Below are 115,343 nucleotides of genomic sequence, written 5' to 3' on the forward strand. Positions count from 1 at the left end.
GACCGACTTCGGCGCCTCTTCGTACTGCTTGAACTGCATCGAATAGTTCGCACGACCCTGCGTCGAAGAACGCATGTGCGTCGCATAACCGAACATCGTGGACAGCGGCACCGCAGCGCGGATCGCCTGGGTTCCGCCCACCATCTCCATACCCTCGATACGGCCACGACGGGAATTCAGGTCGCCGATGATCGTACCCATATACTCCTCAGGAACGGTAACTTCGACATCCATCACCGGCTCCAGCAGTACAGGCTTCGCCTTGCGGGCAGCTTCCTTGAAGGCCATCGAACCGGCAATCTTGAATGCCATTTCGTTCGAGTCGACGTCGTGATAGCTTCCGTCATACAGTGAAACCTTGATGTCGACCATCTCGTAGCCAGCCAACACGCCACGCGTCATCGCATCCTGAATGCCCTGGTCGATCGGCTTGATGTACTCCTTCGGGATCACGCCACCCTTGATATCGTTCGAGAACTCGTAGCCCTTGCCCGGCTCATTGGGCGAGATACGAATTTTGGCATGGCCATAGTTGCCCGAACCGCCAGTCTGACGGATGTACTTGCCCTCAGCTTCGGCGTTGCCGCGGATCGTCTCGCGATAAGCTACCTGCGGCTTACCGACGTTGGCCTCAACCTTGTACTCGCGCATCATGCGGTCGACGATGATTTCAAGATGAAGCTCGCCCATGCCGGCGATGATCGTCTGACCCGAGTCAGGATCAGTGTGCACACGGAAGGTAGGATCTTCCTGCGCCAGCTTGGCCAGCGCCAGCCCCATCTTCTCCTGATCCGCCTTGGTCTTCGGCTCAACCGCGAGCTCGATAACCGGCGCCGGGAAATCGATCGACTCCAGAACCACAGGAGACTTCTCCGTGCAGATCGTGTCGCCCGTAATCAGATTCTTCAGGCCCACCGCGGCGCAGATATCGCCAGCGAGAATCTCCGTAATCTCTTCACGCTTATTGGCGTGCATCTTCAACAGGCGGCCGACACGCTCCGTCTTGCCGGTACGCGGATTCAGAACCGAGTCACCAGTCTTCAACGTGCCCGAATAGACACGAATAAAGATCAGCTGGCCCACGAACGGATCCGTCATAATTTTGAATCCGAGCGCCGCGAGCGGCTCATTATCATCAGTCTTGCGAACGATCTTTTCGTCCATATTGTCGGGATTGGAACCAACAATCGGAGGAATGTCGATCGGGCTGGGCAGATAATCCACCACAGCATCGAGCAGTGTCTGCACACCCTTGTTCTTGAAGGACGAACCGCAGAGGACCGGGAAAATATGCATCCCAATGGTCGCCTTGCGGATACCAGCCTTGAGCTGCTCTACCGTCGGTTCCTGCCCCTCGAGGTAAAGGTGCATCAGGTCATCGTCATGCTCGGAGACGGCCTCGATCAGGAAGTGGCGGGCCTCTTTAGCCTTCTCCACCAGATCAGCCGGAATCTCTTCCACGGAATACTGCGCGCCCATCGTCTCGTCGTGCCACAGAATGGCCTTCATGATGACGAGATCAACCACACCGGCAAACTTCGACTCCGCGCCAATCTGGATATTGATCGGCACGGCACGCGCGCCCAGACGATCGACGATCGTCGAGGTCGCATAGACCGCATCAGCACCCGCCTTGTCCATCTTATTGATGAAGCAGATACGGGGAACCTTGTACTTCGTAGCCTGACGCCACACCGTCTCTGACTGCGGCTGCACACCGGCAACGGCATCGAAACAGGCAACCGCACCATCGAGTACACGAAGCGAGCGCTCCACCTCAGCCGTAAAGTCTACGTGACCGGGAGTATCAATGATGTTGATACGGTGATTCTTCCAGGTGCAGGTGGTCGCAGCAGAGGTAATCGTGATACCACGCTCCTGCTCCTGCTCCATCCAGTCCATGGTCGCAGTGCCCTCGTGCACTTCACCAATACGGTGCGTAATGCCCGTATAGAAGAGAATGCGCTCGGTCGTCGTCGTCTTGCCGGCGTCGATGTGCGCCATGATCCCGATATTTCGGCAACGATTTAGAGGTGTAGTGCGTGCCACGATTGATCTCTCATCTGCGGGTCTCGCCCGCGGGTAAAACTACGTTGAAACAAAAATCTCAGAAAAACCCGAAGGCCCTTCTTACCACCGGTAATGAGCAAAAGCCTTGTTTGCCTCAGCCATGCGGTGAACATCTTCCTTCTTCTTCATCGCCGCACCACGGCCGTTGGCCGCATCCAGCAGCTCCGCCGTCAACTTCTCGACCATGCCCTTCTCGCCACGGGCACGGCCATAGGTCACCAGCCAACGGATGGCCAGCGAGGTGCGACGCTCGGGATTCACTTCGATCGGAACCTGGTAGTTCGCGCCACCAACACGGCGGCTCTTCACTTCAAGCAGAGGCTTCACATTCTCGACGGCCTTCTTGAAAAGCTTCAAGGCCTCATCTCCGCCCTTCTGCTCGAGATTCTTCATCGACTCGTAAAAGATCCCTTGAGCAGTCGACTTCTTGCCGCCCCACATCATCGAGTTGACAAACTTCGTCACCAGAGTCGACCCGTACACCGGATCCGGAGCAACTTCACGCTTCGCGATATAACCTTTTCTCGGCATTCCTTTTTCTCTCTTCTTCCCCCAGCGCGGTGAACCTCTCACGAACTAGGCTTGGTTACTGAAACTTCAATTTATTTAGCAGCAGCCTTCGGACGCTTGGCGCCATACTTCGAGCGGCTCTGCTTGCGGTTTGCCACGCCAACCGAGTCGAGCGTTCCACGAACAACGTGGTAACGGACACCCGGCAGGTCCTTCACGCGGCCTCCGCGGATCAGCACAATCGAGTGCTCCTGCAGGTTGTGGCCGATTCCCGGAATATAGGTCGTAACCTCAATCCCATTCGTCAGACGAACACGCGCGACCTTACGCAGCGCCGAGTTCGGCTTCTTGGGGGTCTGCGTGTAAACGCGGGTGCAGACGCCGCGGCGCTGAGGCGAACCCTGCAATGCAGGGCTGGCAGTCTTATAGCGAGTGGGCTTGCGGCCCTGCTTGACGAGCTGATGAAACGTAGGCACTCGAACTCCTTAGCGTTGCAAAACCTAAACTTTAATTCAGACGTGCAGATTGTTTTCGCTCGCCCGCGCACCACACGCGCAAAGACCGGGATGCCATTGCATCCTTACAAGCGAAGAAAATCTGCTTCGCGTCTGTAAAACCTGTACAACCAGACGAAAACAGTCGACGGTGGCCGAGTCTTTCTACCCTCAGGTTTTCACCTGACTGGTCTGCTCAACTCCGTTTCGCTGTTCCGACCCGCATAGCCCATCCAAGGTGGAGGGTGTCGCAGGTTCGTAATCGATGGGCCACAGGCTCTTTGCCTCCAAAAACTCGGGGAAGCACCCGTGGTTATCTTTCTAGTATCCAGTATAGCGCAAACCAACGTCTTCTATCCATGCACATTGGATAAGAAATTCGCTGATTGACCTGGGTTCTCTGCCCCGATGCGCGTTCGTTGCCGTCAGCGCATTCCGGATACAAGCGGAACCCTATGAGAATAGCAATATCTGGAACAAGGGTCAATCATTTATCCGGGACTCCCCATTTTCCCCATTTCCAACTCATCTCTTCACAATGGCATTCCAAGAAAAGGGGCGAGGCGGCCACCCCAAATGCTAGCCTAGCCTTCATGAAGTTCGCTCGAATTCCCTTCACCCTCTCCATTCTTACCCTCTCCTTTACCAGCCTCCTTCCCGCACAGGGTCCCGCCAAAACCACCGATTCCCGCATCGGCACTCTGCTCGAAACCCTGGCCAAGACTCATACCCCCACCGCGGCCAGCATCTCTCCCGACGGAAAGACCGTCGCCTGGTCGGTGCGGAATGGACAGAACTATGAGGTACACCTGAGCGAACTCTCCGATCCCTCTCGCGATCAGGCTATCCGTCCATCTGCCGATACCGCCTCTTGCGGCAGCGACTCTCCCGCTTGGTCGCCTGATGGCCAATCGCTCGCCTATGCCTCCACTTGTACAAGCGAACACAACGATCAACCCCAGATCTTTCTCTGGTCAAAAAAGACCGGCGAGTCCCGTCAGCTCACCCATGTGACCGGCACGATCGACGATATCGCCTGGTCCCCCGATGGCAAGAGCATCGCCTTCCTCTTTGTTGAAAACGCAACTCGCGCTGCAGGTGCGCTTGACGCTATGAAGCCCTGGTCCGGCGTCGTCGGCGAAGATGGAGTCGAAGTACAGCGCGTCTATAGTGTGGACGTCGCCACAAAAGCCGGAAGCTGGCTCACTCCCTCCACCCTGCATGTCTACGAGTTCTCCTGGGCGCCTTCGTCGGACAAGATAGCCTTCGTTGCCGCGAATCCCCCAGGAGAGAACAATTGGTGGGTCGCCAGGCTATATACGCAAAACATCGCTCGTCTGTACGAACAGATGTCAGGTGCAGGGCAGAGAACAGGTCTCTTCGGCGATCATCTCAAGTCCATCCTCGACACCACCAAAATCTCCGGCCCACTCCACGGCCTTCAGATCGCCGTCCCCCGCTGGTCTCCTGACGGCAACCAGATCGCCTTCATCGGCGGATTAATGTCCGATCAGGGTTCCACTGGCGGCGATGTCTACCTCATTCCTTCCACCGGCGGCGATCCCAAAGACATTACTCCCAACCGCGCCGCCTCCGTGGCCTTCCTTCACTGGCTCACTCCGGAGGTCCTCGGCATCAGCGAGCACGTCGGCGGTTCCAGCCATATCACTGCAATCGATGTAAATTCTGGATCTGACATCTCCAGGGTCAATCTCACCCTGCCTGAGTCCATCGGCTCCGGCGGACTCGTCATGAGCGTCTCGGCCTCCAACAACCAGAAGATCGCGCTTATTCGTAGCTCCTACGAACACGCCCCCGAGGTCTGGGCCGGTCCTATCTCCAATCTCAAGCAGATCACCCATCTCAACGACGGGCTCAAACCTCTCTGGGGCAAAGCCGAAAATGTCGAGTGGACCAATGAAGGCTTTCATGTTCAGGGATGGCTACTCTATCCCTCCAACTACGATCCTTCCAAGAAATACCCCTTAGTCGTCAGCGTGCATGGTGGCCCATCTTCTGCCGTCACGCCTCGCTGGCCGGGCCTTGGCTACGGAGGCGTCCCCTTCTCCGCCCTGGGATATTTCGTCTTCATGCCCAATCCACGAGGCAGCTTCGGCCAGGGCGAAAAATTTACACAGGCAAATATTAAGGACTTCGGCTACGGCGACCTCCGTGACATCCTCGCCGGTATGGATACCATTGAAGCCCGTCTCCCCATCGACAAGAACCGCGAGGGGCTTACCGGCTGGAGCTACGGTGGATTCATGACCATGTTCGCTGTCACCCAGACCACCCGATTCCACGCCGCTGTCGCAGGAGCCGGCATCAGCAACTGGAAGAGCTACTATGGCGAAAACTCCATCGACCAGTGGATGATTCCCTTCTTCGGCGCCTCCGTCTATGACGACCCCGCCGTTTACGCAAAATCTTCTGCTATCGAATTCATTAAGAAGGTGAAAACTCCAACTCTCGTCGTCGTCGGCGACCGCGATGGGGAATGCCCCGCTCCACAAAGTTTTGAATTCTCGCACGCGCTTCGTGCTCAGGGAGTCAAGACTCAGCTCGTTGTCTATCCCAACGAGGGTCACGCCTTCCGGAACCCTGAACACCGTCGGGATGTGCTCGAACGAGCACTCAACTGGTTCGAAACCCAGATGCCGAAAGACAAGGACTAAAACCTGTCAACAATAGGGGCTCAAAGGAAGCATTTTCCTCTCCCTCAGCCCTAGTCCCTGATCCCTCGCCTCATTTACACTGAAGCCTCGGGAATCCAGCGTTTGCGGTACAGACCGTCTAACTTGTGTCCCGGTTGGACGGGGAGGTTTAATGCGTCGTTTCATTGCTCTGGCAGTTTTGTTTCTCTTTTCAATTCCATTTGGAATTTCCATCTCGGGCTGCTCGAAAGGCACTCGTATCGCCTTCTGCAACGGCGACACCGGCCCCGTCATCGGCCAGGCAGTCAGTATTGCCCTGACGCCGAAGATTTATGGCGTCTCCCTTAACTTCGGACAGATCGGTCAGGTCTCCTCGCCAACAGCAATCGACTGCAAAGGCTCCACGGTCACCATCTCTTCATATACCTATGGTGTCTTCGACGCCAACGGGAAAGCCACTCTGGATATCGCCGACGTCGTCCCTTCCGGTGCGAATGCAGGAAAACTCTGCGCCGGAACCTGGAACCGCAATACCGGCGGCGGAATTCCCGACTACACCACCTGCAATCCCACCAACAAGACCGGAGAAGTCTACGTCGTCGCCTCCGGCGGCGGAGCCAACAGCAACCCGCTCCCGATCTTCATCCACCCCAAGGCCACCAGCGTGGTGCTCGGAGCACCTACACCTTCATCGGCCTGTGCTGCCGATCCAGACCTGACGGGCCAGTCCTCCAACTGCTGCCCGCTCTCCCAGCAAGCTACCGTCAAGGCTGATCCCTATGACGGTCTGACCTGCATCTCGCAAGGACAAAGCCGCCAGCTCGTCGCACGCGTCACTGATGCTGACGGAAACTTCATCACCTGCAAGGTCGGCCACCTTAACTTTGCCGCTCAGTCCACCGCCATCGCCACCATCGACGAAAACGGTATTGCTACTGCGCAGCAGCCGGGCTCGACCGTTATCAGTGCGAACCTTACCCAGGCAGGTTCCAGTGCAGGCTTCTTCTCAACCTGCGCTCCGACATCGATCTCGCTGACCGTCCCCAGCACAAGCGGCAACGTAACCAGCGCTACGGTCAATCAGAACACGCCCCAGCCTCTCTCTGCTGTCGCAAAAGACCAGAATGGAACCACCCTGACTGGTCTCGCCCTCACCTTTGTCTCCACGACTCCCATCACAATTCCGGTGGCCTCCAGCGGCACGGTCACTCCAACCTTCCCTGGGGCCGCAGCAATTACTGCCCTCTGCCAGCCGCCTTCCTGCAATCCTTCACCGAATAATGAGATCGGCCTCTTCGGGAACGGAAAGCCAATCGCCTCGAATCCCGTGAACATCACGACACCCGGTACGAACAGCTCCCTGATCTGGGTGGGCAGCACACAGTCGCGCTACATTCTGCCGGTGGACTTCACGAACCTCACGCTTGGCACCCCGGTGCGCCTGCCCTTTGCTCCCAATTCGATGGTCCTCTCCAACGATGGGGCCTCCATCTACATGGGAACCCCAACCGAGCTGATGGTCTTCAGCGCCACGACAAACAGCCTCTCCAAGGAAGACAACTCCGTCGCCGGACAGGTCCTCGCTGTCTCTCCGGACGGTTCCTCGCTCATCATCTCGGATCCGCGCAAACAGATCATCTATCTCTACTCCACGGCCTCGACCGGGGGTGGAGCGAACTCCACTTATGGTGGTGTCGCAACCCATGCCGAGTTCACCCAGGACAACCAGACCGTCTACATTACCCTGGGCACACCGGATCCAAGCGACCCGACCAATCCTCAGAAGTTCACCCCAACCAATCAGCTCCTGGTTCACTCCACCTTCACCGGCTGGACCCAGATCACGCTTCCCAACGCCGCTTCTGATCTCGCGATCACTGTCCCTAGCGTCGGTGCTTATCTGGCTGGAAATCCCACCACGGCACGTAGCTACTGCGCCAGCACCACCATCTCCGGCACAGGAACCAACCAGACCGTCACCAATAACTATTACCCGCTTGCAGACAGCGCCTCGGTTCCCACCGATCGCGTCGCCGCAACCAACGACGGCCTGCACATCCTCGGAGCAACGGTCGCCAACGGCGGCACCCTAACGGATATTGCCTTCAAAGCCGGTGGGTTGCCCATCAACGCCTGCCCCCAGACAGTGGATCCGAACTACTTCGGCAATCAACGAAATTCCATCAATAGCCAGGCGCTTGGAGTCACCGCCAGCACCATCACCGGAGTCATTCCAGCCTCCAACTCCAGTGTGGCCTTTGTCACCTATCTGGGCTCGGGAGGTTCGCTCCCTGCCTACACCCCATCGACCGGAGCTATCACGCAGATTCCTTTGCAGGGCGTCACCGCTCCTGTGGCAGGAACCATCAGCGCCGATAACCTGACTCTCTTCCTCGGGACCTCAGGCGACAACAAGGTTCATCTGATCAACACCAAGACCCTGACCGACGATCCTTCGAAGGCCATCGCCCCCAACTTGCCGCTTTATATCAACGGAAGCGATAATCCTTCGACCTTCGTCACCCCCGACCTCATCGTCCAGTTCCCACGCAAGGCCACCTCGTAAGAACTGGCGAATAGAACAAAAGAAAGCCCGCTCCTCGGAGCGGGCTTTCTTCTTTCCCTTAGATCTTAGAGATATTTCCTGACACTAAAACCGCTCTACCCTAGCCGCTGCTTCAGCAAGTCCCGCGCAATTGCATCCAGCACTCCGTTCAGAAAGTGCACGCTCTCCGGAGCAGCATACCGCCGCGCTACTTCCAGCGACTCATTGATCACAATCGCTGCCGGGGTATTCGGGCTCCCCATCATCTCTGCGACCGCCGCCCGAATCAGGTTGCGATCCACTACAGCCATGCGCTCCAGGCGCCAGTTTTGCGCGTGCGCTTCGATCAACTTATCGATCTCTGGCTGCTTCGCGATCGCAACGCGATAGATGTCCTCCGCGAAGGCTCTCGTATCTTCATCCACATCATCGCGTGAACTCCAGAAGACCTTCTCCACCTGCTCCGGACTCTGCTTTCCCAAATCGCCCTGGAACAGCATCTGCATCGCCAGCTCGCGGGACTTCCTTCGTGTTCCCATTACTTCCCGCCCTCTTCTGCGCGAATCTTTCGCTGAATCGAAACCATCTCGATCGCAGCAATCGCTGCCTCAAATCCTTTATTCCCTGCCTTGATTCCAGCACGGTCCAGCGCCTGTTCCAACGTTTCGCATGTCAACACGCCAAAGGCATGTGGAATCCCGGTATCCTGCTGCGACTGTCCAATCCCGCGAGACACCTCGTTATAGATCGCCTCGTAGTGAGCCGTCTCTCCACGAATCAGGCAAGCCAGCGTCACAATCGCATCGAACTTCTTTGTCTCCGCCAGCGTTCGCGCTGCAGAAGGAACTTCCCAGGCGCCCGGCACCCTCACAATCTCTACATCGGCTTTGGCCGATCCACTCCGATATAACGCATCCAACGATCCCTGCAGCAATCGGTCGGTGATCACCGCATTCCAACGTGCCACCACAATGGCAAACCGCATCCCTTTCGAGGAGAGGTCACCCTCAAGTGCTACCGGCTTTCCGTGCAAAGGATTCTCCGACTGCCAGAACCCCAGCACAAGCCCATCCTCCAGCTTTACCGTAAACAAACGGCTGTTCCAGTGCGTCAGCTCCGGTTTGCTCAGCAACGCCGGGACCTCTTCACTGCGATAGTTCGCCAGCATCCACCGCTCCACCGCCGCATGGACCGCATCCAGTCCCATCACTTCAATCAAAATCGGAGGGACCGCAGGCGCACGCCCCGTCATCAACTCCAGATTTCCCAGTGGAGCCAGCAGCGCAGTTCCTCGCCCCTCAGTGTCCTGCCAGCCCTTGCCCTGCTCAAATCCCAACGAGAGCAGCAGGTGATTCAGCCTGTCGAGAGCCTCCGCCGAGGCCACCTCGCGCACCAGCGTCATTCCTTTGATCATGTGTTCGATTGTATCGTTCCGTTGAGGTATGACTGAAAAGTGCCGCATCCCCACGCACTCGCAGCAGACTAAAACAAGTAGGTCGTGCGCGCAGGCACGACCTACTTGTTCCGCTGATCGGTTTGTTAAGAGCGCGGCTTTAGCCGTGCCGCAAGAGTTTATTGAGGAAAGGGCTTAGCCTCTGAGGGCTGCGACATTCCTCAAATCTGCCCCTACTGACGAGACACAACAACAATCGTGAAGCTATCCGGTTTCGCCTTCGGACGCCCAGTTGCACCAGGAGCCTGTGGCTCAAACTCCGCCGTCGGCAGATAGATTTTCTGCGTCATCGCATCGACATCCATCGTTCTCGCCCCTGAAGCTGTCTTTACCGTCTGCACAACACCAAATTTCCCTGCTGTCTCTCCGACAACCGTCAGCGACCCATCGCGGCAGCTCGCAAAGGCTTGTCCACCGTAAACCCTCGTCGCATCCACACCATCCCCGATCGGAAGATCGGATAGAACCTTGCCCGTCTCCGTGCTCATCACGATCATCTTCGCCGGCTTGCGGCAACCGATGAAGAGGCGCTTGCCCTTGGTGTCGATCGACATGCCCACTGGAGATCCGCCAGGTGCCACAGGCCAGTGCGCAATCACCTTCCTCGCTTTTAGATCGACCACTGCAACCTGGTTCTTGTCCTCGAGGTTGATATAGGCCTTACCTGCTCCATCCACCGCAAGAAACTCAGGTGCGCCGCCAAGTTCGATCGGAGGATCAATCTTCCCATTCACCGGATCGACTCCTGGCTTGATGGTCATCAGCACACCCTTATCGCCGGAAACCGCAAGAACAAGATCGCTGGCACGGTCGTAAATAATGCCATCAGAGTCAGGTTCGGACGCAAGTTTCCCCAACACCCCATAGGTCTTCAGATCGAACACCACAATGGCGCCGCCACCGTCCGTGATAAATCCGCGACCGACCTGGGGAACAAGGGCAACACCATGCGCATTCTTCTGACCTGGAATATCCCCGAGCGTCTTGCCGGAGTCGGCATCGATCACCATAGTGTGGGTGCTGCGCGGAACAAACAAGCGATGGTTGGGTGCATCGACGGTGAGGTAATCCCACCCTCCCGTTCCACCGATGTGCATGGTCTTTTCCACTCCCCAGTGTGTCTGCGCCAGCACCGGGAAAGATCCGGCGAGCAACGTGAGTGCGAGGGCGGTTCTGCTTACGATCTGCATGAAAAGGCTCCTGAACTTCGCCTGTGAGTATCTCGCTCCAAGCTGAAGCGAAGCTGAAGACAGATTCGTGTTTCTGTAAAAATTTGAAAACGATATCGCAGTACCATATCGGCAACAGGAGTTCTCATGACCGATCACGCAATCATCTCCGAAACGCTGCTCTGCGAGATCAAAGACCAGATCGCCACTGTCACGATCAATCGCCCCCAGGTCCTCAACGCCCTCAGCATTCAGGTCTTTACCGATCTCGAGCACGTCTTTACTCAACTTGCCAAAGATCCTGATGTTCGCGTCATCCTTCTCACTGGAGCGGGTGAAAAAGCATTTGCTGCAGGTGCCGATATCAAGGAGCTGGTCGAGACCACTCGCATCACTGGCCAGTCTCTCTCGCGTCGCGGCCATCGCATCTTCCGTCAGATCGAGACTTGCGGAAAGCCTGTCCTCGCCCTCATCAACGGCTTCGCTCTCGGTGGAGGCTGCGAGCTTGCCCTTGCTTGCACCCTGCGCATCGCTGCAGATTCTGCAAAACTCGGTCAGCCGGAAGCTCGCCTCGGGCTCATCCCCGGCTACGGCGGAACGCAACGCCTTCCCCGCCTTATCGGTCAGTCAGCCGCCTTGAAACTCCTCCTCACTGGAGAACGAATCGACGCTGCCGAAGCACTCCGGCTTGGATTAGTCGACGAAGTCGTTCCTTTGGCAGAGCTCTACCTCCGTGGCCAGCAGCTTGCCAGCTCCATCCTCGCCATGGCCCCACTCGCTGTCGCTGGATGCCTCGAAGCCGTATACAAAGGAGCCGACCGCGACCTCGACTCCGCTCTCGGCATCGAGAGCCGAATCTTCGGCCGACTGTCTGCCACCGCAGACAAAGCAGAAGGAATCCGCGCCTTCCTTGAAAAACACACCCCCATCTGGACCGGGAAATAGCGTTCCTTATCCCGTATCATCTTGACCGTCGGCCCGAAGGGTCAAAGTGGAGAGATCTGCTTCTCCACTGCAAATACGCCACCCCAGCGTGCGCCATTTCGAGCGAAGTCCTGAATAGGCTGAGTCGAGAAATCCCCGCATTTTTACCTCACAACGCTCTTCCATCTCTTTCGCACCCATCGCACTCACTCTCCACTCCCGTCATTCTGAGCCGCATAGCGCCGAAGAGTCCCTGTATTTAGTTTTGTCAAGCCCCGGATTCATCCAAACCAAACAAATCAAACCTACTTCCACGTTGCAGATTCACCCTCACCCAATTGCTAGAATTTAAGAAGAACAACACAACAGAAACCCATGACCGATCCGGCACTGGCCGCACTCAACCTACCCCTCGCTCCTTGGGGTGTCATCTCGAGCGAAGCGGCGCAGCTGGGGCGTCGAAGAGCCTGCCCTGGAAAGGATCTACGGTAGTCGGAATCTCCAGCGCACTTTAAGTGCCTTGAATGCAATACTTTGGGCACAACCTATTTAGATGGAATACTTTGCAGGTATATGTTCTCGTAAACAACACAAAACAGATACTTTGTATCTTTAAGATAGGGGGGAGGAGGCCTTTGAAGAGTACTTCACACACAACGAGTGCCTCGTCGAGAACTGCGGCAAAAGTGCCGTTAAACCCTGATATTCTGTTATCCGATATGCAAACCCCCACCGGCCGATCCCTTTTGCGGATCGCCCTGACTAGCGCTCTGGCCCTCCCACTTGCCCTCACCGGCTGCAGCAGCAGCTCCTCTCAAGCAGCCTCTGCGACCACCCTGCCTCAGCAGCAGCAGGAAGCGTTAAATGCCGCGCGGCAACAGCTGGATATGATTCCTCCGCCCTCCAAAACTCGCTATATGGCGATCAGCACTCTCAGCTCGTGGGAGAATCCCTATCTCACGGTTCAGGGAAGCATGGTCACGCTGCACGTCCTCATGGCCGATGGAAACACGAGCAGCCTCGGCCAAGGCGGAATGTTGCGCCCCGTTGGCGCTCGCCGCCGCAATCTGGATGTCCGCATTAACGATCTTCCGACAGCTCTCAATGCCATTCCTCAGAATGCCTGGCCCTATGGTCGAGTTATTGCTGTAGAAGAAGCGCACGGAGTTCCCGTCAATGCGCGACCAGAGGTCCGGCGTAACGTAGAAACGGTCCTCAAGACCCTCGGAGATCTCGGCGTCGTCGCTTACGAATGGAACGATACCGGCCGCGGACTCTGAGATCCGCTCAGCCGCAACGAAAACCATAGAGTAAGCGCAACGAACATATCAGGGTCGTTCAATACAGTAAGATTCTTCTTGATCCTAATCTTCATGGAGAACTGCTGATTGCACTCAACCGCGCTCTCTGTCTTCTGCCTCTTTTTCCTTCTCGTCACACTGGCAGGCTTCTGGGCAGCACGCTGGAGAAGGCCTGCCGCCGGCATTGCCTCGCTTGAAGAATGGGGACTGGCGGGACGCAGTTTCGGAACCTGGATCACATGGTTCCTGATCGGCGGCGATCTCTACACGGCCTACACCGTCATCGCGGTTCCCGCAGCACTCTACGGCGCGGGAGCCCTCGGATTCTTCGCCGTTCCCTACGCGGTCATTGCGTATCCCTACATGATGGTCGTACTGCCCCGCCTTTGGCGAGTCTGCCATCGCCATGGCTACGTGACCTTCGCAGACTTCGTCAACGGCCGCTACGGCAACCGCTGGCTGACCATCGCGATCGCGATCACCGGCATTCTGGCCTTAATGCCGTACATCGCGCTCCAACTGGTCGGGATGAAAGTCGTCATCTCCGCCATGGGGCTCAACGGCGAGTGGCCCCTGGCCGTCGCCTTCATCATCCTCGCCGCGTACACGTACTCTAGCGGTCTGCGCGCTCCGGCAGTTATCGCCATCGTCAAGGACGTGATGCTCTACATCATGGTTCTCGCCGCGCTCATCTTTATCCCTATCCAACTCGGCGGATACGGACGTGTCTTCGAGCTCGCAAATCAGGCGCTCGCCACGCATACGCCGCCTGCAACGATTTTGCTCAAGCCCAGCCAGTTCCTGGGTTACTCAACTCTGGCGATTGGCTCTGCCCTCGCCTTGATGCTCTATCCACACACTGCAACGGCGGTGCTTTCGGCCAGCAGTCCGAATGTCGTCCGGCGAAACGCGGCCATGCTTCCTGCCTACAGCTTTTTGCTCGGCCTGATCGCTCTGCTCGGATATCTCGCTCTCGCAGCCGGAATCCAGACGAAGGACACCAGCGCCTCCGTTCCGCTGCTCTTCCTGAAATCCTTCCCCGAGTGGTTTGCCGGATTCTGCCTTGCCGCCGTTGCCATCGGCGCACTGGTTCCAGCTGCGATCATGTCAATCGCAGCCTCAAATCTCTTCACACGTAACCTCTATGGAACCTTTGCCAGGCGCAAGATGCAGCCCAGCGAAGAATCTGCCATGGCGAAAGCCGTCTCACTCGTCGTCAAGTTTGGAGCGCTGGCCTTCGTCCTCTACCTGCCAACACCTTATGCCATTGAGATGCAGCTTCTCGGCGGCATCTGGATGTGCCAGCTCGTCCCTTCGATTGTGATCGGAGTCTTCTCCCGCTGGTTCCATCCCTGGGCGCTGTTGCTGGGCTGGGCCGTCGGCATGGCATCTGGAACAGCCATGGCTACCTCGCTTCACCTCAAGAGCTCCGTCTACCCACTGCACCTCCCTGCATGGCTCGGCGGAACATATGCCATGTACGCTGCCATTCCAGCGTTGCTCCTGAACCTCGCGATCTCAGCTCTGCTCACCCTCGTCTTTCGCGCAGCAAAGTTCAACTCAGGGACAGACTCCACCGATGCCTCCGCCTATGTCGGATAGTTCTGGCATTACTGCGACATCCGACGTAGCATCCTACTCACGTGAACAGCCTATGAGAAAACGAACCCGTTCCATCGCCAAAGGAGCTGTCGCAGGACTCATCGGCGGCATCATCGCAACAGCAGTCAAATCTGCGGTTGAAAAGGCTTATCCTGCGCAACCCCACGGCAAGCCAACGCCTTCAGCGCTGCTCGATCGCAAGATCGCGGGCCATGAGCTATCGGTACGACAAAAGCGAATTGCGCACAAAACCCTCCACTGGGGCTTTGGAGCCACCGCTGGAGCAGCTTACGGTGTTCTCGCCGAGTACTACCCTCCGGCGACTTCGAAGCAAGGAGTGAACTTCGGGATGGCTCTTGTGGCCATGACCCACGACTCCTCGCTACCGGTCCTAGGTCTTGTGGCCAAGCCTGAAGCCCAGAACACGCGAGAACGCACCAGCGAACTCGCCTCAAACATCGCATACGGTGTCGTCACGGAGACAGTACGCCGCATCGTCCGCCGCCTGATCGACTAAAAAGCAGCATCACTGCGCAGGGATATGATCGCGGGTCTTATCCCAGTTGGCAACGAGAGCATCCACAACGACGTGACCTACACGATACGCTGCATCCAGTGAAGGCATATACGCACTGTATTGGCGAATCTTGGTCTCTGCCAGACTCTCAGCAGCAGTGACGTCCTCACGCTGCTGGTCATAGTTGGAAGCAGCGCGTAATACAAGTACGCGATGAATATCGACCTTCCCTGCTCTCGCCAGCCAGCTAAGGGACTGTAGTGTTCCGGTGTCTTCCATGCCGCAGACCGCGTAGGTTCCCTTTCCGTCGGTCTGGTACTTTACCCAATCACGCGCCCACTGGTTCATCAACTTGCCGTGCCAGAAGGTCGAAGCGGAAAGATTATCCCCGCGCAGAACAAACGGAGGTCGTTTCGCTGCTTCCTCTGGAAACTGCTGACGTCGCTCACGCATCTGCGGAGTGTCCTGCAGCTTAATGTCCTTCGTTAGGCCGAATGCCCAATCGACCAGCGCGGGATTCAGGTGGTAGACAATACCATCGTCTCCGAAGCGTGCAGCGCGAGGTTGTTCATACGGAGTCGATTTGCCGAGGGGAACATAGCCGGTCTTCCAGTCCTTCGGAATCTCCCGTGCATCGATCTCATGGGCCAGGTCACCATCGACGATGTAATCTGACCACACCGCCGAACCGATCGATCCCATCTGCGGGTCAATTCCTGCGATACCTGCAACCACGAAATATGCGTGCGTCAGATCGAAGCGCGGATCATTCCCAAGCGCCATGATGGTGGCCGCAGCGCGCGCCGTACCGACTCCTGTCACGACACCAAGTACGCCATCCTTGTTCAGTCGCAGATCGTGGTAGCCCTGCGGGAACGGCAATACGGTATCCAAATGCTCACGTTCCACCCAATACTGGTACTCGCCGGGAACATCGCCTGTGTCGTCGCCAACTTCAAACATAGTGACAACAACGGCCTTAATCTCAATTGGTTTTGCAGGGACCTGGGCAAAGACACACGCCGACGTCAGCAGCAGAAAAAGAGCGGAAAGAAAGCGCATAACTGATGTTATCAACTCGCGACAGTCACCTGAAGCTAGACGCCCTTCTTCTGCGGTTCCCAGATGAACTTATGGATCTGCAACGAAAGACGCGCAGGCAAGCCATCTTCCAGCATCCATTCGACCAGCTTGCGCGGGTCAAGCGCCATGTTGTCAGCAGTTCGCAGCGGAGAAGGGATTTTCTGGAATGCGGGCGAAAGCAGTATCTGACCAGCCTTTTGCTCCGGACGATGTTCACCGATAAAGTTTCGAGCAAACTCATAGTCCGCACGATCCGAAATAACGAACTTCACCTCGTCGTTCTGCGTCAGCGCGTCGAGATTCTCCATCCGAAAGCTGTTCGCCGCTGCCCCTGCCCCCGGACACTTTACATCGACGATCTTGTGCACCGCCTTCGGAACGTCGCCCAGAAGACGCTCACCCGAGGTCTCAATCATCAGAGTGTAACCAGAGGCGAGCAGACGCTCCATCAGCGGCAGAAGTTCGCGTGCCTGCAGCATCGGTTCACCACCCGTAAACTCAATCAGCTTGCAAGGTGCAAGTGCCTCAATCTGAGCGACGATTTCGTCCTGCGTAAATGGCTTTCCTCCGCTGAAGGTGTACTCGGAGTCACACCAGGCGCAGCGCAGATTGCACCCGGCAAGCCGCACAAAGATGCACGGCAATCCGGCGAAGGAAGATTCGCCTTGTACGGATTTGTAAAGCTCGATCAGGTGCATTGGCTGAGGCTACTCGTAATAGCGAGCGAAGCTGGTGTCCGTCTCGTAGAGCGTGCAGTCCTTGATCTGTACCCGGCCCCCAGTCATCTCACGAAGCTGCTTTGCCGTCTCCTGATAAAAGTAGCGGGCCAGATTCTCTGCCGAAGGATTGATCGTCGTAAAGGGTTCAAGATCGTTGATCATCTGATGATCGAGATACTCCACCACCGGCCGCATCACCTGCTTCAGCAGCTTGAAATCGAGCAGAAGGCCAGCCTCATCCAGATCTTCGCCGATCAGGGTCACGAAGACCTTGTAGTTATGGCCGTGCGGATTCTCACACTTGCCACGATAGTTGCGCAGGTAGTGGCCGGAGGAAAATCCAGCTTCTACAGTGACTTCAAACATGGTGGTTCCTAATACCTTTCAGCGGGCCGCGCAGGATAAAAGGGAGGAAAGTGGCGCAGCAGCCTAGCCTTTTCCTATTGTACCGGTTCTCCGTCGGCTTAGTGTTTGCGACGTTGCTGGCGTTCCTCTTCAACGCGGCGCTCCGCCTGCTCGAAGAGCGAAGAAAGAATCCCCGCCAGTGCGACCACCAGAGCCACAACAAAGAGTGCTAGCCCTGTGGTTCGCCATAACGAAACGTCACCCGGTGAGCCTGGTTCATGCGCAATGTTGGTATAAGCCAGACCACAGGAAATCAGCGCAAGTACCGTAAGGGTTGCAGATAAAATGTAGAGGTTCCGTCCCATGGCTTCTTCTATTCTATGACCTGCTCGAGGATTATTTTATGGCTTCCCCGGGTCGCGAGAAGAAACGTTCAACTTCGCTGATCTCGTCGGTTCGCCGATACGCCGGAAGACTATCAAGAAAGATACGCCCATAGCGTTGCCGATGGATTCGCGGGTCCAGCAACATCAATACTCCCCGGTCTTCCAGTGAGCGAATCAGGCGGCCAAATCCCTGTTTCAGCGCAATGACAGCGCTAGGAACCTGATAGTCGAAAAATGGCTTTCCGCCTGCCTCTTCAATAGCTCGCATCCTTGCCTCAACGACCGGATCAGTCGGCACAGCAAAAGGCAGTCTGTCGATAATGACGCAGCTCAATTGCTCACCCTGAACATCCACTCCCTGCCAGAAACTTGACGTGCCAAAGAGCACCGCGTTCGGTGTCTCGCGAAACTGCTGCAACAGCACATGGCGCGGCGCAGTACCGTGCAGCAGCAATTTGTAGGGAAGCTCGGCCATCATGCGCTCATGGATCGTCCGCATCTGGCTATAGCTGGTGAAAAGACAGAAGGCGCGCCCCTGTGTGATCTCAAGTACACGACGAATGCGCTCTGCGGCCCGATCCGTAAAGTCCGGCTCACGAGGATCAGGCATCGTGGGCGGCAGATATAGCAGTGCCTGCCGCTCATACTGAAAGTGCGACGGAACAATCAGTTCGCGCGCCGAGATTAGTCCGAGGCGTTTGCGAATATGCTCAAACCCGCCAGACACTGTCAGGGTTGCCGAGGTCAACACGACGCTCGCAAAGCTATCGAAGAGCGACGTCGAGAGCAACTCCGAAACATCAATTGGCGTTGCCTGCAAGTGCGTATTGAAAGCCGTATGACTCAACCCACGAGCAGCAGCCCGTACCCCACTGGTCGATCTGCGCTCAATCCAGAAGACAGTGTTCTGATCGGTAGACTCGAGGAGGAAATGCAGATGGGCGCGAATGTCCGCAGCACGCTTGCGCAATCCAGCGGACTCCTCCACGTTCTTTACTCGCTCCAGCTCGCCCTCGAGTCGGGTTAGCGCGTTCATCGTCGCGGTGTAGTAATCACCACTTTCTTCAAGGAACTCCGCGCGATGAAGAAACGGCATGCGACCAGGACCATTTTTCTCGTCCGGCAATGCAGAGAAAAACATCCTCGAGCGATTCTGCAACGTTGAACAAGCATTTTCGATCGCTGAGGTCGAAGCTCCTTTTGAGCGCAACATAATCTCGACATCGCGCACCAGTTCGTCGACGCGTTGCGTGCTCAATCCAATGCCGAAGTAATTTGAGGCCACCTCTTCCAACTCGTGAGCCTCGTCAAAGATGACTGCTCCGGCCTCCGGCAGAATGCCTGCATCCGGAGCGTTCCCTGCCTGTTGTTTAATGCTGAGGTCCGCAAAGAAAAGGTGGTGATTCACAATCACAATGTCCGACTCGAGCGCCTTGCGCCGCATCGCCGTGATGAAGCATCGCTCCCAATCAGGACAGCTCTGTCCCAGGCAAACCTCAGTGCGAGCGTCGATCTTGTGCCACAGTGCAGAGGCCTCGGGGAGAGCATCAATCTCCGCACGGTCTCCTGTCTCTGTTGTCTTCTCCCATGCGGCGATGGCCTGGAATTGCGCAATCTCTTCCAGACCGTTGAGCAACGGGTTGTCACGAAGAGCGTAGAGCTTGTGGCGACAAAGGTAGTTCCCTCGGCCTTTCATGTAGCAGATCTTTAGCGGCCCAAGCAGAGACTCAAGAAACGGAACATCCTTGAAGAAGAGCTGCTCCTGCAGGTTCTTGGTTCCGGTCGAGATAATCACGCGCTGCTGACGTTCACGCGCCAGACGCAGCGCGGGCAGCAGATAGGCGAGCGTTTTGCCCGTTCCGGTTCCTGCTTCAACAATCAGATGGCGCTTGTCTTTGAAGGCCTTCTCGACCGCCTTTGCCATCTCGTACTGTCCGGGGCGGAACTCATACGACAAGGATGAGTGTGAAAGGATACCGCCTTGCGAGAAGAACTCATGCAACGATGGAAGATGCTCCCCGGGCATAAGGGGAGGCGGAAGAACCGGAATGGGCCAGGATGTGGACAAGGCGAAGAAGCGGCAAAAGCTCCGCTGGTTTCTATAATAGACAGATTGCACATGCGCCGCGGTTAAGTGGCGATTTTCGAAGGACCTTGCCAAACCCGGCAGGGGGAAAGCTGGACATACGGTGGCAAAAGATAATCAAAAACGGCTCGGGAAAAAACACCGTCATGCCAGCACACGGCCTAAGAAGGGCCGCGCTCCTAAGGCTTCCGCAACCACCGGCGCTGTGGCCCCGAAGACGCGCAAGCGAATCTCGAACAAACAGTCCGCAACGGAGAAACTGAGTCGGCTGCCGAAACAGTCTCCTGAACGAGAGAGTCGGGTCACGCTGCGTGTCGATCAAAAGCAGCGATCGAAAGATCTGCGGCCGGCAACCTCTCGTCCGGCCAGCGAGAATTCGTCGGAACTGCGCGACTGGCGCGAGGCTGAGCTACAAGCCACCCGGTACGACGCGACTGTCGATGGCTCGAAGCGCGAAGTGCTGGACGCGAAGCCTCCACTAATCGCGATCTGTGGCCGCCCAAATGTGGGTAAATCAACACTGTTCAACCGGCTTACCGGATCGCGCCGCTCGATCGTCGGTGACGAGCCTGGTATCACACGCGACCGCATCTACGGCGAGATCGAATGGGCTGGACGCAATGTTCGCGTCGTTGATACCGGTGGCGTCATTCCGGATGACGAAGCATTAATCCCAAGCGAGATCTTTCGTCAGGCTCAAGTGGCGCTTGGAGAAGCCGACGCGATCGTGATGGTCGTCGATGGCAGAACAGAGCTTGCTGCACCTGATATTGAGCTTGCCCGCTTACTGTTGCGCGGTGGAAAACCAGTTTTCCTTGCCGTCAACAAGATGGACTCTGCCGATCTGCTGGCCGGGGCCGAGAACTTCCGTAGCCTCGGATTGCGCGACGTTCTTCCGATCTCAGCTGAACACGGCACCGGTATCGGCGACCTGCTGGACGAGGTCTTCGCTGCGTTGCCTCCCGAGACGGTCGATGAAGAGCCATCCGAGGTCATGCTGACAGCAGAAGACGAGATGGCCGAAGACGAAGATGGTCCTGTTCCCCCTCGCAAGCTGCGCACACACGGAGAGTACGAGCAGACCGAGACCAAGATCGCCATCATCGGTCGTCCAAACGTCGGCAAGTCGACGCTGTTGAATGCCCTGACTGGAACGAAACGCGCCATCGTCTCGCCGATTGCGGGAACCACGCGCGATGCAGTCGACGAGGTGGTCGAGCGCGGCGGCCACAGCTTCCGCTTCGTCGATACAGCTGGAATCCGCCGTAAGGGCAAGACGAAGTTGATGGCCGAGAAACTCTCGGTCGTGATGGCCCGTAAGCATCTTGAAGCAGCCGATGTATCGCTGTTGGTTGTCGATGCAATAGAAGGTGTCACCGCTCTGGATGCCAATATCGGCGGCTATGCGCACGAGAGCGGAAGAAGCGTAATTATCGTCGTCAACAAATGGGACGCAGTCACAACGCATCGCACCGATGGAAAACCACCAGCCGATAAGAAGGTCTATGAGCAGCAGGTCCGGGATGCGTTGAAGTATCTCGACTACGCTCCGCTGCTGTTTATCTCGGCTGCCGAGGGCATGGGCGTCGATCAGGTCTTCAAAAAGGTCGAGCTCGTCGCTCGGGAGCGGCGTAAGCGCATCTCAACGGGAAACATGAATCGCTTCCTGGAAAACATCGACTTCCAAAAGGCTTCACTGCCGATGTCGAAACGAATCCGGGTCTACTATATGACGCAGGCTGCAGTTGCTCCGCCGACATTCGTCCTTTTCACAGACAAGGATGTGAAATTACATTTCAGCTTCGAGCGGTTTCTCGCAAACCAGATCCGCGAGAAGTTCGGGTTTATCGGCTCGCCCATCTGGTTCAAGATTAAGGCTCGGAATAAGAAGAAGGCGAATTGAACGGTTTGTGGCCACCGTTGAGACACGGTGGCCACAACCGGACTAGCGCAGTATGGGCTTTCCAAGCGAGATGACTACTCGTCCTGAATGCGCGTTGAGAACCTCGATGAAGGCGACAACCAGCGCGTCAATACCGGTCAGTAATCCCAGATAACCTCCCAGGACGCCACCTCGTAGACTGCCGAGCGATCCTCCAAAATCTCCCCAGGCAAGCACGAAAAAGGTGATCCAGAGCAGAAGGAAGATGCTCCAGACGGCAAGGCTAGAGCGAAAGGTCACGAACCACATCAACAGCGTAAAAACTCCCCAGATCAACAGCACTGTGGCAATAGCTTCTGCAGGTGGCGCCTTCAACCAACCCGCTCCAACGGTCCATTGCAGAAAAGCAAACCACCACCAGAAAAGTCCGTAGGAAGTAAAGGCAACCATCCCAAAGGTGTTGCCGGTACGGAATTCCAGAATTCCCGCAATGATTTGCGCTACGCCGCCATACGCAAAGGCCAGGGGAACAACCACCGGAATTGCCTCATGTGGCAAGAGACCTGCGTTGATGCAGCTAAGAACAATCGTAGTAAGGCCGAAGCCAGCCAGACCGAGAGGTCCAGGATTTGCCTTCGGAAAGGAAGCTACTGAATCTTTTTCCATCATGCCTGCTTTTCTCCGGGACACACGAAGACCCCGGTTCTCGGAAGTTTATGGAACGTTTGTAAAAGAGCTTCCATAGTAGCTGAGCCGATGTTGAATTGGCGCTCTTTGCGCGTTCTCCGCGAGGGATGGAACCTATCGAGTTATTCAACCATCATTTTGATGGCCGATTGAAGCCATTGCTGCCATGCTTCAAGGGCGCGTTCGCACTGAATCCGATGGCGTTCCTTCTTATCGCGAATCTTCTTGCGTAGCTCCTCTTCGAGGGGAAGCAGCAGATCGAAGGTGATATTCGCGGGTTGGAAGCTCTTTGCTTCGCTATGGGTGATGTAGTGGATCAACGAACCGTGTGCAGTGAGGCGTGGCGGAGGCACCGGTGTCAGCCCTTGTGCCAGGGCAGCGGCAAAGCGTCCGGCAAGAAGTCCGCCAGCGATGGATTCGGTATAACCCTCAACTCCGCTGAGCTGGCCTGCGATGAGGATGTCAGGGCGCGAGCGAAGCTGGAGCGTCTCCGTAAGAACCGATGGCGAGTTGATGTAGGTATTGCGATGAATCTGGCCGTAGCGGAGGAATTTCGCATTCCCCAGCCCGGGGATCAAGCGCAGCACACGGGCCTGCTCTCCGTATTTGAGGTGATTCTGAAAGCCAACGAGATTGTAGGAATCGGCGCGGAGATTTTCCTGACGAAGCTGGACGACAGCATAGGGCCATCTGCCGGTGCGTGGATTGGTAAGGCCCGCGGGCTTCATGGGGCCAAAACGAAGTGTGTCGTGACCGCGACGGGCGATCTCTTCGATGGGGAGGCAGCCCTCGAAGTATTTGGGAGTCGCTAATTGCTGATTGTTCGTTGGAGAAGCCGATCCCTCCGTCTCACTGTGTGATGTAGGGATTTGTTCCCATTCCTTAGCAGGGACGGTTTCGGCGGTGGAAAGGGCCTGGATAAAGCGCTCGTACTCCTCTTTCGTGAAGGGGCAGTTGATGTAGTCGGCAGTACCTTTGTCCCAGCGGGCAGCGAAGTAGACCTTCTCCATGTCGATGGTGCTGGCATCGACGATGGGAGAGATGGAGTCGTAGAAGGCCAGGTGCTGCGATCCTGTGAGGCGTTGCAGCTCATTCACCAGCGCGGGTGACGTAAGCGGACCAGTGGCGAGGACAGTGACGACGTCGAGATCTTCGGGAAGAGACGTCATCTCTTCGCGGACGACCGTGATGCGGGGATTCTGCTCGATGAGTTGCTGGACTCGGTTTGAGAACTCAGTGCGGTCGACGGCGAGGGCATGACCGGCCGGGACGGAGGAGGCATCCGCAGCCTGGAGCAGAAAAGAGTTGGCCCGGCGCATCTCCTGCTTGAGGAGCCAGGGAGCGGAGTTCTCGCTCTCGGACTTGAGCGAGTTGGAGCAGACCAGTTCGGCGAAGTCGGAGGTCTGGTGCGCCTCGGTGGAGCGATGCGGGCGCATCTCGTAGAGAGTGACTTCACAACCGAGCGAAGCAGCCTGAAGAGCCGCTTCAGGGCCAGCTAATCCGCCGCCTATAATTTTGACTCTTTTCATAAACATGAATTCCAGATACGGCAAGGGCCAGCTAATCCGCCGCCTATAACTTTGACCTTCCTTGCCAATTGCATTCCGCCCCCCTCTATCTTTTGGTGCAAAGTATTCCATCCAAATGGGTTATCCCTGGACTATAACGGCAAAGTATTGATTCCAATGGGCTTGATCTTCAAAGTATTCCACGCAAACGACTTAGCTGTTTCGAACGACACAGCACGGCTGCCTGGATGTCGATATGCCCCTTCTTTCTATCATAAAAGGCGCGTCAAGGGTTTCGACCGGCCAAGAACCTACCTCGACGGCCAAAGTCGCAGATTTAATTGGGGATACTTTCGGCATGGTTAAAGCCAAGCCCTTAAACAAAAACGGTTCGCGCATCGCGCGAATGAACCCATCTTAGCGACGATGAGGCCGTCGCGAAGATGGGGCACCCGATTTATGGTTGGATTATCAGTTGCGTAACACCCGACGAGTGAGAGAATTGTAGGATTTTGAGCTGCGGAGGAGGGTGAATGCGCGGATGGTGGCTGGCGATTGGAGCGGTCGTACTGGTGGGATCAGTAGCCGGTGCGCAGGTACCCGGAAAGAGCTATCCGACGTGTAAGTCCGGTCAGTTGTCACTAGCAATCGATGACGAGAACGGAAATTTTGATGGAATGTCGCACTCAGGAACACTGCTGGTATTGCGCAACCTTGGACCAGAGACGTGCAGCGTGCCAGCAAAGCCGAAGGTGGAGTTCGAGGATGGCAGACAGAAATCTCTAGGAGTGACGGCGCAGACTCCGGCAGGAATGCACCCTGGCCCCGTGATGCTACCGGTTGCGATTCCGGTAGGAGCAGAAGTGACGAGCGAGCTGCGGTGGGTTTCAGGAGATGTGTATGACGGGCACAACTGTGTCTCGTCTGCTTTCCTCGCGGTGACTGTAGGAACCGATGTGTTGCGAGTGAAGGTATTAGGAACACTCTGTGGACCTGTGGGCAAACCACCAAGCTTTACGATGACGCTGTTGAAGCGAGATCCCGTATTGGCGATGTTGCGGCGATAGAGAACGCGCAGAAAATACCCATAGCCCTGCAAACAATTGCATGTCCTTTGTTTCGTTGCACTTGCCTGCTCGATACGAATAAGACTATTGTGCTTGTGGGCCCCTTCCTCCCCAAAAACTCTGGTTCAGATAACTAACTAGTCGTTCAAAAAATTGAGGAGACTTTTATGTCGATAAAGGGAATTGGTGTTGGAAGTTTGCTCCTGTTTGCAGCTGTGGTTGCAGGTTCTCCGATGGCGAAGGCTGATGGATTTGGCCTGGTATTCAATGGCGGAGGAATCAGTGGAACGGCAACCATCACCGTTTCGCCAACAGGCGTTCCGGGCGTTCCAGGTGCATACCAGATTACAGGCATCTCGGGAACGTTTAGCGATTCCACACTGGGCATTCTGAATGCATCGATCACGGGGCTTGTTCCGGTGGGACTGCCAACAGGCATCCATCCAGATGGAACGTTTATTCCGCCAGGTTCGCAGGCAGATGGGTATGGATTTTCATGGGACAACCTGTTCTATCCGGGAGGAAACTCTCCGGCGGTTTGTCCTCCTGATCCGAGTGAACCGCCGTATCCCTTTGGCGGCGGGATGTTCGACATCTACGGTTTGTTGTTCACAGTAGACGGCGGATACACGGTGGATTTGTGGAGCAACGGCGTAATACCGGGCATCGGACTAACGTATGGCATTGGCGATGCGTTGGATGGAGAGGTGCTGCATACGTTTGGCGAACCATTCTCGGGCCAGAGCGTCGATGTGGTCGCAACACCGGAACCAGCGTCACTGCTGCTGCTAGGAACGGGTGTTCTGGGTACATTGGGGATGATACGCCGCAGGCTGGCTGTTCGATAGTTGCAAGGCAATTTGTGGCGAGTGGCCATTGGGGTTTACCGATGGCCGCTCGCTTTTTCATTTATTGCAAGGCGGATTGCGCTGCGAGGGCATGGAGCGCTTCGCCGTCGATGCGCATGATGCGCCATTCGTTAAGCATGTGCGCTCCCATCTTCTCGTAGAAGTCGATCGCAGGCTGGTTCCAGTCGAGGACGTGCCATTGAAAGCGATCGCCGCGCTCAAGGGCGATGGAGGCGAGACGAGCAAAGAGAGCTTTGGCAATTCCCTTACGACGGAAGATGGGGCGGACGAATAGGTCTTCGAGGTGAATACCGGCGTTTCCTCGCCAGGTGGAGTAGAAGGGAAAATAGAGCGCCATTGCGGCGGGCTGACCATCCCACTCCGCGATGAGGCACTGAAAGACGGGACGGGGGCCGAAGCCGTCGCGGAGGAGATCAGCGGCGGTGGCGATAGCAGCGTCAGGCTGTCGCTCGTAGGCAGCTAGCTCGCGGATGAAGGCGAGCATCTCGGGAACGTCGTCTGGAATAGCTTCGCGGATCAGAAGAGACATGGGATTCTCTTCAGGGTAATGGGTTGTCAGATGGTTTGCACAGGGTTCAGTCTTTTCCATATGCCACAGGAAAAGCGGGATCCGCCCAGTGATCGTGAGAATTACTCAGAGATCCCTTTGAGAACTACATCACTCACGGGTTCGGTTCCGAACTCCCCTTCCCACTTGGCCACGACGACGGACGCGAGGCAGTTCCCTACAACATTGACGGTTGTTCGCGCCATGTCGGCGAGAGCATCCACGCCAAGCAGAACGAAGATGGGTTCTGTCGGCAGACCGAATGTTGCGGCAGTCGCCAACAGGATGACGAGGGTCGCACGAGGAACGCCAGCAACGCCTTTGCTAGTGAGCATCAACGTCAACATCATTGTGACCTGCTGGGCGATGGAGAGATGCACGCCAGCAGCCTGTGCGACAAAGATGCTGGCGGTAGCAAGGTAGAGCGTGGAGCCGTCGAGGTTGAAACTGTAGCCCGCAGGGATGACGAAGGCAACGATCCGGCGAGGAACACCGAGCGCCTCCATGGCTTCCATGGCTCTCGGAAGAGCAGCCTCGCTGGTAGAGGTCGCAAACGCGATGGTTGCAGGCTCAGCAACAGCGCTGAGGAAGCGGCGAACCGGCACCTTGAACAAAAGTGCTGCCGGAAGCAGCACAAAGAGTCCGAAAGCAAGGAGAGCACCGTAGACGGTGAGCAACAGCTTGCCGAGGTTCACCAGAACACCGAGCCCCATGTGTCCGACGGTGAAGGCCATCGCGGCTCCGACCCCGATGGGAGCGAAGTACATGACGATGTTCGTGAACCGGAACATGACCTCGCTGAGTCCTTCACAAAGTTGGAGCACGGGAGCTCGACGAGTTTCAGAAAGGCCAGCGAGAGCGATGCCAAAGAAGACCGCGAAAACGGCCACCTGAAGGATCTGCCCTTCAGCTACGGACTTTGCAATGTTCTCGGGAAAGACGTGCAGCAGAAAGTCCTGCCAGTGGGTGGGAGCGGGGGTATTCTGCGGGGCTTCGACCGTAACCGTCGATGGGATCGTAAGACCTCGTCCCGCCTGACTGAGGTTGATCGCGGTAAGTCCGACGACGAGCGCCAACGTAGTGACCACCTCGAAGTAGATGAGGCTCTTGATGCCGATGCGTCCTACTCCCTTGAGGTCACCGTGGCCGGCAATGCCCGTGACGAGCGTGGCGAAGATGAGTGGAGCAACGATGGCCTTGATGAGCCTCAGAAAGATATCGCTGAAGACTCGAAGCGAAATGGCAAAACGTGGAGCGTCAAATCCGAGCTCGGCTCCAACAACCATTGCGACGAAGATCCATGGGGTGAGCGAACGGCGTCGTGCCGCAAAGACGACCAGCAATACGGTGGCAAGCCAACGGAGAACGAGAGCGGCCTCATGCGATATATGGAACGCAGCAAGGGTAATGCCCGCTGCGTAGAGCAGAACGGCAGAGACCAGGAGGGGTCGTTCAATGGTAGAAGTACTCACCTCGCGGAAGGATATCAGTGAGATTGGGCGTGGCGGTGCAATCCTCCGCAGAAAATGGAGCGGATTTGTTGATATAAAGGGCTTCAGATACGAGGTTTTTGCATGATGTGGAAGCGAACAGTTTATGTGGCGTTAAGTATGGTTCTCACGGTATGCGTGGTAGAAGGACAGACCTCTCTTTCTTCCTTAGCGCCGGGAGGTCAGGGGCAAAAAGGACCCGAGTTGAGTCCGCTGACCCAACCCACGCTGTCGCCAGGGGTGATTCTGCTGATGGAACTGGAAGGCAAGTTTGCGCAGGCAGTCGCAACCGGTGGGGGAAAGGCTTTTTCAGAGTGGTTTACCGAGGATGCTGTCGTCCTGAACAATGGCCAGCCTGCAGCCCTGGGGAGAGGAGCGATCGCGGCCCAGGCCAAGTGGGATGCGAAGGACTACCAGTTGACGTGGACTCCCCAAGGCGCCCAGATGGGGCCTTCGAACGACATGGGTTTTACCTGGGGACACTATGAGGGGCACTCGAAGGACAAAAATGGACAACCGGTTGAGATCTCAGGACGCTACATCACCGTATGGAAAAAGATGCCGGATGGAACATGGAAAGTAGCGATGGACGCCAGCGCGAATGAGCCCCCGGCGGCGGGTGAATGCTGTGCACTACCAAAGCCGTAAGTCGCTCCCCCTAAAGAGGGATGGCCCGGTCGTCCTACGCGTCCTACGATCAAACTCCGGATATGAACCTCCTAGCGGCCAAAGAGAAAGCCTGGCCCAGCAGAGATCTTGCACAATACGACGCAGCTAATTCTGCAGTCGATTCTGTTCTTGACGACCTTGCAAGACTTGCGGCCCAGATTTGTGAAGCACCTCTCGCCATGATCAGCGTGACAGGAACTAACGCGATCTGGCTAAGAGGCGCCGCAGGAGTCGACTGCGCGCGTTTGCCACTGGAATGTCTACCTTCCAGAGGTTTTGAAGATGGCCTTTGTGAAATTCAGGACATAAGGCAGGATCCGGATTTTTCTCCCGATGGAGTACTGATCGAAGGCCGTCACTATTGTTTTTATGCGGCACTTTCTTTGGGGGCCTGTTCCGGTGGGAATGGATTACTTTCCGTTCTAGATCGGCATCCGAGGCAATTGACCGAGCCACAAACGGAGGCCTTGAAGATTCTCTGCCGACAAGCCATGAGCCGGCTCGAAATGCTGGATCGTATGCGATCGATGGGACGGTCGCCTGAGGAAGGATTTGCTCCTGCCAGACAGGATGTGGATGGCAAACACCGATCTGTGCTGGAGAAGATGAAGGACGAGTTCATCTCGACGGTGTCCCACGAGCTGCGTACCCCGCTGACTTCGCTGCGCGGTGCTCTGGGCCTACTGTCCGGCGGTGCATTGGAGACCAGGCCAGAAAAATCCAGACAGATGCTGGAGATTGCGATCAACAATACCGATCGGCTGGTGAAACTGGTCAATGACATTCTGGACCTGCAGCGCATCTCTTCAGGCAAAAGTGATCTTCGGCGAACCGACATCCTGGCCAAGGAGCTTCTGCGCAGAGCTGTAGAAATGGAGGCCATTCCACAGAATCGAATCTCTTTGACTGCCGATGAGATTTTTGTGTGGGCGGATGTCGACCTGATTGTTCAAGTTCTGCGGAACCTGCTATCGAACGCGATCAAGTTCTCTCCTGCGGAAAGCAGGATTGCCCTTTGCGCTCGCTCTCTGAATGATCAGGAGATCGTCTTCGAGATCCACGATGAAGGTCGAGGAATTCCAGAGGACAAGCTGGAGCATATCTTCGAGCGTTTCCAACAGGTCGATGCGTCCGATTCCCGTGACCTGGGAGGAACAGGACTGGGGCTGGCGATCTGTCGAAGTATCATCCACCTTCACGGCGGAAGGATCTGGGCCACCAGCACTCCCGGCAGTGAAACAACGTTCAGTTTTACTCTGCCAATCTCACAAAATTAATTTCAGCAAAAAACAACGGTCTTCTGCTGAATCAACAGAAGACCGGATGGGATGACCAGATAATTATTCGTCGTTTTCGCGCAGCTTGGCGATGACGGTGAAGTCTTCGAGGGTTGTGGTGTCTCCCTTGACTTCGCCGGTGGTGGCCAGTTCGCGCAGCAGACGACGCATGATCTTGCCGCTACGAGTCTTGGGAAGAGTCTCGGTAAAGCGAACGTCATCGGGACGGGCGAGCGCGCCAATCTCCTTGGCGACCCACTGACGAAGCTCCTGCCTCAACTCCTCGGTGGCTTCGTAGCCCTGTTCGAGTGTGACGAAGGCGCAGATGGCCTGCCCCTTGAGATCATCCGGACGGCCGACCACAGCGGCCTCAGCGACTTTAGGATGAGCCACGAGTGCGGACTCGACCTCCATGGTGCCAAGGCGGTGGCCCGAGACATTGAGCACATCATCGACACGGCCCATCAGCCAGTAGTAGCCATCGGAGTCACGGCGAGCGCCGTCTCCTGTGAAGTAGCATCCGGGAATCTCGGAGAAGTAGGACTGTTCGTAACGCTCCGGATCGCCGTATACCGTGCGAGCCAGCGATGGCCATGGTGTACGGAAGACGAGCAGACCGCCTTTGCCGTCCGGAACGGGCTCTCCCTCTTTTGTAACGACTTCAGGCACAATCCCGAAGAAGGGGCGCGTGGCGGAACCGGGCTTTGTCGCGACAGCTCCAGGTACGGGAGCGATCATGATGGAGCCGGTCTCGGTCTGCCAGTAGGTGTCGACGATGGGGCAACGTTCGTGACCGACCTCACGATGGAACCACATCCAGGCCTCGGGATTGATCGGCTCGCCGACGGTTCCCAGCAGGCGGAGTGAAGAGAGCGAGTATTTGCGAACCCAATCCGTTCCCCACTTGGTAAAGGCACGAATTGCCGTGGGAGCGGTATAGAAAACGGAAACCTTGTGGGCGTCGATGATCTTCCAGAAGCGGTCTGGTTCGGGCCAATTGGGAGCGCCCTCGTACATCATCACGGTTGCTCCATTCTGGAGCGGGCCATAGACAACATAGCTATGGCCAGTGACCCAGCCGATATCGGCGCTGCACCAGTAGACGTCATCCTCGTGGAGATCGAAGATGTATTTCGAGGTGAGATAGGTCTGGACGGAGTAGCCGCCTGTTGTGTGGAGCAGGCCCTTGGGCTTGCCCGTCGTACCCGAGGTGTAGAGGAGATAGAGCGGGTCTTCGGAGTCCATCCACTCAGCCGCACACTCTTTTTCAGCAGTGAGCATAGCCTCGTCCCACCAGATATCGCGCCCTTGCTTCATGGACACAGGAGTCCCACTGCGGCGGTAGACGATAACGTTCTTGATGGTGGGGCACTTCTCCAGGGCCTCATCGGCGATCTTCTTGAGCTGAATCTCAGAACCACGACGATAGGCGGTGTCCTGCGTGATCAGGGCAACGCAAGCGGAATCATTGACGCGGTCAACGATGGCATGGGCGGCAAAGCCACCGAAGATCACTGAGTGCACAGCTCCGATGCGGGCGCAGGCCAGCAGGGCAATCGCCAACTCAGGACACATGCCCATATAGATCGCAACGCGATCGCCCTTCTTGACCCCAAGCCCTTTCAGGACATTGGCGAAACGCTGCACTTCGGCATGAAGATCGGCATATGTGAGCTTGCGGACCTCACCCGGCTCGCCTTCCCACAAGAGCGCAACCTTATCGCGACGGGCACCTTTGACGTGGCGATCGACACAGTTGTGGGAAAGGTTCAGCTTTCCGTCAGTAAACCACTTTGCGCCTAGGCTTGAACCGTCACGGCCGGGCTCGAGAACACGCGTCCAGGGAGCAAACCACTCCAGCTCAGACGCGGCTTCGGCCCAGAACTCTTCGGGCTTTTCCACGCTGCGGCGGTACATCTGCTCGTATTGCTCGAGGCTGGAGATGTGAGCTTTAGAACGGAACTCCTCTGAGGGCTCAAAAACCCTGTTTTCACGCAAACTTGAATCCAGATTCGTCGTTCCCTCTTGAATCACCGTCACAAACATCCTCCAACTAATTTTGTCGTATTCAAAAAGGTACGCTATGGCTTATACGAGCGGCAACCGCAGGGTAGGGCAAATGTCTTGGCCTGCTGTATGGAATTTTGAGTTTCCTTTGAAATTCATAGGATTCTCTTACTCTTTGTGAACGATATTGCCGGTTTCGAGTCTGGAGTCAGGGTCTATCAGTCAGAACGACTGAAGTGAAAACCACAAACCATTGGCTCTTTCGACGAGCCCACGTGTCCGCAAAGCGAGCGTTCTGAACAAATGGTTGACCGTGATCGCTGCCAGAAAGATGTACCCATCCTCCCAGAATGACGACCTCTCCATACTTCCTAGAAAACGGCTTCTGGACGACATATGGATCTGTCTTCAATCCATCGTGAGCCACCAGATCGATAAGCTGTGCCTTTCCGACTACGGTCCCGTTTCCACGCATAAGCAGGTAGTCGTCGGCCACGAGGCGTTGAAGAGCTGCGCGATCTCCCACGATCTGAGCTCTGTCGTATTCTTTTGCAGCTTTGTCCAACGCGGGATCAAGGCCGTGATATTGCGCAAAACACGGCACGGTAATGGCTAGAAGACTAAGAAACACCTGGCAACATTTGATCGACAAACGAGACATAGACCTCCTGAAGAAGAGAGCTTATTCTCCCCATGCTGAGATGCAGAAGCATCTTACTTACTGCTCCGTCATAGACACGAATATTCTTAAAGCAGAATGTCCACAACAACACTATTCTGGTCCGGCGGCATCGGCTTTTTCATTGGCTTTTTCTTCGGCATTGGCTGCGCGTTAGCCGTTATGTACTCGATCTATATGGGTGGATACCGTGCTGCCATTCGTGAGTCCAGGCTCGCTGAACCACCGGAACGGTATCGAGCAACACTCAAGAAACTGGATTCACAGCAAGACAATACAAAGCAGTGAGTTTGGACAAGCTGAATCCCACGCAGTAATCTGGGCAGTATCGTCAGCCTTTCTTGGTTGCCGATCTCCAGGGTCCCTGCTCCGCTTCGCCAAAAAGACTGGACAGGGATCCTGCCTCTGATCAAAAAATCTGTGATCCACAATCATCAAAACTCACTTGCCCTCAATATAGGACTAATTTAGTCTTCATTAAAAGCACCGCAGGTTCTCCATGCAGAGGTCTTCTGGCGAAGCGACCGGCATTGAGAAGAGATCGGCAACATCCTGAAATGCCATGTGCAGTTGCGAAGACATCCTGATCCGTTTGTGCAGATCCTGGATTTCGCTCGCGATGCAAATTGGCGTTCACCATACCGCTGTCCCAAAGGGCTGACTATGAGTTTCGTTCACGATGCCGTTCACCATCCACGAAAACTGTGGCTACGCAGAACTCTGTTCCAGATTCATCTTTGGGCAGGGGTTCTACTTTCGCTGTATCTCATTGTGATTGCGCTAACAGGAGCGATCCTGGTCTTTGAAGATGAACTCACTTCGGCAACGCTTCCCGCAGCATTTCATCCCTATGATTCGGCTGAAACTGCACCGGTAACGAAGGTGGTCAATGACTTCCGGGCTAAATTTCCAGACGCGAAGATTGAGTATCTGGCTTTGCCGACCCGCTCGGTTCCTGCGTTCCAGGTTCGCGGAGTCGACGCTCAAAAGCATGAGTTCAACGTAATGGGTGATCCTGTGACGGGCATTCTCGAACCGGCGTCGCGCAATTGGCTGAATGTTGTACACGATCTTCACATCTATCTCCTGCTCGGGGAAGAACATGGAGTTCAGGTGAATGGAATCGGAGCGGCGATTCTGCTTTTGCTTGCAGCTACGGGGCTGGCGTTGTGGTGGCCGGGTATACGGATATGGACGCGAGGATTGGGAGTCTCGTTTCGTCACAGCTGGCGCCGCATCAACTACGATGCACACAGCGCCATCGGCTTTTGGACGCTGGCGCTGGTTACCTGGTGGGCTTTTTCGGGAGTGTACTTTGCGTGGTATCGCCAGGTGGGCGCGGCGGTCAACATGGTGACTCCGTTGAAGAACATGATTCCTCCCGCTCTACCGGAGATTGCGTCACAGCCCACTGGCGTTCCGCGAGCGACTCTTGTGCAACTGATTGAAATCGCCGGGAAGGTATCTCCTGCTGGACATCTAGCCGGATTGACGAATGCCACGTTAGACGGACCAACGGTGATGGCCCTGATGGACCGCGGAAAACCGGGGGACTTTTCGCATCGCGATGTGATCACCCTGGATGCAGCAAGCGGACGCGTGTTGACCATCTGGCACTATGGGCAGAACCAGAGCCTGGGCGACTGGATCCTGTGGGCCATGCACCCCCTGCACTTCGGGACGCTATGGGGACGTCCAATCAAAGTTCTCTGGTGCCTCTTCGGCGTTTCTCTTGCGGTATTGAGCGCTACCGGGGTGTTAATGTACTGGAACCGCTATCTGAGCAAACGATGGCACGCTCTGACGCCATCGGCATCAGAGCGGCATGAAGACTCCATTCCAGCGGCCTAGAGACTATCAAGCGTAACGTTGCTGATGCCATTGCCAGGCGCTGGTAACAATCTGATCGAGTTTGGCAAACTTTGGTTTCCATCCCAGCTCGGCCTTGATCTTCTCCGAACTGGCAACGAGGACTGCGGGATCGCCAGGGCGTCGTGGGCACTCTTCAACCGTGATGGGCCTTCCAGTCACGCGACGAACCGAATCGATGACTTCGCGCACAGTAAAACCCTGTCCGCTGCCGAGGTTGTAGATCAACCGGCTGTTGTTATCCAGTGCCTGAAGTGCAAGGAAGTGGGCATCTGCCAGATCGCTGACGTGGACGTAGTCGCGCACACAGGTGCCGTCCTTGGTGGGATAGTCCTGGCCGAAGATCTTAATGCTGGCCCGGCGTCCCAGGGCGACATCAAGGATGAGCGGAATCAGGTGCGACTCGGGTTCATGCGCCTCGCCATACCCATCGATCGCACCCGCCACATTGAAGTAACGGAGGCTGGCATAGCGTAGGTCCTGAATACGGTTGAGCCAGGTTAACATCCGCTCTACCAGCAACTTACTCTCTCCATAGGCGTTGGTTGGCAAGAGATGGGCGTCTTCGGTAATGGGAGTTTTTTCCGGCTCTCCATAGCAGGCCGCCGTCGAACTGAAAACAAGGCGCTTATGACCGGTCGCCAACATGGCTTCCAGCAGGGTAAGGGTTGCCATCGTATTGTTATGAAAGTAGATCTCTGGGACCTTCATGCTCTCACCAGCCTCGATCAGGGCAGCAAAGTGCAGGACTCCATCAAACTGACCTTCGCGAAGTGTTGCCTCGATCACCGGGCGGTCGGCGAGATCTCCCTGAATAAATTGCGCACTGGAGGGAATGGATTCCCTGCGAGAGTGACAAAGGTTGTCAAAAATAGTGACCTTATGGCCTGCAGCCAGAAGCATCCTGCTAACAGTTCCGCCAATATAGCCTGCTCCTCCGGTGACTAAAACATTCATTCTATTAGCTCCTATTGCAACTTCCTGCATACCACAAAAGTGCCAGTGCTACAAAACAGGGGTTGCGGCACTATACTTGCAGTACCAATTCGGGAAAACCCCGGCAAAGGCTAATATGACCGGATGGACCCCGAATTGCAACGTGCTGCACCCCTGACGAACCTCTTCCTATCTGTCTTGTATATGTTTTACGGCGACAGCAAGCACGTTGCCTGTCACACAACTGACTGATCGAGCGGAAACGCTCGAACGATATTTTCCCAAATGGGCTGGGGGTTCATCCTCCCCGGTACACCAGTCCTTAGGATTGGTCCCCATGTTCCACCTCTTCTGCAGAGGGGTGTCAACAAGAAGGACTTGTCATGGCCAAGCCATTACACACTGATGTTCTTAACCCGCCGAGCGTACAGTTTTCTCATTTCGGCGTTCTTAACGATGGGCAACAAAGCAAGGGATCGTTGTTTACTTCGATTACCCTGAACGTCATTGTTGCAATCATTGTTTGCATTCTGGGTGCTGCTGCGAAGAAGACGATCGAAAATGCTCCGAAGTTGATGGAGATCAGTCTCAATCTTCCTCCCAAACCGGTCGAGCCACCGAAGCCCAAGATTCTTCCGAAGCCTCTTCCCCCTCCTCCAGTCACAAAGGTCGCACCTCCGAAGATCACGCTGCCGGAGATCAAGCAGCCTGAGCCGAAGCCGATGGAAGTGAAGATGGAGCATCCGGTACCGAATGTTCCGCCAGCTCCTCCGAAGCGGGTGATTGCGCCGGCCGCGCCGAAGGTCGTTTCGCTGGCGCATCCCCAGGCAGCCTCAGTCATCAACAATTCTTCGCATCCAACGGCAGTCGCTCTTGGACGGCCGGACAACCCCATCGCGCCATCGAATCGCCCTGCCACCGCAGCGGTTGATCTCGGCCAGAGAGGTATGCCGGGAATGCCGGCCTCGAACACAGGAACGGGACCGCGGGCGACAGAGGTCCACCTGGGTTCCGGTTCGCCGGGCAGCCAGGCTATGTCAGGAAACGGCACACGCCCAGTGCAAGGGGTGAAGCTCGGAGTTGCGGGAAGCAATGGACCGATGAACTCCACGAGCCGTACCGCCGGTTCCGCTCCGGTCAACCTTGGCCGCGCGGTGACACCGGAGATGCCCAAAGCTCCTGCTCTGGCAGCATCCTCAGCAGCCAAAGCGCCCAAAGTGCTTTATAAACCGCGTCCTGAGTACACGAGCGAAGCGATCCGGCAGCGGATCGAAGGAACCGTTTCGGTTCGGGTGCGCGTTTCGAGCACTGGAGCCGTACACGTTCTGGGAGTCACGAGCGATCTCGGTTATGGGCTAGGAGAGTCCGCAATTCGCGCCGTGCAGGGCACAAGGTTTCAGCCCGCTACCGATGCCTCTGGAAACCCCGTCGATTGGGAAGGAATTGTGAATGTGGCGTTTCAGCTTGCCGGATGAGATTTGTGCCTGATTTGGCCGAAGTTTTTTTGATTTTTATTATGACTAACTACAAAAGACGGGGTGACCTTCCGGTCACCACAGGAGCCGCAAAATTATGATCCTTGGGAAACACAAGACTGTCGGTCTGACCGTGGCAGTGCTCGCAACCACTCTGTCCGCCCAGGCGGCCTTCGCCTCCATTCTGCCGGGCAAGAAGAAAGAACAGGTTCTTCCTTCCGCCAAGCTGACGCCAAGCCAAAGTCAACTGATCGACAAGGCGGTTGCACGCGAGAAGGAAGTCATCAAGGCCATCAAAGAGCGCGCTCCGCTGGTCGAAACCTACATCCAGAACATGCGCCCCGATAACCAGCTGGTGCAGGTACCTGAGTCGGACCAGCACTTCCTGGGCCGCGTCGAGTTCGGCCGCATCATTGGTGACGACTCCTTTCAGAGGAACAGGGCGACCGCGACAGGAGAGGCTCCCAGCAAATTCGGTTTCTTCAAGCACTCGGCTTCATTCATTACAGGTCTTGGCGACAACCTGCACCTGAATTTCAGCTCAACGGGCTTTATCCAGATGTTGTTGATGGACTCGAACGACTTCGACCGTGAGCACTACCAGTTCGCCTATGTTCGCAACGAGTTTCTTGGAAACACCCCGACGGCGATCTTTGACGTTTCGCCAAGCACCAAGAATAAAATCGGACGCTTTCATGGCCGTATCTGGGTGGAAACGCAGGGAGGCAACGTTGTTCGCTTCAACGGCAGCTTCGCCGGCTCAGAAAAGGGATCGCGCGAGTACTACCACTTTGATAGCTGGCGCACCAACGTACAGCCGAACCTTTGGCTCCCGACCTCTTTCTACGTCGAAGAGAGCGATGCCAAGAGCGTGAACCGCAGCCTGAAGTTCAAGGCAAACAGCCACATCTGGGGGTACATGCTGAAGGTTCCGCAGAAGGAATCGGAGAACACCTCGCTGGATGTTGTGGGAGCAACCGACGTCAGCAACGAGGCACAGGATGTAAGCCCATTGGGAGCGCAGCGCGCCTGGGTTCAGCAGGCAGAAGACAACGTTGTAGAGCGGCTATATCAGGCCGGCCTGCTGGATGCGCCGAGCGAATTTGATAAGACGCTCGAGGCTCTGGCGACCAATATCCTGGCCTACAACAACATCACGCTCTCCCGACCAATTCACGTTCGCACCTTGCTCACCGAGCCTTTGGAGTCACTCTCCATCGGAAACACGATCATCCTTTCCAAGAGCCTGATCGATACCACTGCGGTCCTCAGCCAGGATGGTGCTCAGCAGATGGGCAACCTGAATGCACTGTTGGCCTTCCAGCTGGCACACGTTATCCTCGGCCATCGCCTGGATACGAAGTTTGCCTTCAACGACCGGCTGCTTTTCCCCACCACCTCGGTGTTCAATCGCATTCCGATGCACCATACCGATGCGGACAACGAAGCTGCGGCCAAGAAGGCGCTGGAGCTGCTCAATGCGAAGGAGCTTGCCGGAGGACAGCAGTACTTTGGTCTTTACCTCCAGCAGCTTCAGGCACGGTTAGGAGCTCTCAAATCTTTGAACCAGCCAATGATTGGCGATGGGTTGGTCAAGAGCGACAAGGACCAGACCTTCTGGATGGCGCCTTTGATCGCCAAGAGCCCGAAACTCGACATGGCTGACCTGAAGCAGCAGGCTGCGATGCCTCTTGCCAGCTTCCTGCGTCGTGATCCCTGGACCGAACAATTGATCACTCTGCACACTGGCTTCGAGCCGCTTCTGTCGGCTGCCGACAAGATGCCGTTCGAGGTAACACCGATCTATATCAAACTCAGCTACTACAAGGCGCCGGACACAACTGCTCCCGCTGCTGGAGCACCGGCGAATACTCCCCAACCCCAACCACCTGCCGACACAACAACCCCGGCAGCACCTGCGGCGACCACCGGAACATCGAATCCGCCGCAGAATTGATCTTTCGATTTTTCCCGGGGGTCTGAAACAACCCATTCGGCCCCCCACACTTTCGACCATCATGGGAAGACATGCTCGTTTTGCTTCCCACTTAGCCTGAAAGTTTACCCCTCGGGAGGAACACGAGTTGAAACGCTTTCTTTTTACCACTTTAATAGTTTTTCTTTTGTGGACTGCGGCTCAGATGTCTTATGCTCAGGCGATTCCGACAGCAACACGGAACTCGGGCCTGCAAGTCGGCGCTGGTTACTCCTTTGCAAGTCCTGATTATGGGCAACGGAAAATCCAGGGCTATAGCATCTATGGAACCTTCGATTTCACCCGGCACATCGGGATCGAAGGCGATATTCATCGAGTCAATGTCATCACTCCAACCGACATCGGCGAAAACACATATCTTCTGGGACCCCGTTATGTTCTTCATTTCGGGCGTTTCCACCCGTATGCCAAAGGCCTGTTGGGACTTGGCTTCTTCCCGACCAATTACGACAAAGGATCGGGTAAACCGAACACGAATTACCACCATAAGATCTATGCTTTTGGTGGCGGCGTGGATTACACCGTCTCGCGTCATTTCAATGTTCGGGCCGTCGACTTTGAATATCAACGCTGGCCCGGCTGGAAACCGGATGGGTTGACTCCTTATGTCTTTACCTTCGGTGCCGCTTACCATTTCTAAAATCTCATCCTTCACCGCTGCTCCGCCGAATAGAATAAATAAGGCGGAGCAGTTTTCTTTTAACAAGCTTTTTCTGCCCGTCTTACAGCCTTCTCAAAAGCTCTTTCAGGGGAACGTGATTGTTTAAGAAAATTCTGATTGCCACAGTCGTCTGTGCCACGTCCGCGACGACCCTTCATGCCCAAGCTCGTCCAACCGCCACCCGCCCGGCATCTTTGCAGGTAGGAGTTGGCTGGTCCAATGCCAACACCGATTATCTTCCCCAACGAGTCAATGGAACGACTCTCTATGTGGACTATGACTTTTATCACCACCTCGGCGTAGAAGGTGAGTTTCGCTACCTGAAGGACGGCCAGAGCAATATTTACGAGAAGACCTACGAGATCGGACCGCGCTACTCAAGGACCTATCACGAACGCTATTCTCCCTACGTGAAAGCCCTCTACGGGCGAGGGGTCTTCAACTTCACCTACCGTGGACAGACCCTGGCCAACCTTGCCTACAACATGATGGCCGTAGGAGGCGGACTGGATTACACCCTCGTTCGTCACATCAACCTTCGCGGAGAGTATGAGTACCAGCACTGGTTTGGCTTTCCAGACCACGGTCTGACGCCTTCCATGGTTACCATCGGGGCAGCCTACCGTTTCTAACCTTTCGTCTGAGTTAAAGAGAAAAGCCCCGGAGATTCCGGGGCTTTTTCTCGCGTCAGAGCATGTTAGAAGTGATACGCCATACCGACCGCAGGGATGGAAATGACCTCCCATCGGTTGGTCTTGAAGTTCGTCAGGCCGAAGTCCGGAGCCTTCACAGCGAAGCCGCGATACTCCACGCGGACGTCCCAGCTGGGGCTGAGCTCATAGGCGACACCGCCGCCAAATAATGCTCCAATGCTCGTATTCTGCCGCGTATCGAAGTTGGTGGTCTTGTAATCGCGAATGGGAGTGAAGATGAGTCCTCCCACGCCCGCTTCCACAAAGGGATTGAAATTCCGGAAATTCCGGAAGTTGTAGACATACGCTCCGGTAATCTCCTGCTGGCGGGTATGGATGCGTACATTGGGAAGAAAGCTGGTGCTGTACTTCGAGATGTACTGCGCGAACGAGTAGTTCAGCTCGAGTGCGCTACGAGGGGTCAGCATATACCGATAGCTCCCCAGGAATCCGATTGGCTTCGTCGTGTTCATCTGTACCGCGTTTCCGTTGACCTGCGGCGTAAACACACCGATCACGCTCGCGCTTACGTCCTGCCGGCTTTCCTGCGCATACCCGACGGATGCCAGCAGCATCAGCGCGCCCAACAACATCGTCTTCTTCATTCGTTTGCCAGATCCCTTCAAAATCGTCCAGAACAACTCGGGGCTGATTGCTGACAACGGTCTTTACCGCAATCACTTCCAGCACCTTCGTCACTGTCTCTTCATTGTAACCGCACAAGGGAAGGCTATGGGTGACGAGAGACACAGAAAAGCCGGAGGACATTCTTGTGCCCCCGGCTCAGGAATAACAGGTCTGGATTGGTCTATTGGGGAGCCGACTCGCCCGCCTGCTTATGTTCCTTCATCCTCGCCTGCATCTTTGCCTGCATCGCGTCGAACTTCGTCTTCTGATCGTCATTCAAGACGGCCCGAATCTTATCGTCGGAAGACTTATGGAGGTCCATCATCTTCGACCGCTTGTCGGCCTTCGACATCGAAGTATCGTTTCGAATTGCCATCATCTGCGAACGGGTATCATCATCGATCGATTTAACCTGGGTCTGCTGATCGGCAGTAAGGTTCAACTGCTTGGTCAGCATTGCAGTCCTGTCTCCCCGCATACCGCGGGCGTGCGTTCCCTGCTGAGCCGGTGCTGTCGTTGTATCCTGCGCCATCGCTGGAATCGAGCAAAGGGCGCCGCTACAGATGGCGATCATGGCCATCCGCATACCTGCCTTTGGAAAGATCATTCTCATGGAACTTCACCTCACATTTGGGATGAGCTGGAAACTGCTGGAACCCAAAAGTCTGTTTCTTCAGACGCCTATTTCTGAAGAAATGTTCTGGCAAGGTGAAGGAAAAATTGACGGCTTCGCCGAACGATCAGGCCCCGCGCTCTGGCTGAAAGCAGTATGGATCGCCGTGCGTGGCAGCATAAGCTTCCACCACTTTGAGAAAAGCCAGGGCGGCGTGGGAAAGATTAGCCTGGCGACGATAGACCAGTCGTAACTTGCGTTCCGTCTGGAGTTCTGGAACCTCCAACATCACCAGCGCCCCGCTTGCCAGCTCTGGAACGGCGGTCAATCGGGGGACCAGGGCCACCCCATTCCCCATCTCCACCAAACGCTTGATCCCCTCCAGGGAGGGCAGTTCCACCCCCATCTGCAGCGGAGTCTTATGTTTCTTGAAGGTCTGGATCACCTTCTGGCGCTGGGGCGAAGGGATGTTGTGCGCGATAAAGTTCTGCATTCCGAGCTGCCGAATCGATACCTTTCCCGCCCCCGCCAAGGGATGACGCGGGTTGACGATCAACACCAGCTCATCGTGGTAGACCACAATTGACTTGATCTGCGCGTCGTCAGGCCGGAACGAGAGCACACCAAACTCAACCGAGTGCATCAGCACCTCGTCCGGAATGCGACTGGCGAGGGTACGTTGGACGGCCAGCTTGATCCTGGGGTTTTGCTTCCGAAACTCGTCCAGCAGAGGCAGCAAGTACAGACTGGTATATTCGTTGGCCGCCAGGTTCAACCGGCCACGGTGCAAGGAGCGCAGCTCACCCAGGGCTCCTGAGGCTTCGTTCCTTAGATTCAACATCTTAGCGGCATACTCGCGCAAGACCTCCCCTGCGTCGGTGAGGGTGCCATCTCTGGAGGAACGGTCAAAGAGCACCTCGCCGAGTTCACTTTCGAGCTTGGCGATTGCCTGACTGACCGCAGGCTGAGTACGATGGAGCCGAGAGGCGGCCCGTGAAAAACTTCGCTCTTCCGCTACGGCCAGAAATGTCTCCATCTGGACCAGATCCACGCTGCACCTCGTTGAGGCCAAATGCCTTTGATTCTGCGAATACTTCAATTAGAAGTTTTGATATACGCGGAAACCATCATAAGCCTGCGTTATGATAACGTCTAGATCGAGTCAAGGATCGAGAGTAACCCACGCTATGCAAAATCCCGACCAGATCGTCTTTTTCGATACCACCCTTCGCGATGGGGAGCAGTCTCCCGGCTGCACCATGCATCACGACGAAAAGCTGCGCATGGCGCACCAGCTTCGTGACCTGGGCGTGGACATTCTTGAGGCAGGATTTGCCATCGCATCCGAGGGTGACTTCGACGCCGTGCAGGCGATCGCCTGTGAGGTAACCGGGACCCGCATCGCTTCGCTGGCCCGTTGTAAGCGCGAAGATATCGATGCCGCAGGCCGTGCGATTCAGCCAGCCAGATCGAATCGCATTCACATCTTTCTTGCCTCCTCAGATCTTCACCTGGAATATAAGCTGCGCATCAGCCGAGAGCAGGCGCTCGATCAGGCGGCTGAGTCCGTCAAGCAAGCCCTGACCTACACCGATAACGTTGAGTTTTCGACCGAAGACGGCACTCGTACCGATCCTGACTTCCTGGTAAAGATGATCACCGTGGCGGTTCAGGCGGGCGCAACCACAATCAATATTCCCGATACCGTTGGGTACACCACTCCCGCAGAGTACGAAGCCATCTTCCGCATGGTGCGCGAGCGGGTTCCAGGAATCGAGAATGTCGTTCTGTCGACACACTGCCACGACGATCTCGGCATGGCGGTTGCAAACTCACTGGCAGGAATTCAGGGTGGCGCACGACAGGTGGAGTGCACCATCAACGGCATTGGTGAACGCGCAGGCAATGCTGCACTGGAAGAGATTGCTGCAGCCCTGATGGTTCGCCGCGACAAGTTCCCCTACAAAAACAACATCGTGATGGAGAAACTCTATCCGACCAGTCAGATGCTGGCCGAGTGCATCAGCTTCGGAGTCGCTCCAAACAAGGCTGTCGTCGGAGCAAATGCCTTCGCGCATGAATCGGGAATTCATCAGCATGGTGTACTGGCCAATCCACTGACCTACGAGATTATGACTCCGGCTTCGGTCGGTGCGGGAAGCACAAACCTTGTGCTCGGCAAGCACTCGGGGCGGCGCGCGCTGGCGGATCGTTTGGAGAAACTGGGTCATACGCTGACACGCGAGCAGCTCGACGAGGTGTATCACCGCTTCACCGAGCTAGCTGATCGCAAGAAGTCAATTTACGACCAGGACATTCTTGGGCTATTGAAGCCGGAGAAGGCTCCTGCTGCCGTAACGACCTAGCAAAGTTGGCAACACTTAGCAATCGCAACCATGAAGAGCAAGGCGAAACCTTACCACCGAAGAGAAGGAAAGAGAATGCGTCTTAAAGTTGCAGTCCTCGCCGGCGACGGCATCGGTCCTGAAGTTACACGGGAAGCTACCAACATTCTGCGCGCAGTCGCCGAATTGGGCGGACATGACTTTACCTTCGTCGAGGGATTGATCGGCGGTATCGCGATTACAGAGACGGGATCGCCGCTTCCAACAGCAACTCTCGATGCTGCGCTTGACTCCGACGCGGTTCTGCTGGGAGCTGTAGGAGACAACAAGTTCAATTCCCTTCCTCCGGACAAACGCCCTGAAGCCGGTCTGCTGCAGATTCGCCAGGCGCTTGGCGGCTTTGCCAATCTGCGACCTTCAGTTGCCTATTCAGCTTTGGCCGCCAGCTCACCGCTGCGCCCTGAAGTCACCAAGGATACCGACATCCTCTTTGTTCGTGAGCTGTTAGGTGGGTTGTACTTCGGCGCTCCTCGCTGGTGGAACAAGGAGACCAACGAGGCCATCAACACCATGCGTTACACCCGCGACGAGGTTGTTCGCGTCGCCCGTGTCGCCTTCGAATTGGCTTCGAAGCGTCGCAAGAAGGTCACCTCGGTGGATAAGGCCAACGTTCTCGAAGTCTCGCAGCTGTGGCGCGCCACCGTTACAGAGATTGCCAAAGACTATCCCGATGTCACGCTTGAACATCAGCTCGTCGATTCGATGGCGATGCACATCATGAACATCCCGCGGAATTTCGATGTCGTACTGACCGAGAATCTCTTCGGCGACATCCTCTCCGACGAGGCTGGAGTCATCACTGGATCACTCGGCATGCTGCCCTCAGCAACCATTGGTGGCGCTGTGAATCTCTATGAGCCGGTGCATGGCTCGGCTCCCGATATCGCCGGAACCGGTAAAGCGAACCCGCTTGGCGCGATTCTGACCGCTGCGATGGTGTTGCGTCACTCGGCCAATCTGGAGCAGGATGCGCGCGCGGTCGAACAAGCGGTCCTCAAGGTTCTAAATGCGGGTTATCGCACTGCTGATATTGCTCGCGGAGGCGAGAATGTGCAGCTCGTCTCCACGCAGGAGATGGGTAAACATGTCCATCAGGCGTTGGCCGAATCGATCGACCGCCGCCAGGCCATGCACGCCGTATAGAACGATGAACTGGCGTCTGAAATTAGCTTTGATGAATCTGGCAGTCGTCGCAGCGCTGTATTACCGCTGGCGCCTCGGCGCACCTGTCGTTCCGTTAGTAATTGCCGGGGTGGTCATGTTTCTTTTGGTGAACGTGCTCGTCCTACTGACTCGAAAGAAACCTGTTCCTTCGAAGTATTCGAAATAAATGCGCTGTCTGCTCCAACTCGCCGCCGTAGCCCTGCTGCCAACCCTGGCACCGGGTGGGTTTGCGCAGCTTCCCTGGAAGCATGACAAGCCGCAGACAGAAGATCTCTCGTGGATGTGGCAGTACACACAACCTGCCCCTGGCAGTCGTGAGAATGCTCTTCTCTGGGATCCACATTTCAAGCCATTTCTACAGAAGTACCTCACGGCTCCGCAGTCTTTCTGGGACAAGAACAAACCTCTCAGCGACGTCGCTATAGAGTTCCTCGCGGTTCCAGGTCATGTAATCGGCGACGATAACCGCTATTTCAACGCAGATGGATGTGTCCAACACTTCTGTCCTAATCGCGGACTGTTATGGGTCGATTTGGGGATTGCCCGTCCTCTGGTCGTATTCGCAGCGATCGACTGGATCAGCGATAACAGGACCACGGACGATAGCGCCGCAACCTATACGATGTGGGTCTTTTCGAACCGTTCGCTGGACCCGGCACATCTTCCCGCCGCACTGACACGCAGTATTGCTCGCTGGACCTCACAGCCGCTTGCCGATAAGAAGACTTTCCAGAACGTTACGCGCGTCTTTCTCATCGATCCGGATGGCACACCTCATCCAATCAATCCCAGTACGATCGGAGCTCGTAACACGCTTCCTCCTGAGACCACGACAGAACCAAACCAGAGCTTGAGCAACACGACACCAAAGGCAAAACCATGAGCACAGCACCGAAAACGTTGTTCGAAAAAGTATGGGAGCAGCACATCGTTGCCGAACCGCAGGGCGAACCGACGATTCTCTACATTGACCTGCATCTCGTCCACGAAGTCACCAGCCCGCAGGCCTTCGATGGACTTCGCATGGCAGGCCGCAGGATTCGTCGTCCTGACCGCCATATCGCCACAGTCGACCACAACGTACCGACGACCAGCGCCTACGACCGGCTGCATATTGTCGATCAGATCTCTGCTGCACAGGTAAATGCCCTGCGTAAGAACTGCGCCGAGTTTGGCGTCGAGTTCTTCGATGTGCAGGACTCTTCGCAGGGCATCGTGCACATGATCGGGCCGGAATTGGGAGCGACCAAGCCAGGCATGACCATCGTCTGCGGTGACTCGCACACCTCCACTCACGGAGCCTTTGGCGCGCTGGCCTTCGGCATCGGCACCAGCGAAGTGGAGCACGTGATGGCCACGCAGACGCTTCCGCAGGACAAACCGAAGACCTTCCGCATCACTGTCGACGGCAAGCTTCCGTTCGGCGTCACCGCCAAGGACATCATCCTCGACATCATCGGCAAGATCGGCACCGATGGCGCCACCGGCCACGTCATCGAGTACGCCGGCTCCGCCATCCGCGCGCTCTCGATGGAAGGCCGCATGACCATCTGCAACATGAGCATCGAAGCAGGCGCGCGCGCAGGCATGATCGCTCCCGACGAGACGACCTTCGCCTACCTGAAGGGTCGCCGTTTCGTGCCACAAGGTGCGGCATGGGATGAAGCCGTCTCACACTGGAAGACGCTGCCGACCGACGAAGGCGTAACCTTTGATCGTGAGCTGTATATCGATGCGGCAACACTTGCTCCCGCTGTTACCTGGGGGACATCGCCTGGCATGCACGCTACCATCGAGGGCAAAGTCCCCACGCTTGACGAAGCGAAGACCGAGGCCGATCGCAAGAGCTTCGAGCGCGCCTACGAGTACATGGACCTGAAGCCCGGCACGCCGATGGAAGAGATCAAGATCAATGCTGTATTCCTCGGCTCATGCACCAATGGCCGTATCGAAGACCTGCGCGCTGCAGCAAAGGTGGTCAAGGGACATCACATCGCGACCACGGTCCGTGCGATGGTCGTCCCCGGATCGCAGGCGGTGAAGCGTCAGGCCGAAGCAGAAGGCCTCGACGCGATCTTCAAGACCGCAGGCTTTGAATGGCGCGAGCCTGGCTGCTCGATGTGCCTGGGCATGAACCCGGACATCCTCTCTCCCGGTGAGCGTTGCGCCTCTACATCAAACCGCAACTTCGAAGGTCGTCAGGGGCGCGGCGGACGCACGCATTTGGTTTCGCCTGAGATGGCCGCCGTTGCCGCCATCACGGGACACTTCACCGACATTCGCAAGTGGAAGCAGACGGAAGGAGCGAAGAACTAATGGAACCTATCAACATCATTACCTCGAAAGCCGTGCCGCTGCCACTGCCCAACATCGACACGGACCAGATCATCCCGAAGCAATTCCTCAAGCGCATCGAGCGTACAGGCTACGGCGAGTTCCTTTTCTTCGACTGGCGGTATGATCTCGAGACGCCGGATCACGTTGAGGAACGCAAAGATTTCGTACTGAATAAGCCCGAGTACAAAGGCGCCGAGATCCTCATCGCCGAGAAGAACTTCGGCTGCGGCAGTTCCCGCGAGCACGCGGCCTGGGCGATCAATCAGTACGGCTTCCGCGCTGTGATCGCTCCAACCTTTGCCGATATCTTCTTCTCAAACGCAGGCAAGAACGGCATTATCCTTGTCCGCCTCTCCGAAGAAGACGTCCAGACGCTACTTGATCGCTGCACGAAGAATCCCGACCACAAGCTGACGATCAATCTCGAAGCCCAGACTGTCACCGACGAGCTTGGCTTCAATGCAACCTTCGAGATCGATCCCTTCCGCAAGTACTGCCTGCTGAACGGACTGGATGACATCGGCTTGACGCTACGCCATACCGAGGCACTCGACAAATTCGAATCGAAACATAACAAGGATTTCTGGTCTGCACCCAAGACCTCCAAAGCTTCATAAACGAAAATTCAGAAGCAAGCTCCAAAGGAGCTCTATACCAGCCTGGGACAAGCCCCAGGAAAACCACAATAGAAGCACAGAGGGCTGAATGCCCGATTTATCAGGAAAAATCAAAGATGATACCGGAATTCGGCACCCCGGAACCAATCGATCTTTCTCGATACGAGGAAGGATATCGAGCAAGAATGCGCGGCGAACCGTTCCATGTTCTCGATTCTCTAGACGCCAGTTGGCGAGCAGGCTGGAATGATGCGAAGAAAGAACAAGCTGAAAATCCGGATGCTCTCCACGAGCAGTCGCCACAATCACCACTGAACTTGAAAGGCAACTAAGTGAGCAACGAACTCGATCCAGCGAAGAAGAACTCCGTAGTCCTCACCGAAGGCCCTAACCGCGCGGCTGCACGCAGCTACTTCCGTAGCGTCGGCTTCAGCAAAGAAGATCTCCACAAGCCCATCATCGGCATCGCCAACACATGGACTGAGGTCGGCCCCTGCAACTTCCATCTGCGTCAGGTAGCCGAAGCCGTCAAGCAGGGCATCCGTGAAGCCGGCGGCACTCCGATGGAGTTCAACACCATCACCGTACACGACGGAATCACGATGGGCACGCAGGGCATGAAGGCGTCGCTCATCTCGCGTGAGGTCATCGCCGACTCGATCGAGCTTGTCACCCGCGCCAACTCCTTCGACGGCCTGGTCTGCATCGCCGGTTGCGACAAGAACATGCCGGCGGCCATCATGGCGCTCGGACGTCTCAATATCCCCGGCCTGATGCTCTACGGGGGCTCTATCGCTCCCGGTAAGCTGCCGCAGAAGGACGGTTCCACCAAAGAGATCACGATCCTTCAGGTCTTCGAAGCCATCGGCTCCCACGCCGCCGGAAAGATCAGCGACGACGAGCTCGAAGCCGTCGAAGCCGCAGCATGCCCCGGCCCTGGAGCCTGCGGTGGTCAGTTCACCGCAAACACCATGGCGATGGCTGGAGAGTTCCTCGGCATCTCGCCGATCGAGATCACTGGTGTCCCCGCAATGTCACCGGAGAAGGCGAAAGCCAGCCGCGAAGCCGGAAAGCTGGTGATGCAGCTCGCCCGCACCGGCCTCACTCCACGCAAGATCGTTACCCGCAAAACCATCGAGGACGCCTATGCCGCTGCTTGTGCATCGGGCGGCAGCACCAATGCCGTGCTTCACCTGCTTGCCATTGCGCGTGAGTTCGACATCCCTTTCACCATGGACGACTTCAATGCCATCAGCGACCGCACTCCTCACATCTGCGATCTCTCGCCCGGAGGCAAGTACGCCGCACAGGACTATCAGGAAGCAGGAGGCTCCCGTCTGCTCGCCAAGCGTCTGCTCGATGCAGGCCTGATCGATGGCAGCCAGATCACCGTTACCGGAAAGACCCTTGCTGAAGAGGCAACGCACGCAGTAGAGACGCCCGGACAGGTTGTGATCTATCCGGTCGACAAGCCTCTGAAGCAGACCGGCGGACTCGTCATCCTCAAGGGCAATCTTGCTCCTGATGGCTGCGTGGTCAAGGTCGCAGGCCACGAACGTGTGCTGCACACCGGCCCTGCACGTGTCTTCAACTCCGAAGATGATTGCTTCGCCGCAGTAGAAGCAGGAAAGATCAAGCCGAATGATGTCTGCGTCATCCGCTATGAGGGTCCGCGCGGTGGACCGGGTATGCGCGAGATGCTCGCCGTCACCGCAGCCATCAAAGGCATTCCTGAGCTTAGCGAGACTGTCGCGCTCCTTACCGACGGCCGCTTCTCCGGAGCCACTCGTGGCCTGATGGTCGGGCACATCGCTCCCGAGGCTTATCTTGGTGGCCCCATCGCAGCCGTGCAGGAAGGCGACAAAATCACCTTCGACATCAAAAACCGCGAGCTGCGGCTTGAGGTCCCAGCGGAAGAAATCGCCAAGCGCCTGAAGGAAGTAAAACAGCCCGAACCACGCTTCAAGCGAGGAGTCTTCGCGAAGTATGCCAATACCGTAAGCAGCGCGAGCGAAGGCGCTGTGACAACTTAACCGCTATGAAAAAGAGAACCGTTGTATTGATTGCTACACCGTTCATCCTGGCAGGGATTGCGTTGGCATGTTTCTTGGCAATACCGGTTCTCTACTACGGAAATATGATGCTCGTCATAGCACTGCATATCAAACCAACCGAGGAGCAGATCCTCGGCAAATACAAAGCAACTACTGACCAAGGCACAGCAACATTAGTAGTGAATCGGGATCATACATTTACTGAACTAGTAGAACCAAAGACGGGATCCCCACAGAGCATCAGCGGGACTTGGAAACCTTCGAATATTGATTCTGTTGGCTACAGCACACAGTTTTTTCCGTACGTCGGTGTACTACATGACAAGTTTGAGACCTATTCATATGGCAATCCAGTATTTGAGAAAAACTTGTTAGGTCATATTTCGATTGAAGAAGACCCCGACTGGGGAATCTATTTTTACAAACAGTAGGCGCAGCAAAGGAGAACATCATGACCGATAAAAATCAGCACCCCACCCTGACCGGAGCCGAGATACTCTGGGCCACGCTCGTAGGCGAAGGTGTCACCACGGTCTTCGGCTACCCCGGCGGAGCCATCCTTCCCGCCTACGACGCTCTGCGCAAGTTCCCCATTCACCATGTGCTCACGCGGCATGAGCAGGGCGCGGCGCACATGGCCGACGGCTACGCACGCGCTTCAGGCAAAGTCGGCGTCGCCATCGCCACTTCAGGCCCCGGTGCGACGAACCTCGTCACCGGCATCGCAACGGCGATGATGGACTCGACCCCCATCGTCTGCATCACTGGACAGGTCTCATCCAAGGTCCTTGGCAGCGACGCCTTCCAGGAGATTGACATCACCGGCATCACTCTGCCGATCACAAAACACAACTTCGTCGCAACCAAGCCAGAGCACATTGCGCCCATGATCCGTGAGGCCTTCCAGATCGCTGCCTCTGGCCGTCCAGGCCCTGTGCTGGTCGACATCACCAAGGACGCGCAGCAGGGCACCGCAATCTTCGACTTCGAAGATGCCGCGCCTGCGCCCTATCGCCCTCATCCGATGCTTCGCGCCGAGTCCGCAGAAATGCATCGCGCTATCGAGCTGATGCGCGCCTCAAAGCGTCCAGTCATCCTCGCCGGCCACGGCATCACGCTCTCTGGTGCCGAGCAAGAGGTCCTCAACTTCGCGGAACGCTATCATGTGCCCGTCGCCACCACATTGCTTGGCCTTGGCTCCTTCCCCGCATCGCATCCGCTGGCGCTTGGCATGATGGGCATGCACGGCGAGAGCTGGGTCAACAACGCCATCCAGCAGGCTGATCTGCTGCTCGCCTTTGGTATGCGCTTCGATGACCGCGTCACTGGCAACCTCGCCAGCTATGCTCCTCATGCGAAGAAGATTCACATCGAGATCGACCCCAGCGAGATCAACAAGAACGTCAAGGTCGATGTCGCGCTTATCGGTGATCTCAAAGAGGTGCTCAACACGATGCAGCCTCTAATCGCTGATCCCAGTTATGAGAAAGCGAGTGACCGCCACACCACCGCCGAGTGGCTGCGCGAGATTCGCGCCATGAAGGGCGACGCCGCCGTACGCGACATCATCAACCTGCCCGACAACGGCCACCTCTACGCCGCACATGTCATCAACGATATCTGGCAGGAGGCCAAGGCCGCAGGCCGCCTCGACAAGACCATCATCGCCACCGACGTAGGCCAGCACCAGATGTGGGAGGCACAGTACTACAAGCACGAAGACCCGCGTACGCTGATCACCTCCGGCGGCCTCGGCACCATGGGCTTCGCTCTACCCGCTGCCATCGGAGCAAAAATGGCGCGCCCCGACTGCGATGTCTGGTGCATCGCCGGCGACGGCGGCTTCCAGATGACTGCCGCCGAGCTCTCCACCATCCAGCAGGAGGGCCTGCACATCAACGTTGCCGTCATCAACAACGGCTTCCTTGGCATGGTACGCCAGTGGCAGGAGGCTTTCTACGACAAGAACTATGCCTGCTCGCCCATCCTCTCTCCGGACTTCGTCAAACTGGCTGACGCTCACGGCATCCCCGGCGCTCACATCACCCAGCGCAAGGATGTGACCACCACAGTCACACAGGCGCGCACAGCACCGACGGCCTTCGTCATCAACTTCTCGGTGGAGAAGGAAGATGGTGTCTACCCGATGATCGCTCCTGGTGCTGCGCTGCACGAGATGGTCCGTAGGCCCAACCCGCTGATCGAAACAGCAGAGGATGAATAACAAATAGGAACCGACCACAGATTACGCGGATAACCGCGGATTCAACCCCAATATGTTCTTCAATCCGCGTCCATCCGTGCTGATCCGCGGTCTCAATTTGAGGTTTCCATGCTCCACACTTTCGTAGCCCTCGTAGATGACAAGCCCGGCGTCCTAACCCGGGTCGCTTCCCTCTTTCGCCGTCTCAACGTCAACATCGTCTCGCTCACCGTCGGTGAGAGCGAGCGTGAGGGCGTCTCGCGCATGACTATCGTCTGCGACGCTCCTGAGCACGCTGCGGACCGCGTCCGGGCTTCGCTCTACAAGCTCGAGATCGTGCGCGATGTTGACGAACTCGGCCGCAGCGAAGCCGTCATCCGCGAGCTCTGCCTCATCAAGGTCGCCGCTGGCCCCACCACGCCGCACGGCCAGCACTCGCGATCGCAGATCTTCGAACTGGCCAATGTCTTCCGCGCGCGCGTCGTCGATCTCGCCCCCGAGTCCATCATGCTGGAGATGACCGGAGCGGCCAGCAAGATCGAAGGTCTTCTGCAGGTTCTGCGCGAATCGAATTTCGAGGTCCTTGAAGTTTCGCGTACAGGCCGTATGGCCATGCGTCGCGGGCATCATACCGGCCGCGTGCTGAAGGCTCTCGGCACAAAGACCGCTGAAGAAACACCCGCTGCGTATCCGGATCGTCCAGAGACCGACGATCTCCCTAACCAATTCGCAGAGGACGAAGCATAGCTCCATGCCACGGCCTGTTGGCCGCTATTCCGTTCAGGATGACAGCGAAAGGCAAAACTGGCTCGAAACCTATAAACTTATTACACCCCTAAGGAAAGAAGACATCATGGCAAAGACGTATCACGACGCAGACGCAGACCTCTCCCTCATCCAGGCCAAGAAAGTCGGCATCATCGGCTACGGCTCGCAGGGCCACGCTCACGCCCTCAACCTTAAGGACTCCGGTGTTGAGGTTCGCGTAGGACTTCGCCCCGAATCTCCCAACGCCGATCGCGCCCGCAAGGCCGGCCTTCAGGTCGACACCGTGGCCAATGTTTCCAAGTGGGCCGACGTCATCATGAACCTTACGCCCGACCAGACCGCCGCGAAGGTTCACAAAGCCGAGATCGAGCCCAACCTGGCTCCTGGTAAGACTCTTCTCTTCGCGCACGGCTTCAACATCCGTTTCGGTACCATCGTTCCTCCTGCCGGAGTCGATGTCGCGCTCGTCGCTCCCAAGGCTCCCGGTCATCGCGTCCGCGAGGTCTTCACTGAAGGCGGCGGCGTTCCTGGGCTGGTTGCTGTTGAGCAGAACGCCAGCGGCAAAGCGCTCGAGCTCGCCCTCAGCTATGCCAAGGGAATTGGCTGCACCCGCGCCGGAGTTCTCGAAACCACCTTCACCGAGGAGACCGAGACCGACCTCTTCGGCGAGCAGGCCGTCCTCTGCGGAGGCACCGCCGCTCTCGTCAAGGCTGGCTTTGAGACGCTGACCGAGGCTGGCTATCAGCCCGAGCTCGCCTACTTCGAGGTGCTGCACGAGCTGAAGCTGATCGTCGACCTGATGTATCGCGGCGGCCTTGCTTATATGCGTCACTCCATCTCGGACACCGCAGAGTGGGGCGACTATGTTGCCGGCCCGCGCATCGTCACCGCTGAGACCAAGAAGGCGATGAAGAAGCTGCTCGAGGAGATCCAGGACGGGTCGTTCGCTAAGAAGTTCATCGAGGAGAACGAGACCGGCCGTCACGAGTTCGCTCGCATCCGCCAGCAGGAAGCTGCGCATGGCATCGAGAAGGTCGGCGCCGAGCTGCGTAAGGCGATGCCCTTCCTCGACCCCGTCAAGGTGGTCGATGGAGCCGTCGTCAAAGCCTAAGTCCGGCCTGTCGTTTCAGAAGCCCGGCTTGCGAGCCGGGCTTCTTTTTTCATTTCTGCCGCAAGAAAGGACCCATGAAGAGCCCCCGTTCTCCCCTGTACGTCACTACGCTGATTGCCGGAGCTTTTTTTATGGAGAATCTCGATGGCACCATCATCGCTACGGCTCTTCCGCAAATGGCGAAGAGCTTCGGCGTGGGGGCCGTCCGGCTCAACATCGGAATGACGGCCTATCTCATCACCCTCGCCGTCTTCATCCCTATTAGCGGATGGGTCGCAGACCGCCTTGGTGCACGGACGGTCTTTGCCTCAGCTATTGGCATCTTCACTCTTGCCTCATTGCTCTGCGCTGCGGCTCCGGATCTTACGACCTTCACACTTACGCGTATTCTCCAGGGCATCGGCGGCTCCATGATGGTTCCCGTTGGACGCCTGATTGTTCTGCGCACGACGCCAAAAGACAGACTCGCTCAAGCTATCGCCTACATCAGCTGGCCCGGCCTTGCAGCGCTTGTTATCGGTCCACCCATCGGGGGATTCATCACCACCTATTTTTCGTGGCACTGGATCTTCCTGCTCAATCTTCCTATCGGCATCATCGCTCTTGTTCTCACCATTCTCTGGATTGAAAACGTACGCTCCGACGAACAGCATCCCCTCGACTGGCTGACTTTTATCTTTGCTGGTACCGCCTCTACCGGTGTGGTCGTTGCCCTGGAAAAACTCGGCGCTGGAGATAGCCGTTGGACGATGCCTGCTGTCGTCCTCGTGCTCAGTTGCCTGAGTGGATACATCGCCATCTTCACTGCACGGCGCAACCCCACATCGATGATCGACATCGAGTCACTTCGTCTCAAGACTTACCGGCTCAGCATCTATGGAGCCAGCCTCTTTCGCGTCGCTGTGGGAGTTCTCCCGTTCCTGCTTCCCCTTATGTTTCAGATATCGTTCGGGCTCAGCGCCTTTGCCTCCGGACTCTACCTACTCGCGCTCTTCGGCGGCGACTTCAGCATGAAGTCGATTGTTATCCCGATCCTTCGCAAATTCGGTTTCCGCCGCCTGCTCATCTTCAATGGAATCATCGTAGCCGTCTCTGTAGCGCTCTGCGCCACCTTTACACCACACACGCCACCCGCGCTGATCGCTGCACTTCTCTTCTTCCACGGAGCCGCCCGTTCCCTTGAGTTCACCTGCATGACAACACTGGCCTACGCAGAGATTCCTCCAGAGCGCATGTCACGCGCGAACGGATTTCTCTCTGCCGTCATGCAGCTTTCTATGGGAATGGGAGTCGCGGTTGGAGCCGTTACCCTTCGACTTGTTGCTCATGCCAGCGGCCACTCTCCGGCTCATCCACCGCTTCGTGACTTCCAGATTGCAATCCTCTGCACCTCTCTGCTCGCTCTCGCACCTGCTATTGAAGCTCTTGGCCTTCCTCGCAATGCCGGCGCAATGACCAGCGGACATTATTCTGATCCCGATCTGGAGATTCGCGCCGCTTAACTTCATACAATCGGTTCGCGCTGAAGGTTCGAGTAACATAGTCTGCGATGAACCGCAGACAGTTTCTCCAAACCCTCAGCGCAGCGACAGCGACCGGACTGCTTGGCGCGGCAAAGCCTTCCTCTCAGCCCAACATCATCTTTATCTATGCCGATGATCTCGGCTACGGCGATGTCAGCTGCTACGGCGCAACTTCTGTGCGGACACCCAATATCGACGCTCTCGCTTCCCAGGGGTTGCGGTTCACGGACGCTCACGCGACCTCGGCTACATGTACTCCCTCGCGCTATTCCGTGATGACAGGGCAATACGCCTGGCGCAAGCAAGGAACGGGAATCCTTCCGGGCGACGCACCTCTCATCATCGACACCCATCAACTCACACTGCCATCGCTGTTGAAGCGTACTGGATACACAACCGGTATCGTCGGCAAATGGCATCTCGGGCTGGGCAGCGGAGAGATCAATTGGAACGGCGACATTAAACCTGGTCCTCTTGAAATTGGATTCGACTACTCATTCATCATCCCCGCAACGCCAGATCGCGTTCCCTGCGTCTTTGTCGAGAACCATCGTGTCGTCAATCTCGATCCTGCTGATCCAATCCACATCAGCTACAAAGCTGCCTTCCCTGGCGAGCTGACCGGTAAAGATCATCCTGAGCTACTGAAGATGAAGCCCAGCCATGGACACGATATGGCTATCGTCGATGGCGTCAGCCGCATCGGCTACATGGAAGGCGGTAAGTCAGCCCTTTGGGTTGACGAAGACATTGCAGATACGCTCTCCGGCAAGGCAGTTCACTTCATTGAGCAGAACAGCCATCATCCGTTCTTCCTCTACTATCCCGTGCACGACATCCACGTTCCACGACTTCCGAACGAACGCTTCGTCGGTAAGACTTCGATGGGACCACGCGGCGATGCGATCGCCGAACTCGACTGGTGTGTCGGTCGCATCGTTCAAACGCTGGAGAAACAAGGCATCGCACACAACACACTCATCGTCTTTTCCAGTGATAACGGTCCCGTCGTCGATGATGGATACCAGGATGATGCAGTAAAGAAACTAGGCTCACACAAGCCCGCCGGGATCTATCGCGGAGGCAAGTACAGCAACTTCGATGGCGGAACCCGCGTGCCGTTTATTGCGAAGTGGCCGGACCGCATTAAATCTGGAACGACTTCGAACGCATTGGTTGATCAGATCGACCTGCTGGCCTCGTTTGCCTCGCTCACTGGCCAGCAACTTCAACATAACGATGCCCCTGACAGCGTCGATCTTCTACCCGCGCTGCTTGGGCGTTCACGCATTGGACGTGAATCACTTGTCGAAGAGGCCGGAGCACTTTCACTGGTCGATGGACAGTGGAAGGTCATCCGCGGAGACAATAAAGCGGCGTTCGATCCCTATACAAAAACAGAATTAGGCAACGCTCCGCGTCCGCAGCTTTACGATCGCATCTCTGATCCTGGGGAACATCACGATGTAGCGGCAGCGCATCCAGAGATCGTCCAACGTATGTTGGCAAAGCTCAATCAGATTCAATCCGCAGGCCGCAGTCGAATATAACGACCATCTTCCGTCGGAAGAACAACACACGCAGCCATACTCTTTCGAGACGCGTATTGCCGTCGAATGCTGGAAATCCCCTTTTGATTCAGCTATTCTCCATTCCCTGAAACACTGCGGTTTTCGTCACAAAATCCCCATGCTCTAGGGGGTGTTTCCTCACAAACCGATTCAAAAACCTGTCACAATGAGAGCAGAGTTGTCCTTCTTGTCCCCTTTACCCTGCCCACGATGGCAGAAGGAGATTCGGCATGGCCGCCCCCAGCAGTTACGAAGCAATTCTTCCCCAGCAGCTCGGGCCTCAGGTCTTTATCGCTCCTCCTACGCAGCCCACGCCTCAGTCCGAGATCATTGCTGCGCTCCGAACGATTCCTGCTCTCGACGGATTGACCGAAGAAGAGTACCACTGGTTCGCGGTGCATGGTTCTGAACGCGTCGGCGAAGACGGCGCAATGGTCTTCGCTGAAGGCAGTCTCTGCGACAGCATGGTCTTTATCCTCAAGGGAGAAGTTCACGTCCGTCGTCACAACGCGGGTCCCATGGCGTTGTGGGTAGGACGCGCCGGTCAGATGACCGGTAAGCTTCCGTTCTCGCGCATGAAGTACTACGGCGGAGATGGATACCTTGTGGGCTCCGGCTGGTCGCTCGAGATTCACGAAGATCATTTTCCCGCGATGCTGGCGGCGATTCCCTCGATGGCACAGCGCTGTGTCTCTACCTTGTTGGATCGTGTCCGTGAAGTAACACGCATGGAGCAGCAGGCAGAGAAGCTGGCTGCACTCGGAAAACTCGCAGCAAACCTGGCGCATGAGCTGAATAATCCTGCTTCTGCCGCTCAGCGCTCGGCTTCGAGTCTCTTCTCGGAACTGCGTCATTATGGCGATCAGAAGTATCGCCTGGGCAATCTGTGCCTCTCGGACACGCACACGGCGCAGTATCGCTCCTGGGTAGCACGCACGCGTTCGACCTTGACAGAGCAGGAGACAGGGAACGGCGCTGCCGATGCTCTTGCTGTGAGCGACAGTGAGATGAGCCTGCTGAACTGGCTCGAGCAGCACAACATCCCCAATCCTTGGGCAATTGCTCCTGCGCTGGCAGAAACAGGAATCGCTACCACGCAACTTGACGAGCTTGCCGGAACGTTGACCTCAGAGTCGCTGCCTGTCGCGATTGCCACCTTCGCCAGCTCGTTGCGCGTAGAACGCATGGCCGAAACTGTCGTCAACTCGACGGTGCGGATCTTTGATCTGATTCGCGCGATCAAGGATTACTCCTACATGGACCAGGCGCCAATCCAGGAGATCGAGTTGGCGCAGTCGATCGGGAACACGCTCGCTATGTTCAAGTCGCGTCTGCAGCACGTCACCGTCGTGACCGACTTCGATCCGGTGCTACCGCCGATCAGCGGCTATGGCCGCGAGTTGAACCAGGTGTGGACAGCTCTGATCGAGAATGCGCTCGACGCGATGAAAGACAAGGGAACGCTGCGCATCTGTACACGGCTCCAGGGGCAAATGGCCTTCATCGAAGTCTGGGACACAGGACCAGGAATCGATCCCGAGATCAAGGATCGTATCTTTGAGCCCTTCTTTACGACAAAAGCTCCTGGACGCGGCCTCGGGCTCGGGCTGGACGCAGCACAGCGCATCCTACAGCGGCACTCCGGCTATATCCAGGTGGAATCAAAACCAGGAACTACCTGCTTCCAGGTGCGTTTGCCTCTGGAACAAGCGCAAGCATACTAGCCTCCTGAATCTAAACTGAGCACCATAAAGAGGAAGTGTCATCCTGAGCGAGCCGTAGGTGAGTCGAAGGATCTGCGTTTCTTGAGAGAACCATCTCTGAGAAAAATCGGGCTGGTATCAACAAACGCAGCCCCTTCGACTCCGTTCCCGTTACTCATTCGCTCAGTGATGACACTTCCTCGTGGAGTAGGACACCTTCCCGAAAGGCATCACAGCTTCCAGAACATAAGCAAACAATACTCGACTTATCTCGTCGAGGCGCTGCTTCTTTCCTTCATGACCTCATGACCAATCCGGATGACGTTCTCAACAAGCAGATCGAAGTCCGCTTTGCGCGATCGATGGTTGGAGATTGCGACACGAATAGCGAATCGCCCCTGAAGTACTGTTCCCGAAGGGACCGCGATGCCACTCTCCTGCAATCGCATCAGGATCTCCTGGTTCCCTTCATCACTGGCCTTCGCAAACCGAAAACAAACAATATTAAGCGGGACCTCAGCAGCAAGTTCAAGCTCATCGGATTGATTTATCAGTGATGCCAGGTACTGGGCTTGATCCACATTTTGTTCGATCACTGCCGTGATCGCATCCGCTCCCAATGCCTTGAGACTCATCCATGCTTTGAGCGCTCGAAACCCTCGTGAGAGTTCCACACCACGATCGGCGAATCGGAGCCCTCCAGCGGCTGGCCCCCGCTCCATCGCCGTCAGATAACTGGCTCCAGTTGCAAACGCAGCCTTGTGTGTCTCCGCATCTCGCACCAACACACAACCAATGTCATAGGGCATATATCCCCATTTATGCAGATCGAATGCCAGTGAATCCGCACGATCGAGGCCCTTTACACCGTCTCTTAATCTGTTCGACCAGGAAGCGAGAGCTCCAAATGCTCCGTCCACGTGGAACCACATCTCCTCCTTCGCACACAAATCTGCAATCGCTGGAAGGTCGTCAGTAGCCCCTGTATTTACGGTTCCTGCGGTTGCAACCACACAGATCGGCCTCAGACCCGTTGCACGATCCACCGCAATCGCTTTTTGCAACTCATCCACCTTCATTCGATAGCCGGCGTCCACACCGACGACATGGAGAGAATTCCGTCCCATCCCCATCAGCTCTACCGTCTTCTTCAACCAGCTATGGACCTCGGTCGAGCAGTACACTCGCATCTCTGGTCCGCCTCGCATTCCTTCTGCGCGCACATCGAAGCCTGCCCGGGCACGTCTCCCCACCGCGAGCCCGATGAGGTTCGCCATCGTGCCCCCGCTCGTCAAAAGGCCACTTGTGCCATCTGGCATGCCCATCAGCTGAGCCATCCAATGGATGACCTGTTCTTCCACCAGAGTGGCGGAGTCGTCGAATCCTCCTACGTTCGGATTCATTCCGGCAGCCAGCATTTCGGCAAGCACACCCTCTGGCGTTCCACTCCCCATCACCCATCCCCAGAAACGAGGATGAGTGTTTCCGATTCCATACGGCAAGACATCGCGTAGAAATGTCTCGTAAGCGGATTCAACCCCCTGTCCCTTGCGAGGAAGAGGCTCTGCTTCCAGAGCAGTGCGTTTTTCCGTAGGGATTCTCTGCCAGACTGGCTGTTCTCGTCTGGTCTGAAGATGATCGAAGATCTGGTCCACCATTTTGTGCCCGAGGGTGCGAAGCTGCTCCCACCCGGCTTTGTCCGTAGGATCAAGACTGCACTCGGCAGTCTTTGAACAGTCGTCTTCCAGATTGCCCGTTACCGTTCGGCTCATACCTTAACAATAGCTTTTTCAGGAGAGCCTTCCCCGTGTCATTCCAACCGAAATTGCTGCCGTAGGCGACAACCAAGTGAAGGAAGCCTGCTTCTCTACGATGCAGCGTCGTCATCCCCAAATTTCAAGTGTCGTTCCCAAATTTGTCACTTTGAGCGAAGAAAGCGAAGGGAAAAGAGTGAGCCAATGGGGAAGGAGCTGCGGTTTCAATAACGTCCACTCCTCAAAACCTTGTCAAGCCTTCAAAATCACAAACTAAACAATCCAAAAGAGATATAGTCGTAGAAATCTGCAAAATCACCCCACCCAACCTGCTACGCTTAATACAGATCGAAAAACAGATTAGCTCCCTTATCAAGGGGAGCTAACTCTTTTAGAATCTATATTTTTATGCTTAACCCACTTGTTTTCTATATTTTACCTTGATTAAATCATGTAAGACATTGAAAACATGGAGGTTAGAGAAAAATCGAAGGGGGAGGGGCAACGGGTCAATATAGCCCGACAGTATTCTCCAGGCGAAAAAGTTACTTTGTAACTTCTACGCCGCGCCAAAAGGCGATGTGGTGTTTTACATTGCGCGCCGCAGGCTTCGGATCTGGATAGTACCAGGCAGCGTCCTGATTCTCCTGCCCATCCACGATCACCGTGTAATAGCGGGCCTGCCCCTTCCAGGGGCAGCTGGAGGTCGTCGAACTAGGGCGAAGGAACTCGCGCTTGACCGTCTCGTCGGGAAAGTAAATATTACCCTCTACCGTCTCGTACGTATCGCTCTCGGCCAGAACCTGACCATTCCATACTGCCTTCGCCATAGTCTGCAACCCGTCTTTTCAATAATTTACAGCAATGCTGCCCAACGTTCAGACAGCGAAAAATACCAGTATCCCAAAGGCTACTTTAGTAGTTTTATCAAATATCATGCAGAAAGGAAACCTGCCTGCTAAGTCTTGGCGAGTCCAAGGGTACGCAGAAACCCTTCATGCAGCTTTGCAGCGACTGGATATTTCTCGATCATGGCGGCGGTGTTTCGCATAAAGGGATTTCCCGATTGTTTCTCCGTCTCAACATGAAAGTGGTGGAACTTGGCATAGATGAGAATGCCCTCACCATTGGAGTCAAGATAGAGGTCAGGATCGAGCGCTCCACGAAGGACCAGTGAAGCGGCCAGTTCCCAGTAACTGATGACCTGACGCCATGCGGCATTGTGCTGCGAGCCTACATCACGGGAAACCATCCGTAACTCATCGACCGTCTTTGGCTGAAAGTCGAAGATGATAAAACGCCGAGCTTTCCTCAAAGTCTCTTCGCGTCGCATCTCATACAGCTTCAATACCAGTTCCGCGTCAGCCGCAGTTGCCATCCACTCTCCTTGATTGATTCTCTATCTGTTGAATTAAGCCGCTGCGCCTTCCGGACTCTCTACAGGCTCACCGACCTTCTTCTCGTAGCTACAAGGAGGAGTTGTCGGAGCCGCCTCTTCCGCAGCGCCCTTCCGCTTACGACGCTTCGGCAAGGCGTCCTGATTGTTCGGGCATACCCAGAAGACGCCCTTATCGTTGGAAACCTCGAGCAAATAGGCACTCTCGCACTTCGGGCAGGTCTCATTGATGAGCTTCTGGTTCGAAGCAAAATCGCATTTGGGATAGTTCACGCAGCCATAGAACACATCGCCACGCTTCGTCTTTCGTGCTGCGATGTCGCCTCCGCACTTCGGGCAAGGCACATCCAGCAGGTCCTGCTTGATGTATTTGCACTTCGGATATCCACTACAGCTGATGAACTCGCCGTACTGACCATTGCGCAGAAGCAATGGCTTGCCACACTTCGGACAGCTCTCTTCCAGCTGCACCGGAGGCTTCTGTTGCACCTTCTGGGTCAGCTTGCGGATCGTTTTGCACGGAGGATCTTCGTTGTAGCCCGGACAGGCCATGAACGGTCCCCATGGACCATTGCGAAGCACCATCACGCGTCCGCAGTTGTCGCAGAACTCTTCTTCATCAGCCTCGTCGGCTCCGGGAGCGCTCAGGTCCGGCTTTGCTGCATAGTTCTCCTTGGTGAAGTCACAGCTGAAGGTCTCGACGACAACCTTCTTCCCTTTACCCTGAGCCGCATTGATGGCCTCGGTTAACTCCTTCGCATCCTTCGCCTCGCGGCTGAAGTCGATGACATCCTCGGTGACGGCCTTCACCGTCATAGGGAAGGTAAACTCCGACACGATCTTCTTGATGACCGCCTTGGAATCCTTCTTCCACGGGCCGGCCGCAACATTCATCGGCTTGGACTTCGTGAAGTTGGAACAAGAGAAGAAGCTGCCGAACTTGCCCCACTTTAGGACCAGTGGCGAGCCGCACTTCTCACACACCTCCTGGGTCGGCTCCTCCATCCGCTTAATGTCTTCCATGTGCTTTTCAGCGACCTTGAGTTCTTTTTCAAAGTGTTCATAGAAAGCATTCAACAGATCCGTCCAGCGCTCCTGGCCATCTTCTACAGCATCCAACTCTCCCTCAAGCGTTGCCGTGTACTGCGTATCGAAGATGTAGGGGAAGTTCTTAACCAAGAGCTTGGTGACGACGATTCCGATCTCGGTTGGCACAAACCGGCCGGTGATCTTCTTTACATAGTCACGGTCCTGGATCGTGTTAATGATGGACGCATACGTCGAAGGACGGCCAATACCCTTCTCTTCAAGAGTCTTCACCAAGCTGGCTTCGTTATAACGTGGCGGAGGCTGAGTAAACTTCTGCTGCGGATCGAGCTTCTCCAGCTTCAACGCCTCTCCAGCAGTCAGTTCAGGGAGCCTTCGCTCGGAGTCCTCTTCCCCATCACCTTCAGCTGCTGTCGCGTTCGTCTGAGCCAGCTTCTCTTCCTTCGCTGCCTTGTCCTTCGCAGCCTGACGAGCACGCTTCTCTTCCTCTTCGAACTTCAGATGGCCGTCAAACTTCAGCACGCTGCCGCTTACGCGGAAGTCGTAGGTCAGTTTGGCCTTCGCCTCAATCTCCACCGTGGTCTGATCGAAGACCGCAGGCGTCATCTGGCTGGCAACAAAACGCTGCCAGATCAGCTTGTAAAGCCGGTACTGTTCGTCCGAAAGATAGCGTCGGATCGAATCGGGAGTGAACTTCACCGATGTCGGGCGAATGGCCTCGTGGGCGTCCTGCGCCTGCACCTGCTTCTTGCCTGCATACTCATTCGGCTTGCCCGGGAGATACTGCGATCCCAGCTTACCGATGTACTCGCGCACCTCAGTGATAGCGTCCGGGCTCACACGCGTGGAGTCAGTACGCATATAGGTGATCAGACCGACGGTACCCTCGTTGCCCAGCTCGATGCCTTCATACAGACGCTGCGCTACACCCATAGTGCGCCGGACATTGAAGCCCAGGCGTCCTGCTGCGTCCTGCTGCAGCTTGCTGGTGGTAAAGGGAGCCTTGGGGTTGTTTCGGCGTTCTTTCTTTTCGACAGAACGCACAGACCACTTCGCAACTTCAAGTTCGCGAACAACCTCATCGATCGAAGTCTTGTTGGGAAGAGCGTTGGCAAGAAACTGATCTTTACCATCTTCATCCAACCCATTCGCGACTCGCGACGGAACGCCGTTGACTCCGATAAATCTCGCTGTAAAACCCTGTTTGCCACCCCCAGGTAGAAGATCGGCATCAATGGTCCAGTATTCAACTGGTTTGAAGTCGTTGATCTCCTGCTCGCGCTCCACAATCAGGCGTAGGGCCACCGTCTGGACTCGCCCTGCACTCAATCCGCGCCGAACCTTGTCCCACAGCAGCGGAGAGATCTGATATCCCACAAGGCGGTCGAGTACGCGGCGGGTTTGCTGCGCGTCAACCAGATTCTCATCAACATCCCGAGCGTGTTCGAAGGCAGCTCTCACCGCCTTCTGGGTGATCTCATTAAAGGTCACCCGACGAACTCTCTTCTTATCCTTAACTACAGGCATCAGCTGCATCGAAAGATGCGCCGCAATGGCCTCACCCTCGCGATCGGGGTCAGGCGCCAGGTAAACAACATCGGCCTTCGCCGCCAGCTTCTTCAGGCGATCGACAACCTTCTCCTTTCCAGGAGAGACGATCAATGTCGGCTCAAACGTGCGCTTCTTCAGCTCGACGCCGATATCGTTTTTGGGCAGGTCCATGATGTGGCCAATGGAGGCCTCCACCGTGTAATCGCTGCCGAGATATTTTCCGATCGTCTTCGCCTTCGCCGGCGACTCTACGATCACAAGTGACTTAGCCATTGGTTCCCTTCGTTCTTCAGAACGATCCGATAAACGAAACGTTCCCCTTATCCTGCTACTTTCGAGGATTCCCTTGCGAACCTAACACGGTTTCGCCGGTTACGTCATCTCTCTACTAACTCCCAACAGACGGAGACGGTTTCAAAACGTTATCATCTCCCCCTGACCCGCCCAATGCGGAAAACTTGAGGAATCTTTCATTTAAGTGACCGATCCCCAATTACTTAGCTGGCTCCTGGCAATCCCTTTACCCATCCGTCACATGGTGCGGATATAGTTCTTTCCTGGCAGCTGCCGAACCTGTCCAGCCAGCTCCAGCTCAAACAGAGCGGTAAAAATCTCGGCCGATCCAAGCTCCCCGTCCAGATGCTCGATCAGTTCATCCAGTTGCGTCGACTCATCCTGCCTCAACCTCTCCAGGACCTTCCGTTCGTGTTCCGATAACCGCGCTTCGTTAAATAAGGATGCAGTCCTGACCGCGTTCGATTCATCGCTGCCCGCAAGTCCCATCTCTTCTTCGAGTTGCAGGCGGATATTCGATGGAAGGTCCTCCCAGACATCCTCCCACGTCGCCGTCAACTTTGCCCCCTGCTTGATCAGGGTGTTCGGCCCCCAGGCATTCTTGTTGGTCACATTGCCGGGAACGGCATAGATGTCCCGATTCTGTTCCATTGCCAGGCGAGCGGTAATGCGAGTTCCGCTATGCTCCCCTGCTTCAATCACCAGCACCCCGATACTCATCCCGCTCAGGATGCGATTACGGACGGGAAAGTTTTGCGGAGCAGGAAAGGTACCCAGAGGGTATTCACTGACGATCGTGCCACCGCTCTCGATGATCTGCTCGGCCAGCCGTTTATTCTCCTTGGGATAGACCACGTCGATCCCCGTTCCCCAAACCGCGACGGTCTTCCCGCGGGCTTGAAGCGCTCCCTTATGCGCCGCCGTATCCACACCACGGGCCATTCCACTTAGGATCGTCAACCGCCTCGCCGCCAGATCCCGTGCCAGCGCTTCGGCCATTCCTGCTCCATAAGGGGAAGGATGGCGCGTTCCAACGATCGCAATTCCCGGTCGTGACAAAAGACTGACGTCGCCGCGTATCCAGAGCACCGCCGGAGGATCGTAGATCTCGCGTAGACGCTCCGGGTAGCCTTTCTCATATGGAGTCAGAATCGCGCCGCCGTTTGCCACTACGCGGCTCCACTCATCTTCAGCCGCCGCCCGAGCCTTGCCATCAAAGACAAACTGGGCTGAGTGCGCCGGCATTCCCAACCCTTCCAGTTCCGTCAACGAAGCCTCGAACAGACGCTCCGGCTCACCCAGCTTTTCCATGACTCGCCAGGTTCGAGTTGCTCCCATCGCTGGTGTAAGGACAAGAGCCAGCCAGGCCAGCTGGGCCTCCTTCATGACACTCTCTAAAACCATGCTGTCCTGTCGCGGCGAACTCAACTGGGGGCCCTCTTTCTAACTCTCTGACTTTTTATACCTGCGACTGCGTCACCTGGATCAAGCCGCGGATGTACCCATAGCAGTACGCGAACGACTGCAACCCTCTCGGGTCGCTCTCCGCGACCGGAACATGATCCGGCATCAGCATATAAGGATAGCCAACCTCTTTATAAACCTGAATCGCCTTCCACATATCCACATCGCCCTCGTCAGGATAGACCTCGACAAAGTCGTCACGATGCCCACGAATATTCCTGAAGTGAACATTGAAGATCTTCTTCCGCATTCCGAAGTAGCGAATCACGTCATAGATCTCGCTTCCCGGATCAGCCAGCATCTCCGACACCGTGCCCTGGCAGAAGTTCAACCCGTGATACTCGCTCTCCCGAATCGAAACAAATTTCTTGAGTCCATCGACGGTGCCAAGCACACGATTCACGCCCTGATAGCCCTCAGGAGGAACGCCTGGGTCCTGCGGATGGCATGCCATGCGAATTTTGTACTCGTTCGCCACCGGAATTACGCGGTCGAGAAAGTAGGTAATCCTCTCCCAAAAGGCATCAGCGTCCACATCCCCGGCAATTGTCAGTGGAGTCTTGGGATGAGCTTCGCTCAGCTTCCACCGACTGTAAGTGGCATCTCCTCGGCCAGGGATACGCCCGGTGCGTAGCACTCCCAGAATGCTCATGTTGTATTTGATCGAAGGCAGTCCCACACGAGCGCAGTTGCGAATCAACTCCTGAATCTGCTCGATGTCGCGGTCTCGCTCCGGACTCTTCGCCAACATGATGGCCGGATGCTTCTCGTTGTCGATGTAACTCGATTCGAGAATCGGCGGCCCAACGCACACCACCTCAATGCCGTTCTTCTCAGCCAGTTCACGCATCCGGCTCAATTCATCGACCGTAGAAGCAACTTGACCGTTCGAAGTCTCCGGATACCCACAGATATGCTGCACTCCGTACCGCGCCAGGTATTTCAGATGAGCGTCTGTCGTCGGCGCACTCTGACAGCCAAGCTTCATAAGCGCAGGCTTTGGCTTTCCTCGACCATGCGATTGGGCCTTTGCTTGACTGCGCGTTCCTGCAACAGCCGTCGCCGCGGCCGAGCCGGATAGAAACTGTCTGCGATCCATAGCCACTCCACTATCGCCCATCACGGCGAAAAAATAACTATTACTCTTCAGCGGATAACACATCCCTCAAAATGCACGCAACATTCTGCTGACAAACTTTTGACAATCTCACCGGTAACCAGCGCGCATCATAGTAACAAAGGAAGCAACTCAACCCGTATGCGAAGGAGAATCTCATGCTGAAACGCCTTCTTCTTACCGGGCCCCTTACACTCGCTTTTCTCATCTGTACCCTGCCAGTTCGGGCAAACACCATTACCTACACAGCAATCATGACCGGAGCCAACGAGGTTCCTCCAACCGGAAGCTCTGCCACCGGTCTTACTACACTTTCATTGACCGGAGATTTGCTCACAGTAGACGTAACCTTCTCCGATTTGACCGGCGGCACAGCTAGCGCCGCTCACATCCACTGCTGCGCTTCTCCCGGCAATAACGCACCTGTAGCTATTCCGTTTACCAGCTTTCCTGCAGCTACATCAGGAAGCTACACCAACACCTTCGACCTGACTCTCGCCTCAACCTATACCTCAGCCTTCATCACCGCAGAAGGCGGCACCGTTACAGGCGCAGAAGCAGCAATCCTTGCAGCCTTAAACGACTATCAGGCGTACACCAATATTCATAATGCAACATTTCCCGGCGGCGAGATTCGCGGCTGGATCGTTGCTACCCCCGAACCCAGTTCTCTGTTGCTCCTCTGCACAGGAGTTGCCGGTGCAATTGGCACTCTAAGCAGACGGTTACGAACCTAGCTGTTCTTGCTCCGCTATAACCATAGGCCGGACACCACATCGTCCGGCCATTTTTTTGGCATCACTTGCCTGCAACTTCTGTCTCTTCATCGCACCGCTTGCAATCCAGCTTCATTCCCAGTCGCGATGCTCGCCCCTCCTCCGTCGTGACCCACTCGCGCACCTGCCAGGGAGGATCATGTCGCACATGCTGCCCGTGGCCGCACTCCAAATCAGTCACCCAGTGGTCTTCTTCGTCCTTATGGAAGCCGATGATCGCACGCAGCATTCTCCTGTTCCTTTCTGCATCTTCTACACTAGATCTTTGAGCGCTTCATCCCATCCCGTCCGCGTAGCCGCCATCAAGTTCCTTAATCCGGCGCCTCTCATGTGGGACTTCGAGCATCCTCCACTCGCCTCCACATTGGCAGAATCCTACAAACTTCACTACACGCTTCCATCACGTTGTGCAGATGAATTACTCGCCGGCCGCGCCGATCTTGGCCTGATCCCTATCGCCTCGCTTACACCCGACTTGGCAATCGTACCCGGATGCACTATCGCTTCACTCAAACGCGTCCGTTCTATCCAGCTCATCGTTAAGCAGCCTCACACTCTCGAGACCGTCCGCACGGTTGCTGCCGATGATGCTTCACGCAGTTCCCGTACTTACGCCGAAATACTCTTCCGCAACTTTCTCGGGACCTCTCCGACATTCCTCACAGAACATGCCGATCCGCTCGCTATGCTTCACCATGCTGATGCCGCTTTGCTCATCGGCGATCCTGCGCTGCTTGCCCTGGAGTCACGACAGCAGATTGAAGAAACCGTCGGTCCTTGTCAATGGTTCGATCTCGCGTACGAATGGCGCCTTCGCACAGGACTTCCCTGGGTAGCTGCGGTATGGGCAGTACGGCCCGAGGCCCTGCACAAGAACCATCTCACTGCCACCCAACTTACCGAGCAGCTCATCGACTCCCGCGATCATGGTCTGACCCATATCGACGATCTTGTTCGTGAGTGGACTCCCCGGATCGCCATCCCACCCGCCACCATCCGAAATTACCTTACAGTTAACATTCACTACACCTTGACCGAAGACTGTATACAAACCATTGAACTCTTTCGCCGCTATGCTGCTAAATCTGGCGTTCTGCCCCCGCTTCCTTCTCTCCACTTTCTCTAAGCTCTGAAATAACAGTTTTTCTTTTTCTCCCACCGCGACTCTGCGCGACAACCTTGCGTCCTATTCTGTATGACCCCTACGGCCGCCACCTCTCTTGTGGCTGATTCTGCAGCTCGCGCTGTGCTTGAGGTCATAGCTCCACAACCGCATCATCGTTCTCCCCTGCTGCATTTCCTTTTCACCTTTGGGCCATTCGGTCTCTTCTTAGTCTCGATCGTCGACTCATCCTTCATTCCCCTACCCATCCCCGGCATCACCGACATCATGTTGGTGTTGATGGCTGCGCGACACGACAATTGGTTTCTGCTTGTGGTCATGGCATCGGCAGGATCAGTCATCGGTGGCTATCTCAGTTATCGTGTAGGTCAGTCCGGAGGAATGGCCTTCCTGGAAAAGCGCGTGCCTCCACGAATCTTCAAGATGGTTCGTGAATGGATGGAGCGGCATGCTGTGCTTGCGGTTGCTCTGCCCGCAGTACTACCGCCACCCATGCCTCTGGCTCCCTTTGTGCTTGCCGCTGGAGCTCTCAGAATGTCGAAACGAAAATTTCTGACCGCCTTTACCATCAGCCGCACCGCACGGCATCTTATCGCCACCGGACTCGGACTCTATTACGGTCGCCCCATCGTACGGCTGTGGAATCATCTCTCCGCCAAATACGCCACCACTCTGCTGATCGTGACCTGGAGTCTTATTCTCCTGAGCTGTGCCATTGCTTTCTGGCAGCTCTACAAAGCTGCCAAATCCGTCAAAGCCTCTCCCGGCCTGACTTCGCAGAGTGGTACTACCGTCTGAATTACGGGATTATTGATCATAAAAGCGCTGGCCTGATCTTCACATTTTGCGGAAGCAATGAATCCTATTTAATATGGCAACGTGGCAGATTCAGAGTCGCCATATCGAGATCATAAGAGATAAAACCCTGATTCAATCCTGCCTTCAAATAACGATTCGTGTTGTCAGGAGATAGCTGTGAACCAGAGAAATCGCACGTCCCTTCAATATGCAAAAGAACGGGTGTCGTGGACTCTTGTTCAACTGGAAAAGGTTGCTGAAGCCTTTGAAGCCAAGGGAAATCTTTGGCCGCTGATCTTCTTTCTCCCGAGCTATCTGATCCTGACGACCCTCACGGCACAGCACAAACTCTTGTGGGATGATGAGTTCTTCACTCTCTATCTCTCTCGCCCCAACACCATAAGAGGAATATTAGAAGGATTAAAGACAGGAGCAGATCAGCATCCGCCTCTGTTCTACTACCTCACCCATCAGATCACTTCTCTTTTCGGGCTCAGTCACCTGACTATACGGCTGCTGCCACTGGTAGGCTACGGTCTACTGTGCATCTGCCTCTTTTATCTGCTTCGCGCCCGGACCTCCGTACTGTGGGCATTCTTTGGAATGCTAATGCCTCTCTGTTCGGGCGCAATCTATTACGCAAGCGAAGCTCGCGGTTACGGTAGCATGTTGGGTTTTTGCTCACTGGCCCTGCTCGCCTGGCAAAGAGTCACTTCTTCGCGCAAAAGGCGAGTTCCTTGGCTCTGTACGCTCTTTTTTGCATCTGCATTGGCCGTCTCCAGCCATTATTATGCAGTTCTGTTTATTTTTGCGCTTGCACTGGGAGAATTCGCAAGAACCATCCAGCTACGACGGATCGATCTCCTAGTTTGCCTGACCTTCTGCGGGGCAGCGCTACCTCCGCTTGCATTTTTCTCTATCATCCACAGTGCAAACTCTTATTCAGCGCACTTCTGGGCGGTTCCTGTCTGGGGAAGCCTGCTCGACTTTTACCCTGCAATGCTCGGGCCTCTGGCCAATATCCTCATCCTGGGAGCAATCCCTTTTCTTATCGCTGCGCTCCGCTCGAAATCCAACGAAGAGACTGGAGGTCGAAGCGTCACATGCCACTTCTCTACCTATGAAGTCGTAGCCTGGGGCTGTATCATCGCGATCCCATTCTTCGCCATGTTGATGGCCAAAACGGTAACGCACGGATATACCGACCGCTATGCCCTCGCAGGCATCATCGGTGCCATCGTCGCTCTCTGCCACTTCGGCTTTGCCGTCGCTCCCCGGCCTCGCAGTTTTCCTCTCTTGCTATCTTGTGCGGCTTTACTCTACTTCACTGTGCATGGGATTAGAACCATCCGCATCCAGGCATTGGGTGTTACCAAGCTCAGCGATGAGATGCACATGCTCGATGCACATGCAGGATCTCCGCTTGCGCTATCCGACATCACGGTCTTCCATCGAGTTTCTTTTTACTCGCCACGTAAGCTCATTCAGAACGTCGCTTTTGTGGCCAACCCGGAATCATCCGTCCGGTATCTCCAGCAGGACACCGTCGATCGAGGATTGTTAGACCTCAGGCCTTGGTTCCCCCTCCAGATTGTTCCCAGCCAGACTTTCCTCGCAGAACATCGGGACTTTCTGGTCTACTCTTACATCGGCGACTGGAGCTGGTTGACCTACGATCTGATCCCCCCGCTTTACGACACCAAAATGCTGGATCGATTTGACGCTGACATTTTGCTATTCGCGCACCGAACAAGTGATACTCCCAACGTTTCTGCAAACGATGCAGAAACTCCTTCACAAACTCGCGAGCTGTTTCGCGAGATCGATCCCAATGGCCCGTCTCTCTGCAAGCAATGGATGCCTCATGACAGCTTTTGCGACCACATCGAAGAGCAACGGAAAAGAGCCCTTCTACGCCCGCTGCCTTCTCAAAAAACCACCCCTTAGAAAGGTCGCCCTGCCGCTGACATCCAGGGCATGCAGCCGTCATTGTTGATCGCAAAACGAACAAGGCGGACCCGAAGGCCCACCTTATTCGTTAATCCCTGATTTCAATTCCCGTCCTAGAACTCCCACCGAAGCAAGGTGGCTCCAACGGTAAACCCAGCTCCGACACTCGCCAGCAATACCAAGTCGCCCTTTTTCAGGCGCCCCTCTTCCAGAGCAGTTTGCATCGCTAGGGGAATCGTGCCAGCGGTTGTGTTCCCATAGCGATCGATATTGATAATCACTCGCTCCTCGGGCATCCCCAGTCGATCTGCGGTGGAGAGAATAATGCGCTTGTTGGCTTGATGTGGAATAAAACAGCCAAGTTCCGTTCCCGCAACTCCATTGCGGTTCAGCACTGTCTCAGCGGCCTCTGCCATCTTGCGCACAGCAAATTTGTAGACCGCCTGTCCGTCCTGATGAACATAGTGCATCTTCTGCGCCACGGTCTCGGCCGTAGCTGGATGCAGACTTCCGCCTCCGGGCATATTCAGCGAAACCGCGCCCGAGCCATCGATCTCATGCCAGTAGTCGACCAGGCCAACCTCGCCCTCCTGGCAAGGCTCCAGCAGGACCGCGCCCGCTCCGTCTCCGAAGATCACGCAGGTCGCGCGATCCGTATAGTCGATGATCGAGCTCATCACATCGGCTCCAATCACCAAAACCTTCTTGTGCATTCCGCTCTCGATCAGTTTGGCTCCTACCTGCAGCGCATAAGGAAATCCCGAACAGGCCGCCGACAGATCGAACCCCCAGGCGCCCTTCGCTCCCAGCTTGTCCTGCACCAGGCACGCCGTCGCCGGAAAAAGCATATCTGGAGTCACCGTCGCGACGATGATGACTTCGACCTCGCTCGCATCCATGCCGCGCTTGGCCAGGCAACATTTCGCCGCTTCAGTCGCCAGGTCGCTCGTCGCCACTCCCTTATCGACCAGATGACGCTCGCGGATTCCTGTGCGCTCGACAATCCATTGGTCGTTCGTCTCGACCATCTTCTCCAGGTCAGCATTTGTCAGCAGCCGGGGAGGAACATAAGCGCCTACCGATGAGATCTTTGCCCGCACCTGCGTCCGCGGCTTCAAGGTCAGACTCAAAACTTCACCTCAATCCTGTGGATACAAAAACTCTGTTGATGCAACGTTCATCATTTTCGCTGAGAACGCACTGCCTGTCACTCTATCTGGAACGGTTTCACCTCGCAGGAGCCGCACCTTTGGATCAATATTCAAGGGGATTCCTTCATAGGGAAACGCGATGCAAAAAGCATCCGATCAGAACAATCGCTGTGTGCAGCCGATAGATTTCTGGAGAGCATAAAAATGTACCGGGCACCCCACTGCGCCCGTAATGACCCGTTACCGTTGCTTCCTTCCGGACCTGGCGGGATTGGCGGGATTACGTCGCGTAGGACCCGGCACACGTCTCATTCTAGCATCGTCAACCCGACTCTCAAAACTGAGCTAAATACTTCATTCCTCGCTAGCTTTTCCGCCTGATACCCTTTGGCTGCACGATTGGTCCTTCCAATTTTGCCGCCTATTTTTCTCTCGCCATTTGCCTTACTCAGGATTGAAGGACCCACCGAATTTCCAACCATCAAATGGCGATGGACCATCATCCCTTTGCTGGTCCTGGTGGCAAGGTCTACATCGAGATCGAACCCTGCATCGATCACGAGCGCGGCATCGTCACTCAGAACCATCCCAACATTACCTTCATCCTGAGCGACCGAACTCGCGCAGCGAGCCCGTAGTCGAAGGATCTGCGGTTTGTTCCCGCTTACCAAAGGCAAGAGCCTTACCCAATCAGCGAACGGCCCTCGATATCGAGTGCCACATGATATAGCGCATCACGCGTCGCTAGAACCGCGCAGCCATCCTCGACAAAGGCCAGGCCCACAAGATTGTTACCCGACACCACAAGTGAGGCCTCGCGGTCAGGAGTAATTCGCACGATTCCCCGCTGACCGCGCAAACTAGCTGCGACATACAGATTGTCGTCTACATCGAATGCCAATCCCTGGGCGCGTCCTAGTCCTTGAAAGAAGGTGCTGAGATTGCCATCGCGATCGATGGCATACACTGCTTGATTCGACGAAGTTGTCGGCCCCGTCACAAAGAGCGTCCCCACTGCGTTGAAGGCAAGATGATAGGCGGCAATCGAAGGCTCCAGCGTGGCGAAGACAAAGATCTCGCGATCAGGGTTGATCTTGAAGATCGTACCCGAGCGATCTCCTACATAAAGGTTTCCACCTTCATCAAAAGCGATTCCAGTTGCGACACCCATCCCCTCGGCATACGGAGAGATCTCGCCCTCGGTGGAAATACGATAGACCGTTCCTTCGGCGCGTGAGCTTGCGTAAAGATAGCCTTCGCGATCGAACGCCAACCCCGTAGGGTTCATCAGATCTCGCACGAACGGCACCATCTGAAAATCACGATGAATGCGAAAGATGGAAACCGGCGTCGACTGGCCGCGCGAACCGGAGAGCGTCGTAAACACCTGGCCATTCGCATCGACCACCGGATTCGCGACTGGGTGTATGTTTTCTGCCATCGGCACAGCAATCCGGACTGCCAGTGCGTTTGAGATCTCATCATTCCGGCGCAACACGAGATTGCCCGAGATACTTCCCTCCGGTACCGAAACAATTGCTCGATCCGCGCGGCTCAACAAAACCTGAGCAGAAATATCACCGATGCTCGCGTGAGGAAGCCGGTTCTCCTGAGGGTCAAGATGCGCGCCTCGCACCTCCAACTCTCCTCCAGGCATAGCGGCGAGAGGAGAGGTTTGATCAAGATGCGGGGCATTGGCCGAATTCGAGTGAAAGAGACTCATTCTTATTCAAGGTAGACCGATGTGTGTAGCAAAACAAGAACACGAGCTATCTGACTAGAGATTCGTCTTCGTTTGTTAAGGGCACGGCTTCAGCCATGCCGTAAGCCTCTGCAAAGGGGAGGGGCTTCAGCCCCTGAGGTATGAGGTATCAACTACCACTATCCTAGGAAGAACCGGACGAGATGAGCGCACAGAAGCGCCAGTATGCCTGCAGCAACATCGTCCATCATGATGCCGGTCCCTTCAGGAAGCTTTTCAAGCTGACGTACTGGCGGAGGCTTCAGAATGTCAAAGATGCGAAAGAACAGTAGCGAGACCGCCGCATGGCGCCAGTCCGCGGAGATGCCGATCAACGCAATCAACTGCCCCGCTGCCTCATCGACCACAACAAAGCCAGGGTCCTTACGGCCAGACTCTCGCGCCACGATGGTGGAAGCTGGAATCCCGATCACCGTCACCAGAACCGCAGCAATGGTCGTTCCGATCGCCAGTGTCACCGGTGAACATGGGAAGAGGTGCGCCGTGCCGTACCACAGCAGCAGAGCGGCAACCGCGCCATAGGTTCCTGGCCCAGGTTTCAGCAGTCCCGCACCAAAAAACGTGCCGATGGTCCAGGCCCAGGGGGTCTTTTTCTTCGCTGGTGGAGAGATCTGTTCAGTCGAGTTCGGCACTTAGTTCACTTCATCATCGCTGGGTTTATCGCGCCCGGAGCGCGCAAGCTCCTCTAGCAGATCGGGATCTTGAATGGGTGCCGAGACCTTGTAATCCCCTGAGGCCCATTTCCCCAGATCAATGCGTCGGCATCGGTCCGAGCAAAAAGGAAAATCCTCATTCCTCTCCAGCACGAGAGTGCGGCAGGTAGGACAACGTAATGTCTTCTTCGCGCGTGCCATTAACACGATGATAACGCGCTCGGCAAAGCCTTGCAGCGTACTGTCCGAGGGCCAAAACAATGCCACAGGGATGACTCTGTTATCCATCCCTGTGGCATTGTGGTTAGCGACCGAAAAGACGACGACGCGCCATGCTGAGCGCTCCTGCCATGCCCGAGCCGAGCAACAGAAACGTCGAAGGCTCTGGTACAGGAGCCGGATCGATTGGCTTTCCACCAATCGTGACTCCATCCAATGCAAGACCGGAATCATATTGCGTATCCGACCAGTTGGTCACGCCAACCTTCAGGTAGTAGTCCCCTGCGTTCTGAATCACGTAGTTGGAGTTCACCCACCCGGTGTAACCACAGCCGGTGTTGTAGCACGTGCCTGAAGAGCTTCCCAGCGGAGACCACTCCGGCGCCCCCGGAATGATCGAAACCGATCCTGGGGTTAGGGTCGCATTCGGATCAGGCATACCGAAACCAGGAGTGATGCTTCCATCCGGACGGGTGCGTGCCGTAAATAACAGCGAAACCAGATTGTTCGAAGAGTCGAAAAGCTCCGCCCAGGCGTAATCGGCGTAACCTGCGCCATCCGACGTTACGTAGTTGAAATAAAAGTTGAGCGCCGTCCCTGCCGTTGCAGAGAAGATTGTCGTTGAAAGCGTAGATCCGTTTGTCTCAGAATCAAGACTTCCGGTTGGAAGTGCTCCGATGCCATTCAACCCATTGTTCGTGCTGACGTATTGGTAAGACGAGCTTCCAGTCGGCGATAGTGAAACAACACCATTCGCTCCAAGAGAGCCGCAGCTACCGGAGCAAGTCCAGCCTGTAGGAATGGCATCAGCCCGAAGCTGGCTTGCGCCGATGCTCAGGAAGGAAGCGAGACAGAGATATCCCAGATATCCCAATGGATTCAATTTCTTCATGTAATTTCCTCTCGAAATAAATAAAAGAATGTGGGGACCCATAGCTTTGGTTCAGCTATTGCCTCACTGCATTGCACGTGTGCCACCAAATCAAGAGGAGCAGAATCCCAATTTTGTAAAAGGTTGATTCGAAATTCGACGATTGCTTTGCGCAACCCATTGCAAAGTTATGGCAAAAAATTACCCGGCATTCGTCACAAGGAAAAATCAGGAGCATGCTTTGCATACTCCTGACCTGGTTCGGTTACATTTTTTTTACTTTAACTTTGTGTCTCACACGATCGAACGGAGTAGTCCACCTTCAGCGCGCAGAGCAGCTCCATTTGTCGCTGCAGAGAGAGGACTGGCAAGAAAGACCACCAGATTCGCAATCTCCGAATCATCGATCAACCTCTGCAGTAACGAGCTCTGACGATGCTTCTCGAAGAACTCCTTCTCGGCCTGCTCTGCGGTTGGATTCTTCGCCGTAGACATTCGCTCAAGAAATTCGACGATACCCTCTGAACGCGTCGGCCCAGGCATCACCGTGTTGACCGTGACCGCAGTTCCTTTGGTCAGCTCAGCCAATCCGCGTGAAATCGCAAGCTGAGAAGACTTCGTCACCCCGTAATGAATCATCTCTGGCGGAGTCATAATTGCAGATTCGCTGGAAATAAAGATCAAACGCCCGCTATTGCGCTCAAGCATGCGAGGAAAGTAGTGCCGTGATAGACGCACTCCACTCAGAACATTCGTCTCAAACAAGCGCAACCAATCAGCGTCGCGGATCTCGGCAAAAGGCTTCGGTTCGTAAATGCCAAGATTGTTGATGAGGATGTCGGCCTCTGGAACCTGTTGAATCAGGGACTCCGCTCCTTCCGCAGAAGCAACATCCGCAACGACACCTCGTATATTGCTCAGGCCTGCAAGAGCTTTGTCGAGCTTCTCTTTCGTGCGCCCTGGAACAGTAACGCTGACGCCCTCTGCGGCAAGCCCCTTCGCAATCGCGAGGCCGATACCCGCACTCCCTCCCGTAACAATTGCAGTTTTACCTTTGAGCTGCAGATCCATAATCCACCTCTTCCTCTAACAAAGATTCATTTAGATAGATGTCAAAGCAATTAATCGGGATGCAGATGGAACATTCCTAATTCCAGGAGTACGGTGTTTCAAACCTGAAGAGTGTAGCTACTCGATGATTCGTGCAACCACATCGTAGTCGTGTGATTCCGTAATCTCTGCGCGGTAAAACGTCCCCGGAACCAGCTCTTCATGCGAGCCAAAGTCATTGATGAAAACTTTGCCATCGATCTCAGGAGCATGCTGAATCGTACGACCTTCCCACAGAAGCTCCGTCTCCTCCGATGGACCTTCGACCAGAAGATCCACCTCACGGCCCACCCACTCGGCCTTCACCTTCGCACTGATCTTCTGCTGCAACTTCATCAGCTTGCGCCGACGAGCCTGGATCGTACGCTGCGGAACCTTCAGTTCATCTTCCAGCTCAAAGGCCTTCGCACCCTCTTCGTCTGAATAAGTGAAGACGCCGAGCCAATCGATGCGTGCCGCTTTTACGAATTCGCACAACTCGTTGAAATCTTCCTCAGTCTCCCCCGGAAAACCCACGATGAAGCTGGTTCTGATCACAATTCCCGGAACTACGCGTCGGGCCTTCTCGATCAGGTCGAGGAAGATCTTCGAATTACCTCCGCGTTTCATGCGCTTCAGAACGCTGGCGCTGGCGTGCTGTAGCGGAACATCCAGGTACTTCGCAATGTTGTCGTGCTTCGCTATCGTCTCCAGCAGCTTCGTCGTCACCTTGTTTGGATAGGTGTAGAGGAAGCGCAGCCACTTGAGACCAGGGATCGCTGCCAGTGCCTCCAGCAGTTGAGCAAGACCGTCCTTCAGCCCAAGATCTTCGCCATAACAGGTCGTGTCCTGTCCAATCAGAGTAATCTCGCGAACGCCTTGTGCAACCAGCTTCTCAGCCTCAGCAACAATCGACGACATTCTTCGCGAGCGGAACTTCCCGCGAAGCTGCGGAATGATGCAGAAGCTGCACGGATGGTCGCATCCTTCGGCAATCTTGATGTAAGCACTCGCCCGCGGTGTCGAAAGAATTCGCGGCGTCTCGTCTGAGTAGAGATACTCCGGCAACGCTGCACTCGCTCCATCCCATGCCTCGCGCGAGAAACGACCCTGTTGCTGACGCAGGTCGCCTTCCGCCCGACTGGCGGCGGTCTGCTGCTCCATCTGGACCTGCACTCCCGAATCCTCAGGACGCGAGTGCTGATGCACCGCGCTATGCGCCCGGCTAACGAGCGACTGGGGCAAAATATTGAAGGGAGAATCCTGCTGCGGCGCAGCCTTCGGAGCCAATCCTGCAGCCATCAGAATCGCATCCAGCTCCCCCGTCCCGACAACCGCATCCACCTCGGGAATGTTCTTCTGGATCTCGTCGCGGTAGCGCTCCACCAGACATCCGGCAACAATCAGGCGCTTCGCCTTGCCCCCACTCGCCTGCTTGTGCTGCACCATCTCCAGGATCGTATTGACCGACTCCTGCTTGGCCGAATCGATGAAGCTGCACGTATTGACGACTAGAATCTCGGCATCCTCAGCCTCTGCGGTCAGTTCCCCTCCAGCCGAGTGGAGCATGCCCATCATTACTTCGGAATCCACGAGGTTTTTGGGACAGCCGAGGGAGACAAAACCGATCTTCGGCCGCCTACTTTCAGGTTCCGCCGCAGGCAAGGGTTCGATGATTTCAGGGGATGCCACAGCCTTCTAGTTTACCAGAGAAATACTGAGAAATCGCCTCTCCTGGCCTATTCAGCCCATCCTCCGGCGCGAAGAGAAAGAACAAACAAATTTGCCCATCGATCTCGCGCGGAGGTGCGACATCGATGGGCAAATCACGACCGGAAAACCGGTCATTCTGTACAAGCGTACCGTTAGTTAGGCTGTGAGGCGGCGCTTGAGCGCTCCAGCAGCACCCACCAGCCCAGTGCCAAGAAGCAGTAGGGTCGAGGGCTCAGGAACCGCAGGTGTCAGAGCAGTGGCCTGGAAGGTCACAACGCCAGCAGTGTTGGTCGTAAACAGCAGGGTAAAGTCGGTAGGATCATAGTTCGAATCAGCCGAAACAACCGTTCCCGTTCCCGTGCAGTTGTTGAATGAGCCAGCCAACTGGCAGGAGATGCTGTTGAGAGTGAGCGTCAGAAGCGAGCTGCCGCTGCCGAAGATCATCTCGGACGATCCGGAAACGTAGCTTGCATAGTTGATCGGCGAAGTAATCGTACCTGCCTCACCCGGCGTAAGAAGGGTCGAAAAGTCACCCTGAAGCGTGTTTGCAGCGCCAACATTGATCGTGTTGGGGTTGAAGATCAACTCAGATCCCGTATCCTGAACGGACTGTCCAGTTACCGAAAACTGACCGCTGATCGGGGTAGCATGCAGGGCCGGCGCAATCGCGAGGGCCGAAAGTACAACCAGGGAAGACATTAGCTTCTTCACTGAAGAAACTCCTTATAAAAAAACGAGAAATTAGTTCGCGCAGCAACCTTTCAGTCGCTGGTAAGTAGTAGATGACACTAAAGTTGTATTGCCTAGTCAGAAAGATTTTTCTGGATGATGTGCATAAATTTGCATATGTGAATTTATCCAGTCGTCGCACAAAGATACGCCGCAGCGCACTCCCAGAATTCATCAGGAAAAAAAATTGAACTATGCAAATATTTGCATCTTAAACAATCAAATACGGGCGATTATCGCTCCAAATCAACGCTCTAAAGAAGAGATGACTCTCCTCGAAAATCATGCAGTTCCGAAAAGAGGCTCGGTTTTGTTTTTATTGATGACAATACACTTCAATGTAATCAAGAGATCTCTCCCTCTCTGATCTGCTTCTCTCCTCTTTTCTATCGCTGGCTCACCTCTGCCACACTCGTGTACATTTATCTCCGCGTAGACAGGAAGCGTTTTGTCTGCCTGATTGCTTCAAAGATCGAACTAACTCTCCAGGAGGAGATCCGTGATTACCCGACGCGAATTTCTTGATACTGCCGCCGTCGCTGCAGCAGGCGTAGTTGTAACTTCAAGCGCAAAGAGCTATGCACGAATCATTGGCGCGAATGATCGCGTCAACTTCGCCATCATCGGCCTCAACAGCCGCGCTTACGCGCATCTCTCCTCTTTGAAGGCAAATCAGAAGGATGCGCAGGTCACCCACGTCTGTGACGTCGATACGCCCATTCTCGAGAAATTTGCGGCCAAAACGGAAACCACCATGGGATCCAAGCCCGTTGCCGAAAAAGACTTTCGCAAGGTGCTCGCCTCCAATGACGTCGATGCGATCACCATCGCTACGCCTGACCATTGGCATGCTCCAATGGCCATCGCCGGACTCGAAGCGGGCAAGCACGTCTACGTGGAAAAGCCCTGCAGCCACAATCCCGCTGAAGGCGCCATGCTCGTTGCCGCTCGCGACAAATATAAGAAGCTGGTCCAGATGGGAAGCCAGCAGCGCTCCTCACCCCACACCATCGAAGTTGCGCAAAAGGTGAAGGAGGGCCTCATCGGCCGTCCCTACTACGCCAAGGCTTGGTACAGCAACACCCGCAAATCGATCGGAGAAGGTAAGGTAATTCCCGTCCCCGCCACGCTCGATTGGGACCTCTGGCAAGGACCCGCGCCGCGCAAGCCCTATAAAGATAACTACCATCCTTACAATTGGCACTGGTTCTGGCACTGGGGCACCGGTGAAACGCTCAACAACGGGACACACGAGATCGATGTCTGCCGCTGGATCCTTGATGCTGGCTATCCCAAACACATCGCTGCCAGTGGCGGTCGCTATCACTTCAAAGATGACTGGCAGTTCTATGACACCCTCATCACCGAATTCAACTACGAAGACAAGATGATCTCCTGGGAAGGCAAATGCTGCCAGGGAATGAAGTTCTACAACCGCGACCGCGGTTCTGCCATCATGGGAACCACCGGGACTGTCGTCGTCGATCGTGGTGGATACGAAATCTACGATCTCAAGGGCACCAGGACAAGCGAATTCAAAGCCGAAAAATCCTCTGCCTCAGCCGATCTCGTCGGTGCAGATTCCATGACGGACCTGCACTTCGCTAACTTCATCGCTGGAATCCGGACGGGCGAAAAGCTCAATGCTCCCATTGAGGTTGGGAACGTTGCTGTCACAATGCTGCAGCTCTCCAACGTCGCCTGGAAGCTCGGTCGCGGCCTCCACACAGATCAAACCAACGGAAAAGTCCTCAACGACCCCGAAGCCATGAAGTACTGGGACCGTGAATATGAGAAGGGATGGGCGCCGAAAGTTTAGTTTCATGCTCCCTCGAGAAGTGTCATCCTGAGCGAAGCTCCCATAGGGGCGCAATCGAAGGATCTGTGGTTCAATTCCAATAAAGCTGCTCTCTACGAGCAGCTTTTTCTTTTTAAAACTTCGAGTGCACAAATCGGAGTGTCCTGGCATCTTCGTTCAAAGAGAGTAATCATATGGACCTCACAGAAAAGCTCGCCTCTCTCGATTGGCCAGCGATCACCGCTCACCTCAACGAACATGGCTTCGCCACCATCGGGCCTCTTCTTTCACCATCGCAGTGCACAGAGCTCACCACAGGTTATGATCACGCTAGCCAGTTTCGTAGCCGCGTGGTGATGGCGAAACACGGCTTCGGCCGCGGAGAGTATCAGTACTACGCCTATCCTCTCCCTGAGCTCATCCAAACACTTCGCACAAACCTCTACCCGTCTCTGGCCCAGATCGCGAATCAGTGGAATCTCTCGCTCAATCAACCCGCGCACTTCCCCTCGCAACACAGTGAATTTCTCAAACTCTGCCATCAGGCGGGCCAGAATCGTCCAACTCCGCTGCTGCTCAAATATCAACAAGACGATTACAACTGTCTCCATCAGGATCTCTATGGTGAACTCGTCTTCCCTCTCCAGGTCGCCTTTCTCCTCAGCGAGCCTGGACGCAACTTCACGGGAGGAGAGTTTGTCCTGACAGAACAACGCCCGCGCATGCAATCCCGGGCCTCGGTCGTTCCTCTCCGTCAGGGCGAGGCCGTGATATTCGCCGTCAATCACCGGCCCCAACGCGGCGCCCGCGGCACATATCGCGTTACCCTGCGCCACGGCGTCAGTACCATCCGCTCAGGACATCGCTTCACCCTCGGAGTCATCTTCCACGACGCACAATGAATCGCAGGACAGCGTCGCCTCACTCAAACTGTCACTAAGATTAATAAAAAGTGTCATCCTGAGCGAAGCGAACGAAGGGAGCACAGTCGAAGGATCTGCGGTTTATCTCTCACAACTATTTCACCAAAGTCAAATTTCCCTATGCCGCTAAACCTCTTCCACGAACCGCCTGAACCCTCCATCGAACCACTCGTCGACGGAGTTGCCCTCCTCCGTGCCTTCTGTCGCGACGATGCCCCTATACTCCTTGATTCCATCACCAACGTCGCCAGCGCCTCACCCTTCCGCCAGATGGTCGTTCCCAGCGGCCACACCATGTCCGTCGGCATGACCAACTGTGGCGACCTGGGGTGGACCACAGATCGTACTGGCTACCGCTACACAGCGCACGATCCTGTGACGGGAAAACCGTGGCCACCTATGCCTTCTGCACTTCTCGATCTCGCCCAACGCGCTGCTAATGCAGCGGGCTTCCCCACTTTCACGTCAAATGCCTGTCTCATCAACCAGTACGCCATCGGCGCCCGGCTCTCTCTCCATCAGGACAAGAACGAACAGGACTACACCCACCCCATCGTCTCGGTTTCGCTCGGTCTACCCGCGACCTTTCTCCTAGGCACCCTTCACCGTTCCGACACTCCCCGCAGAATCCGCATTGAACATGGCGATGTCCTCGTCTGGGGAGGCCCAGCCCGCCTTATCTACCACGGAGTCGCTCCCATCACTGCTGGCGAACACCCTCTTACCGGCCCCTTCCGCATTAATCTCACCTTCCGCCGCGTCGCAATCTGAATATCACCTCTCGCAGCACACTTCACCCATAAAAGTGTCATCCTGAGCGGGCCGCAGGCAGGTCGAAGGATCTGCGGTTCCAAACAGACATGACTCCCTTCCACACCCCCCCACCCCCGCAGTCTCTTCCTCGCGTCCATCAGATTTCCACACCTCTCTTCTTGACACCTCTTGTTATCCTTAAATTAAGGAAGAAGCCCGGCTACCCGCCGGGCCTTATACTTTTAAGACCGACGGAAGCCGGATTAAGATCCGAACCTAAGTCAAATTTTTAGAATACTTTGCATACTTTTGACGGGGGGAGGGGTATCTGGAGACCGACCCGGTGAAAGCCAACCGGCAATGCTGCCAGTAGGTCAATCCAGAGAAGAAGATCGCACGATGCAAGCAGAGATCATCGCAGCCGGCTCCGAGATGTTGACGCCGCACCGCCAAGACACCAACTCCCTCTACCTCACCGCTCAGCTCAATGATCTTGGCGTCGAGGTCGCCTTCAAAACCATCGTCGGCGACAATCTCGACCATCTCATCGGAGCTGCCCGAACTGCATTCTCGCGAGCCGATATCATCATTTTCTCCGGCGGCCTCGGCCCTACCGAAGACGATCTGACTCGCGAAGCCGTCGCTGCGACTCTCAATCTTCCAATTCAACGCGACCCCATAATTCTCACCGCCCTCTATAAACGCTTCGCCGCGCGACAGATGGTCATGCCTCCCAACAACGCCAAGCAGGCCGACGTAATTGAAGGCGCAACCATCCTCGCCAATCCCGTCGGCAGTGCCCCGGGACAGCTTCTGGATACCGTCGTCGACGGTTACCGCAAGATCATCATCCTTCTGCCCGGGCCTCCGCGAGAGCTGAAGGCCCTCTTCGAAGAGGTCGTAAAACCAATCCTCACGACCACTCTTCCGACTCGTCATATCGCCCACCGCATCCTGCGAATGCCGCTCATCCCGGAGTCGCAGGTCGACGCCCGAACCTCGCCCATCTATCGCGAGTACACCGACATCCAGACCACGATCCTCGCGGGCCACGGCGAGATTCAGTTGCACTTCACCTCAAGCAAAACAACCCTGATCGAAGCCCAGGCCCGTGTAGACGAGCTCACCAGCCGAATCGAAACCGAGATGCAGGACGCCATCTTCTCCTCCCAGGGTGAAAGCCTGGAAGAAGTTGTCCTGCTCATGCTCGAGATGCGCCACCTCACGCTGGCCGCTGCCGAAAGCTGTACCGGCGGCCTGCTCGCACAGCGCCTGACAGCGATTCCAAACAGCTCTCGCTCCTTCGTAGGAGGAGCCGTTGTCTACACTCCAGAAATGAAGACTCGCTTCGCCGACGTTCCCTCCGAGATGATCGAAGCGCATGGAACCGTCAGCCCGGAAGTGGCCCGGGCTCTCGCGGAAGGAATACGCAATCGCACTGGAGCCGCACTCGGCATCTCGATTACCGGCATCGCTGGTCCCACGCCCGGTACAGGTCCCGATGCGGAAAAACCCATCGGCCGCATCTACATCGGTCTTGCAGATGACCGCGAGACAAAGGTCAACGAGCTCAACCTCATGGGCGATCGTGACATGATCCGCTGGTGGGCGTCCCAACATGCGTTAGAGATGGTTCGGCAATCGCTGCTCTGAAACTTGATAGACTCACAACCGGATACCCATGACTCCCTGGCTGATCTCCATTCCGCTCGCTTATCTGCTTGGATCGATTCCCTTCGGCTATCTTCTCGTGCGGTTCTTCCGCCACGAAGACATCCGCACCACCGGCAGCGGCAATATCGGAGCCACGAACGTCGCTCGCTCAGGAGCCAAAGGGCTGGGAATCCTAACGCTCATTCTCGACGCGTTGAAAGGATATTTCGCCGTAGTGCTGGCGCAACATCTCGCCGCACGCTATGGCTCTCCGCGAGCCTATGACATCGCCGTCGCCGCTGCCGTCGCCGTAGTTCTCGGACACTGCTTCCCCGTCTGGCTAGGCTTCCGCGGAGGAAAAGGCGTTGCCACAGCTCTCGGAGTCTTCTTCGCGCTGGTTCCGTTGATAACCGTACTGTATCTGTTAGGAGTCTTCCTCATCATCGTGCTTCTTACGCGTTACGTCTCCCTGGCATCCATCGTCGCGGCTGCACTCTTCCCCGTCTTTGCTCTTCCTCACGCTCCAGCACGCACACCGGTGATCATCGCTGGCTATATCTTTATTCCGCTTCTCGTCATTCTGAAGCATTCTCAAAATATCCGCCGCCTTCTGTCTGGCACGGAACATCGCTTCGGATCGCGAAAGGTGGCAGCTTGAGCCGTATAGCAATTCTTGGAGCAGGTGCCTGGGGCACAGCATTAGCAATCTCTCTCGCCCGACGTGGCGGACACCAGGTGTGCCTCTGGTCGCACTCTCCTTCAGTGGCAGAGCAACTGGGCGAAACAGGAGAAAACCTCGTATATCTTCCCGGTTTCATTCTGCCGATGGATGTTCGCGTAACCAACGATCTACTCGGCGCCATCTTTGAAGCTGACGTGATCCTCTGCGTGATGCCTTCTCAACATTTGCGCGGTATTCTCTCTCAAATTGCTCCTCTCCTTACAAAGAATCAGGCCATTGTCTCGGCCTCGAAGGGGATCGAAGAGACGACATTCCTTCGCATGTCCCAAGTGATCGCCGCCATCACAGAGAATCCCTGTGCGGTGCTCTCTGGGCCTTCCTTCGCTCAGGAGGTCGCCACAGGCAGTCCGACCGCCATCGTCGCCGCCTCAAATGACATTCATCTGGCACAAACCATTCAACATGAGTTTTCTTCGTCCGCCTTGCGCATCTACACCAACGACGATGTTGTGGGAGTCGAGCTGGGCGGCGCACTCAAAAACGTCATCGCCCTGGCATCAGGTGTGGTGAAAGGCTTGAACCTGGGACACAACTCGTCTGCCGCTCTGATTACACGCGGCATCGCTGAGATCACGCGACTCTCTGTTGCCTGTGGTGGTCGCCGGCAAACATTGGCAGGACTTTCCGGAATCGGCGACCTGGTTCTCACCTGCACTGGAGAACTTTCCCGAAACCGGACGGTGGGAATCGAACTGGGCCGAGGACGACAACTTGATCAAATTCTTTCCAGTATGGGGGGAAAGGTCGCTGAAGGAGTCCGTTCCACAACTGCCGCTTTAGGCTTGGCAGCTCGCTATGGTATTGAAATGCCGATCACAGAACAGGTGGATGCCATTCTGCACCGGGGAAGGCAGCCCAGTGACGCCATACGAGATTTGATGTCTCGCCCCAGCCGCGACGAGCAGTCATAGAGCAGGAATGTTCGAGAACCTCGGTTCTCGAACATTCCTGCTCATCCGATAAACTGGACATAGTATGGTCTTTTCCTCTCTCTTCGGTAAACGTCCGTCTGAACCCGAACAGCCGGAATCCCCGGCTCAAGAACAGCAGCCGAAGCTAAGTCTCTTCGACCGCATGAAGCAGGCGGTCACGCGCACTCGCGAGTCCCTGTCGGACTCCATCAGTTCTGTCGTTGCTCTTACACGCGAAGTTGATCAAGCCTCGCTTGATGAGTTGGAGCCTCGTCTGCTCGCTGCTGATATCGGCAGCGCAACGACCGCCATCATCATGGAGAATCTCCGTCAGCATGCCCTTCGCACTGGCATCGAGAGCGGAGCTCAGCTCAAGGAGCTTCTGAAAGGCGAACTCAAGCAGATTCTTGACGGTGTAGCGCATCCTATCCAGCATCCTTCGGCTCCACCTGAGGTCATCATGATGGTTGGAGTTAATGGCACCGGCAAAACAACCACGACCGGAAAACTTGCCAATCTCTATCGTTCACAAGGACGCAGCGTTCTGTTGTGCGCCGCGGATACCTTTCGCGCTGCAGCCATCGAGCAGCTCGAAGTCTGGGCGCAGCGCTCCGATGTTCCAGTTGTCAAGACGAAGCAGGGTGGCGATCCTTCGGCCGCGCTCTATGATGCTCTGGCCGCAGCAAAGTCACGCCAGACTGACGTTCTGATCGCCGATACCGCAGGCCGCCTTCATACCAAGTCCGATCTGATGAAGGAGCTCGACAAAATGCGGCGTACAGCGGAAAAACTCGTTCCGGGAGCACCGCATCAGACCTTTCTTGTTATGGACGCCACTACGGGACAGAATGGCCTGCAACAGGCACGTCTTTTCACCGAAGCAGCTCGCGTTACCGGCATCGTTCTCACAAAACTCGATGGCACGGCGAAGGGCGGCATCGTTCTCGCCATCGCTACCGAACTCAAGTTGCCTGTCCTTTACGCAGGCATCGGCGAAAAGATCGACGACCTGATCCCTTTCGACAGCACTGCCTTCATCGACTCACTCGTTAGTTAGAGCGCAGCATCGCCTCTTCTCGCACTGCTATCCTGAAAACGATGGCTCCAGCTCACAATCCTCAAGACGAGCTTTATATGCAACGCGCTCTGCATCTGGCTGCGGAAACCGCTGCACTCGCTAGCCCCAATCCACAGGTCGGCTGCGTCATCGTTCGAGATAACGAAATTCTAGGAGAAGGTGCACATCTCTACGACAACTACGATCACGCCGAGATTGTCGCGCTTAAACAAGTCGCCATGCACGGCCACTCCCCCAAAGGCGCGACCGCCTACGTCACGCTTGAGCCATGCAGTCATCATGGACGCACCGGTCCCTGCGCCGATGCACTGATTGCGGCGGGCATCACGCGCTGTACCATTGCCACTACGGATCCGAATCCTCTTGTCTCAGGAAGTGGTATCAAAAAACTTCGCGCCGCCGGAATCAAAGTCACGCTCGGTGTGCTTGAACAATCCGCACGCGACATCAACGATGCCTTCGCTCACTTTATTCGCACACAAACGCCATTCGTCATGCTGAAAGCTGCTCTCTCCGCAGATGGCAAGCTTGCTCCCCCGCCTGATTCGCGCGCCGCAGCTCAACCCTACTGGCTCACCGGATATGAAGCACGACAACAGGTTCATCTGCTCCGCCATGCGTCCGACGCAATTCTTACTGGCATCGGCACTGTAGCTGCCGACGATCCTCTGCTGACAGACCGCAGCGGGCTTCCTCGTCGCCGTCCTCTCCTACGCGTGGTACTCGATCCGAATCTCCGTATCCCGCTCTCGTCGCAACTCGTGCAATCGTCCAGCAACGATCTTTTGATCTTCGCCGGCGCGACAGCAGACCGCACAAAGCTCAAGGAGTTAATTCATCACGATGTTGAGGTCGAGATTGTGGACTGGGACGATGATGGAAATCTCTTGCTTCCCGCAGTCTTATCTTCACTCGGTAAACGAAAACTTCTGAGTGTTCTCCTCGAAGGAGGTTCACGTCTCAATGGAGCTTTCCTCAGTCACGATCTGGTTAACAAAACAATCCTCTTCTACTCTCCACAAAAGTTAGGCGATCAAGCGATCTCATTCGCGCACGACTCGCTCTCTCCCTTCGAACTTGAGAAGTCGCTGCACCGAGCCACACGAACAACATTCGGACAAGATATTTGCGTCACAGGCTATCTTCACGATCCCTGGCAGGAGAAATAGTTCTCCTGCAATCAGATATCTCTCGTGGCGTTCTGCACCCCATAACGAGTACTCTGTATCTATGTTTACCGGTCTGATTGAAACCACCGGCGCTGTTCTTTGCGTTACTCCCCATGCTGGAGTGACTCGGATCACCATTGGGGCTCCCCCCGCGCTCGTTCGTCGTCTCTCTACTGGAGATTCGATTGCGGTAAACGGCGTATGTCTCACCGCGCTTGACATCGAACCCAACGCCTTTCCGTCGCGTTTCTCCGCTGATCTTGCTGCCGAGACAATCGCTCGTACCACGCTCTCCCGCCTCAAACCTGATAACGTCGTCAATCTCGAACTGCCCACGCCTGCCGGCTCTCCACTCGGCGGACATGTCGTGCAAGGCCACGTCGACACCACAGGCATCCTTATGTCGCTCGAACCGATTGTCGTCGACACCGAAGCAACGGATTACCGCCTGCAGTTCACAATCCCCGATTCACTCACTCGATATATCGTCGAGAAAGGTTCCATCACAGTCGAAGGCATCTCACTTACCGTGGCTGCCATTCGCGGGAACCAGGTTGAAATTGCGATTATTCCTCATACCTATGCGTCAACAAACCTGCGCACGCTCTCTGCCGGAGACGCTCTCAATATCGAGGTGGATGTTCTCGGCAAGTATGCCGAACGACTGAGCGAAAAGCCTGCTGACTTTGTTGTCACCGAGCAATATCTCATCGCCAACGGCTATTAAGGAATCCCATAACATCCATCGCCAACGCCGCGCTTCCTTTCAAGTCAGGTTATAGATAACCCCATCTGCGGAGATAGAGCGGCTTTATGCCGCTCTTTTCTGCTTCTTTCTGCCGCACCCGCAAAAGACTTTCAAACTCGACTCCGTTGAGCGGACGCCCCAGCAGAAATCCCTGTACTTCGTCGCACCTGAGTTGTCTCAATCTCTCCAGCTGTGTCGAGGTCTCCACGCCTTCGGCGACTACAACCATCTCCAGCGCGTGCGCGAGAGCAATAATGGCGGAGACGATGGCGTACCCTTCTTCTCCATGCAGATCGAGCCCCTCGGTAAAGAAACGATCAATCTTGAGTTGTTTCACCCGGAACTGCTGAAGATAAGCCAGACTGGAGTATCCCGTCCCAAAGTCGTCGATTGCAATATCAAAGCCTGCGCTCTGAAATCTCTCGATCACCTGCGCCGTAAGAGCTGCATCCCTCATCGCTACAGTCTCAGTAATCTCAAACATAATCTGATCCGGCCTGATTCCCGCCGGCTCTGTCATCGCCAGTATCTTCTCGACATACTCAGGCTGCCGCAGTTGCTCACGCGAAAGATTGATGGCGATCTTGATAGGAGGTAGATGACGCTCCTTCCAATGCTGCAAATATCGGCATGTCTCCGCGATAACCCAATTGCCGATTGGAACGATCTGCCCGGTCCGTTCCGCTACGGGAATGAAATCGAGCGGCGAAATCTCTCCCAGCTCTGGATGATGCCAGCGAATCAATGCCTCCGCTCCCACAATTTCGCTTCGCTCGCCGTGGAACTTCGGTTGAAAATGCAGGGAGAGATTCCCTTTTTCGAGCGCCTCCGAAAGTCCACGATGAATCTGAAGCGTTCTGGTCGCAGCTTCACTCATCTCTGGATGAAAGAACCGATAGCAATTGCGACCATTTTGTTTCGCTTCGTACATTGCTGTATCGGCATTCTTCAACAGATCCTCTGCTGTCTCTCCATCTTGCGGAAACGTCGCAATCCCAATGGAAGTACTCATTCGCAGCGGAGTCCCATCGATCACAAAATCCTGCTGCATCCGCTCCAGGACGCCGGTTGCGACAGACATTACTTCCTGCTGCTCTCCCATTTTGTCCAGCAGCACAACAAACTCATCCCCGCTGAGACGAGCCACCATATCCTCTCGTCGGACATATTTGGCCAATTGTCGCGCGAACGCTTTCAGCAACTTGTCACCGGCTGTATGGCCCAAAGAATCATTGACTGTCTTGAATCCATCCAGATCCATAAACATCACAGTGAAGGAGTGTCTTTGTTCTCGCGCCTCCACAATCGTCGCCTCGATTCGATCGGTCAGCGATCCTCGGTTCGGCAGGCCTGTCAATACATCCCGGGTCGCCATCACCATCAATTGTTCATTCGCACTCACGAGGGAAGCCTGAAGCCGCGCCTTCTCTTCCGAAGCTCTCAACCGATACGCCTGCAGGTCATATCGCGCATCCAGCATGGAGTACACCAACGTCAAGGTAAGAACTCCGAGTGTAGACAGCGTTACAGTAATGGCAAGCCATGTAGTGTTGACCCCGCCAGCTGCGATGCAGATGGATCCGCTGCGAAAGATCGCGGCGCTCATCGCCGTATAGTGCATTCCGGCAATCGCCAGTCCCATCACTAGTCCCGCTGCGCATCGTTTCAACAGAACTAATCGTTGCGATCCATCTCGTAACGTAAAAGCAATCCATAGCGCAGCCCACGAAGCTGCAATCGCGATTGCAATCGAGGCCCAGAACAGAGCTGGCCTGTAAGAGATCGCCGGGTGCATCTTCATTGCTGCCATGCCCGTGTAGTGCATGGCAGCAACCCCCAGTCCCATCAGGACGCCGCTGATCGCGAGTCTTCCGTGATTTACAGCATTACCGGTCACAATCAGCAAGGCGAACCCTGAGATCAAAATCGCAATCAATAGCGAGTACACCGTAATCTTCGGATCGTATCCAAGTTCGATGGGCATTCGGAATGCAAGCATTCCAATGAAGTGCATCGACCAGATTCCCAGTCCCATCGAAATCGCCCCACCAATCAGCCATGCCGTTCGCTTCACGGATGCACCATGAATTAAACGGATCCTGCCGGCAAGATCCAGTGCTGTATAGGAAGCAAACATTGCCACCAGCAACGAGAGCAAAACAAGGTAGACGTTATAAGTTCCGTGAATCAACACCGTCCTCCAAGGGAGAGAACAACAAATAAAGTTTTCGCCTTGTTATTACATCGATCTTTGCCGATAAGTCGATACCTCAAAACGGGAAGAATCGCATTTCGCCTAACTTTTCATTACCGCCACTTCCCAAAATGGGAATTTTCTCATCTCGGTTATTGCCTCCGTGAACAAACCGATACCTCCCTCAATGCACGACCGATACGCTTTGTTCACTTTCAGCTAATTGTGTGATCCGCGTCCTGCTTGTCACAAGAATGACCAGCGCAACGATGGGGGTCAAAGATAGTAACGTCACAATGGAGGAAGCCCCGAGCACTCCAATCGCCGTTGCGATTAACGATCCTGCTCCCGCCTGTAAAAATCCAAGCAATGCCGAGGCACTGCCTGCTTCTCGCGAGAAAGGAGCCATTCCAAGAGCAGCCGCGTTGGGATACGTCAATCCAATGGAGAAGAGGAAGAAGAAGAAGAGAACCATCATTCCCGGCAGCCCAAGCAAGTGGGCCCTTGTACCGGTGAATAACACCACTCCCATCAGGACCTGAAACAGCAGAGCGTAAAAGAAAATCTGCTGACTGCTGAATCTGTTCAACAGAAAGACATTCACCTGGTTTCCGCCAATAAAGCCCATAACCAGGACAGCGAACACCAGACCGAACATCTTTGTGCCCAAGTGATACTTTTCCATGAACAAGATCGGCGATCCGGAGACGAAGGCGAACAAGCCGGCGAATGAGAACGCTCCCGCCATCGCGTATGTGTAGAACTGCGGCTGCTTCAGGATCGACCAGAAGACATCAAGAATAGGTCCAGGCTTCAGCGAAACTGAAGAATCGGGCACATGCCCCTCCGGCAGCAATGCAAATATGAGAATCAGCGTAACCAAGGCATAAATTCCAAGAATGGCAAATATCCAACGCCAACCTAAACTGGAAGCCAGCAGACTGCCGATGCTCGAGGCTAGCAGAGGAGAAATGCCGATGATAAGAAACAGAAGCGAAAATATGCGCGCACTCTCTTTCGCATGGAAGAAGTCACGCACCATGGCCAGCGCTGCAACCTGAGCCGCACATCCTCCAATCGCCTGCAGAAATCGCAACACAATCAGAGCCTGGATGTCCTGAGCCAAGGCACATCCGGAAGAAGCCACAATGTAAACGATCAATCCGACATAGAGTGGCCGCTTTCTGCCAAAACGATCGAGCAGCGGTCCATACAAGATCTGTCCGAAGGCAAATCCGATGAAATAACTCGACAACGAAAGTGCAATGACCGAGGTTGTTGTCTTCAGATCGGCCGCGACCTGCGAGAACGCTGGCAGATACATATCGATCGCAAATGGAGTAATTACGCTGAGCAAACCAAGCAAACAAATGATGCGCGAATGCTCACGGTAGGGAGACTTCATATTCTATTTTCCTGAATTCGAGCTGACTATCGGGTCACTCATCCGCTTGTTATAGATAATCTGATTCTTCCACGACAACGTAGGATTCGACTTTCTCTCAATATGACTTGCTTCGATGAATTCTTGATTGTCTGAATCCTTTCTCTGGAGCCTTTCATCTATTAGATGTTTTTATATATATCTAAATGATGCTAGAAGGGAACAGAGATGAGCAAGCTTGCAGGGAAAGTCGCTGTCGTTACGGGAGCCTCAAAAGGAATCGGAGCAGATATCGCAAAAGGGCTTGCCCGCGAAGGTGCCTCCGTCGTCGTCAACTATTCTTCCAGCAAAGAGGGCGCCGATAAAGTTGTCGCCGAAATCACTAAAGCTGGCGGTAAAGCCATCGCTATACAAGGAAACGTAGCGAAAGAGGACGACGTCAATCGTCTCTTTGCCGAAACGAAAGAGGTTTTTGGCAAGCTCGATATTCTTGTCAATAACGCTGGAGTTTATCAGTTTGCACCTATCGAAGAGTTCACCGTAGAGCATTTCAGCTATCACTTCAATACCAATGTGCTCGGACTTCTTCTTGCCACGCGTGAGGCAGTTAAGCTCTTCGGTGACAACGGCGGAAGTATCATCAATGTCGGATCCGCGGCAACTTCGCTTGCCGTTCCGAGTGCCTCGGCCTATACCGCAACCAAAGGTGCCGTCGACTCGATTACCAGTGTGCTCGCCAAGGAGCTTGGCCCTAAAAAGATCCGTGTCAACTCCATCAATCCCGGCATGGTCGAGACCGAAGGAGTCCATACCCTGGGAGTCATCGGAAGCGACTTCCAGAAAGGCTTCGAGGTGCAAACTCCGCTTGGACGCATTGCTCAACCTAACGACATCACGCCAATCGCCGTTTTTCTGGCGTCCTCCGATTCCGGATGGCTCACCGGCGAACATATCCTTGCTTCGGGCGGACTCCGCTAATCTCCTCATTGCTACAAAGGGCGCAGCCATTCAGCTGTGTGCCCCCTATTTCTTCATAAAAGGAAAGTCAGAATGGGCAGACTCACCGGCAAAGTAGCCATCGTCACAGGAGCCTCCAAGGGCATTGGAGCCGATATCGCCCGCGGCCTTGCCGCTGAAGGAGCTTCCGTCGTCGTCAACTTCGCCTCATCACGAGATGGAGCGGACAAGGTAGTCTCCCAGATCGCTGCACAAGGTGGCAGGGCCATCGCCGTCCAGGGAAACGTCGCCAAGGAATCCGATATAAAGCGCCTCTTCGAAGAGACCGCAAAGGCCTTCGGTAAAATCGACGTCCTCATTAACAACGCCGGCGTCTACGAGTTTGCTCCCGTCACCGAGTTCTCCGAGACGCACTTCCATCGCCTCTTCAACACCAATGTCCTCGGTCTCCTGCTTGCCAGCCGGGAAGCTGTACGCTACTTCGGCATCGAAGGCGGAAGCATCATCAACATCGGCTCCAGCGCCACCTCCACCACCCCTCCTACATCGGTCGTCTACACCGCCACTAAAAGCGCGGTCGACTCCATCACCCACGTCCTCTCCAAAGAGCTCGGCCCACGCAACATACGCGTCAATTCGATCAATCCCGGCCTGATCGAAACCGAAGGCACCCATGACATCGGCTTCATCGGCGGCGAATGGCAGAAGAACCGCGAAGCTCAGACACCGCTTGGACGCACCGGACAGCCCGGCGATATTACTCCCATCGCCGTCTTCCTCGCCTCCGAAGACTCCCGATGGCTCACCGGAGAAATTCTCTACGCCTCCGGCGGCCTACGCTGAAATCGCAACAATCTGTTGCTCGCTTCAAAACCAAATACAAAAGGGGCAGTCCACAAGGACTGCCCCTTGTATCACCGGACCAGCACCACCCGGACCCGGTGATCACTACCGAGCTCATTTAGATTGAGCTCATGTTATGCAGGAACTCTTGATTGTTCCTGGTCTTGGCTAACTTGTCGGTAAGCAGTTCCATCGCTTCGACCGGGCTCAATGGATTCAGGACCTTTCTCAGAATCCAGATCCGTTGGAGATCTTCCTTCGGAATCAGCAGCTCTTCTTTACGCGTACCCGAACGCTGAATATCAATCGCAGGGAAGACACGTTTGTCGACAAGCTTGCGATCAAGGATCACTTCAGAGTTGCCCGTGCCCTTGAACTCTTCGAAGATCACTTCGTCCATTCTCGAACCCGTGTCGACCAGAGCCGTAGCAATGATCGTCAGTGAGCCACCTTCTTCGATGTTGCGAGCGGCGCCGAAGAACCGCTTCGGCCGCTGCAGCGCGTTGGAATCCACACCACCTGAGAGCACCTTGCCGCTCGGCGGAACGATCGTGTTGTACGCACGCGCCAGACGTGTGATCGAATCCAGAAGGATCACGACATCGCGCTTGTGCTCGACCAGACGCTTCGCCTTCTCGATCACCATCTCAGCGACCTGTACGTGACGCGCAGCCGGCTCATCGAAGGTCGACGAGATTACTTCACCCTTTACGGAACGCTGCATGTCCGTCACTTCTTCCGGACGCTCGTCGATCAGCAGAACGATCAGCACCACCTCAGGGTGATTTGCCGTAATCGAATTCGCAATCGATTGAAGCAACATCGTCTTACCAGTACGGGGAGGAGCGACGATCAGCCCACGCTGCCCCTTGCCCATCGGAGTCAACAGATCCATCACTCGGCCTGAGATGTTGTCCCGAACCGTCTCCATCTTTAGCCGCTCCTGCGGATAAAGCGGGGTCAGATTGTCAAACAGGATCTTGTTACGCGTCTCCTCAGGAGACTCGAAGTTGATGGCCTCGATCTTTACCAGCGCAAAGTATTTCTCGCCCTCATGCGGAGGCCGTACATTGCCGCTGATCGTATCACCTGTCTTCAGATCAAACTTGCGAATCTGGGAGGGTGAAACGTAGATATCATCTGGACCAGGCAGGTAGTTGTAGTCCGGAGAGCGAAGAAAGCCGTAACCATCCGGAAGAATCTCGAGTACGCCCTCGGCGAAGATGTGGCCTTCTTTTTCACTCTGTGCCTGCAGAATCTTGAAGATCAGGTCCTGCTTGCGGAGCCCGCTGGTGCCCTGGATATCCAGGCCACGCGCCAACTTGCCCAGCTCGGCGATATTGTGTTCTTTCAACTCTGAAATTGTCATTGGTTTACCTTGCGATACTTGGGAGGGGGTATTGGATGCTTCCGGCTGGATCGCCGGAGGGATACTGCGGAATCTTGAGGATCTTGAGAATTAGGAATGGATGGGAGATGCGGAAAGGTTAAGAGTTGAAAAGAATGGCCGGAAGGCCGCGCGCTAGGCCGCGCGGCGCTCCTGCAGGTCTACCTTCTGAACGGGAGCATCGGTGGAATCGCCCATGGGCGCCGAATCCTTGAAACGATCCAGAACTTCGTTCGTCGTGTCCTGCAGGCGGGTGTTCGGCTTGTGCAGCTTACGGGTCGCCTTTGACGCCAGCTGACAAAGTTCGTAACGGTTCTTCACGTGAGTGAGGGCTCCAAAAACTAAATCCGAGCGCATCATCTTCTCCTTTATTTCAAATCCTTGCGGCAAAAAGCGTTTTGCGCTCACTCGGCCGCAACTAAAAAACTTTCTTCGCAGGTCCGTTGCCTTCCGCCTGCTCCTTTTCATTAGACGCCAAGGGCATGAAAAGGGATTCTCTTTCTATCGTAAATCTCACAAATCAAACTCGATCCACCCATAAAACCAGCAGACGAATCGACTCCGCGACGGCAATTCCATGCGGCCGCGATAACACTACCCTGTTTCTCCTGGTATTCGTCAGCGACTCACTGCGCCTGGGCCCGTACAGAAAGAATCAGAGAAAAGATACTCCGGTATACCGACATACCTTTTGTTTCGAGGCTGTTTGCTCTCCTTGACGATTCGCTCCGGAGACAACCTCAACCCTTAGAAAGGTAAATGCTCCCCTGCTTCGGGTCAATACTTTTTTTGGGAGTTGTCTCTTCACAAACCTTCCATTAAACGGAACTATTAGTATTTAGAGAATAGTAATTGATTCAAAATAAAAGAGATATTATCCACGCGCTGACTGTGTGGTCAGATACCAAGCTCTGTTCGGATAGCGTTCGCTATCGTCTCTGCATGGTAGCGCATCATCGGCTCAGACTCGGCCTCGATCATGACACGTGCCAAGGCCTCAGTTCCTGAATAACGGATGACGACTCTCCCGGAATCTGCCAGTTCCTTTTCGGCAGCCGCAATAGCGGCCACAACAGTGGGGATCCTGTCCAGCGGCTTTTTCTCGCGTACTTTGACATTGACGATGACCTGCGGAAAGACCTTGAGGTCGGCAATCAGCTCGGACAGCGATTTGCCAGAGCGGTGCACAATATCGAGAACCAGTAGAGCAGTCAGAAGGCCGTCGCCGGTCGTTGAGCGGCCGGAGAAAATAATATGACCGGATTGCTCACCTCCGAGAACTGCGTTGGTGGAGAGCATCTGTTCGAGAACATACTTGTCCCCGACGGCCGCACGAAGCATCTGGATGCCGCTGCGCTTGAGCGCAGCTTCAAGTCCCATGTTGGACATGGTCGTTGCGACGACAGTGGAGTTGGCCAGCAATCCACGAGCTTGAAGATCGCGGGCAGCGAGCAAGAGGACTGCATCACCGTTAACGACTCTTCCCTGCTCGTCGGCAAAGAGAGCGCGGTCGGCATCGCCGTCAAAGGTAATGCCGAGATCGGCCTTGCGGTGCGCAACCTGAGCAGCCACCATCTCCGGATGCAACGCGCCGCACTGCTCGTTGATATTGCGTCCATCCGGCGAGGCATGGGTAATAAGGACTTCTCCGCCGAGTTGGGCGAAGAGCTCCGGAGCTACGGCGGATGCGGCTCCATTGGCGCAATCGAGTACAACTCGGCGATTCCCAAGAGAGAGGCCAGGAACGGCGGCAAGCAGGAAGCGGATGTAGTCGGCGCGATCAGCCTCGTTGACCGGTGGCACAGGGGCGTTGTTCCCGTTTGTTGGCTTCGACCTCGTCCCAGTCGAAGCCAGGAGTTTGAAGATCTCTTCTTCGATGGCGAGTTCGGTAGAATCAGGCAGCTTGTAACCGTCTGGTCCGAAGACCTTAATACCATTGTCCTGCCAGGGATTGTGAGAGGCAGAGATCACGATCCCGGCAGAGAACCGATGAGTTCTGGTGAGATAGGCAATCGCCGGTGTCGTAATAACGCCAGCGCTTTCGATGGAGGCCCCGCCTGCCACAAGCCCTGTGCTCAATTGAGCAGCAAGTTCAGACCCGGACTCCCGAGTGTCCATCCCGAACAGGACGCGTGGGCTGGCTCCGAGGTGATGCGCCAGCGCAAGTCCGACGGCATGCACAGTAGAAGGGTCAAGAGGATACTGTCCTGCGACGGAGCGGATGCCGTCGGTTCCAAAGAGCTTCTTCATGAGTTGCTATTCTCCGTATTTCCTGTTTCTGTGACCCTGGCAGAAAGAGTTCCGGATCCCAGGCGCGCGCGGATCGTCTGACCCGGAGCGGTTTCGGCCGTTGACCGAAGAAGTGCTCCATTCTCAGCGTAGACGAGCGCGTAGCCACGTGCCAATACGCTGAGTGGAGAAAGTGCCTGTAGACGAAGTTCTTCCGCCTGCAAACGAATGCGGAAACGCGACAGAATATCTGTCATCGCTCTATCCAGACGGTCTTTGGCCCGCTCAACTCTCCGGTGGGAAGTCACAAGATGGTGGGTAATATCCTCGCGACGAAGCCGCTCCTCCAATCCCCGAAGCATTTCGAAACGACTCCGGGTCGAACGCACGATCGCCTGATCGAGGCGCAAGGAAAGCTCGTCGATACGTTGTTCCCGTCGATCAATACTTTCCGCGGCACGACGAAGGACGATGGGAGTAGAGAGACGCGCAAATCGCTGACGCGATTCGAGAAGATGAAGACGGATAGCCCGAGCTGCCCGGTATCCCAATGCCTCAATACGCTCTTCGATACGGTGCTGTGCTGTAGTAATTAGTTCGGCAGCGGCGGAGGGTGTGGGGGCACGAAGGTCTGCCACAAAGTCGGAAATCGTGAAGTCCGTCTCGTGGCCGATCGCAGAGACAACAGGCAGTTTCGACTCGGCAATCATCCTGGCTAGAGCCTCGTCGTTGAAACATGCCAGGTCCTCCATGGAGCCGCCGCCCCGTGCAATCAGGATCAGATCGACAAGCCCGGGATTGCGATTGAACCAGCGAATACCGGCAGCTACAGAAGCCGGGCTGGAGTCTCCCTGCATGATGGCCGGGTAGATCAACAGGTTCAGCCGGGCATGACGGCGACGAATGACGGTGACGATATCTCGGACGACCGCTCCCGTCGGTGAAGTAATGATACCGACGCAACGGGGAAAAGATGGGAGTGACCGTTTGCGCGATGCATTGAAGAGGCCTTCCGCCAGAAGACGGGCCTTGAGCTGTTCAAAGGCGAGCTGGAGAGATCCTGCCCCCTGCGGCTCTAATGTTTCAGCAATAAGCTGTAATTGACCACGCGACTCATAAACCGAGGCTCTTCCCCTCACCAAAACGGCCATGCCATCCGCTGGACGAAAACGAAGGAGTTGAGCCTGGCGCCGGAAGAGCACTACTGGGAGCTGCGCCTCTCCATCCTTCAGCGTGAAGTAAATGTGACCTGAGGGGGCAATGCGGCAATTGGAAATTTCTCCCTCAACCCAAAGATCGCTATAGGCCGTTTCTATCTGTTGACGGATGCTACCGACCAAGGCAGCGACTGTCCAAATACGATGTTTCACGACAGTGTTTGGCGAAAACTTCTTAGGCTCCATCGCCAAAACATCCGTTTCCGGAATAGAGACGATATCGATGGAATCGAATCCCAGGCTCGCCTGAAGGTCCTTCGCTGCCTCCGAAGCCCTTGAAGAACGTCCCTGCCGTCGGCCAGCGCGAAGACTGGCGAGAGTCGGCGTTTTTGGTTCCCGTGCAGACATCAAAGCTGAGTCTAGCAGGCGAAAGCTGAAGGCGTCGGCATGAGAAAACTCATTCTGATACGAGAGCTTTTAGCGACGGAAGGAGTTGAACAACCAGAGCAGGAGAGTCAAAACAACGCTGATCAGGATAGAGCTGGCCAAAGGAAAGGAGACGCTCCAACCCCTGCCTTTCCAGGAGAGGTCACCGGGAAGACGTCCCAGAGGGAGATTCAACCTCGTAAACACAATAAAGATGACTCCCACCAGAATCAGCAAAAGACCGAGGAAAATCAGGGTGCGGCCAAAATCCGACATAGATTCCTCTCAGAATACGGCCTGAAGTAATTTGCAAAAGAATTAGGCCCCTTGCAGCAGGGGCCTAATATCTTCACACTTATCTAGAAAATTACTGAGCTAAAGGCGCCCCTGCTTGCGCTGGATTGAGCTTCTGGGCTGCGATCATACCGGCTGGCCCCTTGGCATCTTTATCCTTCAGCTGGGCATAGATCTTCTTGGCCAATTCGGGTTTGTTCTGCGCCTCATAGAGATCGGCAAGCTGGAGCTGCGCCGTTCCTGCCGGGACGGCAGAACTAGGATGAGCGGTGAGATCGTTATAGACCTCGATTGCCTGAGCATCCCGATGCGTCTGACGGTAAAGCTGCGCCAGGGCCAGTTTTGCAAGCGAAGAAAGATCGCCGTTCCAGCTGCTGGCAACCTGTTTCAAGGTTTCCTCTGCCTGACTGTTCTGCCCTGCCTCGATATAAGTAAGTCCAGCAAAATAACGAGCCATCTTTCCACTGGCGGTCATGCCATAGCTGTCCGCAACCTTGAGAAAGATCTGATTCGCAGCCTTTGCGCGTTCCGCTGCAGATGGAAAGGTCTTGACTCCTGCTGGCACCTGCTGACCGGGAGCGGCAAGGGGAGTCTGGTACGTCTGAATCGCTTCGCCAAAAGCGATATCGGCCTGCTCGCTCCGGTTTTTGAAGATAAAAGCGCCGATCGCAAGAATAACAATCAGTGCGCCAACGATTGAACCGGTAAGAATGAGCGAACGGCGATTCTCAGTGGCCCATTCCAGACCATGCTGGGCGGTGTCGATGAACTGATCGTGTTTAAGGGCTTGGCGAGTTTGTTGATCCACAGGTCCAGGTTTTCCTTTGCTGCTGTAAGGGATAATCGCGGTCCAGGTCTCTTCTTTGACACGCAACAATCAGTGTAGCAGTCGTTTGCAGGTCTCTGCAGGGCTATTTTGCAACCAGGCAGATTCTCTTTGCCAAAAAAACTTTTTAGTGGAAGACTGTCCTTCTTCCACTAAAACTAAATAACATTTCGGTGTGTATCTAAATTGAAAAGGTGACTATCGTACTCTACTGCGGTAGAAGGCGATGGGCCGGTTTGAGAACGGAGTTTCGAGCGGTTAAGCCAGCTATGCCAGTTCATTCTTCAGATCTAAGAGAAGTCATCAACCGACAGATCAACAAGTTAGCTGGACTAAGGTTTCGATGGCTCACCTTTCCCAAAGAGCTGGAAGACCGTTTTGAGGAAGAAACTTCACTTCCTCGATCCAGACGTCTATGGTTCGAAGGGCTGATCGCAATCGCACTATTTGATCTATTCCTGATAGCGGACTACTTCAATTCTCCGGAATACTTCAAAAGAGCCTTTGTCATGCGGCTCCTGATCGTCACGCCAATCTGCCTGCTGGTCAATACCTGCCTGCTGTATCAACCGAATAAGTTTCTTCGCGAATCAAGTATCGCGATTGCAGCCTGCCTTGCAGGACTGATGCAGCTGTACCTTGAGATCAATCGCAGCCAAGCTGCCTCTGCCTTTGTACAAATGACGGTGCTCGCCGTTGTTCTCTTTATCAACATTGTGATGCGGTTGCGATTCCCTTATGCGTTTACTGCATCCGCCGTCATGCTGATTGGGGATGTCATCTTCCTGTGGAACGACAGAATGCTCAGCCAAGCAGACAAGACCTATGGACTGAGCCTTTCCATCTGCGCAGTCATCATTACTTTGATGGCGACTTATAGTTCCTGCCGAGAAGAACGCCTGAATTACTTGCTGCATCTACGTGGAGAAATGCTGGTTATCGATCTGAACCGGCTCAATGCGCAACTACTGCGAAGGTCCGAGAGCGACGCGCTTACCGGCCTGGCCAACCGGCACTCCTTTGATGCCCAGTACGCAGACCTCTGGAAGAAAACTTTGATAGAAGGCACTGCGCTGTCCGTCATTATTGTCGACGTGGACTTTTTCAAACGTCTAAATGACCGTTACGGCCACCTCTATGGTGACGAAGTCCTCAAAAGGATTGGCTCGCTGTTACAACAGGCATTACGCGTCAAGGACGACTTTGCAGCCCGGTTTGGCGGTGAGGAGTTTGTCATTCTGCTTCCGGCCACTCACGAAACCGCGGCGATTCAGGTTGCCGAACGTCTGCGCAAAATGGTTGAACTCGCCGGATTCCCTGCCCTTGATCCATCGCAAGGCCCCTATGACATGAGCATTCGCGCCACAGTAAGTTGTGGCGTCGCAACCGCTTATCCCATCACCGGAGATATTCCGGAGCGACTACTGGAAGCCGCAGACAAGGCGCTCTATCAGGCCAAAGCCGAAGGACGCAACCGAGTCTGCAGCGCTCCGCAGACGACACGATCGAAGATTGTTTAGATCGCACCTGTTATTTGAATCATGCCTACTTTATTTCTTTTTATTTAATATCGCGCCAGTTCTTCCCTAAGCCGATCTCGGCGACGATGGGGACGGAGAACTCGGCCACGTGTTCCATTTCGTGGCGGACGAGAGTTTCCATCTCTTTAGCCTCTTCGGGAACAACATCGAAGAGAAGTTCATCGTGGACCTGGAGCGTCATGCGGGAGCGCAGCTTGCGCTGAATGATCTCGGCATCAATACGAATCATCGCGAGCTTGATGAGATCAGCGGCCGTGCCCTGCAGCGGCGTATTGACGGCGGTACGTTCAGCAAAACCGCGCATGTTGGGATTGCGCGATTGGATATCCGGAATAGGACGGACGCGGCCAAAGGACGTGCGAACGGCCTGTTCGCTACGAACGGTTGCCAGGATGGCTTCGATGAAGCGCTGCACACCAGCATAACGTTCAAAATAACGCTCAATATATGCGCGCGCCACCTTCTGCTCAATGCCAAGCTGTGCCGCCAATCCAAATGGAGAGATGCCATAGACGATACCGAAATTAACCGCCTTGGCGCGATTGCGAGTCTCCTTATCCATGGTCGCGGCATCAACCTCGAAGACTTCGGATGCGGTAAGGGTGTGGATGTCTTTACCGGTTCGATAGGCATCGAGGAGCAATGGGTCCTGAGAGAAGTGGGCCATAAGGCGCAACTCGATCTGCGAGTAGTCGGCCGACATGAGCAGATTGCCTGGCGCCGGAATAAATGCTGCTCGGATCTCTCGACCTGCGGCAGTACGAATAGGAATGTTCTGCAGATTGGGATTGATAGAGGAGAGCCGCCCTGTGGCTGCACCTACCTGGTTAAACGTGGTGTGAATGCGTCCGTCAGAGTCGGCAAGCAAAGGTAGCGTGTCAAGGTAAGTGCCTTTGAGCTTCTGGAATTGACGATATTCGAGAACCGACGAGACGATCGGGTGATCCTCGGCAAGTTCTTCAAGAACATCTTGCGCAGTTGAGACGACCTTGCCCTTGCCGTACTTCATCGGCTTAGGAAGAAGCATCTTGTTGAACAGCACGTCGCCAAGCTGCTTCGGGGAGTTGATATTGAAACGGTGGCCAGATTCCGTATAGATTTTTTCAGCGAGGTTATCGATTTCGACGGCAAGGTGCGAAGACATTCCACGAAGGAAGTCAGGATCGATACGGACGCCGACCTGCTCCATACGAAGGAGAACGGGGACGAGAGGGAGATCGAGTGTCTCGTAGACGTGCTGCAAGGGAGAGATATCAGCTCTCTCTCTGCTCCCTGTTTTCTCTTTCTTGTCGGAGAAGAGCATCTCGGTAGTGACTGCTCCGCCAAGTGCGGGATCGTCGGCAGGAATTGAGTGCTCCGTAGGCGCGTAGTCGGCGATCTGTTGGCCCAATGTGGTGGAGAGACGGACGATAGCCGCTGCGGCTTCGGGCAGACGTTTGGCGTCGTTGGGATTTTCTTTCGTCGGCTGATGAACGAGAGTGCGGCTGGTGCTGCGTGCGGCTATATCCGGCAAAGTGTGAGAGCTATGTGTCGGATTGATGAGATAGCTGAGCAGCATAACGTCGTTGCGAACGCCTTGTAGCTGGATATTGTGAGGTTGCAATGCACGCAAGACAGCTTTGAGATCATGGATATCCTTGGGCAAGGTGCTGTCAGTGAGTGCCTCTTTGATGCCCGGCGTGTCGAGCGGAGCTTCGATTGCAAAATGGTCGTTGACAGCGAGGCCGAGACGGCGCGCAGGATCCTCTGTTGAAGATGCGGCTACAGGTTTAGGTGTGGCCGTAGGGGCTGCTCCAAAGAGGGACATGTTCTCGGCTGGAGGAGGCTCTAGCTCTGGAGCGTCTTCAGAATGTTCGGCTGCGATCTCTTCAGCGATGGCCTGGGCATCTTCAAAGATAGCGAGAGCCAAACCGTTGGGTTTGCCAGTTGCAGGATTGTTGGCTCGCGCCTCGTCGAGCAGATGTTTAACCTGTACTACGGTTGGCTTTGTTTCGTAGGTGATGATAGTGGCGTCCGCGGCCGGAGCAAGTTCTTTAAGGAGAGTTGTGAACTCGAGTTCGCTGAAGAGCTCGCGGCAGGCGGCGATATCAGGCGTCTGCGTGCGCATCGCATCGAGCGAGTAGTCGATGGGGACTTCAGTGTGGATGGTGACGAGATCTTTGGAGAGAAGGATATTTTCGCGGTTGTTAGCGAGGGATTCACGATAGGTCTTGCGCTTGATGGAGTCGGGGGTGGCAGTAGCCGCGGCGATGGCTGCTTCTACTGTGCCGAACTGCTGGATGAGCTCGACAGAGCCCTTGTCGCCAATGCCGGGCGCTCCGGGAATATTGTCGATCGCGTCGCCGCGGAGCGCCATCACATCAATGACGCGCTCGGGCGGCACACCAAGATTCGCTTCGACGCCAGCGGGATCGAGGATGAGATTATCCTTCGTTGGATTGAGGATGGAGACATCTTTAGTGACGAGCTGCATCATGTCTTTGTCGGAGGAAACGACGTAGATGTGGTGTCCGAGAGCAGAGAGCTTGTGCGAAAGCGTGCCGATGACGTCGTCGGCTTCGAAGCCCTCGTAGTAGAGGATAGGGATGCGGAAGGCTTCAAGGGCGCGGCGGATATAGGGCTGTTGCTGGATAAGGTCCGGCGGAGTCTCGGTACGGTTAGCCTTGTAGCCGCCATATTCGATGGTCTCGAACTGCTGTGTCTTAATGTTGAACTTTTTGACGTCTTTCATCTGCGCCGCCATCTCGTTGCGGTGGAGCGGAGCACCAACATCGTAGACCGCGGCAAGATACTCAGGCTGAAAGTCCTTGCGCAGTTTATTGATCATGTTGACGAAGACATACGTCGCCGCCGTCGGAATGCCGGTCCGCGTGGACATAGGACGCGACCGCTGCATGGCATGGTAGGCGCGGAAGATGAATGCCATCGAGTCGAGGAGATAGATCGGCGGCTTGGTGGTCTTTGATTCGGGCTTTGTGGAGGACTTTGCCATGACCCTTTGATGTTAGCGCGTTGCGATGGAGAAAGGCACCGACCAAGAAATGATGCAGATGGAATGAATTTCTACAGGATCAGCATGCAGTCACCGTAGGAGAAAAACCGATACCTCTCGCGAACAGCGTGAGCGTATGCGGAGAGGGTGAACTCTCTACCGGCAAAAGCGCTAACCAACATCAGCAACGTCGACTCAGGCAGATGAAAGTTCGTTAGCAGTCCGCTGACGACACGGAACTGAACACCCGGGCGGATGAAGATGCTAGTCTGGCCGGAGTGCGGGTGTAATTGCAGGCCCGAATGCGGTTCAAAGGCATCCGCAGCAGCAATGTGTGCGCAGTGTTCGAGTGTACGCGTCGTCGTCGTTCCGGCAGCGATGATGCGACGCCTCTCACGAAGAGCCTTATTGATCGCCTCAGCAGTGGAAGCAGGCAGCGTATAGTGCTCGGCATGAAGATGGATATCTTCCACGTTTTCGACCCGAACAGGCTGAAAAGTGCCGAGCCCGACGTGCAGTGTGATGGTTTCGATCTGAACTCCGCGCGCACGTAACTGATCGAGAATCTCCGGGGTGAAGTGCAATCCTGCGGTAGGAGCAGCTGCGGAGCCGGACTCATGATTGTAGACGGTCTGGTAACGATCGCGGTCCTCTGGGGTATCACCACGGTGAATATACGGCGGCAGCGGCATATGGCCGATGCGATCCAGAATGGCGCGAAACTCTAGCGTAGGAGCAAATCGTAAGGTTCGTTCACCATAGTCAGCAGCTGCAATCACCTCGGCTTCAAGCAGCGGTGCCGAATCATCGTGAGCCGCAAAATGAAGACGTTCGCCGGGCTGAACCTTGCGGCCAGGACGGACGAGCGCGGCCCATTCGTGCTCGCTGAGCTGTTGCGTCAGTAGCACTTCGATACGTCCTGAAGGATCCGGCGAACTTGCCTGAGTATTTCGCCCGCGAGCCCGGGTGGCATAGAGCCTCGCAGGAATGACCCGGCTGTTATTAAGAATGAGAAGGTCGCCCGGTTGGAGAATTTCGGGAAGGTTACGAAAGAAATTGTCCCGGTATTCACGTTTGGAACGGTTAAGTACGAGCATACGGCTGGAGCCGCGAACCGCTGGCGGAGACTGCGCGATGAGTTCTTCAGGGAGATCGAAATGGAAGTCAGCTACGCGCACTACTTTGATTCTAGTGTGTAGGATTCCGCAAGTGCAGTGGCACGGTCGAGTGCAGACTGAACGGCCTGTTGTTCGGCAGGAGCGGGAACGGTCCAGGCGACGGTGACCTTGGAGAAAGGCTTAGGAATCATGAAGCCGTCCCAAGAGCGAAGAGTCCAGGCGCGGTGCGGGTGAAGATAGACGGCCCCCACGGGCGCGTCGACGAGGGCTGCAAGCTGAGTGACGCCAGGCTTAGCCTTCTGCGCAGGACCACGCGGACCGTCCGCCGTAATTGCAATGTAGTTGTTCTCGTAATAAGCCCGCTGCAGATTGCGTAGCCCTACGGCTCCATCCCGAGAGCTGGATCCCCGCACAGCCACAAAACCGAGCCGTTCCACCGTGCGGGCAATCAGTTCGCCATCAAAACTGCGGCTAATGAGGATGTGAAGATTTCCATTGCGAAAGCGCCAGGCACACGCCAACAGACAGCGATGCCAGATGGCATAGATGAGCGGCGGAGGCGTGTGATACTGCGGAGTCATGCCTGGCTCGCAGATATCTTCGTAGCGAAGCGTAACCCCAAGCAAACAGATAATCATGTACGCCAGCGGAGGAACGATGGCGAGCATAATGCGCTGCTTGAAAGAGTAGGGTTGTGCGGATGGCTCTGGCACGTCAATGAGTGTAGTTCAGCTTAGCTGTATTTGAGCCAGCGCATGATCTCCGGCAGGGTTGGCCGTTTGCCGTACATGAGAATACCGACACGATAGATACGGCTGGCTACCCAAAGGATGGCATAAATCGTCACGAGCATCAGAATGATCGAAAGGGCGATTTCCCATGCCGGCGGAGTAGCCAGAGAGATACGCAGGTACATGATAAGTGGCGCGCAGAACGGGATCAGCGAGATAACGCGGGCAATCAGTCCGCTTGGATTGGTGATCACTGGGGCCAACGCAAACATGCAGCCCGCCAGCGGCATCACTAGGAACATATTGAGCTGCTGTAGCTCTTGTTCCGAGTTGACCATTGCTCCAAGCGCGGCGGCGATAGAGGAGTACAGCAGGTACCCGAGCAGGAAGTAGACCACAAAAAAGATAATCTGCATCGGACTCAATGAAACGTGGACCTTTCCTCCTGCGATCGCTCCCATTAGCGAGCTGCTGGTCAGCAGAATCGCTGTTAGCAGCCACACTGCAACCTGGGTGAGACCAACGGAGCCTACGCCGATGACTTTGCCAGCCATCATTTCCTCTGGCTTGATTGTCGCCAGCAACACTTCGAAAACACGCGAGGTCTTCTCTTCGATGATGGAGCGAGCAACGTTCATCCCATAGAGCAGAATGACCATGTACATGAGGAAGAAGAGCACATAGATGGCAACAAAGCTTGAGGTGGTATCGGCATTTTTGCCCGCCTGGGTTGTATCTACCTTGACGGGCTGCATCAGAGCATTCACCTCTTGTGCAACTACACCATCATGAGTAAGCCGCTCACGCATCAATACTGTGCGGAGCGCAGAAGTGATGGCACTCTTGGTGCCAAAATCTGCCGTAGAACGCGGCGTATAAGCGAAGCTGGGACGCTCGTTGGGGCTGGATGCCGGAGTAATCCAGAGATAACCATCGAGCTGCTTATCAACCAGCATGGAATCGAGCGTGGCTCGGGTGGAACTATTGCCCGGCGAGATCACATCGACGGTCATCTCGCTATCTTTGCCGTTCTCAAGCTCTTTCTGGAGATCAGTCGCCAATAATTGATCCGCCGAGACGATCGTAATGTGCGAGGTTGACTTGGATTTGCTGCCTGCAAGGATCGAACCGACAATTCCTCCGCCCATCAGCAGCGGGATCATCAGTGTAGAGATAAGGAACGCCTTCGTGCGAACACGCTCCAGATACTCGCGCTTCGCGATGAGAAAGATATTATGCATCGACGCGATCTCCTACAGATTCGATAAAAATCTCTTCGAGCGTCGGTTCCATCACCTCAAAACGCGAGATGCGGGCTTTCGACACCGCCTCAGCCAACAGGTGCTGCGCGTCTGCACCATCACAGAGCTTGATCTCAGCCATACCGTTGTAGTTCTTTGCGCTCTCGACCGAAGAGTTGTTCAGGAAGGAAGCATCTCCTTCAAAGACCATCTGGACACGGTTCTTCGGATAGCGGGACTTGATCTCCTGCATTGCGCCGGAGAGGACGAGATGGCCTCGGTGGATAAGACAAATGGAATCGCAGAGCTTTTCGACCTGATCCATGCGGTGCGTTGAGAAGAGCACCGTCCTCCCCTGCTTGTTTAGCTCAAGCAAAGTATCCTGCAGGAGCGATGCATTGACTGGATCGAGACCGCTGAACGGCTCGTCCATAATGATGAGTTCAGGATCATGCAGTAATGCAGCGATAAATTGGATCTTCTGCTGCATGCCCTTCGAGAGCTCTTCGGTCTTTTTAGGGATCGCCTCGATAATCTCCATGCGTTCGCACCACGAATGGGCGCGCTTGCTGGCTGTTGTCGCATCCAAGCCATGAAGCTGGCCGAGGAAGATGAGCTGATCGATCACCTTCATCTTCTTGTAAAGTCCGCGTTCTTCCGGCAGATAACCAACTCGGTGAAGGTTTTTGCGGTCAAACGACTGATCAAACAAGGTGACCGAACCAGAGTCTGGAACTGTCATCCCGATCATCATGCGGATAGAGGAGGTCTTACCGGAGCCGTTTGGACCGAGCAGGCCGAACATGCTTCCCTGCTCGATACGGAAGCTGAGATCATCGACAGCTACTTTTATGTCGAAAGCCTTGCGGACCTTGTGAAGTTCAACGATCGCCATGGAAATCTATGCCAGTTTAGCAGGAGAACATGGCAGGCACTGGTTTCATGACCACCTCCGACCGACTTCCTCTCCCCGGGTTTCCTTCCTCTCCAGAGCAGCTTGGTAGCATCAGACTGTGCTCGAACTTTCGACTCCAATCAAATTCATCAAACGTGTCGGAGAACGGATCGCCGAAGATTTGGCGAAACGCGGAGTCGAAACAGTCGAAGACCTGCTTTATCACCTGCCTTTTCGCTATGAAGACCGGCTCAATCCGCTACCGATCCGCGATCTGAAGGCCGGAGCGATGGCCTCAATCATCGGTGAAGTCCGCGGTTCCGTCCTGTTACGAACGCGGTCGATGCCGATCTTTGAGATGACGGTTGGCCAGAACTTAGACACCGTCAAGTGCATCTGGTTTCACGGTAACTATCTAAAAGACAAGTTTCGCGCTGGGCAGATGGTGGCTCTTTACGGCAAGCTCGAAGCCTCGCGATCGACCGCCGGAAAGTTCAAGATGATTCAGCCGCAGTTTGAGATCCTTCCAACGATGGACTCTCCTGAAGCGGAGTTTGTTTCACTGGAAGTAGGACGCATCGTTCCTGTCTATGAGTTCCTGGGGGGGACGACCGTATGGGGAGCGAAACTAACCTCACGCTGGCTGCGGAGAGTGATCTGGACTCTGCTGGAGGAGTTGGGAAGCCAGCAAGCCAACAAGCTGGGCGGTCAGTCGGTCAGCGCGGTCCCTGAGACTCTGCCAGATGTCATGCTCGAAAGATTGGGTCTACCGAACCGATTAGAAGCTCTACGGGCAACACACTTTCCTGAAGCTGGAACTCCAATCGCCGAGCTGATGTCGGCAGCCACTCCAGCACACCGCAGACTGATCTTCGAGGAACTCTTCTATCTCGAGCTTGGTCTTGAGCTGAAGCGCCGCAGGATGCGCGAACGCGAAGGAATCGCCTTTACAACCGGAGAAAATGTGCGCCGGGCGATTAAGCAGATCCTCCCCTTTCATCCCACCGCCGCACAAAAGCGCGTGCTGGGAGAGATTGCGGCGGATATGCGGAAAGCGCAACCCATGCGCCGTCTGCTGCAAGGCGATGTAGGCTCCGGCAAAACGATTGTCGCCATGCAGGCTGCCTTGATTTCCATTGAGAATGGTTATCAGGTGGCCTTGATGGCGCCTACAGAGATTCTGGCGACACAACACTATCTTTCTGCGCGCAAGCTTCTGGGCGATGCACTTTCGCCGCATACTGGCCGACCCTATCGCATTACTCTGCTGACTGGTTCTCTTGACGATGCGGCGAAGCGAGAAGCTCGAGGGAGAATCTTTCGCGGTGAGACCGATCTGGCGATCGGGACCCATGCCTTGATCGAGGAAAAGGTCGACTTCGACAATCTCGGACTGGTCATCGTAGACGAACAACATCGTTTCGGCGTGCAGCAACGGTTTCAGCTGATGAAGAAGCCAGGCTCGGATGGGCACTCTGCGGAGCCCGACGTATTGGTGATGACTGCGACACCAATCCCGCGCACGCTTGCTCTGACCCTCTATGGCGATCTTGAGACGAGCGTGATCGACGAGCTACCTCCAGGACGTACCCCTATCGTTACGCGGCGAACGACCGAAGAGCGAGCAGAGGACGTCTGGCAGTTTGTCCGCAAACAGGTTGCCGCAGGGCAGCAGGCGTATATCGTCTATCCGGTCATAGAAGGTGCAAAAGATGATCAGCCGGAGCTTGATTTTGCGCAGGATCCTGATGAAGAGGCAAAGACAATCGCAGCTTCTTCGATTTCACCCTTGCACCGCAAAGGCTCTGCTGAGGATGACACAAAACGGAAAAGCGGGAAAAAGGTCAAAGGAAAAACGGAAAAGAAGGCTGAAAAATTATTCGCTTCGAAGAAAGCTTTGCGCGCCGCAAGCGACATGTACGAAGAACTGCGCACTGGAGCCCTCTCCGGACTTCGTCTGGGCCTGCTGCATGGACGCATGAACGCCAACGATAAAGAGATCACCATGCGCCAGTTTCAGCGTGGTGAGATTGATGTTCTGATCGCAACAACAGTCATCGAAGTTGGCGTCGATGTCCCGAACGCATCCGTCATGGTCATCGAACACGCCGAACGCTTTGGCCTGGCACAGCTGCATCAGCTTCGTGGACGTGTAGGCCGTGGTGCAGCCAAGAGTTACTGCATTCTGATGACCGGCAGCAGTGTCAGCGAACAGGCAGAAGATCGTCTGAATGCTATGGTTTCGACCCAAAATGGCTTCGAACTTGCAGAGTTCGACCTAGAGCAACGAGGCCCCGGCGAGTTTTTCGGCACCCGCCAAGCCGGAATGCCGGAGTTTCGCGTGGCCAATCTCATTCGAGACCGCAAGATCTTGGAGTTGGCCAAGATCGAGGCCTCGCGATTTGTCGAAAAACCTGACCCTGCAATCTCACAAGGAGAACGCGATGCTGTCTGGACGCGCCTCAAACAGCAGTGGCAACGGCGCTATGGATTAGTTGAAGCGTAAACGAGGAAAGAACAGGGCTATCCCCTGCTCTCCTTTTTCGCTTCTCTCGTTACGAAGCCATCGCGGCCACACCCACAGGCCGCTGGATTTGGTGATACTTCTTGGGCCCGCGCTTACGGGCAACCAGCACGCGAATACGTTCAATCATCTCTGCGGGAGAGTTAGCTCCCTTCGGGAGAAATACGTCGGCACAGCACGCACGCTCTGAAGCCCCCATCGTCCCGGAGACGATCATTGCGGGAAGCGCAGGCTGAAGTTGTTTGGCGCGACGGACGAGTTCATTGCCATCCATCTGAGGCATGTTCATATCGCTCAGCAGCAGATCTAGAGATCCCGGAGCGGATTGCTCTACCACCTCAAGAGCATGATGGGGAGTGAGCGCCGGGATCACACGATAACCGCGAGTTTCAAGGAGAAAGGTGCGGACAGAGAGGGCTTGTTCATTGTCGTCTACACAGAGGATCGTCTTCTTAGGGCGCAAAGCTGTCTCGCTTCTGCCGGTGGTCGCCGGCGGATGAGCCAGGGACACGAACCGCAGGTTTGCGTTCCGTGCCCCTGGGTGTTTCAGGGCAGCCCTCGCAGATCCGGCCCTGAGCAGTTCAAGGGCATAGCGGGTCGTCTACTCCCTAAGGAGAGCAGATAGGAAGACAAAGCTTCCCTGTCTGCTCCCGGAGGGAACAGTGCCACCGTCCAGCTCACATAAGCCGGACCGCGAGGAAAGAGAGAGACCCGGGCCAACACAGATTGCCTCGCGAGGGAATCATCGAAGCACGAAGATCAATCTGCTGGATGCAGCCGTTATAGGAGCAGGAATAGCTCCGCATCGGCGCGTTTGCAGGCAGCGATCATGTGCACTTCGAAGAGACTCGCGACTGCGCGGCAGCCGAGCTTCTCTCAACTCAGGTTGTCAGTAATACAGGCGAAAGACTCATCAGCGATGCCTCGCACGTTGCGTGCGAAAACATCGTTAACGCTTGCCAAGAGTATGAAGAGATGGGCGTCAGCGCAACGGCGAAGTTAGGGCGAAAGGAGGAAAGATTAGAACTTGCACATCCACCGCAGTATGAAAAGGGTGCGAATTTATTGGCGATTCACAAACGCGCCCTGTTGAAATTAAGTGCATCACGGCAGGAAAAGACGTCCCATTGCAACAGGAATGGTGCGCCCCCCGACACTCACTTCAGTGACTTTGTCATCGACAAGTTTTGCCGAGAGGTGGAGGCGGCTTGGACGGAGCATCTCGACTCCTTGTTCGAGGATGACCGTCTCACCACTCGGAACCCGGCCGTGCCGTACGAGCCATGCAATTGCAGGACCGGCAGCCGATCCCGTAGCAGGATCTTCACCGTTGTAAAACAACATACGTGCGTGCCAGTCAGCGCCACTGCCCTGTGAAGTTCGAGTCACAAAATAAAAAAATTTGGCGTCATACTTCTGCAAATAAGTCTGCACAGCTGTAGTCCGGGGAACTGTAATCCTTTTGATCACCTCAAGAGATCGTAGAGGGATCATGCAGAAGGGGTTTCCTGTGGTCACCGTCTGGACCGGAAGATCGGAGTCGATGTCTTCTTCTTGAATTCCAAGAACTCTGGCGACCTCCCCGCGATCCTGCGGTGGCCCAAAGACGGGGTCGTTCTGTCGCATCGTCCCAAAAACACCTTGTTTGTCCTGCGGTGTAGCAGTAAATCGCACCGGAATTTTGCCTACCGCAAGATCAAGGAAGACCGTCTCCGCTCTCTGAAAGACAGGATGGTTCCAGTAGAGCCAGCTGGAGGTTCCCAGCGTGGGATGTCCAGCGAAGGGCAACTCCTCCTGGGTGGTAAAGATTCGAACCTGAACTCCGCGTTCTCGTTCGATCTCTGGATCGCGAGGAAAGATAAAGGTCGTTTCCGAAAGGTTCGTCTCTCGCGCTAGCGCCTGCATCTCCGCATCGGATAACCCTCTGGCGTTGGTAAAGATGGCAAGCTGGTTCCCTTCAAGAGGACGCTCGGCAAAAACATCCACTAAGGCATAATCCAAAGCAGTATGGGTGGTGGAAAAGAGCTGGGGTGGCGACGGTACATTTGACATGGCAGGCTCCCGGGACTATGGTTTGATTAGACCGCAATCAGGTCAACCTGCCTGATGCTGGCTAAGCCAGCTGCGGTACGAAATATTTTCTGACACATGCAAATCACGCTCAATACGACCTCGATGTGCTGCCGCTGTTGCTGTAGCCCGGCGGGGGTGCGTGGATGAGCGAATCGAAGTAAGCGTCTTCGAGTAGCGCGAAACCCACCCGGCCACAAAGCAGGGTGGGTTTTCTCTTGCTGGTAGAAATATACAAATCGAACGTGGGGCCGATTGCCCCGGAAGGTATAGCGAACATGGCACTGCGCATCAACGATATTGCTCCAGACTTTACAGCGGAGACGACCCACGGTCCCATCAGCTTTCACGAGTGGATCGGTGACGGCTGGGCTGTTCTCTTCTCTCATCCCAAGGACTTCACACCGGTCTGCACCACCGAACTCGGCGCCGTCGGC

102 protein-coding genes and 1 other RNA gene (2 of these 103 only partly in view) are annotated in these 115,343 nt (G+C 55.4%); 51 read left to right on the forward strand and 52 right to left on the reverse strand.

Going from position 1 to position 115,343, the window contains the following annotated elements; all coding sequences use genetic code 11:
- From fusA to rpsL, 3 genes are all read right to left on the reverse strand, one after another.
- Nucleotides 1-2,049: the 5' portion of an elongation factor G gene (gene fusA, locus H7846_RS14960; RefSeq protein ID WP_186693182.1), read on the reverse strand. Its footprint begins 48 nt before the window's first position; the window shows 2,049 of its 2,097 coding nt (coding positions 1-2,049); the start codon lies at nucleotides 2,047-2,049; its stop codon lies off the left edge, out of view.
- Between the two features lie 81 nt (nucleotides 2,050-2,130).
- On the reverse strand, nucleotides 2,131-2,601 hold the full coding sequence (gene rpsG, locus H7846_RS14965) for a 30S ribosomal protein S7 (RefSeq protein WP_162403574.1): 471 nt from the start codon (nucleotides 2,599-2,601) through the stop codon (nucleotides 2,131-2,133).
- A gap of 71 nt (nucleotides 2,602-2,672) precedes the next feature.
- Nucleotides 2,673-3,056, reverse strand: coding sequence for a 30S ribosomal protein S12 (gene rpsL / locus H7846_RS14970; protein WP_186693184.1), 384 nt, complete (start codon nucleotides 3,054-3,056; stop codon nucleotides 2,673-2,675).
- Between the two features lie 611 nt (nucleotides 3,057-3,667).
- On the opposite strand from rpsL, the gene H7846_RS14975 reads away from it, so the two are divergent.
- Nucleotides 3,668-5,749: a S9 family peptidase gene (locus tag H7846_RS14975; RefSeq protein ID WP_186693186.1), complete on the forward strand. Its 2,082-nt coding sequence runs from the start codon at nucleotides 3,668-3,670 to the stop codon at nucleotides 5,747-5,749.
- Between the two features lie 151 nt (nucleotides 5,750-5,900).
- Nucleotides 5,901-8,294, forward strand: a complete 2,394-nt coding sequence (locus H7846_RS14980) for a hypothetical protein (protein WP_186693188.1) — start codon at nucleotides 5,901-5,903, stop codon at nucleotides 8,292-8,294.
- A gap of 95 nt (nucleotides 8,295-8,389) precedes the next feature.
- Here the strand turns inward: H7846_RS14980 and nusB are convergent, their stop codons facing one another.
- From nusB to H7846_RS14995, 3 genes are all read right to left on the reverse strand, one after another.
- Entirely contained in the window at nucleotides 8,390-8,812 is a 423-nt protein-coding gene (gene nusB / locus H7846_RS14985; RefSeq protein ID WP_186693190.1) for a transcription antitermination factor NusB, read from the reverse strand.
- Entirely contained in the window at nucleotides 8,812-9,687 is an 876-nt protein-coding gene (gene ribH / locus H7846_RS14990) for a 6,7-dimethyl-8-ribityllumazine synthase (protein WP_186693191.1), read from the reverse strand. The genes nusB and ribH overlap by 1 nt, the downstream gene beginning before the upstream one ends.
- 212 nt (nucleotides 9,688-9,899) lie before the next feature.
- Nucleotides 9,900-10,916, reverse strand: coding sequence for a YncE family protein (locus tag H7846_RS14995; protein ID WP_186693193.1), 1,017 nt, complete (start codon nucleotides 10,914-10,916; stop codon nucleotides 9,900-9,902).
- Between the two features lie 126 nt (nucleotides 10,917-11,042).
- Between H7846_RS14995 and H7846_RS15000 the strand changes: the two genes are divergently transcribed.
- The 4 genes from H7846_RS15000 (at nucleotide 11,043) to H7846_RS15015 (ending at nucleotide 15,239) form a co-directional block, all read left to right on the forward strand.
- Nucleotides 11,043-11,840: an enoyl-CoA hydratase/isomerase family protein gene (locus H7846_RS15000; RefSeq protein WP_255460667.1), complete on the forward strand. Its 798-nt coding sequence runs from the start codon at nucleotides 11,043-11,045 to the stop codon at nucleotides 11,838-11,840.
- Between the two features lie 698 nt (nucleotides 11,841-12,538).
- Entirely contained in the window at nucleotides 12,539-13,099 is a 561-nt protein-coding gene (locus H7846_RS15005) for a hypothetical protein (protein WP_186693195.1), read from the forward strand.
- A 108-nt stretch (nucleotides 13,100-13,207) separates the two neighbouring features.
- Nucleotides 13,208-14,722 carry a monocarboxylate uptake permease MctP gene (mctP, locus tag H7846_RS15010; protein WP_186693197.1) on the forward strand — a complete coding sequence of 505 codons (1,515 nt, stop codon included), beginning with the start codon at nucleotides 13,208-13,210 and terminating at the stop codon, nucleotides 14,720-14,722.
- A 52-nt stretch (nucleotides 14,723-14,774) separates the two neighbouring features.
- The gene (locus H7846_RS15015) at nucleotides 14,775-15,239 is read left to right on the forward strand and encodes a DUF1440 domain-containing protein (RefSeq protein ID WP_186693199.1); all 465 of its coding nucleotides are present in this window, start codon (nucleotides 14,775-14,777) and stop codon (nucleotides 15,237-15,239) included.
- Between the two features lie 9 nt (nucleotides 15,240-15,248).
- On the opposite strand, the gene H7846_RS15020 is transcribed toward H7846_RS15015, so the two are convergent.
- From H7846_RS15020 to H7846_RS15040, 5 genes are all read right to left on the reverse strand, one after another.
- Nucleotides 15,249-16,301 carry a purine nucleoside permease gene (locus H7846_RS15020; RefSeq protein WP_186693201.1) on the reverse strand — a complete coding sequence of 351 codons (1,053 nt, stop codon included), beginning with the start codon at nucleotides 16,299-16,301 and terminating at the stop codon, nucleotides 15,249-15,251.
- A gap of 35 nt (nucleotides 16,302-16,336) precedes the next feature.
- Nucleotides 16,337-17,020 carry a 7-carboxy-7-deazaguanine synthase QueE gene (locus tag H7846_RS15025; protein WP_186693203.1) on the reverse strand — a complete coding sequence of 228 codons (684 nt, stop codon included), beginning with the start codon at nucleotides 17,018-17,020 and terminating at the stop codon, nucleotides 16,337-16,339.
- A 9-nt stretch (nucleotides 17,021-17,029) separates the two neighbouring features.
- Nucleotides 17,030-17,407 carry a 6-carboxytetrahydropterin synthase QueD gene (queD, locus tag H7846_RS15030; RefSeq protein WP_186693204.1) on the reverse strand — a complete coding sequence of 126 codons (378 nt, stop codon included), beginning with the start codon at nucleotides 17,405-17,407 and terminating at the stop codon, nucleotides 17,030-17,032.
- Nucleotides 17,408-17,505: 98 nt separating this feature from the next.
- Nucleotides 17,506-17,751, reverse strand: a complete 246-nt coding sequence (locus H7846_RS15035) for a hypothetical protein (RefSeq protein WP_186693206.1) — start codon at nucleotides 17,749-17,751, stop codon at nucleotides 17,506-17,508.
- A gap of 31 nt (nucleotides 17,752-17,782) precedes the next feature.
- Nucleotides 17,783-19,798 (reverse strand): ATP-dependent DNA helicase, encoded by a 2,016-nt coding sequence (locus tag H7846_RS15040; protein WP_186696416.1) that lies wholly within the window; start codon nucleotides 19,796-19,798, stop codon nucleotides 17,783-17,785.
- Nucleotides 19,799-19,961: 163 nt separating this feature from the next.
- Between H7846_RS15040 and der the strand changes: the two genes are divergently transcribed.
- The gene (gene der, locus H7846_RS15045) at nucleotides 19,962-21,761 is read left to right on the forward strand and encodes a ribosome biogenesis GTPase Der (protein WP_186693207.1); all 1,800 of its coding nucleotides are present in this window, start codon (nucleotides 19,962-19,964) and stop codon (nucleotides 21,759-21,761) included.
- Nucleotides 21,762-21,803: 42 nt separating this feature from the next.
- On the opposite strand, the gene H7846_RS15050 is transcribed toward der, so the two are convergent.
- Nucleotides 21,804-22,409 carry an acetate uptake transporter gene (locus H7846_RS15050; protein ID WP_222597517.1) on the reverse strand — a complete coding sequence of 202 codons (606 nt, stop codon included), beginning with the start codon at nucleotides 22,407-22,409 and terminating at the stop codon, nucleotides 21,804-21,806.
- Nucleotides 22,410-22,549: 140 nt separating this feature from the next.
- Nucleotides 22,550-23,956, reverse strand: a complete 1,407-nt coding sequence (gene trmFO, locus H7846_RS15055) for a methylenetetrahydrofolate--tRNA-(uracil(54)-C(5))-methyltransferase (FADH(2)-oxidizing) TrmFO (protein WP_186693208.1) — start codon at nucleotides 23,954-23,956, stop codon at nucleotides 22,550-22,552.
- 512 nt (nucleotides 23,957-24,468) lie between these two features.
- On the opposite strand from trmFO, the gene H7846_RS15060 reads away from it, so the two are divergent.
- Complete coding sequence (locus tag H7846_RS15060; protein WP_186693209.1) at nucleotides 24,469-25,002, forward strand: DUF4232 domain-containing protein; 534 nt, start codon at nucleotides 24,469-24,471, stop codon at nucleotides 25,000-25,002.
- Nucleotides 25,003-25,169: 167 nt separating this feature from the next.
- The gene (locus tag H7846_RS15065; RefSeq protein WP_186693210.1) at nucleotides 25,170-25,850 is read left to right on the forward strand and encodes a PEP-CTERM sorting domain-containing protein; all 681 of its coding nucleotides are present in this window, start codon (nucleotides 25,170-25,172) and stop codon (nucleotides 25,848-25,850) included.
- Between the two features lie 61 nt (nucleotides 25,851-25,911).
- On the opposite strand, the gene H7846_RS15070 is transcribed toward H7846_RS15065, so the two are convergent.
- Together H7846_RS15070 and H7846_RS15075 are read right to left on the reverse strand one after the other, a co-directional pair.
- Complete coding sequence (locus tag H7846_RS15070; RefSeq protein ID WP_186693211.1) at nucleotides 25,912-26,400, reverse strand: GNAT family N-acetyltransferase; 489 nt, start codon at nucleotides 26,398-26,400, stop codon at nucleotides 25,912-25,914.
- A 101-nt stretch (nucleotides 26,401-26,501) separates the two neighbouring features.
- Entirely contained in the window at nucleotides 26,502-27,890 is a 1,389-nt protein-coding gene (locus H7846_RS15075; RefSeq protein WP_186693212.1) for a dicarboxylate/amino acid:cation symporter, read from the reverse strand.
- Nucleotides 27,891-27,992: 102 nt separating this feature from the next.
- On the opposite strand from H7846_RS15075, the gene H7846_RS15080 reads away from it, so the two are divergent.
- Together H7846_RS15080 and H7846_RS18030 are read left to right on the forward strand one after the other, a co-directional pair.
- Nucleotides 27,993-28,556, forward strand: a complete 564-nt coding sequence (locus H7846_RS15080) for a YybH family protein (RefSeq protein ID WP_255460668.1) — start codon at nucleotides 27,993-27,995, stop codon at nucleotides 28,554-28,556.
- 512 nt (nucleotides 28,557-29,068) lie between these two features.
- Nucleotides 29,069-29,854, forward strand: a complete 786-nt coding sequence (locus H7846_RS18030) for a sensor histidine kinase (RefSeq protein WP_255460669.1) — start codon at nucleotides 29,069-29,071, stop codon at nucleotides 29,852-29,854.
- Between the two features lie 63 nt (nucleotides 29,855-29,917).
- On the opposite strand, the gene acs is transcribed toward H7846_RS18030, so the two are convergent.
- Both acs and H7846_RS15095 read right to left on the reverse strand, forming a co-directional pair.
- On the reverse strand, nucleotides 29,918-31,894 hold the full coding sequence (acs, locus tag H7846_RS15090; protein WP_255460670.1) for an acetate--CoA ligase: 1,977 nt from the start codon (nucleotides 31,892-31,894) through the stop codon (nucleotides 29,918-29,920).
- Nucleotides 31,895-32,069: 175 nt separating this feature from the next.
- A complete protein-coding gene (locus H7846_RS15095) occupies nucleotides 32,070-32,522 on the reverse strand; it encodes a nuclear transport factor 2 family protein (protein WP_186693214.1) in 453 nt (150 codons plus the stop codon).
- 96 nt (nucleotides 32,523-32,618) lie between these two features.
- Here H7846_RS15095 and H7846_RS15100 point away from each other — a divergent pair, with 96 nt between their 5' ends.
- On the forward strand, nucleotides 32,619-32,828 hold the full coding sequence (locus tag H7846_RS15100) for a hypothetical protein (RefSeq protein WP_186693215.1): 210 nt from the start codon (nucleotides 32,619-32,621) through the stop codon (nucleotides 32,826-32,828).
- A gap of 375 nt (nucleotides 32,829-33,203) precedes the next feature.
- The gene (locus H7846_RS15105) at nucleotides 33,204-34,391 is read left to right on the forward strand and encodes a PepSY-associated TM helix domain-containing protein (protein ID WP_186693216.1); all 1,188 of its coding nucleotides are present in this window, start codon (nucleotides 33,204-33,206) and stop codon (nucleotides 34,389-34,391) included.
- A 6-nt stretch (nucleotides 34,392-34,397) separates the two neighbouring features.
- On the opposite strand, the gene galE is transcribed toward H7846_RS15105, so the two are convergent.
- Nucleotides 34,398-35,366 carry a UDP-glucose 4-epimerase GalE gene (galE, locus tag H7846_RS15110; RefSeq protein WP_186693217.1) on the reverse strand — a complete coding sequence of 323 codons (969 nt, stop codon included), beginning with the start codon at nucleotides 35,364-35,366 and terminating at the stop codon, nucleotides 34,398-34,400.
- Between the two features lie 362 nt (nucleotides 35,367-35,728).
- On the opposite strand from galE, the gene H7846_RS15115 reads away from it, so the two are divergent.
- The 4 genes from H7846_RS15115 to H7846_RS15130 all read left to right on the forward strand — a co-directional run bounded on the left by H7846_RS15115 (nucleotide 35,729) and on the right by H7846_RS15130 (nucleotide 40,109).
- A complete protein-coding gene (locus tag H7846_RS15115; RefSeq protein WP_186693218.1) occupies nucleotides 35,729-36,820 on the forward strand; it encodes an energy transducer TonB in 1,092 nt (363 codons plus the stop codon).
- A 97-nt stretch (nucleotides 36,821-36,917) separates the two neighbouring features.
- On the forward strand, nucleotides 36,918-38,777 hold the full coding sequence (locus H7846_RS15120) for a hypothetical protein (protein ID WP_186693219.1): 1,860 nt from the start codon (nucleotides 36,918-36,920) through the stop codon (nucleotides 38,775-38,777).
- Nucleotides 38,778-38,904: 127 nt separating this feature from the next.
- Nucleotides 38,905-39,456, forward strand: coding sequence for an outer membrane beta-barrel protein (locus H7846_RS15125; RefSeq protein ID WP_222597518.1), 552 nt, complete (start codon nucleotides 38,905-38,907; stop codon nucleotides 39,454-39,456).
- 119 nt (nucleotides 39,457-39,575) lie between these two features.
- On the forward strand, nucleotides 39,576-40,109 hold the full coding sequence (locus H7846_RS15130) for a porin family protein (RefSeq protein WP_186693221.1): 534 nt from the start codon (nucleotides 39,576-39,578) through the stop codon (nucleotides 40,107-40,109).
- Nucleotides 40,110-40,174: 65 nt separating this feature from the next.
- Here the strand turns inward: H7846_RS15130 and H7846_RS15135 are convergent, their stop codons facing one another.
- From H7846_RS15135 to H7846_RS15145, 3 genes are all read right to left on the reverse strand, one after another.
- Entirely contained in the window at nucleotides 40,175-40,774 is a 600-nt protein-coding gene (locus H7846_RS15135; protein ID WP_186693222.1) for an outer membrane beta-barrel protein, read from the reverse strand.
- A gap of 203 nt (nucleotides 40,775-40,977) precedes the next feature.
- Nucleotides 40,978-41,409 (reverse strand): Spy/CpxP family protein refolding chaperone, encoded by a 432-nt coding sequence (locus H7846_RS15140; protein ID WP_186693223.1) that lies wholly within the window; start codon nucleotides 41,407-41,409, stop codon nucleotides 40,978-40,980.
- A 127-nt stretch (nucleotides 41,410-41,536) separates the two neighbouring features.
- Nucleotides 41,537-42,445 carry a LysR family transcriptional regulator gene (locus H7846_RS15145; protein ID WP_255460671.1) on the reverse strand — a complete coding sequence of 303 codons (909 nt, stop codon included), beginning with the start codon at nucleotides 42,443-42,445 and terminating at the stop codon, nucleotides 41,537-41,539.
- Between the two features lie 151 nt (nucleotides 42,446-42,596).
- On the opposite strand from H7846_RS15145, the gene H7846_RS15150 reads away from it, so the two are divergent.
- The 15 genes from H7846_RS15150 (at nucleotide 42,597) to H7846_RS15220 (ending at nucleotide 58,886) form a co-directional block, all read left to right on the forward strand.
- Nucleotides 42,597-43,775, forward strand: a complete 1,179-nt coding sequence (locus H7846_RS15150; protein ID WP_186693225.1) for a 2-isopropylmalate synthase — start codon at nucleotides 42,597-42,599, stop codon at nucleotides 43,773-43,775.
- A gap of 75 nt (nucleotides 43,776-43,850) precedes the next feature.
- Nucleotides 43,851-44,957, forward strand: coding sequence for a 3-isopropylmalate dehydrogenase (leuB, locus tag H7846_RS15155; protein WP_186693226.1), 1,107 nt, complete (start codon nucleotides 43,851-43,853; stop codon nucleotides 44,955-44,957).
- A 4-nt stretch (nucleotides 44,958-44,961) separates the two neighbouring features.
- The gene (locus H7846_RS15160) at nucleotides 44,962-45,144 is read left to right on the forward strand and encodes a hypothetical protein (RefSeq protein WP_186693227.1); all 183 of its coding nucleotides are present in this window, start codon (nucleotides 44,962-44,964) and stop codon (nucleotides 45,142-45,144) included.
- Nucleotides 45,145-45,861: a hypothetical protein gene (locus H7846_RS15165; protein ID WP_186693228.1), complete on the forward strand. Its 717-nt coding sequence runs from the start codon at nucleotides 45,145-45,147 to the stop codon at nucleotides 45,859-45,861.
- Nucleotides 45,858-47,294 (forward strand): 3-isopropylmalate dehydratase large subunit, encoded by a 1,437-nt coding sequence (gene leuC, locus H7846_RS15170; protein ID WP_186693230.1) that lies wholly within the window; start codon nucleotides 45,858-45,860, stop codon nucleotides 47,292-47,294. The genes H7846_RS15165 and leuC overlap by 4 nt, the downstream gene beginning before the upstream one ends.
- Nucleotides 47,294-47,932 (forward strand): 3-isopropylmalate dehydratase small subunit, encoded by a 639-nt coding sequence (leuD, locus tag H7846_RS15175; RefSeq protein WP_186693231.1) that lies wholly within the window; start codon nucleotides 47,294-47,296, stop codon nucleotides 47,930-47,932. Before leuC ends, leuD begins: the two co-directional genes overlap by 1 nt.
- A gap of 116 nt (nucleotides 47,933-48,048) precedes the next feature.
- The gene (locus H7846_RS15180) at nucleotides 48,049-48,264 is read left to right on the forward strand and encodes a hypothetical protein (RefSeq protein ID WP_186693233.1); all 216 of its coding nucleotides are present in this window, start codon (nucleotides 48,049-48,051) and stop codon (nucleotides 48,262-48,264) included.
- Nucleotides 48,265-49,965 (forward strand): dihydroxy-acid dehydratase, encoded by a 1,701-nt coding sequence (gene ilvD / locus H7846_RS15185; RefSeq protein WP_186693235.1) that lies wholly within the window; start codon nucleotides 48,265-48,267, stop codon nucleotides 49,963-49,965. It begins immediately after the preceding gene.
- 26 nt (nucleotides 49,966-49,991) lie between these two features.
- Nucleotides 49,992-50,417 (forward strand): hypothetical protein, encoded by a 426-nt coding sequence (locus tag H7846_RS15190; RefSeq protein ID WP_186693237.1) that lies wholly within the window; start codon nucleotides 49,992-49,994, stop codon nucleotides 50,415-50,417.
- A gap of 20 nt (nucleotides 50,418-50,437) precedes the next feature.
- Nucleotides 50,438-52,210 (forward strand): biosynthetic-type acetolactate synthase large subunit, encoded by a 1,773-nt coding sequence (gene ilvB, locus H7846_RS15195; RefSeq protein ID WP_186693251.1) that lies wholly within the window; start codon nucleotides 50,438-50,440, stop codon nucleotides 52,208-52,210.
- A gap of 108 nt (nucleotides 52,211-52,318) precedes the next feature.
- Nucleotides 52,319-52,936 (forward strand): acetolactate synthase small subunit, encoded by a 618-nt coding sequence (gene ilvN / locus H7846_RS15200; protein WP_186693258.1) that lies wholly within the window; start codon nucleotides 52,319-52,321, stop codon nucleotides 52,934-52,936.
- 106 nt (nucleotides 52,937-53,042) lie between these two features.
- Nucleotides 53,043-54,068 (forward strand): ketol-acid reductoisomerase, encoded by a 1,026-nt coding sequence (ilvC, locus tag H7846_RS15205; RefSeq protein WP_186693260.1) that lies wholly within the window; start codon nucleotides 53,043-53,045, stop codon nucleotides 54,066-54,068.
- A gap of 74 nt (nucleotides 54,069-54,142) precedes the next feature.
- Nucleotides 54,143-55,570 (forward strand): MFS transporter, encoded by a 1,428-nt coding sequence (locus H7846_RS15210; protein ID WP_186693262.1) that lies wholly within the window; start codon nucleotides 54,143-54,145, stop codon nucleotides 55,568-55,570.
- A gap of 47 nt (nucleotides 55,571-55,617) precedes the next feature.
- Nucleotides 55,618-57,141: a sulfatase-like hydrolase/transferase gene (locus tag H7846_RS15215; protein WP_186693264.1), complete on the forward strand. Its 1,524-nt coding sequence runs from the start codon at nucleotides 55,618-55,620 to the stop codon at nucleotides 57,139-57,141.
- Between the two features lie 251 nt (nucleotides 57,142-57,392).
- Nucleotides 57,393-58,886 (forward strand): ATP-binding protein, encoded by a 1,494-nt coding sequence (locus H7846_RS15220; protein ID WP_186693266.1) that lies wholly within the window; start codon nucleotides 57,393-57,395, stop codon nucleotides 58,884-58,886.
- Between the two features lie 245 nt (nucleotides 58,887-59,131).
- Here H7846_RS15220 and H7846_RS15225 read toward each other — a convergent pair whose 3' ends face one another.
- The 6 genes from H7846_RS15225 to H7846_RS15250 all read right to left on the reverse strand — a co-directional run bounded on the left by H7846_RS15225 (nucleotide 59,132) and on the right by H7846_RS15250 (nucleotide 67,470).
- Nucleotides 59,132-60,637: a pyridoxal phosphate-dependent decarboxylase family protein gene (locus H7846_RS15225; RefSeq protein ID WP_186693268.1), complete on the reverse strand. Its 1,506-nt coding sequence runs from the start codon at nucleotides 60,635-60,637 to the stop codon at nucleotides 59,132-59,134.
- Nucleotides 60,638-61,164: 527 nt separating this feature from the next.
- Nucleotides 61,165-61,449, reverse strand: a complete 285-nt coding sequence (locus H7846_RS15230; protein WP_186693270.1) for a DUF427 domain-containing protein — start codon at nucleotides 61,447-61,449, stop codon at nucleotides 61,165-61,167.
- 128 nt (nucleotides 61,450-61,577) lie between these two features.
- Nucleotides 61,578-61,997, reverse strand: a complete 420-nt coding sequence (locus H7846_RS15235; RefSeq protein WP_186693272.1) for a DUF4760 domain-containing protein — start codon at nucleotides 61,995-61,997, stop codon at nucleotides 61,578-61,580.
- A 33-nt stretch (nucleotides 61,998-62,030) separates the two neighbouring features.
- The gene (gene topA, locus H7846_RS15240) at nucleotides 62,031-64,886 is read right to left on the reverse strand and encodes a type I DNA topoisomerase (protein ID WP_186693274.1); all 2,856 of its coding nucleotides are present in this window, start codon (nucleotides 64,884-64,886) and stop codon (nucleotides 62,031-62,033) included.
- Between the two features lie 258 nt (nucleotides 64,887-65,144).
- Nucleotides 65,145-66,293: a DNA-processing protein DprA gene (dprA, locus tag H7846_RS15245; protein WP_255460672.1), complete on the reverse strand. Its 1,149-nt coding sequence runs from the start codon at nucleotides 66,291-66,293 to the stop codon at nucleotides 65,145-65,147.
- Nucleotides 66,294-66,366: 73 nt separating this feature from the next.
- Nucleotides 66,367-67,470: a mannonate dehydratase gene (locus H7846_RS15250; RefSeq protein ID WP_186693276.1), complete on the reverse strand. Its 1,104-nt coding sequence runs from the start codon at nucleotides 67,468-67,470 to the stop codon at nucleotides 66,367-66,369.
- 176 nt (nucleotides 67,471-67,646) lie between these two features.
- Between H7846_RS15250 and H7846_RS15255 the strand changes: the two genes are divergently transcribed.
- Entirely contained in the window at nucleotides 67,647-68,225 is a 579-nt protein-coding gene (locus H7846_RS15255) for a CHRD domain-containing protein (RefSeq protein WP_186696421.1), read from the forward strand.
- 61 nt (nucleotides 68,226-68,286) lie between these two features.
- Here the strand turns inward: H7846_RS15255 and H7846_RS15260 are convergent, their stop codons facing one another.
- Entirely contained in the window at nucleotides 68,287-68,493 is a 207-nt protein-coding gene (locus H7846_RS15260; protein ID WP_186693278.1) for a DUF3565 domain-containing protein, read from the reverse strand.
- Nucleotides 68,494-68,529: 36 nt separating this feature from the next.
- Here H7846_RS15260 and H7846_RS15265 point away from each other — a divergent pair, with 36 nt between their 5' ends.
- The 3 genes from H7846_RS15265 (at nucleotide 68,530) to H7846_RS15275 (ending at nucleotide 72,132) form a co-directional block, all read left to right on the forward strand.
- Complete coding sequence (locus tag H7846_RS15265) at nucleotides 68,530-69,390, forward strand: menaquinone biosynthetic enzyme MqnA/MqnD family protein (protein ID WP_255460673.1); 861 nt, start codon at nucleotides 68,530-68,532, stop codon at nucleotides 69,388-69,390.
- 69 nt (nucleotides 69,391-69,459) lie between these two features.
- Complete coding sequence (locus H7846_RS15270) at nucleotides 69,460-70,185, forward strand: YqaA family protein (RefSeq protein ID WP_186693281.1); 726 nt, start codon at nucleotides 69,460-69,462, stop codon at nucleotides 70,183-70,185.
- Nucleotides 70,186-70,362: 177 nt separating this feature from the next.
- Nucleotides 70,363-72,132 (forward strand): glycosyltransferase family 39 protein, encoded by a 1,770-nt coding sequence (locus H7846_RS15275; protein ID WP_186693283.1) that lies wholly within the window; start codon nucleotides 70,363-70,365, stop codon nucleotides 72,130-72,132.
- Nucleotides 72,133-72,248: 116 nt separating this feature from the next.
- On the opposite strand, the gene H7846_RS15280 is transcribed toward H7846_RS15275, so the two are convergent.
- Both H7846_RS15280 and ffs read right to left on the reverse strand, forming a co-directional pair.
- Nucleotides 72,249-73,265 (reverse strand): beta-ketoacyl-ACP synthase III, encoded by a 1,017-nt coding sequence (locus tag H7846_RS15280; RefSeq protein ID WP_186693285.1) that lies wholly within the window; start codon nucleotides 73,263-73,265, stop codon nucleotides 72,249-72,251.
- A gap of 225 nt (nucleotides 73,266-73,490) precedes the next feature.
- Nucleotides 73,491-73,588, reverse strand: an RNA gene (gene ffs / locus H7846_RS15285) — signal recognition particle sRNA small type.
- A gap of 189 nt (nucleotides 73,589-73,777) precedes the next feature.
- On the opposite strand from ffs, the gene H7846_RS15290 reads away from it, so the two are divergent.
- Nucleotides 73,778-73,924 carry a hypothetical protein gene (locus tag H7846_RS15290; protein ID WP_186693287.1) on the forward strand — a complete coding sequence of 49 codons (147 nt, stop codon included), beginning with the start codon at nucleotides 73,778-73,780 and terminating at the stop codon, nucleotides 73,922-73,924.
- Between the two features lie 44 nt (nucleotides 73,925-73,968).
- Here the strand turns inward: H7846_RS15290 and H7846_RS15295 are convergent, their stop codons facing one another.
- The 7 genes from H7846_RS15295 to H7846_RS15325 form a co-directional block, all read right to left on the reverse strand.
- The gene (locus H7846_RS15295) at nucleotides 73,969-75,009 is read right to left on the reverse strand and encodes an SMP-30/gluconolactonase/LRE family protein (RefSeq protein ID WP_186693289.1); all 1,041 of its coding nucleotides are present in this window, start codon (nucleotides 75,007-75,009) and stop codon (nucleotides 73,969-73,971) included.
- A 158-nt stretch (nucleotides 75,010-75,167) separates the two neighbouring features.
- Nucleotides 75,168-75,680 carry a phosphatidylglycerophosphatase A family protein gene (locus H7846_RS15300; RefSeq protein ID WP_186693291.1) on the reverse strand — a complete coding sequence of 171 codons (513 nt, stop codon included), beginning with the start codon at nucleotides 75,678-75,680 and terminating at the stop codon, nucleotides 75,168-75,170.
- Nucleotides 75,681-75,968: a DNA gyrase inhibitor YacG gene (locus H7846_RS15305; protein WP_370561292.1), complete on the reverse strand. Its 288-nt coding sequence runs from the start codon at nucleotides 75,966-75,968 to the stop codon at nucleotides 75,681-75,683. It abuts the gene before it with no gap.
- A 37-nt stretch (nucleotides 75,969-76,005) separates the two neighbouring features.
- Entirely contained in the window at nucleotides 76,006-76,812 is an 807-nt protein-coding gene (locus H7846_RS15310) for an NF038132 family protein (protein WP_186693292.1), read from the reverse strand.
- A gap of 273 nt (nucleotides 76,813-77,085) precedes the next feature.
- Nucleotides 77,086-77,862, reverse strand: a complete 777-nt coding sequence (locus tag H7846_RS15315) for an SDR family NAD(P)-dependent oxidoreductase (RefSeq protein WP_186693293.1) — start codon at nucleotides 77,860-77,862, stop codon at nucleotides 77,086-77,088.
- Nucleotides 77,863-77,979: 117 nt separating this feature from the next.
- The gene (rimO, locus tag H7846_RS15320; RefSeq protein ID WP_186693296.1) at nucleotides 77,980-79,572 is read right to left on the reverse strand and encodes a 30S ribosomal protein S12 methylthiotransferase RimO; all 1,593 of its coding nucleotides are present in this window, start codon (nucleotides 79,570-79,572) and stop codon (nucleotides 77,980-77,982) included.
- A 177-nt stretch (nucleotides 79,573-79,749) separates the two neighbouring features.
- Nucleotides 79,750-80,292, reverse strand: a complete 543-nt coding sequence (locus H7846_RS15325; protein WP_186693298.1) for a PEP-CTERM sorting domain-containing protein — start codon at nucleotides 80,290-80,292, stop codon at nucleotides 79,750-79,752.
- A 529-nt stretch (nucleotides 80,293-80,821) separates the two neighbouring features.
- Here H7846_RS15325 and H7846_RS15330 point away from each other — a divergent pair.
- From H7846_RS15330 to H7846_RS15370, 9 genes are all read left to right on the forward strand, one after another.
- A complete protein-coding gene (locus H7846_RS15330) occupies nucleotides 80,822-82,141 on the forward strand; it encodes a Gfo/Idh/MocA family protein (RefSeq protein WP_186693300.1) in 1,320 nt (439 codons plus the stop codon).
- A gap of 173 nt (nucleotides 82,142-82,314) precedes the next feature.
- Nucleotides 82,315-83,022 (forward strand): 2OG-Fe(II) oxygenase, encoded by a 708-nt coding sequence (locus tag H7846_RS15335; RefSeq protein WP_186693301.1) that lies wholly within the window; start codon nucleotides 82,315-82,317, stop codon nucleotides 83,020-83,022.
- Between the two features lie 141 nt (nucleotides 83,023-83,163).
- The gene (gene alkB, locus H7846_RS15340) at nucleotides 83,164-83,814 is read left to right on the forward strand and encodes a DNA oxidative demethylase AlkB (protein WP_186693303.1); all 651 of its coding nucleotides are present in this window, start codon (nucleotides 83,164-83,166) and stop codon (nucleotides 83,812-83,814) included.
- 381 nt (nucleotides 83,815-84,195) lie between these two features.
- On the forward strand, nucleotides 84,196-85,449 hold the full coding sequence (locus H7846_RS15345; RefSeq protein WP_186693305.1) for a competence/damage-inducible protein A: 1,254 nt from the start codon (nucleotides 84,196-84,198) through the stop codon (nucleotides 85,447-85,449).
- 28 nt (nucleotides 85,450-85,477) lie between these two features.
- The gene (gene plsY / locus H7846_RS15350; RefSeq protein WP_186693307.1) at nucleotides 85,478-86,107 is read left to right on the forward strand and encodes a glycerol-3-phosphate 1-O-acyltransferase PlsY; all 630 of its coding nucleotides are present in this window, start codon (nucleotides 85,478-85,480) and stop codon (nucleotides 86,105-86,107) included.
- The gene (locus H7846_RS15355; RefSeq protein WP_186693309.1) at nucleotides 86,104-87,102 is read left to right on the forward strand and encodes an NAD(P)H-dependent glycerol-3-phosphate dehydrogenase; all 999 of its coding nucleotides are present in this window, start codon (nucleotides 86,104-86,106) and stop codon (nucleotides 87,100-87,102) included. The genes plsY and H7846_RS15355 overlap by 4 nt, the downstream gene beginning before the upstream one ends.
- 64 nt (nucleotides 87,103-87,166) lie before the next feature.
- On the forward strand, nucleotides 87,167-88,159 hold the full coding sequence (gene ftsY, locus H7846_RS15360) for a signal recognition particle-docking protein FtsY (RefSeq protein ID WP_186693310.1): 993 nt from the start codon (nucleotides 87,167-87,169) through the stop codon (nucleotides 88,157-88,159).
- A gap of 41 nt (nucleotides 88,160-88,200) precedes the next feature.
- A complete protein-coding gene (ribD, locus tag H7846_RS15365) occupies nucleotides 88,201-89,349 on the forward strand; it encodes a bifunctional diaminohydroxyphosphoribosylaminopyrimidine deaminase/5-amino-6-(5-phosphoribosylamino)uracil reductase RibD (protein WP_186693312.1) in 1,149 nt (382 codons plus the stop codon).
- 61 nt (nucleotides 89,350-89,410) lie between these two features.
- Entirely contained in the window at nucleotides 89,411-90,076 is a 666-nt protein-coding gene (locus H7846_RS15370; RefSeq protein ID WP_186693314.1) for a riboflavin synthase, read from the forward strand.
- A 49-nt stretch (nucleotides 90,077-90,125) separates the two neighbouring features.
- On the opposite strand, the gene H7846_RS15375 is transcribed toward H7846_RS15370, so the two are convergent.
- Both H7846_RS15375 and H7846_RS15380 read right to left on the reverse strand, forming a co-directional pair.
- Complete coding sequence (locus H7846_RS15375) at nucleotides 90,126-92,288, reverse strand: putative bifunctional diguanylate cyclase/phosphodiesterase (RefSeq protein ID WP_222597519.1); 2,163 nt, start codon at nucleotides 92,286-92,288, stop codon at nucleotides 90,126-90,128.
- 187 nt (nucleotides 92,289-92,475) lie between these two features.
- Complete coding sequence (locus H7846_RS15380; protein WP_186693316.1) at nucleotides 92,476-93,696, reverse strand: multidrug effflux MFS transporter; 1,221 nt, start codon at nucleotides 93,694-93,696, stop codon at nucleotides 92,476-92,478.
- Between the two features lie 207 nt (nucleotides 93,697-93,903).
- Between H7846_RS15380 and H7846_RS15385 the strand changes: the two genes are divergently transcribed.
- Complete coding sequence (locus tag H7846_RS15385; protein ID WP_186693318.1) at nucleotides 93,904-94,653, forward strand: SDR family NAD(P)-dependent oxidoreductase; 750 nt, start codon at nucleotides 93,904-93,906, stop codon at nucleotides 94,651-94,653.
- Between the two features lie 72 nt (nucleotides 94,654-94,725).
- The gene (locus tag H7846_RS15390) at nucleotides 94,726-95,475 is read left to right on the forward strand and encodes a glucose 1-dehydrogenase (protein WP_186693320.1); all 750 of its coding nucleotides are present in this window, start codon (nucleotides 94,726-94,728) and stop codon (nucleotides 95,473-95,475) included.
- Between the two features lie 118 nt (nucleotides 95,476-95,593).
- On the opposite strand, the gene rho is transcribed toward H7846_RS15390, so the two are convergent.
- From rho to H7846_RS15420, 6 genes are all read right to left on the reverse strand, one after another.
- Nucleotides 95,594-96,844 (reverse strand): transcription termination factor Rho, encoded by a 1,251-nt coding sequence (gene rho, locus H7846_RS15395; RefSeq protein WP_186693322.1) that lies wholly within the window; start codon nucleotides 96,842-96,844, stop codon nucleotides 95,594-95,596.
- Between the two features lie 153 nt (nucleotides 96,845-96,997).
- Complete coding sequence (locus H7846_RS15400; RefSeq protein WP_186696424.1) at nucleotides 96,998-97,219, reverse strand: DNA-directed RNA polymerase subunit omega; 222 nt, start codon at nucleotides 97,217-97,219, stop codon at nucleotides 96,998-97,000.
- Between the two features lie 540 nt (nucleotides 97,220-97,759).
- Entirely contained in the window at nucleotides 97,760-99,112 is a 1,353-nt protein-coding gene (glmM, locus tag H7846_RS15405; protein ID WP_186693324.1) for a phosphoglucosamine mutase, read from the reverse strand.
- The gene (gene xseA, locus H7846_RS15410) at nucleotides 99,109-100,656 is read right to left on the reverse strand and encodes an exodeoxyribonuclease VII large subunit (protein WP_186693326.1); all 1,548 of its coding nucleotides are present in this window, start codon (nucleotides 100,654-100,656) and stop codon (nucleotides 99,109-99,111) included. The genes glmM and xseA overlap by 4 nt, the downstream gene beginning before the upstream one ends.
- Nucleotides 100,657-100,725: 69 nt before the next feature.
- Nucleotides 100,726-100,950 (reverse strand): DUF2905 domain-containing protein, encoded by a 225-nt coding sequence (locus tag H7846_RS15415; protein ID WP_186693328.1) that lies wholly within the window; start codon nucleotides 100,948-100,950, stop codon nucleotides 100,726-100,728.
- Nucleotides 100,951-101,041: 91 nt separating this feature from the next.
- Nucleotides 101,042-101,776, reverse strand: a complete 735-nt coding sequence (locus tag H7846_RS15420) for a tetratricopeptide repeat protein (RefSeq protein WP_186693331.1) — start codon at nucleotides 101,774-101,776, stop codon at nucleotides 101,042-101,044.
- Nucleotides 101,777-102,303: 527 nt separating this feature from the next.
- On the opposite strand from H7846_RS15420, the gene H7846_RS15425 reads away from it, so the two are divergent.
- Complete coding sequence (locus H7846_RS15425; protein ID WP_186693333.1) at nucleotides 102,304-103,314, forward strand: GGDEF domain-containing protein; 1,011 nt, start codon at nucleotides 102,304-102,306, stop codon at nucleotides 103,312-103,314.
- A 40-nt stretch (nucleotides 103,315-103,354) separates the two neighbouring features.
- Here the strand turns inward: H7846_RS15425 and polA are convergent, their stop codons facing one another.
- The 5 genes from polA to H7846_RS15450 all read right to left on the reverse strand — a co-directional run bounded on the left by polA (nucleotide 103,355) and on the right by H7846_RS15450 (nucleotide 110,312).
- Nucleotides 103,355-106,327 (reverse strand): DNA polymerase I, encoded by a 2,973-nt coding sequence (polA, locus tag H7846_RS15430; RefSeq protein WP_186693334.1) that lies wholly within the window; start codon nucleotides 106,325-106,327, stop codon nucleotides 103,355-103,357.
- A 71-nt stretch (nucleotides 106,328-106,398) separates the two neighbouring features.
- Nucleotides 106,399-107,505, reverse strand: coding sequence for a tRNA preQ1(34) S-adenosylmethionine ribosyltransferase-isomerase QueA (queA, locus tag H7846_RS15435; protein ID WP_186693336.1), 1,107 nt, complete (start codon nucleotides 107,503-107,505; stop codon nucleotides 106,399-106,401).
- Entirely contained in the window at nucleotides 107,505-108,113 is a 609-nt protein-coding gene (locus H7846_RS15440) for a lysophospholipid acyltransferase family protein (RefSeq protein ID WP_186693338.1), read from the reverse strand. Before H7846_RS15440 ends, queA begins: the two co-directional genes overlap by 1 nt.
- A gap of 65 nt (nucleotides 108,114-108,178) precedes the next feature.
- Nucleotides 108,179-109,417 (reverse strand): ABC transporter permease, encoded by a 1,239-nt coding sequence (locus tag H7846_RS15445; protein WP_186693340.1) that lies wholly within the window; start codon nucleotides 109,415-109,417, stop codon nucleotides 108,179-108,181.
- On the reverse strand, nucleotides 109,410-110,312 hold the full coding sequence (locus tag H7846_RS15450) for an ABC transporter ATP-binding protein (RefSeq protein ID WP_186693342.1): 903 nt from the start codon (nucleotides 110,310-110,312) through the stop codon (nucleotides 109,410-109,412). Before H7846_RS15450 ends, H7846_RS15445 begins: the two co-directional genes overlap by 8 nt.
- Before the next feature lie 118 nt (nucleotides 110,313-110,430).
- Between H7846_RS15450 and recG the strand changes: the two genes are divergently transcribed.
- On the forward strand, nucleotides 110,431-112,818 hold the full coding sequence (gene recG, locus H7846_RS15455) for an ATP-dependent DNA helicase RecG (protein WP_186693344.1): 2,388 nt from the start codon (nucleotides 110,431-110,433) through the stop codon (nucleotides 112,816-112,818).
- A gap of 49 nt (nucleotides 112,819-112,867) precedes the next feature.
- On the opposite strand, the gene H7846_RS15460 is transcribed toward recG, so the two are convergent.
- Complete coding sequence (locus tag H7846_RS15460) at nucleotides 112,868-113,299, reverse strand: response regulator (protein WP_186693345.1); 432 nt, start codon at nucleotides 113,297-113,299, stop codon at nucleotides 112,868-112,870.
- A 641-nt stretch (nucleotides 113,300-113,940) separates the two neighbouring features.
- Nucleotides 113,941-114,888 (reverse strand): PhzF family phenazine biosynthesis protein, encoded by a 948-nt coding sequence (locus H7846_RS15465; protein WP_186693347.1) that lies wholly within the window; start codon nucleotides 114,886-114,888, stop codon nucleotides 113,941-113,943.
- Nucleotides 114,889-115,184: 296 nt separating this feature from the next.
- Between H7846_RS15465 and H7846_RS15470 the strand changes: the two genes are divergently transcribed.
- A protein-coding gene (locus H7846_RS15470; RefSeq protein WP_186696425.1) for a peroxiredoxin crosses the window boundary here: on the forward strand, nucleotides 115,185-115,343 show its 5' portion. The gene runs 498 nt beyond the window's last position; 159 of the gene's 657 nt are visible here — the first part of the coding sequence; its start codon is at nucleotides 115,185-115,187; its stop codon lies beyond the right edge, outside the window.

The organism is Edaphobacter sp. 4G125 (assembly GCF_014274685.1).
Lineage (GTDB): Bacteria > Acidobacteriota > Terriglobia > Terriglobales > Acidobacteriaceae > Edaphobacter.

Bases quoted from the DNA above. Each gene is read 5' to 3' on its own strand.
- H7846_RS15315 (WP_186693293.1), bottom strand. From the start codon at position 77,862: ATGGATCTGCAGCTCAAAGGTAAAACTGCAATTGTTACGGGAGGGAGT.
- H7846_RS18030 (WP_255460669.1), top strand. From the start codon at position 29,069: ATGAGCCGGCTCGAAATGCTGGATCGTATGCGATCGATGGGACGGTCG.
- H7846_RS15225 (WP_186693268.1), bottom strand. From the start codon at position 60,637: ATGAGCCGAACGGTAACGGGCAATCTGGAAGACGACTGTTCAAAGACT.
- H7846_RS15080 (WP_255460668.1), top strand. From the start codon at position 27,993: ATGATGTGGAAGCGAACAGTTTATGTGGCGTTAAGTATGGTTCTCACG.
- H7846_RS15445 (WP_186693340.1), bottom strand. From the start codon at position 109,417: ATGCATAATATCTTTCTCATCGCGAAGCGCGAGTATCTGGAGCGTGTT.
- H7846_RS15450 (WP_186693342.1), bottom strand. From the start codon at position 110,312: ATGGCGATCGTTGAACTTCACAAGGTCCGCAAGGCTTTCGACATAAAA.
- H7846_RS14975 (WP_186693186.1), top strand. From the start codon at position 3,668: ATGAAGTTCGCTCGAATTCCCTTCACCCTCTCCATTCTTACCCTCTCC.
- H7846_RS15015 (WP_186693199.1), top strand. From the start codon at position 14,775: ATGAGAAAACGAACCCGTTCCATCGCCAAAGGAGCTGTCGCAGGACTC.
- H7846_RS15385 (WP_186693318.1), top strand. From the start codon at position 93,904: ATGAGCAAGCTTGCAGGGAAAGTCGCTGTCGTTACGGGAGCCTCAAAA.
- ribD (WP_186693312.1), top strand. From the start codon at position 88,201: ATGGCTCCAGCTCACAATCCTCAAGACGAGCTTTATATGCAACGCGCT.
- polA (WP_186693334.1), bottom strand. From the start codon at position 106,327: ATGGCAAAGTCCTCCACAAAGCCCGAATCAAAGACCACCAAGCCGCCG.
- H7846_RS15295 (WP_186693289.1), bottom strand. From the start codon at position 75,009: ATGAGTCTCTTTCACTCGAATTCGGCCAATGCCCCGCATCTTGATCAA.
- H7846_RS15135 (WP_186693222.1), bottom strand. From the start codon at position 40,774: ATGAAGAAGACGATGTTGTTGGGCGCGCTGATGCTGCTGGCATCCGTC.
- H7846_RS15345 (WP_186693305.1), top strand. From the start codon at position 84,196: ATGCAAGCAGAGATCATCGCAGCCGGCTCCGAGATGTTGACGCCGCAC.
- ilvN (WP_186693258.1), top strand. From the start codon at position 52,319: ATGCTCCACACTTTCGTAGCCCTCGTAGATGACAAGCCCGGCGTCCTA.
- H7846_RS15070 (WP_186693211.1), bottom strand. From the start codon at position 26,400: ATGTCTCTTCTGATCCGCGAAGCTATTCCAGACGACGTTCCCGAGATG.
- alkB (WP_186693303.1), top strand. From the start codon at position 83,164: ATGCCGCTAAACCTCTTCCACGAACCGCCTGAACCCTCCATCGAACCA.
- H7846_RS15020 (WP_186693201.1), bottom strand. From the start codon at position 16,301: ATGCGCTTTCTTTCCGCTCTTTTTCTGCTGCTGACGTCGGCGTGTGTC.
- galE (WP_186693217.1), bottom strand. From the start codon at position 35,366: ATGAATGTTTTAGTCACCGGAGGAGCAGGCTATATTGGCGGAACTGTT.
- nusB (WP_186693190.1), bottom strand. From the start codon at position 8,812: ATGGGAACACGAAGGAAGTCCCGCGAGCTGGCGATGCAGATGCTGTTC.
- H7846_RS15400 (WP_186696424.1), bottom strand. From the start codon at position 97,219: ATGCGCTCGGATTTAGTTTTTGGAGCCCTCACTCACGTGAAGAACCGT.
- H7846_RS15005 (WP_186693195.1), top strand. From the start codon at position 12,539: ATGCAAACCCCCACCGGCCGATCCCTTTTGCGGATCGCCCTGACTAGC.
- leuB (WP_186693226.1), top strand. From the start codon at position 43,851: ATGCGTCTTAAAGTTGCAGTCCTCGCCGGCGACGGCATCGGTCCTGAA.
- leuD (WP_186693231.1), top strand. From the start codon at position 47,294: ATGGAACCTATCAACATCATTACCTCGAAAGCCGTGCCGCTGCCACTG.
- H7846_RS15465 (WP_186693347.1), bottom strand. From the start codon at position 114,888: ATGTCAAATGTACCGTCGCCACCCCAGCTCTTTTCCACCACCCATACT.
- H7846_RS15440 (WP_186693338.1), bottom strand. From the start codon at position 108,113: ATGCTCGCCATCGTTCCTCCGCTGGCGTACATGATTATCTGTTTGCTT.
- H7846_RS15120 (WP_186693219.1), top strand. From the start codon at position 36,918: ATGATCCTTGGGAAACACAAGACTGTCGGTCTGACCGTGGCAGTGCTC.
- H7846_RS15260 (WP_186693278.1), bottom strand. From the start codon at position 68,493: ATGCTGCGTGCGATCATCGGCTTCCATAAGGACGAAGAAGACCACTGG.
- H7846_RS15040 (WP_186696416.1), bottom strand. From the start codon at position 19,798: ATGCCCGGGGAGCATCTTCCATCGTTGCATGAGTTCTTCTCGCAAGGC.
- H7846_RS15145 (WP_255460671.1), bottom strand. From the start codon at position 42,445: ATGGAGACATTTCTGGCCGTAGCGGAAGAGCGAAGTTTTTCACGGGCC.
- H7846_RS15140 (WP_186693223.1), bottom strand. From the start codon at position 41,409: ATGAGAATGATCTTTCCAAAGGCAGGTATGCGGATGGCCATGATCGCC.
- ftsY (WP_186693310.1), top strand. From the start codon at position 87,167: ATGGTCTTTTCCTCTCTCTTCGGTAAACGTCCGTCTGAACCCGAACAG.
- plsY (WP_186693307.1), top strand. From the start codon at position 85,478: ATGACTCCCTGGCTGATCTCCATTCCGCTCGCTTATCTGCTTGGATCG.
- H7846_RS15220 (WP_186693266.1), top strand. From the start codon at position 57,393: ATGGCCGCCCCCAGCAGTTACGAAGCAATTCTTCCCCAGCAGCTCGGG.
- ribH (WP_186693191.1), bottom strand. From the start codon at position 9,687: ATGATCAAAGGAATGACGCTGGTGCGCGAGGTGGCCTCGGCGGAGGCT.
- dprA (WP_255460672.1), bottom strand. From the start codon at position 66,293: ATGAAGGAGGCCCAGCTGGCCTGGCTGGCTCTTGTCCTTACACCAGCG.
- H7846_RS15370 (WP_186693314.1), top strand. From the start codon at position 89,411: ATGTTTACCGGTCTGATTGAAACCACCGGCGCTGTTCTTTGCGTTACT.
- H7846_RS14995 (WP_186693193.1), bottom strand. From the start codon at position 10,916: ATGCAGATCGTAAGCAGAACCGCCCTCGCACTCACGTTGCTCGCCGGA.
- H7846_RS15065 (WP_186693210.1), top strand. From the start codon at position 25,170: ATGTCGATAAAGGGAATTGGTGTTGGAAGTTTGCTCCTGTTTGCAGCT.
- H7846_RS15100 (WP_186693215.1), top strand. From the start codon at position 32,619: ATGTCCACAACAACACTATTCTGGTCCGGCGGCATCGGCTTTTTCATT.
- xseA (WP_186693326.1), bottom strand. From the start codon at position 100,656: ATGTCTGCACGGGAACCAAAAACGCCGACTCTCGCCAGTCTTCGCGCT.
- topA (WP_186693274.1), bottom strand. From the start codon at position 64,886: ATGGCTAAGTCACTTGTGATCGTAGAGTCGCCGGCGAAGGCGAAGACG.
- H7846_RS15180 (WP_186693233.1), top strand. From the start codon at position 48,049: ATGATACCGGAATTCGGCACCCCGGAACCAATCGATCTTTCTCGATAC.
- H7846_RS15000 (WP_255460667.1), top strand. From the start codon at position 11,043: ATGACCGATCACGCAATCATCTCCGAAACGCTGCTCTGCGAGATCAAA.
- H7846_RS15150 (WP_186693225.1), top strand. From the start codon at position 42,597: ATGCAAAATCCCGACCAGATCGTCTTTTTCGATACCACCCTTCGCGAT.
- H7846_RS15380 (WP_186693316.1), bottom strand. From the start codon at position 93,696: ATGAAGTCTCCCTACCGTGAGCATTCGCGCATCATTTGTTTGCTTGGT.
- H7846_RS15105 (WP_186693216.1), top strand. From the start codon at position 33,204: ATGAGTTTCGTTCACGATGCCGTTCACCATCCACGAAAACTGTGGCTA.
- H7846_RS15165 (WP_186693228.1), top strand. From the start codon at position 45,145: ATGCGCTGTCTGCTCCAACTCGCCGCCGTAGCCCTGCTGCCAACCCTG.
- queD (WP_186693204.1), bottom strand. From the start codon at position 17,407: ATGTTTGAAGTCACTGTAGAAGCTGGATTTTCCTCCGGCCACTACCTG.
- H7846_RS15425 (WP_186693333.1), top strand. From the start codon at position 102,304: ATGCGGCTCCTGATCGTCACGCCAATCTGCCTGCTGGTCAATACCTGC.
- H7846_RS15215 (WP_186693264.1), top strand. From the start codon at position 55,618: ATGAACCGCAGACAGTTTCTCCAAACCCTCAGCGCAGCGACAGCGACC.
- H7846_RS14980 (WP_186693188.1), top strand. From the start codon at position 5,901: ATGCGTCGTTTCATTGCTCTGGCAGTTTTGTTTCTCTTTTCAATTCCA.
- rpsG (WP_162403574.1), bottom strand. From the start codon at position 2,601: ATGCCGAGAAAAGGTTATATCGCGAAGCGTGAAGTTGCTCCGGATCCG.
- glmM (WP_186693324.1), bottom strand. From the start codon at position 99,112: ATGAAGAAGCTCTTTGGAACCGACGGCATCCGCTCCGTCGCAGGACAG.
- H7846_RS15255 (WP_186696421.1), top strand. From the start codon at position 67,647: ATGCTGAAACGCCTTCTTCTTACCGGGCCCCTTACACTCGCTTTTCTC.
- H7846_RS15290 (WP_186693287.1), top strand. From the start codon at position 73,778: ATGGACCATCATCCCTTTGCTGGTCCTGGTGGCAAGGTCTACATCGAG.
- leuC (WP_186693230.1), top strand. From the start codon at position 45,858: ATGAGCACAGCACCGAAAACGTTGTTCGAAAAAGTATGGGAGCAGCAC.
- H7846_RS15415 (WP_186693328.1), bottom strand. From the start codon at position 100,950: ATGTCGGATTTTGGCCGCACCCTGATTTTCCTCGGTCTTTTGCTGATT.
- H7846_RS15270 (WP_186693281.1), top strand. From the start codon at position 69,460: ATGACCCCTACGGCCGCCACCTCTCTTGTGGCTGATTCTGCAGCTCGC.
- trmFO (WP_186693208.1), bottom strand. From the start codon at position 23,956: ATGAAAAGAGTCAAAATTATAGGCGGCGGATTAGCTGGCCCTGAAGCG.
- H7846_RS15325 (WP_186693298.1), bottom strand. From the start codon at position 80,292: ATGTCTTCCCTGGTTGTACTTTCGGCCCTCGCGATTGCGCCGGCCCTG.
- rho (WP_186693322.1), bottom strand. From the start codon at position 96,844: ATGACAATTTCAGAGTTGAAAGAACACAATATCGCCGAGCTGGGCAAG.
- H7846_RS15210 (WP_186693262.1), top strand. From the start codon at position 54,143: ATGAAGAGCCCCCGTTCTCCCCTGTACGTCACTACGCTGATTGCCGGA.
- H7846_RS15390 (WP_186693320.1), top strand. From the start codon at position 94,726: ATGGGCAGACTCACCGGCAAAGTAGCCATCGTCACAGGAGCCTCCAAG.
- H7846_RS15060 (WP_186693209.1), top strand. From the start codon at position 24,469: ATGCGCGGATGGTGGCTGGCGATTGGAGCGGTCGTACTGGTGGGATCA.
- H7846_RS15250 (WP_186693276.1), bottom strand. From the start codon at position 67,470: ATGGATCGCAGACAGTTTCTATCCGGCTCGGCCGCGGCGACGGCTGTT.
- H7846_RS15095 (WP_186693214.1), bottom strand. From the start codon at position 32,522: ATGTCTCGTTTGTCGATCAAATGTTGCCAGGTGTTTCTTAGTCTTCTA.
- H7846_RS15310 (WP_186693292.1), bottom strand. From the start codon at position 76,812: ATGAAGAAATTGAATCCATTGGGATATCTGGGATATCTCTGTCTCGCT.
- H7846_RS15115 (WP_186693218.1), top strand. From the start codon at position 35,729: ATGGCCAAGCCATTACACACTGATGTTCTTAACCCGCCGAGCGTACAG.
- H7846_RS15035 (WP_186693206.1), bottom strand. From the start codon at position 17,751: ATGGGACGGAACCTCTACATTTTATCTGCAACCCTTACGGTACTTGCG.
- ilvB (WP_186693251.1), top strand. From the start codon at position 50,438: ATGACCGATAAAAATCAGCACCCCACCCTGACCGGAGCCGAGATACTC.
- H7846_RS15335 (WP_186693301.1), top strand. From the start codon at position 82,315: ATGGACCTCACAGAAAAGCTCGCCTCTCTCGATTGGCCAGCGATCACC.
- H7846_RS15160 (WP_186693227.1), top strand. From the start codon at position 44,962: ATGAACTGGCGTCTGAAATTAGCTTTGATGAATCTGGCAGTCGTCGCA.
- H7846_RS15050 (WP_222597517.1), bottom strand. From the start codon at position 22,409: ATGATGGAAAAAGATTCAGTAGCTTCCTTTCCGAAGGCAAATCCTGGA.
- H7846_RS15025 (WP_186693203.1), bottom strand. From the start codon at position 17,020: ATGCACCTGATCGAGCTTTACAAATCCGTACAAGGCGAATCTTCCTTC.
- ilvC (WP_186693260.1), top strand. From the start codon at position 53,043: ATGGCAAAGACGTATCACGACGCAGACGCAGACCTCTCCCTCATCCAG.
- H7846_RS15230 (WP_186693270.1), bottom strand. From the start codon at position 61,449: ATGGCGAAGGCAGTATGGAATGGTCAGGTTCTGGCCGAGAGCGATACG.
- H7846_RS15235 (WP_186693272.1), bottom strand. From the start codon at position 61,997: ATGGCAACTGCGGCTGACGCGGAACTGGTATTGAAGCTGTATGAGATG.